This is a genomic window from Nocardioides furvisabuli (assembly GCF_021083185.1).
Taxonomy (GTDB): Bacteria; Actinomycetota; Actinomycetes; order Propionibacteriales; family Nocardioidaceae; genus Nocardioides; species Nocardioides furvisabuli.
On sequence record NZ_JAIGQB010000005.1, the window covers coordinates 225792 to 337635 of the forward strand.

Sequence of the window (111844 nt, forward strand, 5' to 3'; positions counted from 1 at the left end):
CGACCGCCATCCGCAGCGAGGCGACCTCGCGGGCCAGGAACTCCATGTCGGCGTGGGCGCGGGCGTTGGCCTGCCGGTCCTGCTCGGCGATCACCTTGTCGCGCTGCTCCTGGCGGTTCTGCGCGAGCAGGATCAGGGGTGCTGCGTACGACGCCTGCAGGCTGAGCATGAGGGTGAGGAAGATGAAGGGGAACTCGTCGAAGCGCAGGTCGGCCGGCGCCAGGGTGTTCCAGGCCATCCAGACGATGACGAAGAGCGTCATGTACATCAGGAACCGCGCGGTCCCCATGAAGCGGGCGAACTGCTCGGCGAACGAGCCGAAGGCGTCGGAGTCGTAGGAGGGGCGGCGCACGAGGTGGCGTCGGGTCTCGCGCGGGGTGTCGAGCCGGGTGCGGCGGTTGTCGCTCATCGCCCGCCCCCTCCGCTTCCGGGTCCGGCGATGGGGCCGGGACGCGGGGCCCGGTCGCGCCAGCCCTCGGGGAGCATGTGGTCGAGCAGGTCGTCGACGGTGACCGCGCCGATCAGCCGGCCCTCGTCGTCCACGACGGGCGCGGCGACGAGGTTGTAGGTCGCCAGGTGGGCGGCCACCTCGTCCATCGTGGCGTCGGCGCGCAGCGGGTCCATGGAGTCGTCGAGGGCAGCGGCGACGAGCGTCGACGGGGGCTCGCGCAGCAGGCGCTGGATGTGGGCGGCCCCGAGCAGGCGACCGGTGGGCGTCTCGAGCGGCTGGCGGCAGATGTAGACGAGCGCCGCGAGCGACGGGGTCAGCTCGGGGTTGCGCACGTGGGCGAGGGCGTCGGCGATGGTGGCGTCGGGGGAGAGGATCACCGGCTCGGGCGTCATCATCGCGCCGGCGGTGTTGTCGGCGTACGACATGAGGCGCCGTACGTCCTCGGCCTCGTCGGGCTCCATCAGCCCGAGCAGGGTGGCCGCGGTCTCCGGGTTGAGGTCGGCGATGAGGTCGGCGGCGTCGTCGGCCGACATCTCCTCCAGCACGTCGGCCGCGCGTTCGGAGTCGAGGTGCTCGAGGATCTCGACCTGGTCCTCCTCCGGCAGCTCCTCCAGCACGTCGGCGAGGCGCTCGTCGTCGAGGGCCGCCACCACGGCCGTGCGCCGCTCTCGGGGGAGGTCGTGGATCATGTTGGCCGCGTCGGCGGGGCGCATGTCGTTGAGTGCAGCGATCAGGTGCGTCGCGCCCTGCGCCGGCTCGTGGCGGGTGAGTCCGGTGACGTCGCGCCACTCGGCGACGTGTGTCTGCCCGCGCCGGCGGAACCCCTTGCCGGGCTCCTGCACCGCCACGCGCGAGAGCACCCAGTCACGGTTGCGGGCCTGCTCCATCGCCACGTCGAAGACGACGCCGGTGACGCCGGGCCCGCCGGAGGGATCCTTGATGGTGACCGTCCGGTCGAGCATCTGGCCCATCACGAGCGTCTCGGTCGAGCGCTGCTCGAAGCGGCGCATGTTGAGCAGCCCGGTGGTGTGCACCTGGCCGCTGTCGACGGCGGTGATCCGGGTCATCGGGACGAAGATCCGGCGGCGGCCGAAGACCTCGGCGACCATGCCGAGGACGCGCGGCTGGCTCGTCTCGGTGCGGAGCGCGACGACCAGGTCGCGCACCTTGGCCACCTGGTCCCCCTGGGGGTCGAAGATCGGCAGCCCGACGAGCCGGGCCACGAAGACGCGGGTCGGGGTGGTGCTCACGTGCGCAACCGTAGCGTGCGCGGCGCTCGCGGAGTCAGGGCCACACCCGGTCCCAGGTGTTACCCTTTCATCGCTTTAGTCACTTCTGTCACATCGATCGGGGCCGGTCTGACGCGGTCAGTGGCCTGGTCGGTACACCTCGACGACGCCACTTCCCCGACGACTGTGAGGCTCCCAGCATGTTCGGCACGACCGCTCACCAGCGCACCACGCGCCCCGTACGACGCCTCTGCGCCGTTGCGCTGACGCTGGCCACCGGCCTCGTCCTCGGCCCGTCGACGCCCGCCTCGGCGACAGCAGTCTCCGACGAGGCGGTCCAGACGACGCCCGCCACCTCGTTCCGCGTCGGCACCTTCAACGTCCTCGGCGCCGACCACACCGCTCCCGGAGGCAAGCGCAAGGGCTGGGACTCCGGCGTCGTGCGCATGGACCGCGTGGTGAGCATTCTCGACGACCGCGACCTCGACGTGGTCGGCTTCCAGGAGTTCCAGCCGCCGCAGGCCGCCCGCTTCGCCGAGCTCAAGGGCGCCTCGTGGCAGACCTACCCGGGGCTCAACAACCCTGCCGGCCCCTCGGTCAACTCGATCGGGTGGGACGCCTCGGTCTGGCAGCTGCTCGAGGCCCGCACGCTGCCGATCCCCTACTTCGACGGCGTGCCCAGCCGGATGCCCGCCGTGCTGCTGCAGAACCAGGGCACCGGTCGTCGCGTGTGGTTCTTCAACACCCACAACCCCGCCGACGTGCGCGGCCCCGCCCAGCAGTGGCGTGACGCCGGTTTCGCGATGGAGGTCGCGCTGGCCAACGAGCTGCGCACCACCCACCCCGACGCGGCCTTCATCTCGCTCGGCGACAAGAACGACCGGGCGCGCTACTACTGCTCCGTCGCCCGGGGCGCCGACCTGTGGTCGGCCAGCGGTGGGTTCGTCGACGGCTCGACCTGCTCGGCCCCCACGAACGGCGCGATCGACTGGATCATGGGGTCCAAGGACGTCTTCTTCAACAGCTACACCCGCTACTGGAACGACTACGTCGCGCGCACCAGCGACCACCCCCTCTACCACGCCAACGTCGTCGTGCCGGCGTCCGCGCCGCCGGTGATCGACCACGTCGTGGTCGTCGCGGTGCCGGGCCTGACCTCGACCGTCGTCAACGGCTTCGGGGCCGACCTCGCCGAGGTCGCTCGCCTGACCCAGAACGGCGCCTCGACCACGAACGCGCGCACCGTCGTGGAGAACACCGGCCCGGACGCCAACCTGGTCTCGCTGCTGAGCGGACGACGGGTGTTCCCCAAGCGCGGCGGCCACGGCGTCGGCCAGAAGAAGGCGCTGCCGTCCACGGTGCACGCCTCGGCCGGGCAGTACGTCTCCAGCATCTTCGACCTCGCCCACAACACCTCCCGCCGCACGGCCTTCGTCTCCTCGCGTTCGCAGACCGAGCTGGTCCGCCGGAGCTGGAACCGCAAGTCGGGCGGCAAGGACCCCTACGGCAAGGACGACGGCACCGCCAAGATCGACTCCTTCAAGGTCAAGCGCGACGACGCGGTCGCGGTCGCCTGGTGGCGGGAGAAGATCGCGCGCCGGGCCAGCCACCTCAGCGTGATCGAGCTCTCGGGGGTCGCGAAGGCCGGCCAGGCCGACGGCTACACCGGTCCGGCCTACCAGAAGGCGGTGCGCAAGACCTTCCAGCGCATCGCGGCCATCCGGCGCAGCATCGAGAAGCAGTCGGTGATGAACGGCACCACGCTTCTCGTCGTCACCGGCACGGGCGGCGCGCAGCGCACCAAGGGCTCGTCGACCGCGTGGAAGCAGAGCTACCGGGTGCCCATGTGGATCACCGGCCCCGGTGTGGCCCCCGGCAGTGACCTGTACGCCCTCAACCCGGCGCTCACCTCGCCCGGCAAGCAGCAGCCGGCCTACTCCGGGACCCAGCCCGTCCGCGTCGGCGACGTCGCCAACCTGGTGACCCGCTCGCTCGGCCTGCCGCCGGTGCCGGGGTCGACGATGGACCCCTACCAGCGGTTCTCCGCCTTCGACCCGTTGACGGTGCCGGGGTCCTGATCGTCGGTTAGGCTGGCCTCACGAGCCGGTCCCGACCTGCGTCGAGGTCTGCCGCGAACCTCCGGCTCCCGTTCTCGCAGAAGGTGGCCGTGAAGCACAAGGATCCCTCCCCGAGCGCGCCCGGCCGCCCCCGGCCGCGCCCGCAGGTGTGGGCACCCGTGCTGGTGCTCGTGCTCGTCGCGGCCGTGGTGTGGGCCTCCTTCTTCTCCGGCCCCGGCCCGGTCGGACCCGCGGCCGACCCGGCGAGCTCGCAGACCGCCGACGTCCCGGGGGCCGCGTCCTCGGAGCCGGAGGCGGGGGAGGGCGGTGGCCGCTCCGACGACGAAGCCGGCGACGAAGCCGACGACGAAGCCGGCGACCGGGCCGACGACGGCGACCAGGCCGAGCCCGGCTCCGCCGACGGCGCCTCGGCCGAGGCCGCGCTCAACCGGTCGGTCAAGCGCTTCCGCGCCGCCCAGAGACGTCTGGCCAAGCGCGTGTCCGACCAGCTGGAGGCGCGCAGCCAGCCGGTGTCCTTCCGGGTCGCGAGCTTCAACGTGCTCGGCGACTCGCACACCGGTCCCGGGGGCAACAAGCCCGCCTCCTACCCCGACGCGGGCCCGCGCATGGACATGGCGATCTCGATGCTGCGCGGCAACGGCATCGACGTCGTGGGCTTCCAGGAGTTCGAGTCCACCCAGCACAACATGTTCACCGCCCGCGCCGGCGAGTACTCCCTCTACCCTGGACTCTCCTTGGGCACGAAGTCGGTGCGCTTCAACATCGCCTGGCGCTCCAGCATGTTCCGCCTCGTCGAGGCGCACACGCTGCCGATCCCGTACGCCGGCGGCAGCCGCATCGAGATGCCGGTGGTGCTGCTGGAGTCGACCACCACGGGGCGTCGCGCCTGGTTCGCCAACTTCCACAACCCCGCCGACACCCCCAAGCTCGGCAACAACGCCCGCTGGCGCTCGATGGCGGCCGGCATGGAGATCGCCCACCTGACGTCGCTGCACGCCGAGGACGGTTACCCCGTCATCGTGACCGGCGACTTCAACGAGCGCGCGGAGATCTTCTGCCGCTTCACCGCCGGTGGGGTGTTCTCCTCGGCCTCCGGTGGCAGCACGGGTGGCGCCTGCGCGCCGCCGCCGAGCATGCAGGTGGACTGGGTCTTCGGATCCACCGGCGTCGCGTTCGACGGCTATGCCGTGTCCGACGCCGGGCGGGCCTCCGACCACGCCATGGTCCACGCCGGGGCCACGCTGACCGAGGTCCCGTGAGGGGTCGCGGCCTCGATATACTCCGCCGCGTGAAGTCACTGGGCCAGCTGCGGCGTGCCGGCGCGCTGGACGTGCACCGCATCGACGACGAGGGGCTGCTCCTCGCGAGCCCCCGCGAGCAGCTGGTCGACGTCGCCTTCGACGGTCGGCGGATCTGGTCGTTCTGGCTGCACCGCGACGGCGAGCCCCACGACGAGGGACACCTCGTGCGGTGGCCCAAGCCGCTGCGTCCCTACATCGACGGCACCACCGACCTCACCCTCACCGATCCCGGCAGCGGCGCGGTGCTCCACGCCGCCACCGTCCACCTCGGCGAGAAGCAGGAGCGCATCGAGGTCGTCAGCCCGGCGGGTCGGCCGCTGGCCCTCGACAAGTCGCTCAAGCTGGTCGAGACGTTCGACCTGCGCGACGCCGCCCACGTCGAACCGCTGCTCGACGCCATCGAGGAGGTGCTCGGCGCCCTGCGCGAGGTCGGGCTCGATGCCTTCCTGGCCTACGGCACGGCTTTGGGTGCGATCCGCGACGGTGGGCTGATCGGCCACGACAGCGACGCCGACCTCGGCTACGTCAGCACCTACGACCACCCGGTCGACGTCATCCGCGAGTCCTTCCGGATCCAGCGTGCGCTCACCGACATGGGCTACCGCGTCACGCGCTACAGCGCCATCGCGCTCAAGGTGCACGTGCGCGAGAGCGACGGGCTCGACCGGGGCCTGGACGTCTTCGGCGGCTTCATGCGCGACGGCACCCTCTACCTCATGGGCGAGATCGCGGTCCCGTTCCGGCGTGACTGGATCCACCCCCTCGGCACCGCCTCGCTGGAGGGCCGCGAGTTCCCGGTCCCGGCCAACACCGACAAGTTCCTCACCGCGACCTACGGCCCCGGCTGGCGCGTCCCGGACCCGGCCTACAAGTTCACCACTCCCGCCAGCACGATCGAGCTCTTCAACGGCTGGTTCCGCGGGATGCGCACCGGCCGGGCGGGGTGGCACGGCTACCACAAGCGCACCATCCACCAGCAGCCGTCGGTCTCGGCCGTCGCCCGCGAGGTCGCCGAGCGCCACCCCGACCTGGCGACGTACGTCGACATCGGCTGCGGCCGCGGCGCGGACGTGGCCTTCTTCGCCGACCGCGGCACCCGCGCCATCGGCCTGGACTTCCAGCCCTTCGCCTACGAGGCCGAGGCGCAGCGGCGCGCCGACGACCCGCGCGTGAGCTTCCAGCTCTTCAACCTCCTCGAGCTGCGCCACGTCCTCGCGGTGTCGGCGTGGGTCGCGCGGACGCCCGGCCCGCGTGCCGTGGGCTGCGTCCACGTCATCGAGCGGCTCGGGCACCGGGGGCGGCTCAACATGTTCCGCTCGGCGCGCATGATGCTCGCCGGCACGACCGGGGCGCTGCACCTGCAGTTCCTCAGCGACAAGGGCCGTGACGGCTACGCTCGACGTACGGGCGCGCGCAAGCCCCTCGACCCGGCGGTCGTGGCCGCCGAGGTGGCCGAGTCGGGCGGCCGGATCCTCCACGAGGTGCGTGAGCGCGTCTCGGCGGAGCCCGGGAGCTCGCAGGTGTGCCGCATGACCATCGACTGGAACGGGTGAGGGAGCAGATGTTCGGACTGAAGAACCGGCAGGGAGCCCACGGGGGTGACCTCGAGCGGCGCGTCGCCGCCCTCGAGGAGGCCGTGCAGGAGAACCGGGCGCTCAACGTGCGCCTCGCCGAGCTCACCGACGTCGTCTCCGAGCTCCTCCTCCCGGTCGCCGCCCGCGACGAGAAGAGGCTGGAGGAGCTGCTCGGGAAGTACCGCGGGGACTTCTCTTGAGCCCAGGCCCGGGCGCCGGCCGTCCGCGCCGGGTCTTCCTGCACATCGGCCTGCCCAAGACCGGGACGACCTATCTCCAGCAGGTCGTCTGGGCCAACCGGGACCGGCTGCGGTCCGACGGCCTCCTCGTCCCCGGCTTCGGGCACCGCGAGCACCTCTGGGCCGCCCTCGACCTGCAGGAGCGCCCGCGGCTCGCCAAGCGGCACAAGAACGCGCCGGGCGCCTGGCAGCGGTTGGTCGACGAGGCCGCGTCGTACGACGGTGACGTGCTGCTGACGCACGAGTTCCTCTGCGGCGCCAGTGCGGAGCAGGCCTCCCGCGCGGTCGCGGCCTTCCCCGGCGCCGAGGTCCACCTCGTCGTCACCGCCCGCGACGCCGCCAGCGTGGTCTCGGCCGGGTGGCAGGAATCGGTGAAGAACGGCAGCAGCGTGGGCCTGGACGACGTGATGGCCGGCAAGCCGGCCGGCGGGCCCGAGTTCAGCATGCGCACCTGGGACCTCGCCGGGGTGCTCGAGCGGTGGACCGCGGACCTGCCGGGAGAGCGGGTCCACGTGCTGATGATGCCGGGCCGCGGGCAGGCGCCCGACCTGCACTGGCGCCACTTCGCCCAGGTGCTGGGCCTGGACCCCGACGCCTACGACGTACCGGTCGAGTCGGTGAACCCGGCCCTGGGCATCGTGCAGATCGAGACGCTGCGCCTGGTGAACCAGCACCTGCCGGCGTACTCCGCCCACGACCGCGGCGTGTGGATCCGCGGCTACCTCGCCGAGGACCTGCTCGCGCGGCAGCCGCGGGAGCGTGGCGGGCTGCCCGAGCACCACCGTGCCCGGTTCGACGAGCTGGACCGCGCCGCCGCGGAGCTGATTGCCACGCGGGCCTTCGACGTGCGAGGGGACCTCTCCTGCCTGGAGGTGGGGGAGCCTGGCGGGGCGGGGAAGGGCGCCGGTCGGGAGCCCGGGACCGTCACGGCCGACGAGCTGCTCGAATCGGCGGCCCGCCTGGTCGCTGATATCGTGGCCGACGTCCGCGCGAGCACGGGTGACGTGCCGCCGCGGTCCCGGGGGATTCACTGACCCGGGTGCCATGGGGCACCCCGAGGGAGTTGTACGTGCGTTCGAAGCTCATTGCCCTGCTGGCCACCTGCGGTCTTGCCGCCTCGCTGATGGCGCCCGCCGTGGGTGCCTCCTCCGCCGGCGCAGCAGCGCCGGGCGGCACGGTGTCCACCTCCGGGCTGCTGGCGACGACGCTCGCGGCGCGCAAGCCCAACAAGCCCAACAAGCGCTGGAAGGTGCCGATCGGGCCGAAGTTCAACAACCCGATGGTGCCCAAGGACCGCTTCGTCATCGAGCGCCACGTGCTCCGCGCGATCCGCAACACGCCCAAGGGCGAGAAGATCATCATCTCGGCCTACTCGCTCGACCGGCAGGTCTTCGCCGACGAGCTGATCCGCGCCAAGAAGCGCGGGGTCAAGGTGCAGGTGCTGCTCAACGACCACCTGGTGCCCAACGCGCAGGTGCGCATCCAGAAGGTGCTGGGCAACAACACCAAGAAGAAGAGCTTCCTCAAGCGCTGCGTGTCCGGCTGCCGGGCCGACAAGAACGAGTACAACAACCTGCACAGCAAGTTCTACCTCTTCTCGCGCACCGGCCGGAACCGCAACGTCGTCATGCTGGGCTCCTACAACATGACCCTCAACGCCGTCCGCTGGCAGTGGAACGACCTGTGGACCGCGGTCGGCAAGCGCACCCTCTACGACCAGTTCGAGGCGCTCTTCAACGACATGCGCCCCGACTGGGACAAGCGCAGGGCGACCTACGAGTTCTGCTCCGCCGGGCGCGTCTGCCCGGCCGGTGACATGGAGAAGTACTACAACATCGTCTTCCCCCGCTACACCACGCAGAACAACGACGTCGTGCTGGGCATCCTCGACAACATCCAGTGCGTCTACGCCGACCCCGCGACGGGAGCGCAGAAGCGCACGCAGCTGGCCCTGTCGATGCACACCATGCGCGGCAACCGCGGCAACTACATCGCCGACAAGCTCCGCGAGCTCTACGCGCAGGGCTGCAACCTCCGGGTCAACTACGGCCTCATGGGCTTCCACACCAAGCAGCAGATCGGTGCGCCGACCGCGCGCGGCCGCGTGCCCCTGCGCTCCACCGGCTTCAACCTGCGCGACGACGTGCCCACCGGCGACCCCGAGATCGACGACATGCCGGAGAGCATCGAGCGCTACACCCACCACAAGTACTTCGTGCTCAAGGGCTCCTACAAGGGCGTGCCCGACTCGCACATCGTGTGGACCGGCTCGACCAACTGGTCCAGCCTGGGCACCCCCCAGGACGAGATCATGTTCTCGATGCACGGGCGCGGCCTGGTCCGCGACTACATGGCGAACTTCGACCTCATGTGGCAGAAGCCCTACAGCCGCGACGCCTACACCACGACGTACTCGTCGTGGCGGATGGTCAACGGCCGCCGGGTCGGCATCGACCCGATGGTCACCGTCGAGCCGGACCGCCTGCGTGGCGGCGGCCCGACGTGGGAGAACGACTGACCCAGCGGGTCACCCCTCCTGGTCGACCGCGTCCTCGGCGGGCAGCAGCGACTCGGCCAGGCTGCGGACGGTCTCCGCGTCCGGGCCCTGGAGCAGCACGGTGCTGCCCTTGAGGTCGTAGGCCAGCACGCTCGCGCCCTCGTGGTCCCACGCCGACCAGGTGCCGGTGCCCCAGTCGGTGAGGTCGACCCCCTCGGCCTCCGTGACGTCGGCCTCGGCCAACGCATCGGCGCTCGTGCCGGGGAGCTGGTCGAGCACGACGTCGCCGCTGGGTGCGGTGAACTCCATGCGCCACCACTGCGGGTCGGGGCTGTAGCCGCCGCCGACCGTGGTCCACCCGTCGGGGAGGACGCTGGGGACCATGGTGATGAGCTCGTCGTCGACCGCGCGCAGGGCGGCGTCCTTGTAGCTCGGACTGATGGTCGGCTCGCTGCCGAAGTCGACGGGCTCGACCGGTTCGGCCGTGGCGGTGGGCGCCGAGGTGGTGCTGGTCGGAGCAGGGTCGTCGGCGGACTGACCGGTCCCCTCACCGCAGGCGCCGGCCAGCAGCACGAGCGAGAAGGTCAGGACGGGTGCGGTCGTACGAGTCGGTCGCATGGGCTGATTCTCTCACGCACGGCGTGTGACATCAGTCTCCGCCGCAGCCCCTGCCCAGGTGAACGACCCGTAACTAGACTCCGGAACGTTCCGCCCCACGACCGCACAGGAGCCCACGTCATGCCTCGTCTCTGCCAGACCGAAGGCCTCACCGAGGACCAGACCGAGATCCTCAAGGCCGTGCGGCAGTTCGTCGACGAGAAGATCATCCCGGTGGCGACCGAGCTCGAGCACAAGGACGAGTACCCCACCGAGATCGTCGAGGGCCTCAAGGAGCTCGGGATCTTCGGCCTGATGATCCCCGAGGAGTACGACGGCCTCGGCGAGTCGCTGCTGACCTACGCGCTGTGCGTCGAGGAGATCGCCCGCGGCTGGATGAGCGTCTCGGGCGTGATCAACACCCACTTCATCGTCGCCTACATGCTGATGCACCACGGCACCGAGGAGCAGAAGCAGAAGTACCTGCCCCGCATGGCGACCGGCGAGGTGCGCGGCGCCTTCTCCATGTCCGAGCCGGGCCTCGGCTCCGACGTGTCGGCCATCTCGACCAAGGCCGTGCGCGACGGTGACGACTACGTCATCAACGGCCAGAAGATGTGGCTGACCAACGGCGGGTCCTCGACCCTGATCGCGGTGCTGACGAAGACCGACGAGGGTGCGGAGACGCCGTACAAGAACATGACGACCTTCCTGGTGGAGAAGGAGCCCGGCTTCGGCGAGACCGCACCCGGCCTCACCATCCCGGGCAGGATCGACAAGATGGGCTACAAGGGCGTGGACACGACCGAGGCCATCTTCGAGAACCACCGCGTGTCCGCCGACCAGGTGCTGGGCGGCGAGCCCGGCAAGGGCTTCTACCAGATGATGGACGGCGTCGAGGTCGGCCGCGTGAACGTCGCGGCCCGGGCCTGCGGCATCGCCAACCGTGCCTTCGAGCTGGGCGTGGCGTACGCGCAGCAGAGGGAGACCTTCGGCAAGCCGATCGCCGAGCACCAGGCCGTGCTGTTCCGCCTCGCCGAGATGGCGACCAAGGTCGAGACCGCTCACACCATGATGGTGAAGGCGGCGCGGATGAAGGACTCCGGCCAGCGCATGGACGTCGAGGCCGGCATGGCGAAGATGCTCGCGTCGGAGTACTGCAACGAGGTCGTCGAGGCGTCCTTCCGGATCCACGGCGGCTACGGCTACTCCAAGGAGTACGAGATCGAGCGCCTCTACCGCGAGTCGGCCTTCATGCTGATCGGCGAGGGCACCTCCGACATCCAGAAGATGATCATCGGACGAAGCCTGCTCAAGGACTACAAGCTGCGCTGACCGGCGGCCTCGACGGCGGCGCCCTAGACTCCCGCCATGAGGGGCTTCCGGGCGAAGGACTCCGACCGAGACCGTTTCGTCGAGCTGATCGAGGCGGCGTACGTCGACGGGCAGCTGGGCGCGGTCGACCGTGACCTGCGGGTCTCCCGCGCACTGTCGGCAGAGACGCTCGACGAGCTCCAGACGCTCACGCGCGACCTGCGGCCGCCGCCCGGCGGCCTGCCAGCCGTTGCGGCGCGCACCCCGGCGTACTCCCGCAGGCTCCTCGGCGTCCTGCTGCTCCTGGGCGCGGTGGTCGCGATGCTCGGCCTCGGGGTCGCCGGGCTGGTGCTCTTCGCGAGCGTCGACACCGGGTCGGAGACGTCCCCGTCCGTCGCGGTCGAGTCGGCGCAGGCGGAGCCGGCGCCCCGACGGGCCGGGGCCGAGCCGTCCTTCGAGATGAACCCGGCCGGGGTGCGCGGCTTCGTCCGTGCCTACGAGCGCCGGTTCGGCACCCTCGACGTCTACGAGGTGGGCCTCTACCCCGCCCGCGTGGGGGTCCGGGCGCCGGTGCGCGGATCGCGGCCGCGGATGGAGCGGTGGACCTGGGACGGGGAGTGGCGCCAGGACAGCGACGCCTCGGCCGTGCGCGGGCCCGACGAGATCATCGACCTCGGCTCCCTCGACGTGCGCCGTCTCTTCGCCAACATCACCACGGCGCGCAGGACCCTCGAGGTGCCGGGCGCGGAGCTCACCCACGTGCTGGTCGACGACGGGAGCCGGGTGCCGACCGTCGACATCCACGTCGCCAACGCCTTCGACGAGAGCGGCTACCTCACGACCACGCTTGAGGGCGACGTGCTGCGGGCCCACCCCTACAGGGCGTGAGCCCCACGTGACGGAGGCCACGTGGGCCCGGCCGTCGCGACGACCGTGGCTGCGGCACGATGTGCGGCATGAAGACGAACGCCGGCAACTTCTTCGAGGACTTCACGCTCGGGCAGGTCATCGAGCACGCCACTCCGCGCACGATCACCGAGGGTGACCGCGCGATCTACGGTGCGATCTACCCGACCCGCTTCGCGGTCCCCTCCTCGGCGGAGTTCGCCGCCTCGGTCGGGCTGTCGCCGCACCCGGTGGAGGAGATGGTCGGCTTCCACGTCGCCTTCGGCAAGACCGTCCCCGACGTCTCGCTCAACGCGGTCGCCAACCTCGGCTACGCGGAGTGCCGCTTCCACCAGCCGGTCGTGCCGGGCGACACGCTGCGCACCCGTTCGGAGGTCATCGGCCTCAAGGAGAACTCCAACGCTCGCACCGGCGTGGTGTGGGTGCGCTCGACCGCGACCAACCAGCGCGGTGAGGTCGTCATCGACTGGGCGCGCTGGGTGATGGTGCACAAGCACTCGGCGGAGTCCCCGGCCCCGGAGACCGTGGTGCCGTCGCTCGCCGATGCCGTCGCGCCCGGCGACCTGGTGGTGCCCGCCGGCCTCGACTTCTCGGCGTACGACACCGCGGCGGCGGGGTCGCCGCACCTGCTGGGCGACTACGGGGTGGGGGAGCGGATCGACCACGTCGACGGCGTGACCCTCACCGACGCCGAGCACATGATGGCCACGCGCCTGTGGCAGAACACCGCCAAGGTGCACTTCAACACCGACGCCCGTCCGGACGGCCGACGCCTCGTCTACGGCGGCCACGTCATCTCGCTGGCCCGCGCGCTGTCCTTCAACGGGCTCGCCAACGCGCAGCTGGTGGCTGCGATCAATGCAGGCGCCCACGTCGCGCCGGCCTTCGCCGACGACACCGTCCACGCCTGGTCGGAGGTGCTCGAGGTCGCCGAGCTCGAGGCGCCCGCCGTCGGGGCCCTGCGGCTGCGCCTGGTCGCGACCCGCGGGCGCGACGAGTCGATGACCCTGCGTGGTGAGGACGGGAAGTACGCCGACGGCGTGCTGCTCGACCTCGACTACTGGGCGCTCGTCCCGCGCTGAGGCCCGCTCCGCCGCAGGAGGTCGGCCGTGACGAGGTCGAGCGCCTGATCGAGGGTGGCCGGCGCGGTCGCGTCGCCCAGGCGGGCGAGGACGGTCGTGGCCGCCGCCAGCAGCTCGGCGACGGTCGCGTCGTCAGGCGTACGCCCCGCGCGCGGGTCGGCGGGCAGCAGGTCCGCGAGGTCGCCCACGACGTCGTAGGCCCGTGCGCCGAGCTCGGCGACGCTCGCCTGCGAGCGCTCGAGGACCCAGCCGTGGTGCCGAGCAGGCAGCACGAAGGACTCACGAGTGGCGGAGCCGGCCAGTGCCTCCGGCACGAACGAGCCCTTGATGTGACGGGTGAGCGCCGGCGAGCGGCGGGGGCGGGGGATGCGCTCGTTGACCTGCCGCAGCAGCTCGGCCTCCACGAGGCCGAGCGAGTCGTTGGGGCGGCGTGCCTCGGCGTCGAGCCCTGTCACGTCGAGGCCCAGGACCGCGGCCGTGCGCGACCAGAGCTCGTCGCGCGGGGCGCCCGACGGGGGCACGACGGCGAGGTGGACGCGGTCGGACGGGAGGCCTGCGGACCAGCGGTCCGCGATGGCGGGGACGTCCTGGTAGCGCCAGAACTTCTGGTCGTCCTCGCCGCGCCGCACGGTGGCGAGGAAGCGGCGGTAGGGCTGGCGCGCGCCCATCTTCACGCGCTGCTGCCAGGCCGAGGGCAGGACCCGGCCGAGGTCGCGTGCCGTGATCACGACGTGGACCTCCTCGGCCGCGCCGGCGAGGTCGGTCAGCGCCGCGGCGGCCGCGTCGGGCGGCGAGTCGGCGAAGTGCTCGTTGCTGACCAGGACGTCGCCCAACCAGTCACGGGCCTCGTCGACGAGGCGCTGCCAGGTGGCGAGCTCGTGCGGGTCGAGCCGTTCGACGTGGGCGGACATGCCCTTGACCAGCGCGGCGGCGGTGAAGTGCTCGCGACGGCCGGTGCCCGGGAGCAGCAGGCCACGCTCCCGCAGCTCGTCGCGGTGGCGCCACCAGAGGTCCTGCAGGTAGGTGGTGCCCGACTTGGCCGTGCCGACGTGGAGGAACACGCGCCGAGCCATGCCGGTGAGGATACTGGGTGCGGCAGACTCGCCCCGTGGCCTGGGATCGCGAGTTCTTCTACGACACCTACCCGCGCGTCGAGGAGGCCTTCGCCGCGCGCCTCGAGGAGAGCCTGGCCCCGCGCGACCCGTCTATCATGCTGCAGGTGGTGCGCGAGCTCGACCTGCCGCCCGACAGCCGGGTGGTCGATGTCGGCTGCGGCGACGGCGCCCACGCCTTCCGGCTGGCGACGCACTTCGGCCTGCGGGTCCTCGGCATCGACCCGGTGCAGCGCCACCTCGACCTGGCCCGCGCGGCCCGGCGCGACCTCGTCCCCGAGATCGCGTCGCGTGTCTCCTTCGAGCGCGGCACCGCGGCGGCACTCCCGGCACCCGACGCCTCGCTGGACCTGGTCTGGTGCCGCGACGTGATGGTCCACGTCGAGCACCCCGAGGACGCCTGGGCGGAGTTCGCCCGGGTGCTGCGTCCCGGCGGCCACGTCGTGTCCCACCAGGTGGTCGCGACCGACCTGCTGCCACCCGACGAGGCCGACTGGCTCTTCGACGTGAGGGGGGTGGTGCCCTCCAGCGCCGACGCGCGGGTCGTGGACGAGGCGATCGCGCGCTCCGGCCTCGAGGTGGTCGACTCGATCGACCTGGCCGGGGAGTGGGGCGAGTGGTCGCAGGAGCACGAGGGGGCGGGCGGCCGCGCGCTGCTGCACCTGGCGCGCCTGCTGCGCGACCCCGAGCGCTACCGCGCCGAGTTCGACGACGAGGCGTACGACGTGATGCTCGGCGACTGCCGCTGGCACGTGCACCGCATGTCGGGTGGCCTCGCGGGACGGCTCGACGTGCTCAGGCGGCCGCGCCGCGGTTAATCGCTCGCCACCTCTTGACGCCTTTGGCAGGGTGGGTCCTCCGACGTACGAGAGCCCTCACGTCCACCCAGGAGGACCCCATGGCCGACCAGGACCCCAACGCAGACATCAAGGCGAAGATGAGGGAGGCGCTCGAGCGCAAGAAGGGCCACCTCCACCCCGACGACAGCGCGGCAGCGCGCGAGAAGGCCCACGGCTCGGAGGTCAACGACAAGAACGTCGCCAAGCCGATGCACCGCCGCAAGGCCGGCGGCGGCGGGGTCTGAGCCCGCCTGCCGGCGGACGGCTCCGACCCGACGTCGTCCGCCGGCGCGAGCGGAGGCACCGCTGCGTGGCAGACTCGCGGACATGTCTGCCGATGCCCCTGCCCCTGAGCTCTGGCTGGTGCGCCACGGCGAGACCGAGTGGAGCCGCGACGGCAAGCACACGTCCACCACCGACCTGCCGCTGACCGAGGTCGGCGAGGCCGCGGCCTGCGCGCTCGTCCCTCGACTGGCGGACGTGGAGTTCGACCTCGTGCTGACCAGCCCGCGCCGGCGCGCCCGGCGCACCGCCGAGCTGGCCGGCTTCTCCGACGCCGAGCCCGACGAGGACCTGGTGGAGTGGGCCTACGGCGACTACGAGGGCATCACCACGCCCGAGATCCGCGAGACCGTCCCGGGCTGGACGGTCTGGACCCACCCGACCCCGGGTGGCGAGAGCGCCGACGAGGTCGCGACCCGTCTGGACCGCGTGGTGGACCGCGCTCGCGACCACCGACGCACGCTCGTCTTCGCCCACGGCCACTCGCTGCGGGTGCTCACCGCCCGCTGGCTCGAGCAGTCGGCCGCCGAGGGGCGCTTCTTCCGCCTCGACGTCTCCACGATCTCGGTGCTGGGCTTCGAGCGCGAGACCCCGGTCCTGCTGAAGTGGAACAGCTGAGGCCGACGTGCGGATCGACCTCCACACCCACTCCGCGGCCAGCGACGGCACCGACACCCCCGGCGACCTGGTCCGTGCGGCCGCGGCCGCCGGGCTCGACGTCGTCGCGCTGACCGACCACGACGCGATGTCGGGCTGGGCGGAGGCGGGCCGCGCGGCCGACGAGGTCGGCATCACGCTCGTGCCGGGCCTCGAGATCAGCACGCGGCTCGGCCACCGGGGCGTGCACCTGCTCGGCTACCTCCCCGACCCGACGTACCCGCCCCTCGTCGCCGCCCTCGACCGCATCCTCGCCGGGCGCACCGAGCGCACGCCTGCGATCGTCGCGGCGCTGCGCGGGCACGGCATCGACATCACCGAGGACGACGTACGCCGCGAGGCGGGCGGGTCCGTGGCGGCCGGGCGCCCCCACGTCGCCGACGCCCTGGTGCGGATGGGCGTCGCGCGCGACCGGACCCAGGCCTTCGACGACCTGCTCGACCCCGGCCGTCCCGGCTACGCCAGCCGCTACGCCACGCCGCTGGAGGAGATGATCGGGCTCGTCGTCGCGGCCGGCGGCGTCACCGTGATCGCGCACCCCTGGGGTCGCAGCGGACGCTCGGTCCTCGACGAGGCGACGCTCGCCCGGCTCAAGGACCTCGGGCTTGCCGGGATCGAGGTCGACCACCAGGACCACTCGCCGGCCGAGAGGGTCGAGCTGCGCGGCATCGCCCGCGACCTCGACCTGGTCGCCACCGGCAGCAGCGACCACCACGGGCTCGGCAAGGTCGACCACGACCTCGGGGTGCACACGACCGACCCCGAGCAGTACGAGCGGCTCGTGTCGCTGGCGTCACCTCCGACGCACCGCTGACCGGTCGCGGGACACTCCTCCCATGGCCGACCTCGGGTACGACAGCGACTTCCTGCAGACCCCGCTCGTTCCTCCCGGCACCGGTGAGGTCGCGGGCGGCGCGCTCCTCGACTACACGCACTTCACCGTGCAGATGCACCCCAGCCGTCGACTCGCGTGGTGGGTGGCGTGGAACATCGACGGCCTCCGGCTCTTCCCCAGCGAGTCGATCAGCCGGTCGGGCGAGCGGTTCCGCGCGGACCCGCGCATCCCCGCGTCGGAGCAGACGCTGGACGAGGCGTACGCCGACAACCGGCTCGACCGTGGGCACGTGGCCCGTCGTTCGGACCTGCTCTGGGGCACCCTCGAGGAGGCCCGGGCGGCGAGCTCGGACTCGTTCTTCTTCACCAACATCACGCCCCAGGTGGACGACTTCAACCAGTCCGGACGGGGTGGTGCCTGGGGCCTGCTCGAGAACGCCGTCCTCGCGCAGGACGGCCTCGAGGACCGGAGGCTGACGCTCTTCGCGGGGCCGGTGCTCCGCGAGGACGACCCGACCTATCGCGGCATCGTCCAGGTCCCTCGCGAGCACTGGAAGGTCGTCGTCTACCGGATGGGCGGCGAGCTGAGGTGCAAGGCGTTCGTGCTGTCCCAGCGCCTCGTGCTGGCGCGCTGGGACGAGCAGGCCTTCCTCGACGACTTCGACACCTACCTCGTGCCGCTCGACCTGCTCGAGGAGCGCACCGGACTCACCTTCGCCGGCCTGTGGGCCGACGTCCCGGCCGCCGAGCTCCGCGAGCCCGGCGCGCCGGTGCTCGTGGAGGAGGTCGGTCAGGTGGTCTGGTAGCACCGGTCGTTGAAGACCCGATGGAGGGCGGTGCGACGCCTGTTCGAAAATAGTTCTCCACAGATCTGTTCTGGCAGGTCAGGGTGTCGGTGGCGTCTGGGACGATGGACGTATGTCCACTTCGACGCTCACCTCCGACACCCGGGTCACCGACCGGGTGGCGCTGGATCGTGCGGCGGCAGCGATGAGCGCGAAGCGGCGGGTCGAGGTGGAGGTGCTGGAGGCGGCGCTGGCATGGGCGCACGCGCACCTGGTGCCCGACGACGTCGATCCGGGCGAGGTCGCGGGCTGGCGTTCGGACACGGTCCGGAGGCCGGGGACTGCTGCGGCGTTGTTCGGCGAGCGCCCGCTGCCCCTCGCGGGGGAGGGAACGCCGCTGGTGGCGGAGTTCTGCGTGATGGAGCTCGCGGCCGTGCTGGACCTCTCCCACGAGGCGACCTTGGCGCTGCTGGGGGACGTGCTGGACCTGGCCCACCGCCTTCCGCGCCTGTGGGCGCTGGTGCGTGCGCTGCGGGTCCCCGTGCACCTCGCCCGTCTGGCCGCCAGCGAGTCCCGCGACCTCGCCGCAAGTGCGGCAGTTCATGCGGACCGGCTGCTGGCATGGCAGCCGCGTCGGTTGAACCCGCATCGGGTCGGGGTGCTGGTCCACGAGGCCCGGTTGTACGCCGACCCCGACCGTGCGATCGCCGACCACGACGCCGCGATGGACGCTCGGAGGGTCGAGGTGCACCACGAGGAGGGCGCACCTGGCACGAGCGAGGTGTTCATGACCCTCGACGCGGCGGACGCGGTCGCGTTCGACCGCACGGTGTCGACGATGGCCGCGACCATGCGGTCGCTGGGTCACGAGGGTGAGCTGGGTGTGCGGCGGGCGCACGCCGTCGGGGTGCTCGCGGACCCGCAGCAGGCTCTGGACCTGCTGGCTGCAGCTGACGTCGGTGACCCGGACCGGGCGGTCGACCCGGAGTCCGATCCGGCGGTCTGCGTCGCCGAGGACGTGGCCCACGGCTCGGCCGACCCGTTCCGCACGCCCTCGGGCAGTGGCGGTGAGGTCGTGCTGGTCTTCCACGTCACCGACCGCGACCTCCTCGACGACACGCACGGCGTCGCCCACTCACCGACGCTGGGCCCGATGCTGACCGGTCGCCTGAGGGCGTGGTTGCTGTGTGCCGGGCAGGTGACCGTCAAGCCGGTGGTGGACCTCGACCCCGCCGCACATCCGCCGGTCGACGCCCATGATCCGCCGGCCCGGATGGCCGAGATGGTCCGGCTGCTGGACGAGACGTGCGTCTACCCGCGGTGCGGGCGCCCCTCAGTCCGCTGCGACCTCGACCACACAGAGGAGTACGTCCCGATGGACGAGGGTGGTCCGCCGGGCCAGACCCGACCGGCGAACCTCGCGCCCCTGTGCCGCCGGCACCACCGCGCCAAGACCTTCGGAGACTTCACCTACCGGCGCCTGGACGACGGGTCCTACGAGTGGACCCTTCCCTCTGGCGTCACCATCAGGAGCGACCCGCCCGAGCGGCGCCCGAGACCCTGACCGCCCCACAGCCCGATCACCCAAGTGGTGATCGGGCCACAGGCGCGTACCCGGCCGGTTCCTGGCCGTCTCAGAACGACCTTTTCAGCCGTACGGATCGCGACAGGTCCGGGCGAGCGTAGCCGCCCTGCCAGCGGCAGATCCGGACGCTCAGCACACGGCCACGGACTCCACCACGCGATCATCGTCGTAGCAGAGATTCAATCGACCCGGGTCGAAGTCCGCGGTCGCCATTGCCTCCGGCTCATGCGCTCGGACGAACCATCCGGCCGAACTCGCCCGGGTGGCTGCCTCGTCTACATCGAGCCCCACGAGTTGCTTGTAGTCGAACTGATCGTCTCGTCCGCTAACCCCGGGTGGGGGCTGAACAGTCCAGGACTCACCTCGCCGGGGTTGTACCAAGAACTGGACCGGCGTGCGGTCAGTCAGCGCCACTGGGTGCTGGGCCAAGGAGCCGGTTGCGACGGTCTCGTCTCTCGGGGCGACCTCGAACTTGATGGCGCGGCCCTCGGGGCCCATCACGTACCAAGTGAACGGCAGATCCTGGCCGCTGCGATGCGCGGCGACCTCGCTGATGTCACGAAACGACGGCATGTTTCAGACTCGCACAGCGGCATGTCACGATGCGCGGATCGCGGCAGATCCGCGCGATCATCGCGGCAGGAGCGGTCGCTCGTCAGACCTGCTGGTTCAGTGAGTGCTGGTGTGCTGGGTGAGCATGGCAGCGGCCTCATTGAAGTCTGAGGCCGACGCAGACCAGTCGTCATCGCCGCAGAAGACATCGACAGCGGCGCCGTCCTGCGCTGGTACGAAGTGGCCCCGCGCCGCATCCGCACGCACGGCCCCGTACGGGACCGATGTCTTGGACCCATTGGGAAGCCGCACGAGAGCCCGGCCATCCCGGTCCTCGATGAAGGTGGCTACGACGCTGCACAACTGTCCTGGCTCCACTGGGTCAGTGTGACCCATGCCGACAGAGTCGGGGGCCATCCGCACATCGGCAGTTCCGGATGTTCGCCGAGCGCCCCTCCGTCACCCCAGCAGCGCGGCGAGGTCTGAGACCGTCCGGCCCGCGAGGGTCTGCCAGGTCGTGAAGTCGCCCGCATCGGGCAGCACCGCATCGTTCGGCACGGCGAGCGTTGCCGCACCCGACGCCATGGCCGACGCCAGCCCGTTGGATGAGTCCTCGACCGCCACGCAGTGCTCGATTCGTACGCCGAGCAGCTCGGCCGCACGCAGGTAGGGCTCGGGCGACGGCTTGGTCCGGGTGACGTCCTCGGCCCCGACCACCACGCTGATGGCGCCGTCCGGCGCGGCACCCGCCACCAGCGCGGCCATCTCGTGGCTCGAGGTGGTCGCGATGGCACAGGGGATGCCCTGCTGCTGCAGGGCGGTCAGCAGCTCCCGCGCACCCGGGCGCCACGGCACGGTCTCGTGGAGCGAGTCGATGACAGCGCGCTCGAGCGTCGCGACCAGCTCGGCCGCCTCGAGGTCGACGCCCGCTGCCTGCACCGCCAGCGCGGTGTCGTGCATGTCCGCACCCACCAGCGCCAGGCCCTGCTCGGTCGACCACGTCCCGCCGTGCTGCTCGGCCACGGCGAACTGCTGCGCGATCCAGATCGGCTCGCTGTCGATGAGGGTGCCATCCATGTCCCACAGGACGGCGGCGAGGGTTGCGGTCGTGGGCACTACTTCCGCCCCATCGACTGCGTCAGCCGCAGCACCCGGTTGGGGACGACCGAAGTGAGCGCGCGGACGGCCTTGTACTGCGCGCCCGGGATGGAGTAGACGCGACCCTTCTCGAAGTCCTTCAGAGACGTGCTCACGAGGAACCCGACGTCGAGCCACATCAAGCCGTCGCCGCGCTTGACCTGCATCCGCTCGTGGAACTCGGTCTTGGTGAAGCCCGGGCACAGGGCCATCACCTTGACGCCGCGCGAGGCGTACTCCAGGTGCGCCCACTCGCTGAAGCTGTTGACCCACGCCTTGGCCGCGGAGTAGCTGCCGCGAGGGAGGAAGGCGGCGACGCTGGAGACGTTGATGATCCCGCCGTGCCCGCGCTCGGCCATCGCGCCGAGGGCGGCGTGGCTGAGCCGCAGCACCGCGGTGACCAGCACCTCGAGCATCGCGGTCTCCTCGTCGGCGGTGTTGTCGAGGAAGCGCTTCTTCAGCCCGAAGCCGGCGTTGTTGACCAGCAGGTCGACCGGGTGGTCGCGGTCGGCCAGGCGCGCCTCCACGCGAGCGAGGTCCGCGCGGTCGGTGAGGTCGGCGACCAGGACCTCGACGTCGACCTGGTGGGCGCGGCGCAGCTCCTCGGCCACCTGCTCGAGGCGGGCCGCGTCGCGGGCGACGAGGACGAGGTCGTCGCCGCGCGCGGCGAGCTGGACGGCGTACTCGTGGCCGATGCCAGCAGTCGCGCCGGTGATCAGGGAGGTCGTCTTGTGGGGAGGCATGCGCCCAGCATTTCAGGACGACCCCACCGCCCGCGACCCCGTCCGGCACAATGGGCGGTGATGAGCACCCAGAGCCCGATCACGCTGGCCGTCGCCAACCAGAAGGGTGGCGTCGCCAAGACCACCTCCGTCGCGTCGATCGGGGCCGCGCTGGCCGAGCTGGGCCACCGCGTCCTGCTGGTCGACCTCGACCCCCAGGCGTGCCTGACCTTCTCCCTCGGCATCGACCCCGAGGACCTCGACGTCTCGGTCCACCACGTCCTGACCCAGGGCGTGGACCCGGTCGAGGTGATCATCGAGACCGAGGACGGCGTCGACGTGCTGCCCGCCACGATCGAGCTGGCTCGCGCGGAGGCCGACCTGCTGACCCGCACCGGGCGCGAGCACGTGATCAAGGGTGCGCTCGAGCAGCTCGCCGAGGACCTCGGCGACGAGGCGTACGACTGGGTGCTGCTCGACTGCCCGCCCTCGCTCGGCGTGCTGACGGTCGCCGCGCTCACCGCTGCCGACGGCGTGCTGGTGCCGCTGCAGTGCGAGACGCTGTCGCACCGTGGTGTCGGCCAGCTGCTCGACACCGTCCACGACGTACGCCGCTTCACCAACCGCGGCCTCGAGGTGTGGGGCGTGCTGCCGACGCTCTACGACGGTCGCACCAACCACGCCCGTACGGTGCTCGAGACCATCAGCGAGACCTATGACCTCGAGGTCGTCGAGCCGCCGATCCCCAAGACGATCAAGTTCGCCGAGGCCCCCGCGGCGGGTCGCTCGATCCTCGCGACGAGCCGCAGCAACAAGGGCGCGCAGGCCTACCGCGAGGTCGCGAAGAACCTCGTCGAGCGCGCCGCGCGGCCGAAGGCGAAGAAGGCGGCGAAGAAGAAGCCGGCCACGAAGGCCGCCGCCGCGAGGACGGCGGCCCGCTAGGGCTCAGGCCTGGCTGGGGGTGTCCTTCACGGGGGCGCCGCCGCGGGTCCGGCTGCGGCTGCGGTTGCGCCGACGCGGCGCGTCGCCGGACGCCTTCTCGCGCGAGCCACCGTCGCGCGAGCCACCGTCGCGCGAGCCACGCTCGCGCTGCGGGCGCTCCTTCTTCTCCACCGGCGCGGGGTCGACGATGCGGCCCTTGGTGCCGGCCGGGATGCCCTGGTCGTGGAAGAGGTGCTCGGAGGTCGAGTAGGTCTCCTGCGGCTCCGGGAAGGGCAGGTCGAGGGTCTTGTTGATCATCTTCCAGCGGTGCACGTCCGCCCAGTCGACGAAGGTGATCGCGATGCCCGAGGCGCCCGCGCGGCCGGTGCGGCCGATGCGGTGGACGTAGGTCTTGTCGTCCTCGGGGCAGGTGTAGTTGATGACGTGGGACACGCCGCGCACGTCGATGCCGCGGGCGGCGACGTCGGTGGCGACGAGCACGCGGATCTTGTCCTCGCGGAACTTCGCCAGCGCCTTCTCGCGCGCGACCTGGGCCATGTCGCCGTGCAGGGGCGAGGAGCTGAACCCACGCTCGGCGAGGTCGTCGGCGACCCGCTGCGCCTGGCGCTTGGTGCGGGTGAAGACGATGATCTTCTCGGCGTCCTCGGCCTGGAGGACCCGGCCGATGATCTCGGGCTTGTCGAGGTCGTGGGCCAGGTAGATGAACTGCGCGGTCGCCGGCACCATCGTGGTGTCGTACGACGACTCGGCACGGATGTTCATCGGGTGGCGCATGTGGGTGCGGGCCAGCGCGACGATCGCCGACGGCATCGTGGCCGAGAACAGCATCGTCTGGCGCGTCTCGGGCGTCTTGGACAGCAGCGTGATGACGTCGGGCAGGAAGCCGAGGTCGAGCATCTCGTCGGCCTCGTCGAGCACGAGCGCGTGCACGTGCGAGAGGTCGAGGGCGCGGCGGTTGGCCAGGTCGATGAGGCGACCGGGGGTGCCGACCACGATGTCGACGCCGGACTCGAGGGCCTCGAGCTGGGTGTCGTAGCCGACGCCGCCGTAGACGGTGAGGACCCGCAGGCCCATGTCCTTGCTGGCGAGGTGGAGGTCGTTGGACACCTGGAGCGCGAGCTCGCGGGTGGGGGCGACGATGAGGGCCTGCGGCTTGCCCTGCGGGAGGTCGGCGTACGCCGGGTTGCTCGGCGCGATGGAGCGCTGGAGCACCGGGATGCCGAAGGCGAGGGTCTTGCCGGTGCCCGTGCGGGCCTGGCCGATCAGGTCGGTGCCGAGCAGGGCGACCGAGAGGGTCATCTCCTGGATGGCGAAGGGGGTGGTGATGCCGGCGCGCTCGAGCGCGTCGCAGATCTCGGGCAGTACGCCCAAGTCACGGAAGGTGGTGGTCACGGATGTGTCGCTTTCGGAAGAGTCGGATGTCCCACGCGTATGCGGTCAGTCCACTCGGGAAAGCGTGCAAGCAGGAGTGCCGACCGCGCACATACAGGCGGCCGCCGGCCAAGAAGTCGGCGGCTCGGTCACGGTGATGATATCGCTAGGCTGCGCGCATGACTGAATCGCCCGACGAGGACTACCGCCGCGCCGCCGTCGACCTCCTCGGGGCGATCGCCTACGGAGAGCTCTCCGCCTTCGAGCGGCTCGTCGAGGACGCCAAGATGGCGCCGGGCATCGGCGACAAGATCGCGATCGGCGCGATGGCCACCGCTGAGTTCGCCCACCTGCAGAAGCTGGTGGACCGCCTCGAGGAGCTCGGCGCCGACCCGGTCGAGGCGATGCAGGCCTTCCAGGCCAGCTTCGACAGCTTCCACGCCCACACCGCGCCCGCCGACTACTACGAGGGCCTGATCAAGGCCTACGTCGGCGACGGGCTCGCGGCCGACTTCTACCGCGAGATCGCGGCCTACCTCGACGCCGAGACCCGTGAGGTCATCATCGCCTCGCTCGAGGACGCCGGCCAGACGGCCTTCATCGTCGAGCGGGTGCGCGCCGGCATCGCCGAGGACCACCGCCTCGGCGGACGCCTGGCCCTGTGGGGACGACGTCTGATGGGCGAGGCGCTGACCCAGGCCCAGCGGGTCGCGGGCGACCGTGAGTCGCTCACCGCGCTGCTCGCCGGGGGAGTGGACCGACCCGGGCTCGACCTCGCCGCCCTCGGACGGATGTTCACCCGGCTGACCGAGCTGCACGCCGCGCGGATGGCGCAGCTCGGCCTCGACGCCTGAGAAGGACCGGGTCTGGGCTGGTCAGGACCGCCGGGCGGCCCGACCGGTGACCGTGGCCGCGATCATCACGAGCACGGCGGCGGTGCCGACCTGCCACAGGTGACGCCACCAGTCGAGCCCGCGGCTGGTGTCGTACATGTCGCCGCGCGCGTAGCCGTCGGCCACGCCGAACACGGCGTAGTAGAGGTAGGTGCCGACGAACGCGCCGCCGACGCCGCACAGGACGGTCAGCCACAACGGGATGTTGTCGCGGTCGCCGGGTGCGACCACCTTGCCGAGGAAGCCGATGACCAGTCCCAGGGCGAGGGTGACCAGGACGGTCCAGATCAGTCCCACGGGCCGGCCTCCCGGCTCAGCGGAAGCCGACGGTGCTGGACGTCGGCGAGCCCAGCTCGACGTAGGCGATCTTGTCCGCGGGCACGACGACCGCGCGGCCCTTGACATCGGCCAGGCGCAGCACGCCGTTGCCGGCCAGCGCCTCGGCGAGGCTCGCCTCGATGTCCTCGGGCTTGCTGTCGGTGTCGAGCACCAGCTCGCGCTGGGCGTGCTGCACGCCGATCTTGACCTCCACGATGTTGCTCCTTGCTCGTTCGTCAGGGGGTGGTTCAGGGATGTGTGCTGCGAGTCTGTCCGGTCAGTGGTCGTCGGTCATCGGATAGCCCCGGATCCCGCGCCACGCAAGGCCGGCGATCAGGGCCGCGGCGTCGTCCTGGGAGATGCCTCCGCCGCCCGCGAGCCAGAACCGGGCCGAGACCTGCGCCATTCCCACCAGCGACACCGCGAGCAGCTCGGAGGCCTCGTCGGGCAGGCCGGTGTCGGTGCGGATCACGTCGGCGATCATCGAGGCGCACTCGATGGTGACCCGGTCGACGCGCTCGCGCACGTCGGGCTCGCTGGTGAGGTCGGACTCGAAGACCAGGCGGAAGGCACCCTCCTCGGAGGCGACGTAGCTGTAGAACACCTTCATCGTCGCCGCGACGCGGTCCTTGTTGGCCGTGGTCGACGCGAGCGCCTCGCGACAGCCGTCGATGATGGTGTCGCACGAGGCGTCGAGCAGGGCGAGGTAGAGGTCCAGCTTGCCGGGGAAGTGCTGGTAGAGCACGGGCTTGGAGACGCCGGCACGCTCGGCGATGTCGTCCATCGCGGCCGCGTGGTAGCCCTGGGCGACGAAGACCTCGAGGGCCGACTCGAGCAGCTGCACGCGTCGCTCGCGGCGCGGCATCCGCCCGCCGCGCGGTCGCGGGAGCGCGCCGTCGGGCGTGGTGTCGGGGCTGCCTGCGGTCACGTCGTGCTCCTGGTGCTGCTGTCGGATCATCCTGGCTGGTGCGGGGCGAGCCTATCCGCCCCACGCCGGTCCGGATGCCGGGACGTCGTACGGCGGGTCGCGGGGCCGGGGGGAACATGGACGGGTTCCCGATGGTTGTGCCGGGACCTGGTCGTCCCACGAAGGAGTCACCGTGTCGTACCCCGCGCTCGTCGAGCCGGCTGCCGAGCTCACCACCGACGAGGTGCGCCGCTACAGCCGCCACCTGATCATCCCCGACGTCGGCATGAGCGGGCAGAAGCGCCTGAAGAACGCCCGGGTGCTCGTCATCGGCGCGGGCGGCCTCGGCTCCCCGGCGCTGCTCTACCTCGCCGCTGCCGGCGTGGGCACCATCGGCATCGCCGAGTTCGACGAGGTCGACGAGTCCAACCTCCAGCGCCAGATCATCCACGGCATGTCGGACATCGGACGCCCCAAGGCGGTGTCGGCCCAGGAGTCGATCGCCGAGGTCAACCCCTACGTCGAGGTCGTGGTGCACAACGAGCGCCTCGACAACGACAACGTGCTGCAGATCTTCGAGGGCTACGACCTCATCGTCGACGGCACCGACAACTTCGCCACGCGCTACATGGTCAACGACGCGGCCTACTTCCTGAAGATCCCCTACGTCTGGGGCTCGATCTACCGCTTCGACGGCCAGGCCTCGGTGTTCGCGCCGTCGATGTCCGACGAGGCGCCGTGCTACCGCTGCCTCTACCCCGAGCCCCCGCCGCCGGGCATGGTGCCCAGCTGCGCCGAGGGCGGCGTGCTCGGCGTGCTGTGCGCCAGCATCGGCTCGATCCAGGTCAACGAGGCGATCAAGCTCCTGACCGGCATCGGCGACCCGGCCATCGGCAAGCTCGTCATCTACGACGCGCTCGAGCTGGAGTGGCGCAAGCTCAAGGTCCGCAAGGACCCGAACTGCGCACTCTGCGGCGAGAACGCCACCGTCACCGGCCTCATCGACTACGACGCCTTCTGTGGCGCGGTGTCCGACGAGGCCGCGGAGGCCGCGGCCGGCTCGACGATCTCGGTCGTCCAGCTCGAGCAGATGCTCAAGGAGCGCGAGGCCGGCGAGCGCGACTTCACCCTCATCGACGTGCGCGAGCCCAACGAGTTCGAGATCAACCAGATCCCGGGTGCGGTGCTGGTGCCGAAGGGCGAGTTCCTCAACGGCAACGCCCTGGGCGACCTGCCCGCCGACAAGCCGATCGTGCTGCACTGCAAGTCGGGCGTGCGCTCGGCCGAGGTGCTCGCCATCGTCAAGGGCGCGGGCTACGCGGACGCGGTCCACGTCGGCGGCGGTGTGGTGGCCTGGGTGAGCCAGATCGACCCCAGCCAGCCGGCGTACTGACCCTCGGCCACGGGGAGGGGCGGGGCGTAACCGCCCCGCGGGGGCTTCGTTGGACCCTGCATGCGCACTCCGACGAAGCTCCTGTCCCTCGCCGCGGCGTCCGGCCTCCTCGCCGCCGCCGCCACCAGCGCGCCCGCATCCGCGGCGCCGAAGAAGCAGGCCCGTGCCTCGTGGGCGCCGGCCGCCACCGCCACGATCCACCCCGGCGTGCAGATGTACACCGACGGCGCCCAGTGCACCGCCAACTTCGTCTACACCGACGGCTCCGGTGCGACGTACGTCGGCTACGCCGCGCACTGCGCCGGCACCGGTGAGGCGACCGACACCAACGGCTGCGACGCCGGCTCCCTCCCGCTCGGCACCCGCGTCGACTTCGTCGAGGGCGGCTCGCTGCTCGTCGAGGGCACGAAGGTCGGCTCCGGCACGCTGGCGTACTCGTCGTGGCTCACGATGGAGCAGCGCGGCGAGACCGACGCGGACGCCTGCGCCTACAACGACCTCGCCCTCGTGAAGGTCGACGCCGCCGACGTGGCGAAGGTCAACCCGTCGGTGCCCTTCTGGGGCGGCCCGGTCGGCGTCGACACCGACGGCACGTCCGCCGGTGAGACGGTCCACTCCTACGGCAACTCCAGCCTTCGTGGCGGAGTCGAGCTGCTCTCGCCCAAGCAGGGCACCAGCCTCGGCACCGACCCGAGCGGCTGGTCGCACCCGGTCTACACCGTGACGCCGGGTGTGCCCGGTGACTCCGGCAGCGCCTTCCTCGACGCCGACGGCAACGCCCTCGGCACGCTGTCGACGCTGGCGCTGGCGCCGCTGGCCGGGTCCAACGGCGTCGGCGACCTGTCCCGCGAGCTGTCCTACGCCCAGACGCACGGTCCGATCGCCGGACTGCGCCTGGTGCCGGGCACGGAGCCCTTCAGCCCGATCCTCTGACGATCCCGCCGACACATCTCGCGTGGCGCGACCCGGTCACCTAGGGTCGCGCCATGCGTGCACTCGGGGGACTGCCGGACGGGCTGCGTGCCGTCCTGGCGGTGGCCGCCACCAGCCTGCTGATGGTGGTGGCTGCCTGGGCGACCCTCATCGGCCCGGACCAGGTCTTCACCGGCCCGGGCGTGGTCGAGCGGACACCGACGACCACCACCCGCACCTGCCTCCCGCTCGTGGTCACCACGGCTCCCGACGGCACGACGGGGACGACCGTCCCGGACAACCCGCAGGGCCTGCCGCTGTGCGAGGAGCCGGACACCTCGCGCCAGGACGCGACCGACCTCGTCGAGCGGGCCGACCCGCCCCTGTGGCTCAAGGTGCTGGTCTGGCTCTTCCTCCTCGTCGTGCTGCTCACGGTCGTCGCCCTCGTCGTGTGGGTGGTGGCGAACCTGGCGCGGGGCCGTCAGCCCCGCACGCGCGAGCAGCGCGAGACGGTCGGGTTCACCGTCCTCAGCGAGCCAGCCCGGCTGGTCGAGGCGATCACCGCGGACTCCGCCCAGCAGGACGCAGCGCTGCGCGACGGCGACCCGCGCAACGCCATCGTCGCGGCGTGGCTGCGCTTCGAGGTGCAGGGGGAGGCCGCGGGGGTCGGGCGACGGTCGTGGGAGACCTCCTCGGAGTACGCCCTGCGCGTGCTCGACCTCGTCTCCGCGGACAGCGGCGCGGTCAACAGGCTGGCGGGCCTCTACCGCGAGGCCAGGTTCAGCGAGCACCCGATCACCGAAGAGCACCGCACCGACGCGCTCGAGGCGTTGACTACGATCCGCCGCAGCCTCGGGGTCCGACCGTGAGGGCGCGCTGGGATGCCGTCCCGCGGGCCTGGCGCAGCCGGATCCTCCTCGGCACGCTCGCCGCGGTGGTCGGCTACGCCGCCGCCGTGCTGCTCCGGTTCGACCCCCGACCCGGGCCGTACGTCGTCATGGCCGCCGTCGTGCTCGCCCTCGGCTGGCTCGTGCTGGACACCGTGGACGCACCTGCCGCCGAGTGGGTGCCACGCGTCCAGCCCGCCGGCGACCGGGTGGACGAGGCGACCTCCGACCTGCGCGTCCTGTCCAGCCACCAGCAGGCCAGGGAGCCGTCGGAGACGCTGCGCGAGCGCCTCGTCGCCCTGGCCCGCGCCCGCGACCCCGTGCTGGCCGAGGACCTCCGCCGCGAGCTCGACCCCCTGCGCCGCCTCTCGCCCGGCGAGATCGACCGCATCCTGACCCGAATCGAGGAAGTCCGTGACTGACGCCCCCGCCCCTGTCGCCCCCACCCCCACCGAGGTGGCGCCGTTCGCCGAGCGGGTCCTCGACGAGGTCGGTCGCGCCGTCGTCGGCAAGCGCGACGCGCTGAGCCTGGTGCTGGCGGGCATCCTGGCCAAGGGCCACGTGCTGCTCGAGGACTTCCCGGGCCTGGGCAAGACGCTCGCCGCGCGGTCCTTCGCGGGCGCCCTCGGCCTGGACTTCTCCCGCGCCCAGTTCACCCCCGACCTCCTGCCTGCCGACCTCACGGGGTCGTACGTCTACGACCAGCGCCGCGGCGAGTTCGACTTCCGTCCCGGTCCGGTCTTCGCCGGGCTGCTGCTGGCCGACGAGATCAACCGCACGCCGCCCAAGACCCAGTCGGCGCTGCTCGAGGCGATGCAGGAGGGGCAGGTGACCGTGGAGGGCCAGACCCACCGGCTCCCCACGCCCTTCCACGTGCTGGCCACGGCCAACCCGGTCGAGTACGAGGGCACCTACCCGCTGCCCGAGGCGCAGCTCGACCGGTTCCTCCTGCGGGTGGCCTTCGGCTACCCCACGGCGTCGGAGGAGGTCGACGTGCTCCGGCGGCGCCTCGACCGACAGCGCGAGGAGGTCACCATCGAGCAGGTCAGCGACGCCGCCGGGCTCGCCGCGATGCAGGCGGCGGTGGAGCAGGTCGCCGTCGACGAGTCCGTGGCGCGCTACTGCGTCGACCTCGTGGACGCCACCCGGCGCCACGCCGACGTGCTCACCGGTGCCTCGCCCCGCGGGAGCCTCGGCCTGGTGCTGACCGCGCGCGCCTGGGCGGCGATCCGCGGCCGCGACTTCGTGGTGCCCGAGGACGTCAAGGTGGTGGCGCGCGCCGTGCTGGCGCACCGGGTCACGGTGAAGCCCGACCTCTGGATGACCCAGGCCTCGGGCGCGCGCGTGGTCGAGTCGGTGCTGGGCAGCGTCGAGACACCGCACACCCTGGAGTCGCGACGGTGAGCACCTGGCGACCGACGCCGTCGCTCGTCCGCGCCAGCCTCCTCGCGCTCGGCGGCCTCGCCGGCGGTGTGGTGGGCGGTCTGGACGTGCTGGTGGTGCTGGCCGCTCCCTTCGTGATCCTGGCCGGGATGGGGCTGGCGGGCCGCCCGCGGCACCTGCCGACGGTCTCGACGCGCATCGACCACCACCGGCTGCACGAGGGCCAGGGCACGACGTCGCGGCTCGTGGTCGACGACCTCGCCGGGGTCGAGCACGCGACCCGGGTCGCCGGTCCCGCCCCGCACGTCGCCACCCGTCCGACGTACGGCGCCGCCGGATCGCTCGTCGACGCCGGCCTGCCCCTCATCGAGTTCAGCCCCCGCCGTTGGGGCCGCCGCGCGATCGGCGCCGAGCGGGTGGGCCTGACCAGCGCCTGGGCCGGCTGGCAGTGGGGGCCGGTCGACATGCCCGAGCACGGCCTCAGCGTGCTGCCGCAGACCGCGCCGTACGACAGCCGCGCCGAGGTGCCGCAGCCCGACGGCCTGGTCGGACGGCACCGCTCGCGCCGGATCGGCAGCGGCACCGAGTTCGAGGGCATCCGCCACTTCGCCTCCGGCGACCGCCTCAGGCGGATCACCTGGCCGGTGTCGCTGCGCACCGGTGAGCTCCACGTCGTCACGACCCGCGCCGAGCAGGACGCGGGGGTGTGGCTGGTGGTCGACGGCCTGCGCGACATCGGCCGCTCCGGGGGCATCGACGGCGCGGCGAGCACTCTCGACCTCACCGTGCGTGCGGCGGCCGCGCTGGCCGAGCACCACGTCCGCACCGGCGACCGCGTCGGGCTGCTGGTCGTGGCCGCCGATCCCTCGCGCGTGCCGCTCGGGTCGGGGCCGCGGCACCTCCAGCGGATCCACGCGGTCCTGGCGCGGATCCGGACCGAGGGCCGGAGCGTCGCACCGGAGCGCCTCGACCTCGGGGCCGGCGCCGGCAGCGTCGTCCACGTGCTGTCGCCCATGCTCTTCACCCCGCTCGTCACCGCGACCGCGAGCCTGCAGCGCAGCGGCGCCTCGGTCGTCGTCATCGACACCTGGGGGGAGCGGGACCCCGGGACCGACCGGCTGGCATGGGCGAGCCTCGCCGCACGGATGCAGAAGATCGAGCGGGACGACCGGCTCGACCGGCTCGCCGCGCTCGGCTGCCCGGTCGTGCCGTGGCGCGGACCGGGCACCCTCGACACCGTGCTGCAGCAGCTGGCCCGCAGGGCCCGGGTGCCGAAGGTGCGGGCCCGATGAGCGTGCTCGACCGGGTCCTGCCGCCCGGACTCACGTCCGGCGGACTCGTGCTGAGGGTCGTGCTCGCGCTGCTCCCGTGCGCGGCGCTGGCGCTCGCGCTGCCGGAGGTGCCCCACCTGGTCGTCACGACCATGGTCGTGGCCTGCTCGGTGCGGTGGGCGGTGACGCCCGACCACCCGGCCGGGGCAGCCGCGCTGATGCTGGTCGCCGCGTGGTGGGCCGTGCACGACGTCGTCGACTGGCGGGTGCTCGTCGTCGCGGTGCTGCTCCTCGCCGCCCACCTGGTCGCGACGCTCCTCGCCCACGGCCCGGCGGCCCTCCCGGTCGACCCACGCCTGGCCGGCCTGTGGCTGCGGCGTGCGCTGCTGGCGCTCGTGCCGATGCCTGTCGCATGGCTGGCGGTGCGCGGGCTCGACGCCGAACTCGCCCCCTCGTGGCTGTGGATCGTCGTGGCGCTGGTCCTCGGCGTCCTGCTGGTGCTGACCTCTCGGATCCTGGTGCCGGAGGCCGAATGAGCACCGGTCGATCGAGCACCGAGGAGGAGCGCGAGCTCTACGCCGAGCTGGTGCTGCAGTGCGCCGAGTCGGTCCCGCGTGGCCGGGTCACGACGTACGGCGCCATCGCCGACGTGGTCGGTCGGCGGCTGGGACGCGGTGGTCCCCGCCTCGTGGGAAACGTGATGGCCCGGCACGGCGCCGCGGTCGCGTGGTGGCGGGTGGTGCGGGCCGACGGCTCGCTGCCGCCGTCGCACGACGAGGAGGCGCGCCGGGCCTACCTCGAGGAGGGCACCCCGCTGCGCGCGAGCGGGGCGGTCGATCTGGGACGTGCGTTCGTCGCCCCGACCCTGCAGGCACAATGAGCGCCATGCTCTACACGGTCGCGCACGGAGTCATCCCACCGCTGGCCCGAGCCGTGTGGCGTCCCACGGTCGAGGGGTTGCACCACCTGCCGTCGACCGGCCCGGTGATCGTGGCGAGCAACCACCTGTCGTTCTTCGACTCCGTGGTCATCCCGGTGGTCGTGCCGCGCAAGGTCGTCTTCCTCGCCAAGTCCGACTACTTCACCGGCACGGGTGTGAAGGGTGCGCTGACCCGCACCTGGTTCGAGGGGCTCGGCATGCTCCCGGTCGACCGCGACGACACCAAGGCCGCGATCGCCAGCCTCGACACGGCGCTCCAGGTGCTGCGCCGCGGCGAGGCGTTCGGGATCTACCCCGAGGGCACGCGCTCGCGCGACGGCCGGCTCTACCGCGGCCGCACCGGCGTCGCCCACCTCGCGCTGACCGCGGGCTGCCCGGTCGTGCCGGTGGGGCTGCAGGGGACCGAGGACATCCAGCCCGTCGGCGCCAACCGGCCGCGGCTGCGCGGGGTCGACGTGACGGTGCGCTTCGGTGCGCCGATCCAGGTCGCGGGGGAGTACGACGGCGTGCCGAGCGGTCGCGCGCGCCGCGAGCTCACCGACCGGATCATGGCCGCCATCGGCGACCTGACCGGCCAGGAGCCCGCGGGCATCTACAACGAGCGCCCGGGCACTGCCTGAGCCAGCGCCGCCAGCGCCTGCGGGAAGATCTCCGCGGGAGGTGTGACGAGTCCGGCGCCGACCTGGCCCACGCCGGCGACCGCACCGGCCATGCCGGTGTTGATCTGCGGCAGGATCCCGGTGCGGCACACCTTGCTGACATCGATGCCGGTCGGGGTCCCCTGGAACTCCAGCACGGGCACGGACCAGCGCGGGTTCTCGGCGAGGGTGATCTCGTGCATGCGTCGGGTGGTGGCGAGCGCGTCGGGGACCGAGCCGCCCACGAGCCGCACGATCGCGGGCGCGGTCGCCATCGCGAAGCCCCCGATGCCGGCGGTCTCGGTGATCGCCGAGTCGCCGATGTCGGGGTTGGCGTCCTCGGGGCCGTAGTCGCCGAGGAACAGGCCGTCGGCGACCTGGGCAGGCCCGGTGAACCACTGGTCGCCGGTGCCGGAGACCTGGATGCCGAAGTCGGTGCCGTTGCGCGCCATCGCCACCACCATCGTCGAGCCGGGAACGTCGCGCCCGGCGTCGAGGGCGAGCTTGCACGCCGGCATGGCGAGGTTGAGGAAGAAATGGTCGTTGCCGCCGACGAAGCGCAGCGCGTCGCCGACGTCCTTGCTCTCGAAGCCACTGGTGACCATCGCGGGGGAGAGGTCGCGCAGCAGCATCAGCGTGCCGGCGCGGTTGCGGTTGTGGGCCTCGTCGCCCATCTGGAGCATCTGGGTGAGGATGCCGGTGACGTCGGACGCCTCCTCGGTGCCACGGACGGCCGCCTGCAGGAGCGGGCCCAGCACGTCGCCCATCCAGCGCAGCCGGGCGAGCACGTCCGGGCCGTACGCGCCGTACCGCAGCACCTTGCCGAGGCCCTCGTTGAGGGAGCAGTAGGTCCGCTTGCCGGTGGCACGGTCCTCCAGGACCCACATCCACATCGACGGCGTGACCACGCCCGCCATCGGTCCGACCGCGCTGCGGTGGTGGCAGGGCTCGAGGCTGACCGAGCTCCCGGACTCGAAGAGCGCGACGGCGTCCTCGGGGTCCTCGACGAGGCCCTCGAGCGCCGCGCCACCCATCAGGGCGCCGCGCAGCGGCCCGGAGGTGCGGGCCCACTCGATGGGAGGTCCCGCGTGCAGGAACTGGCCCTTCTCGAGGCCGAGGACCTCGCTGGCCGGAGCGACGTCGACGAGGTGGGCGGTGACGCCGAGCATCGCCTCGACCGCCCGCCGGTTGGCGTCGGGGCGCCGCGGGTCGGTGGCGACGGCGGCGAGGTCGGCCTCGGTGCCCGGCATCGGCGGGCGCCAGTCGACCCGCTCGACGTCCACGGCCTGGCCGGCGACCGCGTCGGCGAACATGTCGGCGCCGCAGGTGACGACCGTGGGGGTGGTGGCGCCGGCGCTGACGGGTGAGGGGCTCGTGGTGCTCACTGGTGGGCTCCTTCGGATCGGCTCAGCAGGTCGAGGGCGCGGCGGGTGGCCGCGGCGTTGGAGAGGTGGACCTCCGCGCCCGCGGCGACGAGGGCGTCACGCTGGGCGGCGAGGCCCTGCGGGTCGAGGTCGGAGCCGACGAGGCTGACGATCACCGGGATCGGCCGCGCGCTGCGGGCGGCGGTGATGGCGGGCGCGAGGTGCGCTGCCGGGTCGGGCTCGGCGCCGTGGCCGAGCACCAGGTCGAGCAGGATCACGCCCGTGGCGGGGTCGGCGGCCGCGCGCGCGATCTGCTCGTTGCGCAGGGTCGGGTCGATCATCGGGTGGGCCCGGCCCTGGGTGAGCGCGTCGTCGCCGAAGTCGACCATGACGTGGTCGTCGACGATGAGCTCCTCAGCGAGCGCGAGGTCCGCGGAGAGCGGGATGTTGCTGCGGATCGGGCCGAGGGCCTCGGCTGCCATCAGCATCGACTCGTCGCACAGCGTGCCGCCGACGAAGAGACCGCGCAGCAACGGGCCGGTGGCGGGGCCGGTGTTGTCGACGCCGTGGACCGGCCACTGGGGGGCCTCGTGGCCGAGCCGGGCGAGCACCGCCTCGGCGACGGTGGTGAGGTCGCGCTGGCCGCGGCCGAGCAGGCCGAGCTCGACGGGCGTGCCCAGCGCCTCGGCCTCGCGAGCCAGTGCCTCGGCCACCTCGGGTGCGGGCGGCTTCGACACGACCACGACCAGGTCGACGTCTGCGTCCGCGTCGAGGCGGCGCAGGGCCTCGCGGGTGGCGAGGCCGCCGACCGCGGAGGACAGGTCGCGACCGCCGACGCCCAGCGCGTGGCGTACGCCCACTCCGTCCAGGGTCTCGCCGGCGTGGTGCAGCAGGGTGAGCAGCTGCTGGCAGCCGGTGCCGGACGCTGCGACCAGCCCGATGCGACCCGGGCGGACGGCGTTGGCGAAGCCGAGGCCCACCCCGTCGAGCAGGGCGGTGCCGCAGTCGGGACCCATGACGAGCGCGCCGCGGGTGGCGGCGTACGTCTTGAGCGCGACCTCCTCGGCCACGGGGACGTTGTCGCTGAAGATCATCACGTCGTGGCCGGCCTCGAGAGCGTCCATCGCCTCGACGGTGGCGCTCGCGCCCGGCACCGAGATGAGCACGACGGCCCCCGGGCCCCCGTGCCGCAGGGCCGCGCCGGTCGTGCGCGGCGGCGCCTGCGCGGTGTCGCCCGACGACGGGCGGGTGGGGACCAGGGCGGCGTCGACGGCCGCGAGCGCGGTGGCTACGTCGGCGTCGTCGTCGAGCCGCAGCGCGACCACCATGTCGTTGGGCGAGGAGGCCGGGACCTCGAAGCCCATGCCGGTGAGCACCTCGAGGTTGAGGGCGGTGGCCATGGCCACCTGCGCGGCGACCACGCCGGGGGCGGCCTGCACCGCCCGGCTGACCTGGAGCAGGGTCACCGAGTCGGCGTACGCGCCGCTCCGGAGCTCGACGTGGTCCTTCATGCAGCCCTCCCGGGGCGGTCGGTGGAGTGGTCGGTGGTGAGCGAGGTGAGGGCGAGCCGGGCGCCGGCGAGGAGGCCGGCACCGGACGTGGCTCCCACCGCGAGGAGCGCCGCGGTCGTGGTGTCGTCGGGGGCGGCGAGCCAGTCGGCGAGCTGGGGGAGCGCCTCGCCGTGCAGCGCGCACTCGAGGAGCGTGGCGGAGAGGAGCGTGGTGACGCCGAGACGACGGCGTACGGCCGCTGCGAGGACCGGGTCGGGACGGCCCAGCGCGGCGCGGGTGGCCAGCCAACCGGCCAGGACGTCGTCGCCGAGCGGTGTCAGGCCCGGACCGCGGCCGAGGAGGTGGTCGAGGTGGGCGGCGGTGAGCCGTCCGTCGGCGGGCAGGTCGAGGCCAGAGGCGACGACGACCTCCGGTGCGGGTCCGTGGCCGTCGTGCTGCCCGACGCGGGTGGCGCGGGGGTCGACGAGCCGGGTGATGCGCAGTGCGCGGCCGCCGACGACGAGCTCGCCCGCGCTGATGGTGGCGGTGGGGCGCAGCACCCCTAGGTCGGGCAGGGTGGACCAGAGCGCGCACGGCACCCGGGTCGCGCCGGCGGAGACCAGTCCCACGCACCAGCCGTCGAGGTCGAGGTAGACCGCGGTGCTGCTGGCGTGCAGCACCCGCCGAGGTCCGGCCGGGGCGGCGGCGAGCCGCTCCCGCACCCGGATCGGCGCCGCGACTCCGATCGCGACCGAGGTCGCGGCGGAGATCGGGCTGGACATCACCGGACAGACGCTAGCGGCCCGTGGCACACTCGCGAATGTGACTTCCTGACAAGCAAGGGGCAGAAGTGGGCCAAGACTTGATAAGCGACCCCGAGGCGGTCGCCGCACTGGAGCGGGCGGACGCGCTCCACACGGCGCTGTCGCACATCGTCCTGGAGGGCGGCGACCTCGCCGCCATCGCCGAGGCGGTCGGTGTCGCGCTCGGGTGCGGTGTCGTCTTCACCTCCACCGACGGTCGTGAACGGGCCGCCCACCTCGACGAGGCGCAGCGCGAGGCCCTCGCCGGGGCCGACCTGCTCGACCCCACCGGGCGGGTGCGCGTCGAGCGCATCGACCCCGACGGCACCCCCGTGGGGGGCGGTGAGGCGCTCGTACGCCGTGTGGTGGCCGCCGGCGTCGACCTGGCCCGACTCGTGGCGCTGCGCCCCGAGGGCCACATCCACTCCTCCGACGTGCACGCGCTCGAGCGCGCGGCGATCGTGGCCGCGCTGCTGGTGACGCGCGTCGAGGCGATCACGGCCGTGGAGAACAAGTACCGCGGCGACTTCCTGCGCGACGTGTTCCTCGGGCGTGCCGGCGAGGAGGACTACGTCGCCGAGCACGCCCATGCCTTCGGCTGGCACCTCGGGCGGCCGGTCGTGGTCGTGGTCGGCGTGCTCGACCCCGACGCGATCGCGGCGCTGTCGGCGTCGCCGGAGGACCGGCGGGCGTGGCAGGACCGCTTCGCCCACGCCTGGCGTCAGGTCACCGCGACGGTCGACGGGAGCATCGCGTCGGTCGCCTTCAGCCGGGAGGTCGTCACCCTCATCCCGGTCGACCTCGAGGGTGACCCCGTGGCCCAGCACGCTGCGGTCGACCGGATCATCGAGGCGGTCCGCGGCGACCGGGGCGGCGGTCGGATCGCCTTCTCGGCCGGTGTCAGCCGGGTGGCCCACGACCTGGGCGACCTCCCCGAGGCCTTCCGCCAGGCGCAACGCGCCGTCGAGATCGGTCGCCGGGTGCACGGCGGCGGGTCGGTCACACGGTTCGACCAGCTCGGCCTGCACCGGTTGCTCGCGCTCGTGCCCGACGGCGCCGAGCTGACCGCGTTCGCCGCCGACGTCCTCGGCCCGCTCGCCGAGCGCACGGCGGAGGCGGCCGACCTCCGCGAGACCCTGCAGGTACTGCTCGACACCAACTTCAACGTCGCTGAGGCAGCACGCGCGCAGTTCTTCCACTACAACACGATGCGCTACCGCGTCGGCAAGCTGCAACGGATCCTCGGCCCCGTCGCCAGCGACCCGCACCTGCGCCTCGACGTGGCGGTGGCGCTGAGGGCGCTGGAGATCGCCGACTGACCGTGGGGAGCGCGGCAGGTGGGACCGATCCGTTCTACTCGGACGCAGTGCTCTACGACCGGCTGTTCGCCGGCGGTGAGGAGGCCGTCGCCTTCTACCGGTCCGAAGCAGACCGCCGGGGTGGTGACGTCCTGGAGCTCGGGTGCGGCACGGGGCAGAAGCTGATCCCGATCGCGGCCGACGGGCACGCGTGCACCGGACTGGAGCTGTCGCCGGCCATGCTCGCCCGCGCTCGGCACAAGGCGGGCGAACGCGGGGTCGAGGTGCAGTGGGTGCAGGGCGACATGCGTGACTTCTCCCTTGGGCGCACGTTCGACCTGGTGGTCATCGCAGCCAACTCGTTGCTCCACCTGCACGATGCCGAGGACATCGTGCGCTGCTTCCGGGCGGTGCGGCGCCACCTGGCGCCCGGAGGGCGGTTGGTCTTCGACGTGTTCAACCCCGACGTGCGCATGCTCGCCCGGGCCGACGGCGTACGTCGCAGGCGTGACGCGCTGTCGTACGTCGATCCCGATCGCGGGGTGGTCCACGTCGACGTCGCGGAGACCTACGACTCGCTGGCGCAGGTCACGCGCGGGACGTGGTTCTTCTCCACCGAGGCGCAGCCCGACTTCCTCGTCGCACCGCTCGAGGTGCGGAGCATCTTCCCCCAGGAGCTGCCGGTGCTGCTCGAGCTCGGCGGCCTCCGGGTCGTGGAGCGCTTCGGCGACTGGTCCCGCGCGCCGCTCACGGCGGATGCTGCGCTCCAGATCTACGTCTGCGAGGCGGACTGACAAGCTCCCGGGTCGGCCTACGTCCGTCGGTGGAACCTGAGGTCGCCGTTGGGGAGCCGGTCAGTGCGGTAGCCGGTGTCGTGGACCCGGTGGTGATGGTGCGGGCACAGCAGGACCGCGTTGGCCAGGTCGGTGGGTCCGCCGGTGTGCCAGGGGTCGAGGTGGTGGGCGTCGCACCAGCTGCCGGGGACATCGCACCCCTCGGCGCGACAGGCGTGGTCGCGGATCAGCAGCGCCTTGCGCTGCGCGGGTGTGAACAGCCGCTTCGCGCGTCCCAGGTCGACCGGCAGGCTGGTGCCGTCGAGGACCGCGGGCAGGATCTTAGCGGTGCAGGCGAGCCGGCGTGCCTGGCTGGCGGTGATGCGGTCGCCGGTGAGGTCGTCACCCGGGACGAGGCCGGCGCCGATGAGGTCGGCGGTCGCGAGCTCGGCGCGCAGGGAGTCGAGGGGGATGGTGACGATCACGGTGGTGGCATCGCCGCCGTGGACCGGGAGCCGGGACGGGTCGACGGTCTCGAGGAACCGGGCGAACGCCTCGCCCATGCGGCGCGGGTACGGCAGCCGGGTGAACGGATCGGACGTCTGCGCATCCTCAGCATTCTCGCCGCGCTGTGCGCGGGGGTTGGCAAACGCTTCGAGGTAGGTCGCGAGCCTCGTTGCGACCGCGTCCGGCACGAGCGCGCTGATGCGGGTGGTGCCATCGCCCTGGCGGCGCATCGTCATCCGCGTCCGCTCCGCAGCGGCGGTTTCGAGGTCGGCCAGCCGGGCGGCTTCGGCGGCCTCGGCGATCTCGGGGGCGATCACGTCGAGGACCCGGCGCCCGATCCGGCCCAGCTCCTTGGGGCCGAACTCGCCCGCGCAGCCCACGAGGTGGGCTTCGGCGCGGGTCACGGTGTCGGTGTCCACCGCAGCAGGCAGAGCGTCGAGAGCTCGTCGGATGACGTGCGCCTGCGCCAGCGTCACGGCGCCCTCGCGCATCCCCGCGGCCAGCACCGGCCGCTCCCGGTCCAGAACGGTTGCGAGGCCCATGTCGGCTCGCGCGTCAGAGAACCGCGTACGGGTTTGGTGTGCCAGCCACCCAGCAGTGTCCTTCGCACCCGTCGCGTCCGCGAGGTCACCGGCATCGGCCAGGACCCGCAACCGCAGCTCGACCAGCTGCGCCTCCGCCGCGACCAGCTCCCGGAGGGCGGCAGCCTTGTCATCGACAGTCATGAACGTCGGGTTCGCCCCCGCGACACCTTTTAACAGGCCCCGGATGTCGGCGACAGCAGCCAGGATCGGGTGACCCACAAGAGCACTCACGGCTGGCCTCCTTCCGACGACGGGGGACCTCACGCATGCGCGTGAGGTTCAACGGTCGTCGCTCCTGGAGGCCCGGACACCCGGGCAATTACTGACCCTCGCAACTCGCCCCACCAGCTCGGCATCTCGACTACCCGGTGACTGTGGAACGTGACACCGACTCTACGCCACCGTGAGCCGATATAGAACACATGCTCGATCAAGATCTCGTCAGATCCGCCAGCTGGAACAGTCACCGCACGAAGGGAGCACGCATGAGGATCGGGCACGTGGTGGTGATGGTGGCCGTCGTCGCGGCCGTCGGGAGTGGATGCGGTGCGTCCACGGCCGCGACGAGGGAAGATCCGACACCATCGGCTGTTACAGGAACCGCACTTCCCTGTGCCGACGCCGAACAGTCGCGCGTTGACCTGGACGTTCCTGGCCCTGGGCAGCCCAGCCCTGAGGAGGCAGTGGCGACCTACGCGGGCGCGTTGGAACTGGCATCTCGTGAAGTCAACGGAGACACGGTCGTTGTCGGACTCAGGCAGGATGGGTCGATCTTCCGCACGTACCACGTGAGCCAGCGCGCCGATGGTTGGTGGCCCGACGGCTACTCGGAGTGCCGCGCCTGAGACGGCTCGCTACACCCGGACAAGGGGCTGAGTGGGCGCCAGATCGCGCCATGAATGGACGCCGGGCCGGATCAGTCGATGTCGCGCGGTTGGAACGCCCGATCCTCGCGATGCCCGCTGCGGACGATCACCACGCGCACCGCCCTGCGTCGCGAGGGTGTGAATCGTGCTCGACCGGCCCGCGTCACCCCGGACGGCGCATGTCGAACCGGTTGCTGGTGTCGATGCCGAAGTAGGCCGTCGGCCCGCCCGCCCTCAGGATCGGCTGCGCCCGGGCGGTGTCGTAGATGCCGTCCACCAGCAAGTCCTCGTCGATGTGCACTCCGACCACCTCGCCGACGGTGAACCAGGAGCCGCTGGCCCCACCCGACGCGGTCTGCAGCTCGATGATCTGGGTGACGCGGCACTCGAAGGTGACCGGCGCTGCAGCGACTCGAGGCGCCTCGACCTCCAGCGAGGCAACGGCCTCGAGCCCGGCCGCCTCGAACTCGTCGACGTCCTCGGTGGTGGAGGTTGCGTTCATCTGCTCGGCCAGTGAGCGGGTCGCGAGATTCCAGGTGAATTCGCGTGTCGCTTCTGCGTTCGCCACCGTTCCCTTCCAGCCGTTGCTGGAGAACCCCACCAGCGGCGGGCGGTAGCTGAGCGCGTTGAAGAAGCTGTACGGCGCGAGGTTGCGTCGGCCCTGCGCGTCCAGTGTCGCGATCCAGCCGATCGGGCGCGGGGCGACGATGGAGTTGAAGGGGTCGTGCGGCAGCCGGTGGCCGTCCGCAGGACGGTAGAAGTGTTCGCTCACCTGTGATCACCTACCGGCTCGCAACGGCTCCGGATCGCCGAGCAGCGAGGACCATCAACGCGGCGCCCAGCAGCGCGGCCACCAGGGACCCGGCGAAGATGCCGATCTTCGCCGTCTCGGTCAGCGCGGCGTCGTCGTAGGCGAGGTCGGCGATGAAGAGCGAGACCGTGAAGCCGATGCCGGCGACCGCCGAGACCGCGACCACGTGCAGGCTGGACACGCCCTGGGGCAACCGGCCCAGCCCGGTGCGTACGGCGAGCCAGACGGCGCCGCTGATGCCCACGATCTTCCCGAGCACGAGCCCGAGGGCGATCGCCCAGGGCAGCGCGGACTGGGCGGCCTCGCCCAGCACCCCTCCGCCGAAGCTCACGCCGGCGTTGGCGAGAGCGAAGAGCGGCACCACCACGAAGGCCGACCACGGGTGGAGGCGGTGCTCGAGGGTGGCCAGCACGTTGCGTCCGCCGACCTCGCCGGCGGGGGTGAGCAGTCCGAGGGCGACCCCGGCGATCGTGGCGTGCACCCCTGACTCCAGGGTGGCGGCCCACACCGCGACGCCCACCACTGCGTAGGGCCAGATGGCGGTGACGCCCACCACGCGGAGCGCCACGACGAGACCGAGCCCGGCCACGGCGCCGGCCAGCCAGGCCAGGGACACCGTGTCGGTGTAGAAGAGCGCGATCACCGTGATGGCGATGATGTCGTCGACGATCGCCACGGACAGGAGCAGGAGCTTGGCCCCCGACGGGACCCGGTCTCCCAGGAGTGCCAGCACCCCGACCGCGAAGGCGATGTCCGTGGCCATCGGGATGCCCCAGCCGGCACCCGCCGCACCACTCGTGAGAGCGACGAAGATGACGGCCGGGACGACGACGCCACCGACCGCGGCCGCGGCCGGCAGCGCCGCTGCTCGCGGGTCGTGCAGCTCGCCGATCGCCAGCTCGCGCTTGATCTCGAGGCCCACGACGAAGAAGAAGATCGCCATCAGTCCGTCGTTGACCCAGTGCTGGAGGTCCTCGGTGATCGCTGCCGGACCCCAGCCGATGGTCAGGTACTGGCCCCAGAAGGACGAGTACGAGTCGGACACGGGGCTGTTGGCCCAGACGACCGCCACGAGCGCACCCACGACGAGGACGATGCCGCCGGCGGCCTCGTCGTGGAGGAAGTCCTGAAGTGCGCTGAGGGGCCGTCGGGTGGTGCGCTGCGTCGTCATCGAGCTCCTCGTTCCTCGTGGTGCCCCGTGGCTGCCGGTGCCACCGAGTGTTGCAGCGGCGTGGTGGCGAGGTCGTCGACGCGGCCTCCTCGATGTCCACGTCGACCGTCGCCCGCGCTGCCCGAACCGCTGAAGAACTTGTCATCACATCGGGTGTTCCTTCGGCAGTTCTCGCCAGTGAGGCCGTGTGATGTGGCGCACTAGTTTGAGGCCTCTCGGGTACCCACCCCTGCTAGATCTGGAGGCTGCACATGTCGATGTTCAAGTGGGAAGTGGTCGATCCCGCACCAGGTGAGTCGGTTCTTCCGCTCCAGAGGTTGCCGTGGGGCAAGACGATCGGCCTGGGCGCCCAGCACGTGGTGGCCATGTTCGGCGCCACCTTCGTCTTCCCGCTCGTGATGGGGCTCGACGCGAACCTCGCGATCATGTTCTCGGGCCTCTGCACGATCCTGTTCCTGCTCATCGTGCAGAACCGGGTGCCGAGCTACCTCGGCACGAGCGCGTCGTTCGTGGCCTCGGTCGCGGCGATCCGCGCGCTCGACGAGGGCAACGACTCCTCCTACGTCACCGGCGCGATCCTGGTCGGCGGCCTCGTGCTCGCCGCGGTCGGCGTGCTGGTGCACTTCGCGGGCGCCGAGCTGATCCACAAGATCCTGCCGCCCGCCGTCACCGGCGCCGTCGTGATGCTCATCGGCTTCAACCTCGCGCCCGTCGTGGCCGGCATCTACTGGCCCCAGGACCAGTGGATCGCGCTGCTGACGGCCGCCTTCATGGTCTTCGCGGCCGTCGCGCTGCCGGGCTTCTGGTCACGCATCGCGGTCTTCCTCGCGCTGATCTTCGGCTACGCGCTGTCCTTCGTCGCCGACCTCGTGATCGGCCCCATCACCTCCGTGACGCCCGTCAGCAACGGCGAGGCCATCGAGCACGACCGCGTCTCCTGGGTCGGCGTCCAGGGCGCCGACTGGATCGGCCTGCCCTCCGGCACCCTCGCCGACGGCGTGTCCGTCGTCCACGGGCCGTCCTTCTCGCTGACCGCGATCCTGCTGGTCCTGCCCGGCGTGATCGCCCTCGTCGCGGAGAACACCGGCCACGTCAAGGCCGTCGCGGAGATGACGGGCGAGAACCTCGACCCCTACATGGGCCGCGCGATCGGGGCCGACGGCATCGCCACCGCCTTCGCCAGCGCGTTCGGCGGCTCGCCCACCACGACGTACGCCGAGAACATCGGCGTCATGGGCGCCACGCGGGTCTACTCCTCCGCCGCCTACTACGTCGCCGCGGGCGTCGCCATCCTCCTGGGCCTCTGCCCGAAGTTCGGTGCGATCGTCAACGCCACCCCCGGCGGTGTCCTGGGCGGCATCACGGTTGTGCTCTACGGAATGATCGGCCTGGTGGGAGCCAAGATCTGGGTCGAGAACAACATCGACTTCGGCAACCCCGTCAACATGGTCGGCCTCTCCGCCGGCCTGATCGCCGGAATCGGTGGCGTGACGCTCACGTTCGGTGACGACTTCGAGCTGGGCGGCATCGCCCTCGGCACGATCCTGGTCATCGTGTTCTTCCACATGGTCAAGGGCCGCGGCGGCGACGGCGCCGGCAACGTGACCCGCAACCTCAGCCACCCCGACTACGACGGCGGCGTCGACGACGCCGCCTCCGGAGGCACCGCACCCCGATGAAGCCCGCACCCTTCGCCTACCTGCGTCCGTCCACCCTCGAGGAAGCCCTCGCGGCGCTCGCGGGGGAGCAGGGGGCGAAGGTGCTGGCCGGCGGCCAGTCCCTGGTCCCGCTGCTGTCCATGCGGCTGGCCGCGCCGTCGATGCTCATCGACATCAACGCCCTGCCGGACCTCGGCCACGTCACCTGCGACGAGGCCGGGGTCCGGGTCGGGGCCCTGGCCCGCCACGCCCACGTGCTCGCCTCGACCGAGGCGGCGGCCGCTCAGCCGCTCGTCGCGATGGCGCTGGCCAACGTCGCCCACCCCACGATCCGCAACCGCGGCACGACCGTCGGCTCGATCGTGCATGCCGACGCCGCAGCCGAGATGCCGATGGTGCTGCGCCTGCTGGAGGGATCGGTCGACGTCGCGTCGGTGCGCGGTCGGCGCACGATCCCGGCCGCGGAGCTCTTCGCCGGCCCGCTCGAGTCGACGCTGGCCCACGACGAGATCGCGGTCGAGGCGTTCTTCCCGGCGCTCGCGCCCCGTGCGGGCGTGGCCTTCCAGGAGATCTCGCGCCGCCACGGCGACTACGCCCTCGTCGGTGTCGCCGCCCTGGTCGAGCTCGAGGGCGACGAGGTGGTCCGGGCCCGGCTCGGCTACCTCTCGGTGAGCGACGTACCCGTGGTGGTCGACGTCAGCGGCTCCCTGGCCGACCCCGCGGGCGCAGCCCTGGCCGAGCTCGAGCCGGTCGACGACATCCACGCCACCGCCGACTACCGCGCGCACCTCGTGCGCGTGCTGACCCCCCGCGTGCTGGCCGCCGCGACCGACCACGCCCGGCAGAGGATGAACGCATGAGCGAGCGTAGCGAGCGAATCAGCCAACACAGCGCGACATGTGCCTCATGCGCGCACGGAGCGAAGCGAGTACGTGCATGAGCGAGCAGATCCACGACGTCCGCCTGCACGTCAACGGCTCCGTCCACGAGGTGCGCGTCCCCGCGCGCCGCCTGCTGTCCGACGCGCTGCGCCACGACTGCGGCCTGACCGGCACCCACGTCGGGTGCGAGCACGGCGTGTGCGGCGCGTGCACGGTGCTGGTCGACGGCGCGCCGATGCGCTCGTGCCTGATGCTGGCGGTCTCCGCGGTCGACGCCGAGATCACCACGGTCGAGGGCCTCACCGAGGACGACGGGACGCCGCAGGGCCGGCTGAGCCCGGTGCAGCAGGCCTTCTCCGACTGCCACGGCCTGCAGTGCGGGTTCTGCACTCCCGGCTTCCTGACCACCATCACCGCCGGGCTGGAGGAGAACCCCGACCCGACCGAGGACGAGGCGCGGGAGATGATCGCGGGCAACCTGTGCCGCTGCACCGGTTACCAGAACATCGTGAAGTCGGTGCTCCGCGCGGCCGAGATCAATGCCGAGGCCGACGCGAAGAGCAAGGCCGACGCCGGGCAGGAGCGCGCATGACCACCAAGCTGTTCGGCACCAAGGTCGCCCGCGTCGAGGACCAGCGCTTCCTGCGCGGCCAGGGCCGCTACGTCGACGACCTGCTCCACGACGACCCACGGCTGCTGCACGCCGCGGTGCTCCGCTCGCCCCACGCGCACGCCCGCATCACCGACATCGACGTCTCCGACGTGCTCGACGTCGAGGGCGTGGTGGCCGTGTGGACCCACGACGACCTCACCGACGCGATGGCCGAGCCGCTCCCGCTGCTCATCCCGCACCCGACGCTGACCCACGGGCGCACCCAGTACGCCCTGGCGAAGGACGAGGTGAACCACGTCGGCGAGGCGATCGCCTTCGTGGTCGCCGTCGACCGCTACGTCGCCGAGGACGCGGTCGCGCGGATCCGGGTCACGTACGAGCACCTCGAGCCGGTCGTCGGCATCGACGCCGCCCGCGCCGCGACGCGACTGGTGCACGACGACGTGCCCGGCAACGTCGGCGCCCGGATGGAGCAGGAGAACGGCGACGCCCGCGCGGCCATCGCCGACGCCCCGCACACGCTGGTGCTCGACCTCGACATCGAACGGTCCGCCTGCACGCCGATGGAGGGTCGCGGCACCGTCGCGCGCTGGGACCCCGACACCAGCCGGCTGACGGTCTGGTCGTCCACGCAGACCTCCACCGGCGTACGCGGCTGCGTGGCGGCCAAGCTCGGCCTCGACCTGGCCAAGGTCGACGTCATCACCCCCGACGTCGGCGGCGGCTTCGGCGTCAAGGTCGTGCACCCGTGGCCCGAGGAGCTCCTCGTCCCGCTGGCCGCGAAGACGCTGGGCCGGCCGGTGAAGTTCACCGAGGACCGTCGCGAGCACTTCATCTCCTCCGCCCACGAGCGCGCGCAGCAGCACCACGTGGAGGTCGGCTTCGACGACGCCGGCCGCGTGCTGGGCCTCAACGTCGAGTTCTGGCACGACCACGGCGCCTACACGCCGTACGGCCTGATCGTCCCGATCATCACCTCGACCCAGCTGCTCGGCCCCTACAAGCCGCTCAACTACCGGGTCGTCTTCGAGTCGCTCTACACCAACACCGTCATCGTCACGCCCTACCGCGGCGCCGGGCGCCCGCAGGGCTGCTTCGTGATGGAGCGCACCATGGACGCGATCGCGGCCTACCTCGGCAAGGACCGCACCGAGGTGCGCAGCGCCAACTTCATCCAGCCCGACGAGTTCCCCTACGAGCACGGCCTGATCTTCCAGGACGGCCGCGAGCTGACCTACGACTCCGGCGACTACCCGGCCTCGCTGGAGAAGCTCAAGGCGCTGGTCGGCTGGGACGACTTCGAGGACTTCCGCGCCGAGATGGCCGCCCAGGGACGTCGCGTCGGCATCGGCCTGGCCTGCTACGTCGAGGGCACCGGCGTCGGCCCCTACGAGGGCGCCCACGTGCACGTCGAGACCTCCGGCAAGGTCAAGGTCGCCACCGGCCTGACCACGCAGGGCCAGGGCCACCAGACCGCGTTCGCGCAGATCGTCGCCGACACCCTCGGCGTGCGCTTCGAGGACGTCGAGATCACCACCGGCGACACCCGCAAGATGCCCTACGCCGTGGGCACCTTCGCCTCGCGCGCCGCAGTGATGAGCGGCTCCGCGATCCACCTCGCCGCGCTGCGCGCGAAGGAGAAGGCGCTGCGGATCGCCGCCGAAGCGCTGGAGGCGGCCGAGGAGGACCTAGAGATCGTCGACGGTGTCGTGAGCGTCAGGGGCACCGACGCGAGCATCGACCTGGGCACGGTCGCGGTCCTGTCCAACCCGCTGCGCTACGCCTTCGACGAGGCGTCCAAGGCCGCCACGCAGTTCAGCGTCGGCGACCCCGGCAAGCCGCCGGTGGCCGAGGACGACGAGCCGGGCCTGGAGGGCAAGGACTTCTACTCCCCGCCGCGCTCGACCTTCGCCAACGGCATGCACGCCGTGATCGTGGAGACCGATCCCGACACCGCCGAGATCACGATCCTCAAGTACGCCGTCGTCCACGACTGCGGGCACCTGATCAACCCGATGATCGTCGAGGGCCAGATCCACGGCGGCGTCGCGCAGGGGGTGGGCGGTGCGCTCTACGAGCGGATGGCCTACGACGAGTCCGGGCAGCTGCTCAACGCCTCCTTCATGGACTTCCTGATGCCCTACGCCTCCGAGGTGCCGACCAGCATCGACATCGACCACCTCGAGACCCCCTCGCCCCTCAACCCGCTCGGCATCAAGGGCGCGGGCGAGGCGGGCGTCATCCCGTCCGCCGCGGTGTTCGCCGCGGCGATCGAGGACGCCGAGGGCTTCCCCATCACGGCGATGCCCATCTCGCCGTCCGAGCTGTACGCGTTGCGCCTGTCGCACGCCGACCCCGAGGAGACCTCGTGAAGTTCACCGGAGAGAACGTCCTGGCCGCACCCGTGGAGCAGGCGTGGGACGCGCTGCTCGACCCGGCGGTGCTCGTGCGCACCATCCCGGGCTGCGAGAAGCTCGAGGCGACGGGCGAGAACGCCTACGCGATGACCGTCACCGCCGGTGTCGCCTCGATCAAGGGCACCTACGCCGGCTCGTGCGAGCTGCGCGACCTCGTCGAGCACGAGTCGCTGGTGATGAAGCTCGACGGCGCCGGCGCTCCCGGCACGATCGGTGCCACGGTCAACGTGCGCTTCACCCCCGAGGGCTCCTCGACGCGGATCTCGTACGACGCCGACGCCGTCGTCGGCGGGATGATCGGCGGCGTCGGGCAGCGCATGCTCACCAGCGTCTCGCGCCGCATGGCCGGGGAGTTCTTCGGCAACGTCGACGGTGTGCTCGCAGGCACCGCCCCCGCGCCCGCTGCTGCCGCGGTTGCGGGCGCGCCCGCAACGACCGGCGCAGCGGCGCCCGCCGCGGCCGGGCAGGTCTTCACCGCCCCGGCCCCCGCGCCCGCGGCCGCGTCGCGCCAGGAGTTCCTCACCGGTGTCGCCGTCGGTGCCGGCCTCGTCGTCCTCGGCGTCGTGGTGGGCGGGATCCTGGGTCGCCGCCGATGAGCGACCTGACGGTCGACTCCACCGCCCGCGCGCAGGTGGCCGCCGTACGCTCCGGTGAGGTCTCGGCCACCGAGCTGCTCGAGCTGCACCTCGACCGGATCGAGGAGCGCAACCCCGAGCTCAACGCGATCGTCTCGCTCGACGCCGAGCGCGCGCGGGCGTGGGCGGCCGTCGCCGACCAGGCGCAGGCCTCCGGCGAGGTGGTCGGCCCGCTGCACGGACTGCCCTTCGCGGTGAAGGACACCCACGCGCTCCAGGGCTGGCGCACGACCTACGGCTCGCCGATCTTCGCCGACGCCGTCGCCGACCACGACGTCCTGCACGTCGAGCGGGTGCGCGCGGCCGGCGCGGTCTTCGTCGGCAAGACCAACGTGCCGGAGTTCGCCGCGGGGTCGCACACCTTCAACACGGTCTTCGGCGTCACCCGCAACCCGGTCGACCCGACCCGCTCGGCCGGCGGCTCGAGCGGGGGAGCGGCGTGCGCCCTGGCCTCGGGGATGGTGCCGCTGGCCGACGGCTCGGACATGGGTGGCTCGCTGCGCAACCCGGCGTCGTTCTGCGGTGTCGTCGGGATGCGGCCCTCGCTCGGCCGGGTGCCGGAGTGGCCGCTCTACAACCAGTGGGAGACCACGTCGGTGGGTGGGCCGATGGCGCGCAACGTGGGCGATCTCGCCCTGCTCCTCTCCGTGCTCGCCGGTCCCGACCCGCGCGCCCCTCATGCCCTCGGCGACCCCGGCGCCACCTTCGCGCCCGAGCTCCGGCCCGCCCCGCTGGGAGGGCTGCGGGTCGCCTGCTCGGTTGACCTCGGCGGCGCACTGGTGGTCGACCACGCGGTCGCGGACGTCGTGCGCGACACCGCGACGCGGCTCTCCGATGCCGGCGCGGCCGTCACCGGTGCCGCCCCCGACCTCGCGCTGGCCGACGACACCTTCCGCACGCTCCGGGCCTGGCACTTCCAGGCGAAGTTCGGCGCGCTCCTCGCCGAGCACCCGACGTCGTTCAAGCCGTCCCTCGAGGCCAACATCCGGGCGGGGGAGTCGCTGACCGGAGCCGACGTGGCGCGGGCCTACTCCCAGCGCACCTCGCTGTCGGAGACGATGCGGCTCTTCTTCGACGAGCACGACGTGCTGCTGCTGCCGACCTCGCAGGTGCCGCCCTTCCCGGTGGAGCAGGAGTTCCCCGAGACGATCAACGGCCAGGACATGCCGGACTACCTGGCCTGGATGCGATCGGCCTACTTCATCACCGTCACCGGCTGCCCGGCGATCTCCGTGCCTGCCGGCACCACGTCCGACGGCCTGCCGATCGGGGTCCAGCTCGTCGCGCGCCACGGCGCCGACCGGCAGCTGCTCGAGGTCGCGGCGGCGGTGGAGGAGCTCCTCGCCGGCTGACGCCTGTGCACACACCTGTGGACAGGCCTGTGCAGTAAGGCGTCGGACTGGGGACGACGGGCACTCTCCTGTGCACGTCACGCCGGCGGAGCAGAACCTGCGGTGGCGGGGACCCGACGGTACGGAGTGGTCGACCGGGACATCGCCACGGCCGGTCTTGGCGCGTGGGCCAAGAGCTGTCGAAGGATGGGCGTTCCGTCGGCAATGTCTGCCGTGGTCCTCCCCGCAGCGGCTCGGTTGAATCCTTCCCATGAGCAATCGGCGGATCAGGATCGGCATCGACACCGGTGGCACGTTCACCGACGTGGTGGCCTTCGACGAGGACTCGGGCGAGCTGGTCACGACCAAGACCCCGAGCACCCCGGGCAACCCGGCGGACGGCTTCATCGCCGGCATCGAGAAGATCCTCGGGATCGTGGGCGCAGAGGGCGCCGACATCGCCGCGGTGTCGCACGGCACGACCGTGGCGACCAACAAGCTCCTCGAGGGCAAGGTGGAGGCGCTCGGCTTCATCACCACCGAGGGCTACGAGTTCATGCTGGAGATCGCGCGCCAGTCGGTGCCCGACGGCTACGGCAACTCCTACTTCTGGGTCAAGCCCGACCGCATCGTGCCGGCCGACCGGGTCCGCACCGTCGGCGGTCGTCTCGACTTCACCGGAGCCGAGGTGCGGCCCTTCGACGAGGAGTCCGCGGTCGCCGCGGCGCGGTGGTTCCGCGACCAGGGCATCACCACCCTCGGCGTGTGCCTGCTCCACGCGTACGCCAACGACGAGCACGAGCTCCGCATGCGCGAGATCCTGCGCCGTGAGCACCCCGAGGCCGTCGTGTCGATCTCCAGCGAGGTGCTGCGCGAGTACCGCGAGTACGAGCGCGCGATGACCACGCTGGTCGACGCGGCCGTGAAGCCCAACGTCAGCCGCTACGTCACCAACATCTCCGAGCGTCTGGTGGGCTTCACCGGCAACGAGATCCCCTTCTACGTGATGAAGTCCAACGGTGGCGTGCTGTCCGCCGACGAGGTCGTCCACCAGCCCATCACCACCGTGCTGTCCGGGCCGGCCGCCGGTGCCCTCGGCGCCGCGCTGATCGCCAAGGTCGCCGGCTTCCCGCGCATCCTCACGTGCGACGGAGGTGGGACCTCGACCGACGTCTCGGTCGTCCTCGACGGCGAGCCGACCCTCACCACCGAGGGCACCGTCGGTGCCTATCCGAGCAAGATCCCGATGATCGACGTCGTCACCGTCGGTGCGGGCGGCGGCTCCATCGCCTGGCTCTCGCCCGAGGGCACCCTCAAGGTCGGCCCCCACTCGGCCGGCGCCGACCCCGGCCCGCTCTGCTACGCCAAGGGCGGCACGAACCCGACCATCACCGACGCGCACGTCACGCTCGGCCGGATCCCTCCCCACCTGCTCGGCGGCGAGATCCCGCTGGACGTGGACGCCGCGCGTGCCGGCATCGCCGACCTCGCCGACCGCCTCGGACTCGACTTCGAGCGCTGCGCCAGTGGCATCCTCGAGATCTCCGCCTGGAACCAGGCCAACGCCCTGCGCCAGGTGAGCGTCAAGCGCGGCCTGGACGTGCGCGACTTCATGCTCACGACCTTCGGTGGCTCCGGCTCGCTGCTGGCGTGCCGTCTCGTCGACATCCTGGACCTGGCGGGCGTCGTGGTGCCGCCCAACCCGGGCAACGTGAGCGCCTTCGGCCTGCTGACCGTCGACGTGAAGAACGACTACGTCCAGACCCACGTCGCCAAGGAGTCCGCGCTCGACCACGCAGCCGTCCAGACGGTGCTCGACACCCTCACCGACCGGGCCCGCGAGGCGCTCGCCAAGGAGGGCTTCGCCCCGGACCAGCACCAGTTCCACCGCACCATCGACGTGCGCTACGTCGGCCAGGCCTACGAGGTGCGCGTCGCCGCGCCCGAGGGTGTCGTCGACGACGCGTACGTCGCCCGGGTGGCCGACACCTTCCACGCCGAGCACCGCCAGCTCTACGGCTACGACTTCCGCGGCGACGCCACCCAGCAGGTCGAGTGGGTCAACCTCCGTGTCACCGGCATCGGGCCGATCACGCGTCCGGAGATCCCGACCCTCGACAAGGTCGACGGCACCGTCGAGGACCGCGCGGTGCGCGGACGCCGTCCGGTGTGCTTCGACCCCGATCAGGGCTACGTCGACACCCCGGTCATCTGGCGCACCGACCTCGGCGCCGGCGACACCTTCACCGGCCCGGCCATCGTGGAGGAGTTCGGCTCCACCATCCCTGTCCACCCCGGCTTCGAGGTCGTGGTCGACGACTGGGCCAACCTCGTGATCCGGAAGGAGTCGGGCCGATGAGCACCAGCACGAGCACCGACGTCAGCACCCGCCCCGTGGACCCGGCCTACGTCACCGCCAAGCCGGTCAACCCGGCCGGCCTGCCCACGGCGTACGAGCACGGCGGGCGCCTCACGCCCGAGGGATCGAGCGTCGACCCGATCCTCGTCGAGATCGTCCAGGGCACCCTGGCCAGCGTCGAGATGGAGGTCGAGACCGCGATCGGCCGCACCAGCCGCTCGCCGATGATCCGCGACGCCCACGACTTCCGCGCCGGCATCCACGACCGGCAGCTGCGCAAGCTCACCGGCCGCTCCTACAGCGCGCTCGTGCACCCGATCGTGCGCGACTTCCCGCTGGAGGAGATGCGCGAGGGCGACGTCTTCTTCCACAACGACGTCTACGAGTCCGAGGGCGGCATCGGCCACCTGCCCGACCTGTGCGTCACCGTCCCCGTCTTCCACGAGGGCGAGGTCGTGGCGTTCGTCCAGGCCTTCGGTCACCACGACGACATCGGAGGCGCCTGCCCCGGCTCGATGCCGAGCGGGGCGACCAGCGTCTACGAGGAGGGCCTCGCGGTCCCGCCGATCAAGCTGTGGGAGGCGGGTGTGCCCAACAAGGCCGCGCTGCGGATCATGACGCGCAACTCGCGGATGCCCGACAGCCTGGCCGCCGACCTCGACGCCGAGTGCTCCGCCTGCCTGATGGGCGCGCGTCGTCTCAGCGAGCTGTTCGGGCGCTACGGGCGCGAGGCGATCGAGACCTCCTTCGACGCGATCCTCGACGCGACCACCGAGACCTACCGCCGCGAGATCCTGTCCAAGATCCCCGACGGCACCTACGTCTGGGAGGACTACGCCGAGCACGACGGCGTCGACGAGCCGCAGCTGCACACCCAGCGGATCACCCTCACCAAGGTCAGCGACGCGCCGGCCGACCCCGAGAACGGTCGCCCGGCCGGACCCCGGCTGATCATCGACTTCACCGGCACCAGCGCGCAGGCCAAGGGGCCGATCAACCACTGCGGCGACTACGTCGGCGGGAACTTCCTCAAGAAGTGGCTCGCGCCGATCCTGCGCAACCTCGCCGACACCCCCGAGCGGATGGCCGAGCTCGACGTCAACGAGGGCATCGTGCCGCTCATCGAGATGCGGTTCCCCGAGAAGGGCACCCTGCTCACCCCGATCCACCCGGGGCCGACCAACGCCCGCACCTTCGTGATCCTGCGCCTGCTCGGCGTGCTCGCCGGCGTCGTGGCCAAGGCGGTGGACGGGAAGATGCCGGCAGACCAGGAGACGATCCGCTACACCGGCGTCTACGGCAAGGACCTCGAGGGCAACGACTACCTCATGCGCGAGGTGCTCGGCGGCGGCTCGGGCGGTCGCTACTACGCCGACGGCGAGGACACCATCCACGTGGTGCCCGACTCCCGCAACCTGCCGACCGAGTTCACCGAGTCGCGCTTCCCCTTCATCGTGGAGCGCCTCGGCCTCGCGGTCGACTCCGGCGGCGCGGGGGAGTTCCGCGGCGGCCTGGGCTACGAGAAGCAGATCCGGATGCTCAAGGACGCGCACTTCATGTCCATCGCCGACCGCTCGATCCTGGCCTGCTGGGGCGTGCGCGGCGGCAAGGCCGGTGCCCCCTTCCAGGTCGTCATCGACCCGGGCGGGCCGGACGAGCGCGAGGTCGACGCCCTCGCCGACGCCGAGGTCATCCGCGCCGGACAGGTCGTGCGGATCCGGACGACCGGCGGTGGCGGCTGGGGCGACCCGCTCGCCCGCGACCCCGAGCTCGTCGTGCGCGACGTGGTCTGGGGCAAGGTGTCGGCCGAGGCCGCGCTGCGCGACTACGGCGTGGTGCTCACCGGGTCGCGTGACGGTGGTGACCTCGGCTTCGACGCCTCGGCCACCGAGGCCGAGCGTGCCGGCCGGGCCTCGTGGAGCCGGGAGGACGACGCGTTCTTCGACCGCGGTCCGGGCTACGCCGAGCTGGCCGACGGCGCGGCGTTCGCCGAGGTCGACAGGGTCTGACTCGATGTCGGCGTCGGTGCAGCGCGTCGCGGTGCTGGGCGGCCACGGCAAGACCGGCCGCGCGGTGTGCGAGGCACTCGCCGCCCGGGGCGTCGGGGCCGTTGCGCTGGGGCGCTCGGACTGGCCGGACCTCGCCGTGGCGGTGGCCGGCTGCGAGGCGGCGTACGTCATCGCGCCCAACCTGCACCCCGACGAGCCGGCGTACGTCGCCTCCGCCCTGGCCGCCCTTTTGGCGGGCGGCGTGGGGCGGGTCGTCTACCACTCGGTGGCCTCGCCCTACGCGCCCGCGATGCCGCACCACATGGGCAAGGCTGCCTGCGAGGACCTCGTCCGCCGCAGCGGGCTGGCGTGGACGATCCTCCAACCCGGCGCCTACCTCCAGAACCTCGACCTCACCGGTCCGCTCGACCTGCCCTACTCGCCCGACGTGCCGTTCGGCTTCCTCGACCTCTCCGACCTCGGGCGGGCTGCCGCGGTCGTGCTGACGCAGGAAGGCCACGCCGGAGCGACGTACGAGCTCGCGACCCGCGCCGCGACGGTCCGCGAGCTCGCCGACGAGGCGGGCGTCGAGGTCCGCCGGGTGCCCGACCCCGGGACGCACCCGTGGCTGTCGGCGATGTTCGCTTACTACGACGCGCACGGGTTGCCGGTGGGTGACCGGGTGCTGAAGTCCTTGATCGGCTGAGCGCGTCGCGCGTCCTTCCGGGGCCTCGACCAGTAGGAAGTGCGCAGACGCAGGCATCGGGCCTGCCCCCCGCAGGAGATCACCATGTCTCGTTCTCGGAAGCTGCACACCCGTCCCTCAGCCGCACGACGGTGGCCGTCGGCGTTGCTCGTGCCGATCGTCGGTGCGCTGCTCCTCCTCGCCCCCGCCCCCGCGCAGGCAGCCACCTTCAGTGGCTCGCTGGCCCAGGCCGTCGCAGCCGTGCCGACCGCGGCGGAGGCCAACGCCGGCTACGACCGCACCCTCTTCAAGCACTGGGTGGACGCCAACGGCGACTGCCAGAACGCCCGCGCCGAGGTGCTGATCAGCGAGGCGGAGCCCGACACCCCGCTCACGTACACGACCTCGGGCAGGTGCACCGTCTCGACCGGGCGGTGGTTCTCCTACTACGACCGGGTGTCGTGGACCTCCGCATCGGACGTCGACATCGACCACATGGTCCCGCTGGCCGAGGCGTGGGGGTCGGGCGCGAGCGGCTGGACGTCCGCCCGGCGCGAGGCGTACGCCAACGACCTCGGTGACTACCGCACGCTCGTCGGCGTGACGGACAACGTGAACCAGTCCAAGAGCGACCAGGACCCGTCGACGTGGCTGCCGACCTACGACAAGTGCCGCTACGTCGCGGAGTGGGTCGCGGTGAAGATCCGGTGGGGGCTCACCGCCGACTCGGCCGAGAAGAGCGTGCTGAACAGCTACGCGTCGAGCTGCTCGACGACTGTCACGGTCACCACGGCCTGACCCCGTGCCGCGCCTGCGGCACCCTGACAACTCTTGCCATCTATCTCCTTGGTCGTTGGCCGAATCTGCCGTGGGTCGGGTGTGAGCGGCGACACTAGGTTTGCGCCATGAGGGTCCTGCTCGCACTCGGCGGAAACGCCATGACCAACGCCGACGGGCGGGCACGTCCCGACGACCAGATCGCCGCCGCCCAGGTGGCGATGGCGGCGGTGGCCGGCCTCCTGGAGCACGACCACGACGTCGTCATCACCCACGGCAACGGTCCCCAGGTCGGCAACCTCCTGGTCAAGAACGAGCTGGCCGCGTCCGTCGTACCCCCCGTCCCGCTGGACTGGTGCGGCGCGCAGACGCAGGCGACCCTCGGTTTCGTGCTGATGGACGCACTCGACGGCGAGCTCGCGGCCCGCGGCGTCGCGCGGCGCAGCGCCGCGGTCGTCACCCGCACGCTCGTCGACGCCGACGACGAGGGCTTCACCACCCCCACCAAGCCCATCGGCCGCCACCTGCCCGAGGCCGAGGCCCGGGTGCTGATGGCCCACGGCGAGACCTGGCAGGACCGCGGCGACAAGGGCTGGAGGCGCGTGGTCGCCTCGCCCGAGCCGCTGGAGATCCTCGATGCCCCGGCGGTCCTCGCGCTGATCGAGGCCGGCTTCGTGGTGGTCGCCAACGGTGGTGGCGGCATCCCGCACGTACGCCGTCCCGACGGCTCGCTGGCGGGCGTCGAGGCCGTCATCGACAAGGACCTCGGCGCGGCCCTGCTCGCCGGGACCACCGACGCCGACGTCCTCGTGATCGCCACCGACGTCCCCAACGCGGTCATCCGCTGGGGCCAGCCCGACGCCGAGCCGCTCGGCACCCTCACCGTCGCCGACCTGCGTGCGATCGCCGCCGAGGGCCACTTCGCCTCGGGCTCGATGGGCCCGAAGGTCGACGCGGTCTGCCGCTTCGTCGAGACCACCGGCAAGCGCGGAGTCATCACCAGCCTCGACCAGATCACCGCGGCCGTCGCCGGCGACGCCGGCACCGTCGTCGTACCCGCCTGAACCTGACTGCCACCGAAAGGAAACCCATGCCCAGCGCCATTGAGGTCCGCAAGGTCCCGATCCACTCCGTCGCCGACGCCTCCGAGCTCACCAAGCTCATCGACGAGGGCGTCATCGCCGCCGACCGCGTCTTCGCGATCATCGGCAAGACCGAGGGCAACGGCGGTGTGAACGACTACACCCGCATCATCGCCGACCGCGCCTTCCGCGAGGCGCTGGTCGCCAGCGGCGCGGACCCCGAGCAGGTCAAGGGCGTCCCGATCGTGTGGTCGGGCGGCACCGACGGCGTGATCAGCCCCCACGCCACGATCTTCGCCACCACCGACGTCCCCGAGGACGACCCGTCGCGCGAGGAGATGCGGCTCACCGCCGGCTTCGCGATGAGCGAGCCGATCCTGCCCGAGGAGATCGGCTACACCGCGATGATCGAGAAGGTCGCCGCCGGCGTGAAGGTCGCCATGGAGCGCGCCGGGATCACCGACCCCGCCGACGTCCACTACGTGCAGACCAAGACCCCGCTGCTCACCATCCACACCATCCGCGACGCCAAGGCGCGCGGCAAGAAGGTCTGGACCGAGCACACCCACGAGTCGATGGACCTCTCCAACGGCGTCACCGGTCTGGGCATCGCCGTCGCGCTGGGCGAGATCGACATGCCGACCGACGCCGACGTGATGCACAACCGCGAGCTCTTCTCCTCGGTCGCGTCCTGCTCCTCCGGTGTCGAGCTCGACCAGGCCCAGATCGTCGTGGTCGGCAACGCGCTGGGTGTCGGCGGCAAGTACCGCATCGGCCACTCGGTGATGAAGGACGCGCTCGACGCCGACGGCATCTGGGAGGCCATCCGCACCGCGGGCCTCGACCTGCCCGAGCGTCCCCGCACCAGCGACCTCGACGGCAAGCTGGTCAACGTCTTCCTCAAGTGCGAGGCCAGCCAGGACGGCATGGTCCGCGGGCGCCGCAACGCGATGCTCGACGACTCCGACGTCCACTGGCACCGCCAGATCAAGGCCTGCGTCGGCGGCGTCACCGCCTCCGTCACCGGCGACCCGGCGGTCTTCGTCTCGGTCTCGGCCGCCCACCAGGGCCCCGAGGGTGGCGGCCCGGTGGCCGCGATCGTCGACGTCTCCTGATCCACGTCCTGGTCCCAGGCACCTCCACGACACCCCGTCCGCGGGGCCGGCAGCGCATTGTCGGTCCCGCGTGATGGGGTGTCCTGCGTGAGCACACCGACCACCCGCTACCGGCTCGTCAGCCCCGACCGCGAGGTCGTGGTGCCCGAGCTCGACGAGCACCAGCGGCGTGTGGTCGACCACCCAGGCGGACCGTTGCTCGTCCTGGCCGGTCCCGGGACCGGCAAGACCACCACCCTGGTCGAGGCGATCGTCGACCGCATCGAGCACCGCGGCGCCTCGCCCGACTCGGTGCTCGCCCTCACCTTCTCCCGCAAGGCCGCCGAGCAGCTGCGCGACCGGGTGACCGCGCGGGTCGCCAGGACCACGTCGGCGGCGTCGTGCTCGACCTTCCACTCCTTCGCCTACGCGCTGGTGAGGAAGTACGCCCCCGCCGAGCTCTACGAGGGGGCCATCCGGCTGCTGTCGGCCCCGGAGGCCGACGTCGTGCTGCGTGAGCTGCTGCGCGACAACCCGGAGTCGGTCGAGTGGCCGGACGCGCTGCGCCGGGCGGTCGGCACGTCCGGCTTCGTCCGCGAGGTGCAGGCGGTGCTCGCCCGCGCCCGTGAGAAGGGCCTGGACCCCGGCGGCCTCCGCAGCCTCGGCGAGGAGCACGACCTGCCCGAGCTGGTGTCGGCCGGGCTGTTCATGGAGCAGTACCTCACGATCCTCGACAACCTCGGCGCCACCGACTACTCCGACCTCATCCGCCGCGCGGTGATCGAGGCCGAGGCCCACCGCGACGAGCTGCGGGCACGCTACGGCCACGTCTTCGTGGATGAGTACCAGGACACCGACCCCGGCCAGGTGGCCCTGCTGCGGGCCCTGGCCGGCGACGGCCGGAACCTCACGGTGGTCGGCGACCCGCACCAGTCCATCTACGGCTTCCGCGGCGCCGACGTGCGCGGCATCCTCGACTTCCCGGCCAGCTTCGCGACCACGGGCGGTGCGCCCGCACCCGTCGTGGTGCTCCAGCGCACCCGACGGTTCGGGCCGCGCCTGCTCCTGGCGGCCGGCCGCGTCGCACACCGCCTGACCCTCAGCGGCAGCATCGACGCCGCCGCCCGCGAGGCCTTCCTCTCCCCGGAGGCGGTCCCGGGGCCGCACGGCGACGGTCGGGTCGAGGTCCACACCTATGACACCGAGCGGGCCGAGGCCGAGCGGCTCGCCGACCTGCTGCGCCGCGCCCACCTCGAGGACGGCATCGCCTGGGACCGGATGGCCGTCCTGGTGCGCTCGGGGCGGACCAGCATCCCCCCCCTGCGGCGCTCGCTCGCCGCGGCGGGCGTTCCCGTCGAGGTGGCCTCCGACGACCTGCCCCTCGTCCACGACCCGGCGGTGCTGCCGCTCCTCGACGGCCTTCGCGCCGTGGTCAACCTCGACAACGACGACCCGGACTCGCCCGACTTCCTCGACCCCGGCCGGATCGAGTCGCTGCTGCTGTCGCCACTGGCGGGGCTGGACGCGTCCGACCTGCGCGCCCTCGTGCGCCGCCTGCGCACCCGGGAGAAGGAGCAGGCCGATCCCGACGCGCGCCGCACCTCGCGCGAGCTGCTCCGGCTCGCCGTCGTCGGCCCGGGCTTCCTCGACGGCCTGGAGGGACCGGACGTCGACCGCGCCGATGCCCTCGCCGCCCTGCTGCGCGAGGGCGCCCACATGCTGTCCGAGCGCGCCGGTGTCGAGGACGTGCTGTGGCACCTGTGGTCCAGCACGGCTTGGCCCCAGCGGCTCAGGCGCCAGGTCGACCTCGGGGGCGCGAGCGCCCGTCGCGCCCACCGCGACCTCGACGCGGTGGTGGCGCTCTTCGAGCTCGCCTCCCGCGCGGTCGACCAACGCGACCACGTCGGCGTCGGGGCGTTCTTCGCCAGCCTGGTGGCCCAGCAGCTCCCGGCCGACACCCTGGCCGAGCGGGGCGTGCGCGGCTCCTCGGTCCGCCTCCTCACCGCACACCGGTCCAAGGGCCTGGAGTGGGACCTCGTGGTCGTCGCCCACGTCCAGCAGGAGGGCTGGCCGGACCTTCGTCGCCGCACGACCCTGCTCGGCGCCGACCGCATCGGCGTCGACGGCTCCGGCCACCCCGACCTGGTCCCGCCGGTGACCACGCGGGCGCTGCTGATGGAGGAGCGTCGCCTCTTCTACGTCGCCTGCACCCGGGCCCGGCGCCGACTGGTGGTGAGCGCGGTGCGCTCGCCCGACGACGACGGCGAGCAGCCCTCGCGCTTCCTCGAGGAGCTCGGCGTGACCATCGAGCACCAGGACGGCCGCCCGCCCCGGCCGCTGTCGCTCGGCGGCCTCGTCGCCGAGCTGCGGCGCACCGCCGCGGACCCGGCCACCAGCCCCGCGCTGCAGGCCGCCGCCGCGCGCCGTCTGGCGGCGCTCGCGGCGGAGGAGGTCGACGGACGCCAGCTCGTCCCGGCGGCCGACCCCGCGACGTGGTGGGGCACCCGCAGCGCCACCCGGGCCGTCCAGCCGATCCGTGACCCCGAGCGGCCGGTGCCGGTCTCGGCCAGCATGCTCGACTCGATCCTCCTCTGCCCGGCCCAGTGGTTCTTCGAGCGCGAGGCCGGCGGCGTCTCGGCGGTGCACCAGTCGGCCAACCTCGGACAGGTGCTCCACGCGCTCGCCGAGCGGGTGGCAACCGGTGACCTGCCGGCCGAGGAGCAGCCGCTGATGGCCGAGGTCGAGGCGATCTGGGACCGGCTCGCCTTCCGCACGCCCTGGTCGCGCCAGCGCGAGCTCGCCCGCATCCGCAAGGCGGTGGCGCGCTTCGTCCGGTGGCACCTCGACAACCCCCGCGAGGTGCTCGCCGCCGAGCAGCGCTTCCAGAGCACCGTCGAGGTCGAGGGCCGCACGGTCATGCTCACCGGCTTCGCCGACCGCCTCGAGATCGACGACGCGGGCCGGGTGGTGGTCGTCGACTTCAAGAGCGCCCGTGCCGCCCCGACCGGGCCTGCGGTCGCCGGCAACCTCCAGCTCGCCCTCTACCAGTACGCCGTCGACGCCGGTGCGCTCGACGAGGTCGCCGGCCGGTCGGTGGCGTCGGGAGGCGCCGAGCTGGTGCAGCTCGGCATCGACGACGAGTCGGCCGTCGCCAAGGTGCAGGGCCAGCCCGCGCACGACGACGCCGGTCCCGAGCGTGCGGTGCTGCGCGCGGGCCTGGCGCGTGCCGCCGACCTGGTCCGCAGCGAGACCTTCCCGGCCACGGCCGGCCCCCACTGCCGCGACTGCCCCTTCACCGCCATCTGCCCCGCCAAGGGTGCCGGGAGCGTGACCGTCCAGTGACCGAGCCGACCCGCGAGCCTCTACGGCTCGACACGCCCGAGGACCTGCGGGCCCTCATGGGGGCCAGGCACGCCGCCAGCGACGAGCAGTGGGCGGCCATCACGGCGCCGCTGCGGCCCACCGTCGTGGTGGCCGGAGCCGGCAGCGGGAAGACCACCCTCATGGCCCAGCGCGTGGTGTGGCTGGTGGCGACGGGCCGGGTGCGTCCCGACGAGGTGCTCGGCCTCACGTTCACGACCAAGGCCGCGGCCGAGCTGCGCCAGCGGGTCTCGGCCGCGCTCGGTGCCGCGGGCCTGCTCGACCGGTCCGTCGTCGTCGACGGCGAGGACGTGCTCGAGCCGACCGTCGCGACCTACCACGCCTACGCCGCCACGCTCCTGACCGACCACGGACTGCGCATCGGCCACGAGCCCGACACCCGGGTCGTGTCCGATGCGTCCCGCTACCAGCTCGGTGCGCGCGTGATCGAGCGCTTCACCGGTCGCATCGAGCTGCTGACCGACCATCCCGCCACCGCCATCCAGAACCTCCTCGCCCTCGACGGCGCGATGAGCGAGCACCTCGTCGACGCCGACGACGTACGCCGGGTGGACGCCGAGGCGCGCCGCGGCTTCGAGCGCGCGGTCGCCGAGGAGCAGGCCGGCAAGGCCCGCAAGACCTGGCTCGAGCCCCCGGCGAAGGCGATCAACGCCATCGACCGCCGTGCGGAGCTGCTCCAGCTCGTCACCGGCTACCGGCGCCTCAAGGCCGACCTCGGCCTGATGGACTTCGGCGACCAGATCGCCCTCGCGGCCCGGCTCGTCGAGGACCAGCCGGAGGTGGGGGAGCTGGAGCGGGCGCGGTTCAAGGTCGTGCTCCTGGACGAGTACCAGGACACCTCCGTCGCGCAGGCCACGATGTTGTCCCGGCTGTTCTCGGGCTCCGACCCCGAGCACGGCCTCGGCCACCCGGTGATGGCGGTGGGCGACCCCAACCAGGCGATCTACGGCTGGCGCGGTGCGTCGGTCTCCAACATCCTCAACTTCGCCGAGACCTTCCCCGCGGCCGACGGCGAGCCGGGCCGGCTGCCGCTGACGGTCAACCGGCGCTCCGACCGACGCATCCTCGACGTGGCCAACAGGCTCGCGGAGCCGCTGCTCGCCGCCTACGGCGACAAGGTCGCGCGACTGCGCGCCGCCGAGATCGCGGCCGAGGGCCACGTCGAGGCACACGTCTTCGAGCGGGCCGTCGACGAGCTCGCCTGGCTCACCGACGAGGTCCGCCGCGTGCACGGGACCGGCACCCCCTGGGCCGAGATGGGCGTGCTGAGCCGCGACAACGCGCAGGCCGAGGACGTCTACGACGCGCTGACCACCGCCGGCATCCCGGTCGAGATCGTCGGCCTGTCGGGCCTGATCCGCTTGCCAGAGGTGGCCGAGGTCGTCGCCACGCTGACCCTGCTGCACGACGTCACCGCCAACTCCGCGATGCTCACCCTCCTCACCGGCCCGCGCTGGGCGATCGGCCCCCGCGACCTGCGCCTGCTCGCGGTGCGGGCGGCGGAGATCGCCGGCGTACGCGGTCGCGCGGAGGCGGCGTCGATCGCCGACCAGTTGCTCCAGATCGCCGACGGCATCGACTCCTCCGAGCTGCCCGCGCTCAGCGACGCCCTCGAGGCGCCCGGCGAGGCGGCCTACTCACCCGAGGCGCTCGACCGGTTCGCCCTCCTCGCCGGCGAGCTGCGCCGGCTGCGCTCCCACGTCGGCGACCCCCTGCTCGACGTGGTCCGACGCATCATCGACACGACAGGTGTCGACGTCGAGCTGGCGTCGGCGACCTCGCCGGCGGCTGCCGCGCGGCGCGACAACCTCGACCTCTTCGTCAAGGCGGTCGCGGACTTCCAGTCCGTCGACGGCGACGTCACGCTGCCCGCGCTGCTGGCCTACCTCACCGCCGAGGACGACCAGGGCAACGGCCTCGACGTCGCCACCCCCACCGCAGCCGACTCGGTGAAGCTCCTCACGGTGCACCGCGCCAAGGGGCTGGAGTGGTCGTCGGTCTTCTGCGTCGGCGTGGGGGAGACACGCTTCCCCAGCAACCGCTCGCGCACCCTCTGGACGTCGTCGCCGGCCGTCCTGCCCGCGCCCCTGCGCGGCGACCGGGCCGACCAGCCCCAGCTCGCGGGCCACGACAAGACCGCCCTCGAGGCCTATCGCACGGCGACCAAGGCCCACGACGCGGAGGAGGAGCTGCGCCTGGGCTACGTCGCCTTCACCCGCGCCGCCCACCACCTCGCCGTCACCTCCTACGTCTGGGGCCAGCGCGCGAGCGCCTTCGGCCCGTCGGCCTACCAGTGCGTCGTGCGCGACCAGCTCGAGGAGTGGGGCCAGCCGGTGGAGCGCTGGCTGGAGAAGCCGCCACCGAAGTCACCCAACCCCAACGACGCCGTCGACACCTCCCGCCCCTGGCCGGTGCCGGGCCCCGGCGAGGAGGGGCGCCGTCGACAGGTCGCCGCGGAGCTGGTCCGCAGCGTCGACCGGACCGCGCCCGACGAGGGCCTCGACATGGTCGAGGCCGCGCAGGTCGCGGAGTGGGACGACGACCTCGCCCAGCTGCTCGACGAGGCGCGCGCCGAGCGCGCCACCACGGTCGACCTGCCGTTGCCGAGCAGTCTGTCGGCCACCTCCGTGGCCCGCCTGCGCGACGACCCCGACGCCTTTGCGCGCGAGCTGGCCCGGCCGATGCCGCGCCCACCCGCTCCCGCGGCCCGCTTCGGCACCGCCTTCCACGCCTGGGTGGAGGAGCGCTTCGGCCAGCAGGCGCTCATCGAGCCCGACGAGCTGCCGGGCCGCGCCGACGCCGGCATCGACGACGAGGCCGACCTCGGCGAGGTGGTGAAGCGCTTCGAGGACGGTCCCTTCGGCGACCGGGCACCCCACGCCGTCGAGGCACCCTTCGCGCTGGTGCTGGGCGGTCAGGTCGTGCGCGGACGCATCGACGCGGTCTACGCCGAGCCCGGGTCCTCGGGCGGCGGTTTCCTCGTGGTCGACTGGAAGACCGGTCGTCACGAGACCGCGGACCCCCTGCAGCTCGCGCTCTACCGCCTCGCCTGGGCCGAGCTCACCGGCACCCCGCTGGAGCAGGTGCGCGCGGCGTTCCACTACGTCCGGTCCGGCCACACGGTCGAGCCACCGGACCTGCCGGGTCGCGACGAGCTGGAGCGACTGCTCGAGCTCTGACCTGCGGGTCTCGTGGCGGCGCCCCAGCCACACGTCGTACGTCTCGAAGGCGTCTCACGCACCGCCGCGCGTCAGCCATCAGCGGTGCGTAGGACACCTTCCGAGCGCGCAGTACCTGCGTCACGCACCGCCCGCCAGCGGAGGAGCGCCGCAGGTCAGCCCAGCGCCGCCGTCAGCGCGATCTCGACCATCTCGCCGAAGGTCTGCTCGCGCTCCTGCGAGGTGGTCTCCTCGCCGGTGACGATGTGGTCGGAGACGGTGCAGATCGCCAGGGCCTTGCGGCGGTGCTTCGCGGCGAGGGTGTAGAGCGCGCTGGCCTCCATCTCGACCGCCAGCACGCCGTAGTCCACCATCTCGCCCAGCAGCTCGGGGCGCGCGGCGTAGAAGGAGTCGCTGGAGAAGATCAGTCCGACGTGGAAGGGCGAGCCGTCCTCGCGCGCCTCGGCGGCCTCCACCGCGCCCCGCAGCAGGCCGAAGTCGGCGACCGGGGCGTAGTCGATGCCGTGGAAGGCGATGCGGTTCATCGAGGAGTCGGTGCAGGCGCCGGAGGCGATGATGACGTCGCGGATGCCGACGTCCTCCGTGACCGCGCCGCACGACCCGACGCGTACGACCGACTGCACGTCGTAGTCGGTGAAGAGCTCGTTGACGTAGATCGCCATCGACGGCTGGCCCATGCCGGAGCCCTGGACGGAGACCGGCTGGCCGCGCCACGTGCCGGTGAAGCCGTACATCCCGCGCACCTCGCTGTAGCAGCGGGCGTCGTCGAGGAAGGTCTCCGCGATCCACCTCGCCCGCAGCGGGTCGCCGGGCAGCAGGACGGTGGGGGCGATGTCGCCGGGCCGGGCGCCGATGTGGGTGCTCACGGCGCCCAGCCTAGGGCCCGTCGCTAGCCTGACGCGGTGAGCTCCGAGCGCCCCCTCCCGCACGTCGCACTCTCCGCCCACGCGCACAACCGGATGGGCCTGCGCCGCACCGACGAGGAGTGGCTGCGCCACCAGATGTCGGACCCGGCCACCCGGATGCTGGTCGTCGCGGGCAACCGGCTGCGTCCGACGGACGGCGAGATCCAGTGGGTCGCTCCCGCGGACGCGCCCGAGGGCATCCTCGTGCTCCTCGGCGACCACGACGAGGTCGTGCACCTCGCGGTCATCGTCGCGCCGGACGCCGCCCCCGGCGACCCGCAGGAGTGGGTGCCGCTGCGCGACGTGCTGCCCCTGATCGCCGAGCAGTCACCCGGCCAGGCGCCGCTGCTGATGCACGCGATCGGCCTTGCCGAGTGGCACCACGCGACCCGCTTCTGCCCGCGGTGCGGTGGCTCCCTGCGCAGCCGGGCCGCCGGGCACGAGCTGCGCTGCACCCAGTGCGACCGCGCGCAGTTCCCCCGCACCGACCCGGCGGTCATCATGGCGATCACCCACGGCGACGGCGACGACGAGGCGCTGCTGCTGGGCCGCAACCGCGCCTGGCCTGCGGGCCGCTGGTCCACCCTCGCCGGGTTCTGCGAGCCGGGGGAGACCCTCGAGGACGCCGTACGCCGTGAGGTGGACGAGGAGGTCGGGGTGCAGGTGGGCGAGGTCGGCTACTTCGGCAGCCAGCCGTGGCCGCTGCCGGCGAGCCTGATGCTGGGCTTCACCGGCCGCGCGCTGAGCACCGACATCGACGTCGACGGCGCCGAGATCGAGGAGGCCCGCTGGTGGACCCGTGCGGACTTCGAGACGGCGGTGCGCTCGGGGGAGATCGCCGTCCCGCGCGGGATCTCGATCTCGTCCTCGCTCATCGAGGCATGGTTCGGCCGGCCTCTCGAGGGTCCCGGCTGGGACTGAGGTCGGTCAGTCGCAGGTGTCGCAGATGCCGGTGGCCGGCATCGCGATGTAGCAGCGCGGGCACAGCTTGTCCGGCCGGTCGCTCGCCGCGACCCGGGGCCGGGCGGTGCCGGTGCTCCTCGTCGCCGCCGCGCGCGGGGTGCCGCTCGACGACGAGGAGCGCGTGCGGGTGCTGGAGCCGGGCACGCGCTCGCTGGGCGGCGAGTCGTCGCGGATCGTGAAGCCGAGCCGGGTCAGCGCCTTGCTCGCCCCGGCGGAACCGCCGGGGATGTCAGCGGGGGTCAGGGTGCGACCAGTGGCCAGGCCATGGGCGATGCCGGCGATCGCCGCGGCGTCGTACTCGCGGCCCAGGTGCATCAGCACATGGGTGGACGTCCCGCCGCGCACCAGCATGTAGTTGGCGCCACCGGCTGCGTCCCAGGTCTCCATCGCGGTGAGGACGTGGTCGCGATCGATCGAGTTCAGCAAGGACACGGGATCAGGCTAACCCGACCGCACGCCACTGCCTCAGCCGAGGGGCTCACGCCAGCGCGGCCAGCTTCTCCTTGACCTGCGCCACCGACGGGTTCGTCAGCGTGCTGCCGTCGGAGAACAGGAGGGTGGGCACGGTCTGGTTGCCGCCGTTGGCCTGCTCGACGGTGAAGGCCGCGTCGGGCTGCTGCTCGATGTCGACGATCGAGAACGCGATGCCCTCTCGGTCGAGCTGGCTCTTCAGGCGGTGGCAGTAGCCACACCAGGGCGTGGTGAACATGGTGAACTGGCTCTGGGACATGTCTGGTCAACCCTCCGGCCCGGTGCGGCATTCCCGCAGGCGACAGGGGTGGCCCGGCTAGCAGGAGCGGCCGGGGTCGATCCGAGCCAGGACGGTCTCGCTGACCCGGCGCAACGCGGCGAGGTCGGCCGCCGACACGGCGTCGACGACCAGCTCGCGCACTCGCGCGACGTGCCCGGGGGCCGCCGCCACCGCTTTCGCGTGCCCGGCCGCGGTGAGGACCGCGTTCGTCCGGCGTCCGGCTCCGGGCACTCGTTCGCGGGTGACCAGGCCCTCTGCCTCGAGACGCTTCACCACGTGGGAGAGCCTCGAGAGCGACGATGAGGTCTCTGCGGCGACGACGCTCATCTGGAGCGTGCGGTTCGGCTGCTCCGACAACACCGCGAGCACCAGGTACTCGAAGAACGTCAGCCCCTGGTCGGCCTGCAGCTGGGCGTCGAGCGCACCGGGGAGCCTGATGATCAGGGCGGTGGTGGCCATCCACGCAGCAAGCTCGTCCTCGTCGAGCCAGGGTGGCTCGCTGGGGTCGGGCGACGCGGTGGGGGACATGCTCGCGAGGCTAGCGGAATAACTTGATGCATCAAGTTCTTGGGTGAGTTGTTGACATCTCAAGTTCTCTGAAGGAGACATCATGAACATCGTCCTGTGGGTCATCGCCGTCGTCCTGGCGGCCGTCTTCACCGCCGCCGGCCTGCGCAAGGTCCTCACCCCCCGGGAGAAGGTCGTCGAGGACATGACCTCGCTCGAGGACCTTCCCGCCGGAGCGATCAAGCTCATCGGGGTCGTGGAAGTCCTCGGCGCCGTCGGGCTCGTCGTGCCCGCGGCCCTCGACATCGCGCCCGTGCTGACGCCACTGGCTGCCAGTGGACTCGCGGTGACGATGCTCCTGGCCGCAGCGGTGCACGCACGGCGCAAGGAGTACCCGCTGATCGGAATCAACGTCGTCCTCGGGGGCCTGGCGCTCTTCGTCGCGATCATGCGCTTCGGCCCGCAGGCGTTCTGACCTCGGCCGGGGCCCACGAAGGAGGTTCGTGTCGGTGGCGACGTCTAGGGTTGTCCTGCCCGTGCCGGCGGGCGACAGCCCCGTTCATCCCATCGCAGGAGACGACCTTGCTCGAAGCGCTCGACCCCGAGCAGCGACAGGTCGCGGAGGCGCTGCGCGGGCCCGTGCGGGTCCTCGCGGGCGCCGGCACCGGCAAGACCCGTGCGATCACCCACCGCATCGCCCACGGGGTCGCGCAGGGCGTCTACGCGCCCACCGAGGTGCTGGCGCTGTCGTTCACCACCCGCGCCGCGGGGGAGATGCGCGAGCGGCTCCGCTCGCTGGGTGCGCCCGGGGTCCAGGCGCGCACGTTCCACTCGGCCGCGTTGCGCCAGCTCCGGTTCTTCTGGCCGCGGGTGCACGGGCGTGACCTCCCCGAGCTCACCGAGTCCAAGCTCGGCATGGTCGCGCTCGCCGCCCGGCGCCAGCGGCTGAGCGTCGACCAGGCGACGCTGCGCGACCTCGCCAGTGAGATCGAGTGGGCCAAGGTGTCCAACGTCGCCCCCGACTCCTACCCCGCGCTGGCCCGCGCCCGGGGGCGGGCCGTCTCGGGCCTCGAGCCCGAGGTCGTGGCCCGCGCCTTCGACGCCTACGAGGAGGTCAAGCGCGGCCAGGGCCGGATGGACATGGAGGACGTGCTTCTCTTCGGCGCCGGCCTGCTGGCCGACAACGAGGCCGTCGCCGCGCAGGTGCGCCGGCAGTACAAGTGGTTCGTCGTCGACGAGTTCCAGGACGTCTCGCCCCTGCAGAACGCGCTGCTCGACCTCTGGCTCGGCGGGCGCGACGAGCTCTGCGTGGTCGGGGACCCCGCCCAGACGATCTACTCCTTCGCCGGCGCCGACGCGCGCTACCTCCGCGAGTTCACCCAGCGGTTCCCGGCGGCCACCAGCGTCGAGCTGGTGCGCAACTACCGCTCCACCCCGCAGGTCGTGGCTGCCGCCAACGCCCTCCTCGCCGGCACGAGCAGCAAGGGCGTCGACCTGGTGGCGCAGCGTCCCTCGGGGGCGGCCATCACCTACCGCGAGGCCAGCGACGAGGTCGCCGAGGCCGACGCCGTCGCCGATCGCGCGGCCGCGCTGCGGGCCAGCGGGACGCCCGCCAGCCGGATGGCGGTGCTGCTGCGCATCAACGCGCAGTCCGAGCGCTTCGAGGAGGCACTGGCCGCGCGCGGCATCCCCTACGTCGTCCGCGGTGGGGCGCGCTTCTTCGACCGCCCCGAGGTGCGCCAGGCCATCACGCTCGTCCGCGGCGCCGCGCGCAGCGGCGAGGCGTCGGGCCCGGTGGCCGACGGGGTCGTCGCCGTCCTGTCCCAGATGGGCCACTCCACGGAGCCTCCGGAGGGCAGGGGAGAGGTGCGCAACCGCTGGGAGTCATTGCAGGCGCTGGTCGACCTCGCCGCCGACTTCGGGCGCGAGCGGCCCGACGCGGGCCTCGGTGACCTCGTCGACGACCTCGACCGCCGGGCAGGTGAGCAGCACGCCCCGGTGGCCGATGCGGTCACCCTGGCCACCATCCACTCCGCCAAGGGCCTGGAGTGGGACGCCGTGTTCGTGGCCGGCATGCACGAGAAGATGATGCCGATCTCGCAGGCCAGGACCCCCGCCGAGGTCGAGGAGGAGCGGCGCCTGCTCTACGTCGCGATGACCCGCGCCCGCGACGAGCTGTGCGTGTCGTGGGCGAGTGCGCGCGAGCCGGGCGGTCGCGCCAACCGCGGGAGCTCGCCCTTCCTGTCGGCGTTGCTCGACGGCACGCCCGGTGTCGCGGCCCAGCGGCGCGAGCGCAGCAAGCGCAACCGCGCGGCCCTGCACTGCCGCGAGTGCGGGGGAGCGCTGTCCAACTCCCGCGAGAAGAAGACCGGCCGCTGCGCCGACTGCCCGGCGTCCTACGACGAGGCGCTCTTCGAGCGGCTGCGCGAGTGGCGACTGGCCCGCGCGGCGCAGGACAGCGTGCCGGCGTTCGTCGTCTTCACCGACGCCACCCTCCAGCTCATCGCCGAGCACGTGCCCTCCGACGAGCGCGGCCTGCGGGCGATCAGCGGCGTGGGTCCGGGGAAGATCGCGAAGTACGGGGACGAGGTGCTCGCGCTGGTGTCCGGGAAGGCCGTCGGCGACGCCGGATCGTCCTGAAGGATGAATCCGGGAACTTTTCCGTGTAATACCCACAAAATGGTTTGCCCCTGACGTTGTCGAGGGTTTAGCGTTCTGCTCACAACAACCCGCGCACGGGATCGCTGACGACGATCTGCGCCTGATGCCCCGAAGGAGGTGGCCCTGATGGAGAACTTCACGATGACGATGACGGCTTGGACGCCGTCCTTCGGCATGTCCACCCTCGGCCGCCCCTGCGCGCACACGCGCGCCCTCGGCGCTGGTGTGGTGGCTGTCCAGGACGCCGCCGCCATCGTTCGCATCAAGGGCGATTTCCCGGGTTCTCCTGCCTGGAGTCCGTCGAGCTAGGTCACACCTCGCATCGGCAGCCTCCAGGCCGCGGAACCCGACACCGGGATCCGCGGCCTTTCTGTTTGTCCAGCACCGAGTTTCCACCCGCGATCAGGTCAACGAGAAGGAGGTGAACACATGACCATCAGCGAACTCGTCCGCGACCACGCTGCCGACGTCAGGACCCACACGGAGCCCCAGGCTCCGCTCGGAGCCCTGCACGACGCCGCCTCCGGAGTGGATGAAGAGCTGCTGCCCTGCCGCACGGGCGACGCAGAGCTGTGGTTTGCCGAGTCCCCCTCGGACGTCGAGCACGCCAAAGCCCTCTGCACGAACTGCCCCGTGCAGGCGCTCTGCCTCGACGGAGCACTCGAGCGGCGCGAGCCGTGGGGCGTCTGGGGAGGCGAGCTCTTCCTCCAGGGCGTGGTGATCCCGCGCAAGCGGCCGCGAGGCCGGCCCCGCAAGTCCGAGCAGGTCGCAGCCGCGACGCACAAGGACGGGGCCGCCGCGTAGGCGCCACCGCAGCACCCATCTCACTCCGACCGAGGAAGTACAGGAATCCCACACCTCATGAAGACCTACCGAAATGGACGCAACGACATGAATCTCATGCATGAAGAACTCGCGCGCGCACAAATGTCCGCGCGCCTGGGAGAGGCGCACGAAATGCGGCGGGGCCACCACCTCGCCCTGGCTCGCCGGATGAGCCGCAAGGCCGAGCTGGCCGCGCAGCAGGCACGCCTCGCCCTCGCTCGCGCGATCTGATCGGACCGGTCCCCGTCGTCGGACCGCTCTCGCCCTGATCGCGGGTGAGCACGCACAGCACGAGCCGGTACGTCGTCACCGTGGCGACGTACCGGCTCGTGGTCGTCACGGGCGGGCCGGAGTAGTCTCGCCCTCGTGAGCGACACCGTCACGTGCGCGTTCTGCGGCACGCAGGCGCCGGAGGCCGAGACCCTGACGTGGACGACGGCGGTCGAGAACGGGCGGCGCCGCATCTTCTGCGACACCTGCTCTCGCACGCACTTGCGCGCGATGGAGGGCAAGCTCGACAGCGAGTGGTGGTGAGCGGGCGGAGGCTCGCTCAGACGGTGTCGAACCAGTCGCACCCGCAGTAGGGGTGGCGCGCCCAGCGACGGCCGGCGGGCAGCGGCTCGTGGTCGAAGCGCCACGAGGTGAGCCATGTGTGGGGCACCTCTCCGCGCGACCAGGCCCCCAGGTCTCGGGCCACCGCTCCCGCAGCGAGCGCCAGCAGGGGGCGCGCCAGCGGGGGGAGCAGGGTCGGGTCGCCCTCGTCGAGCACCGAGGCGGCCACGCAACGCGCGCAGGGCCCCAGCCCGGGCGCGGCCCACGGCCCCACCTCGACGGCGTACGACGTCACGCCGACGAGCAGGTGGGGGAGCGAGGCCACGGTCCAGTCGTCGACCGTGGCCGACACCGTCCGGCCCGGGCCCACGCCGACGCCCACGGCGGCCTCTGGGTCGACCTGGACGCCGGCGGCCGCGAGGGCGGCGGCAACAGGGGCGGTCCAGCGGGGCGGGCAGTCGAGCTGTGCGCGCAGGGTGACGGCGTACGGCCGGTCGTGGGTGAGCACGTCGTGCATGGCCCCACGCTCGCACCTGCGGGTGCTGCCCGGGGCGTCCTCCACAGGACGCGTGCGGCCCGGAACGCGAAGCGGCGGCGCCACCTCGTGGGTGGACGCCGCCGCTGTCAGCTCTGGGCCGAGGCTCAGGCCTTGCCGAGAATCCGGTTCAGGTTGGTACCACAGACCGGGCAGACGCCCTTGGCCATCTTGGTGCCCTTGTCGTTGACCTTGATCTCGCCCTCCGCCTCGCGCTTCTCCTTGCACTTGACGCAGTAGAACTCACCGCTCCAGGTCTCCGCCATGACGGCCTCCTTGCTCGTTACTTCTTGGTCGTCGCGACGGGGTGGTCAGGGGGGAAGCCCGCCGGGGAACCCGGCGGTTGCCAAGGCTCCGTCCTCGACCCTACGCCACGCGTGGCCCACGCTCACGCACCCCACGCGCTGAGCGTGAAACCGCCTCTCGCGCCGACGGCTGCGATCAGTAGGCTCGACCCATGTCCGACGCCCTCGAAGACCTCGCCCACCTGCGCCTCGAGCGCCCGTCCGACGGGGTCGTCCTGCTGACCCTCGACAACCCCGGGATGCGCAACGCGATGAGCGACGAGATGACCTCGTCGTGGGTCACCGCGATCGACGCGCTGGCCGCCGACACCTCCGTGCGCGCCGTCGTCGTGACCGGGGAGGGCAGCGCCTTCTGCTCCGGCGGCAACACCTCGTGGATCGCCAGCGAGCCGGACGCCAGCGTCGATGAGCTGCGCTCGCGGATGATGCCGTTCTACCGGGCCTGGCTGTCGATCCGTCGGCTCGAGGTCCCGACCATCGCCGCCGTCAACGGGCACGCGATCGGGGCGGGGCTCTGCCTCGCCCTGGCCTGCGACATCCGCTACGCCGCGAGCGGCGCGAAGCTGGGCCTGCCGTTCAACAAGCTCGGCATGCACGCCGGCATGGCCGGCACCTGGCTGCTGCCGAACGTCGTCGGCCCGGCCCACGCGCGCGACCTGCTGCTCACCGGCCGCGTGGTGGAGGCCGACGAGGCGCTGCGCCTGGGCATGGTCTCGCGCGTCATCGCCCCCGCGACCTTCCTGGACGTGGTGCTCGAGACGGCCGCCGGGATCGCCGCCACCGCCCCGATCGCGGCCCGTCTGACCAAGGTCGCCCTGGCCGACGGCGGACACGCCGACTTCGAGTCGGCGCTGCAGTGGGAGGCCCTCGCCCAGCCGATGACGCTCGCGACCGCCGACCTCCAGGAGGGCATCGCCGCCGCGAAGGAGAAGCGCGCCCCGCAGTTCCGCGGCCGCTGACGGGAGCCTGGCATGACCACCAACGACCTCGGACCCGTCGCGACCCTGCGCCGCATCGCCTTCCTGATGGAGCGCCAGCGCGAGGAGACCCGGCGGATCGAGGCGTTCCGCAAGGCCGCCCGCACGATCCTGCCGCTGCCCGAGGAGGACGTACGCCGTCGCGCGGCCGCGGGCACGCTCACCGAGCTGCCCGGCATCGGCCCGAGCACCGCCGCGGTGATCACCGACGCGTGCAACGGTGTGGTCCCCGAGCGCCTGGTCGCCCTCGAGCGGACCGCCGGCCCGCTGGCCCAGGGCGGAGAGGAGCTCCGCGCGTTGCTGCGCGGCGACCTGCACTCCCACTCCGACTGGTCCGACGGCGGCTCGCCGCTGGAGGAGATGGCCATGACCGCGATGGAGCTCGGTCACGACTACCTCGTCCTCACCGACCACAGCCCTCGGCTGCGGGTGGCCAACGGCCTGAGCGCGGAGCGGCTCGGGCGCCAGCTCGACGTGGTCGACGCCGTCAACGACCACCTGGAGGGGAGCTTCACGCTGCTGAAGGGCATCGAGGTCGACATCCTCGACGACGGCGCGCTCGACCAGTCCCCCGAGATGCTCGGGCGCCTCGACGTGCGGGTGGCGTCGGTGCACTCCAAGCTCAAGATGGAGCGCGACGCGATGACGCGCCGCATGGTCGCCGCGGTGCGCAACCCCCACACCAACGTCCTGGGCCACTGCACCGGGCGCCTGGTCACCGGCAACCGCGGCACCCGTCCGCAGAGCCAGTTCGACGCGCGCGCCGTCTTCACCGCCTGCGCGGAGGAGGGGGTCGCGGTGGAGATCAACTCCCGTCCTGAGCGCCGTGACCCGCCGACGGTGCTGCTGGAGCTCGCCCGCGACCTCGGCTGCTTGTTCTCGATCGACTCCGACGCGCACGCGCCGGGGCAGCTCGACATGCTCGACTTCGGTGCGGCGCGGGCCACCGAGGCGGGGATCGATCCCGAGAGGATCGTCACCACCTGGGAGCGCGACCGGCTCCTGGAGTGGGCGGGCGCGCGCCTGTGACCGGCGCGTTTCACCGACGCGGTGTGGGTGCGGGAGGTTAGGTTCGGCTCATGAGCTCGTCGCCCAGCACCCCCGAGGTGGAGGTGCGTCGCTCGCGCCGCCGACGACGCACGGTCTCGGCCTACCGCGACGGCGAGCGGATCGTGGTGTTGATCCCGGCGACGATGAGCAAGCGCGACGAGGCCACCTGGGTCGCCGACATGGTGGCGCGCATCGAGCGCCAGGAGCGACGCAAGGTGCGTTCCGACGACGACCTCGTGGCGCGCGCGGCCACGCTCAACGACGACTACTTCGGCGGCCTGGCCGTCCCCGCGTCGGTGCGGTGGGTGACCAACCAGAATGCCCGCTGGGGCTCCTGCACCCCCAGCGACCGCTCGATCCGGCTCAGCGACCGGCTGCAGAAGATGCCCGGCTGGGTCGTCGACTACGTCCTGGTCCACGAGCTCGCCCACCTGCTGGAGTCGGGCCACACCCCTCAGTTCTGGGCGTGGGTCGACCGCTACCCGAGGGCCGAGAAGGCCAAGGGCTACCTCGAGGGCTACAGCGCCGGCGCCCGCCTCGAGCCGCCACCCGGGACGGACGACAAGGAGTAGGGGCCCTCAGCCGTTCAGCCGGGCCACGGCGTCGCCGATCAGCCGCCGCATGTCGGGGTAGAGGTCCGGCAGGTCGTCGAGCGGCCACCATCGCACGTCGAGCGACTCCTCGCTCACGGCGTGTCCGGCATCGCGCGGAGCTGTGGCGAGGAACCGGACGTCGAGGTGGTGCACGACCGTCCCCGGGGCGCAGAACTCGACCGCGTGCTCGTCGAGGTCCAGCGGCACCGGGTCGAAGGCGAGCGCGGACAGCCCGGACTCCTCGTGGGCCTCGCGCAGCGCCACCCCGGCCAGGGTGGTGTCACCGGGCTCGCAGTGGCCACCGAAGGCGAACCAGCCGCCGGCCTTGCGGTGGTGGTTGAGCAGCACGGCGCTCGCGTCCGGCGCGAGCACGAGGGTCCCGGCGGTGAGGTGGTCGGGCAGGCAGCCGCGCTCCATCCCGTCGGGACGGGCGTCGAGGTGCGCCACGAAGCGGTCGCGCAGCTCGCGGTCGCGCGCGGTTGGCGGCGTCCACCCGGACAGCACGGTCCGAGCGTCGTCGTGGAGGCTCACCCGCGGGTGTCGGGACCGTCGAGCAGGTCGCGCAGGCCGGCGTCGAACTCCTCGTCCGACAGCGTGCCGGGTGCGACCGAGTCCTCCCGGAAGCCCAGCGGGTCGTCGAGGTCCTCCGCGGTGGGGAGCAGGTGCGGCGACATCCACACGCCGTCGCGGGCCTCGGCGCCCTGGCGGGTGCGCAGCGAGCCCCACAGCGTGGAGGCGTCGCGCAGCCGGCGGGGGCGCAGCTCGAGGCCGACGAGGGTGGCGAAGGTCTGCTCCGCCGGGCCACCGGCCGCGCGCCGGCGGCGTACGGTCTCCTGGAGCTTGGCCGCAGCGGGCATCCGCTCGGCCGTGGCCTGGCTGACGACCTCGTCGACCCAGCCCTCGACGAGGGCGAGGGTGACCTCGAGCTTCTGCAGGGCAGCCTTCTGGGCGGCCGAGGGCTCGGGGTCGAACAGCCCGCCGGCGAGCGCGTCCTGCATCGCCGCGGGGTTGGCCAGGTCGACCTCGCGCAGCTTCTCCTCCATGCCGGAGGTGTCGAAGTCCATGCCCGCGCCGTACTCGGCGACCGCGCCGATGAGGTGGTCGCGCAGCCACGGCACGCCCGCGAAGAGCCGCTGGTGGGCGGCCTCGCGCAGCGCGAGGTAGAGCAGGACGTCGTCCTCGGTGACGTCGGGCACCTCGGCGGCGAACGCCTTCACGTTGGTGGGCAGCAGGGCCGCCTTGCCGATCGGTCCGAGCGGGAGGCCGATGTCGGAGGCGCTCAGCACGTCGCCGGCCAGCGCACCGAGGCCGCTGCCGACCTGGGAGGCGACCATGGCCCCGCTGGCCTTGCCCAGCATCGCCATCAGCGGTCCGGCGAGCTGGCGCATCTCCTCGGGCATGGCGTCGCCGAGAGCGGTGGTGGCGGAGCCGGCGATGGGCTCGACCAGCACCTTCCACACGTCGATGGTCTCCACGATCCACTCCGCGCGCGACCACGCGGCGGTGGTGCTCACACCGGAGGGGAACTCGGTGGTGGTGTCGAGCCAGTGGTCGGCCAGGCGTACGGCGTCGGCGACGGCCGCGGACTGGGCGGCGCCGACGGCCGGGTCGGGCTCCTGCGCGGCGGCGCGGCGGGCCAGGTCGGTCACGGTCTCCCAGTTGACCGGTCCGTCGTGCGGCGCGAACAGCGACTGCATCTGCGACATCAGCGCGTTGAGGTCGGGCATGCCGCCGCCCGCACCGAAGCCGCCCATCTGCGAGAAGATCTGCTCGAAGGGGGTGCCCTTGAAGGGGTTGTCGTCATCGGGGCCCTGACCGGAACCGGGGTCTCCGGGGGTGTCACTCATGCCCCCACGTTACCCACCTCGCCCAGACCCGCGCGGCCCCCCGCAGCGCGACCGTCGTCCTACACTCGGGCCCGTGACCGACCTCCTGCGCCTCGTCGACATCCGCGACACCCCGCTCGACGTCACCGAGGTCCTCGACGCCCTGGGCGACGACGGCGCCGGCGGCCTGACGCTCTTCGTCGGCCAGGTCCGCGACCACGACGGCGGCAAGGGGGTGACGGCCCTGGACTACTCGGCCCACCCGACGGCCCTGGCTCGCCTCGAGGACGTGTGCCGCCGCGTCGCCGCCGACCACGACGTACGTGGTGTGGCGGCGGTCCACCGTGTCGGCCAGCTACGTATCGGCGACCTCGCGGTGGTCGTCGCCACCACGGCCGCCCACCGCGGTGACGCGTTCGCCGCGTCGCGCGACCTCATCGACACCCTCAAGGCCGAGGTGCCGATCTGGAAGCACCAGGTCTTCGACGACGCGAGCGAGGAGTGGGTCGGCACGCCGTAGCGCCTGCCCCGCCCGGGACCTGACGACGCCTAGGCTCGGCGCGTGGAGATCCTGCTGTGGCTCGTGCCGTCCGTCGTCCTGACGGGGGCGGCGATGCTGTGGGTCTCGTGGGTCAGCCGCGACGGCCGCGGCGAGGTCGACCGCGACGTCGCCGTCGAGCGCCTCGGCAAGGCCCTCGCCAGGGATCTGCCGGCCGGCGCCCGGCGTACGGCTGCTCCCGCGCGCGACCGCAGCACGGGCATCGCGGTGCGTCCCAGCCACGCTCCCGGCGCGGACGGCACCACCCGCCGCGCGTCCTAGTTGTCACGCGGTTGCGGTCGTTTGAGAGAGTTGCGCCCATGAGTCACCGGACCAGGGCGGGATTGCTCGCGCTGTGCCTGCTCGCGGTGCTGTGGGGGACCGCCGCCTTCGTGCCGCTGCCCTACGTGACCTACTACCCCGGCCCCACCGTCGACATCCTCGCCGCCCGCGACGGCGAGGAGACCGTGCAGGTCGACGGTCACGAGGCCTACTACGACGACGGCGAGCTGCGGATGACCACCGTCTTCGTCAGCACGCCGCAGGAGGACGTGACCCTCCCCGAGCTGCTGCGGGCCTACTTCGACCCCGACGCGGCGGTCTGGCCGCGCTCGTCGATCTACGCCCCCGACGAGACCGACGAGTCCAACGACCGGCAGTCGGCGGTGGCGATGGTCTCCTCGCAGGACACGGCCGTCGCTGCAGCGCTCACCGAGCTCGGCGAGGAGGTGGACCCGATCGTGGAGGTCCTCGACGTCACGCCCGGCCTGCCCGCCGAGGGCCGGCTCGAGGTGCGCGACGTGCTGCTCGAGGTCGACGGCACCGAGGTCGCCGACGCCCAGGACGTGGTCGACGCGGTCGACCAGGCGCGCGCCGGCGAGCCGATCCGCTTCCTCGTACGCCGCGGCGAGCGCGAGCTGAGCGTCGACGTCGTGCCCGAGCAGGTCGGTGACGACCTGAGGGTCGGCATCACTCCGGGCGTGGGATTCGACTTCCCCTACCGCGTGAGCGTCGACATCGCCGACAACATCGGCGGGCCGAGCGCCGGGCTGATGATGTCGCTGGCGATCTACGACACCCTCACGCCCGGGTCGCTGACCGGCGGCTTCGAGGTCGCCGGCACCGGCACGATCACGCCGGCCGGTCAGGTCGGCCCCATCGGCGGCATCCAGCAGAAGATCGCCGCCGCGCGCGACGCTGGTGCCGACCTCTTCCTGGTCCCGGCCGACAACTGCGACGGCATCGGGGGAGTGGACCCCGGCGACATGCGGCTCGCCAAGGCCACCACGATGAGCCGAGCGGTCGACACCCTGGCCACCTGGGTCGAGGACCCCAACGCCCCGCTCCCGAGCTGTGAGGACACCGCGTCATGACCACTCCCGACTTCGAGCCGCAGCAGCAGCCGCTGCCCGAGGACCCCGCACTCGCCGCCGCGGTGCTGGAGATCGAGGCCCACGTCGCGCAGGCGGGGTGGGACCAGCCGGCCCGGCTCTACGCCCTGGTCGACACCGCGGAGCTCGTCGCCCAGGAGCCTGCGCTCGCGGCCGCGATGTCGATCGACGGTCCCGGCGACGACGGCTCCTTCACCCCGATCGAGCAGGAGGGCCTGCCGCCGGGCCAGGCGTTGGAGGAGGCACTCCAGACGATCGCGTGGCCCGACAGCGTCTCCGGGTGCGCCGCCGCCATCGAGCGTCTGGTCCTGCCGCCCGGGGTCGACGACGAGCTGCCCGACGACCCGACCGCGGCCGAGCTCTTCGCCCGCGAGCACCCCGACCGCCAGGAGGTCCGGATGGTGGCGGGCGCGACGCGCGCCGGGGCGTCGTACTGCGCGTTGCGGCTGCGGGCCCACGACGACGAGCAGTCGGTCGTCGACGGCACCGAGCTGGTGCCCGGCTTGCTCGAGCTCCTCCACGCGACCCTCCACGACTCACCGCACGACTCACCGCACGATTCACTGAACGATTCACCCGAGCAGGGGCAGGCATGAGCAATCCGTTCGACCGACCGTCCGGACCGAGCGGTCCCGACGGACCCCAGCGACCCGGCGGACCCGGGGGGCCAGGAGGGCCGGGTGCCCAGCGTCCCGCTGCCACGGCGTCGCGACGACCGGGCGCCCTGGTCATCACCTCGATCGTCCTGGTCGTGGGGTTCATGCTCCTCAGCGGCTTCGCCTCGTTCTGGACCGAGCGGTTGTGGTTCGGCTCGGTGGGCTATCGCGAGGTGTTCACCACCCTGCTGCTGACGCGCATCGGCCTATTCCTGGTCTTCGCGGGCCTGATGGCCGCGACCGTTGCGATCGCCATGGCGATGGCCTACCGCTTCCGCCCGGTGCTGTGGCCGGGCATGCCGGGCATGCCCGACGACGGCATGGACCGCTACCGCGAGCTGCTCGCGCCCCGCATGGGGTGGGTCATCGGCGGCGCCGCGGCCGTCCTCGGCCTCTTCGCCGGGGCGTCGGCGTCAGGGCAGTGGCGGACGTACTCGCTGTGGCGACACAGCCAGTCCTTCGGCACCGAGGACCCCTACTTCAACAAGGACGTCGGCTTCTACGTCTTCGACCTGCCGTTCTGGCACTACCTCGTCGACTACGTGATGGCCCTCGCCGTGGTGGGCCTCCTGGCCACGATCTTGATGAACTACCTCTTCGGGGGCATCCGCCTCTCGGCCCGCCCGGGTGAGCGGCTGACCAGCGCCGCGCAGATCCAGGTCTCGGCGCTGCTGGCGATGTTCGTCATCGCCAAGGCCGTGGACTACTGGCTCGATCGCTTCGACCTGGTCACCAACTCCGGCTCGATCTTCACCGGCATGGGCTACACCGACGAGAAGGCGGTGCTGCCGGCCAAGGAGATCCTCGCCGGCATCGCGATCGTGTGCGCGCTGCTGTTCCTGGCCAACATCTGGCGCCGCACCTGGCTGCTGCCCTCGGTCGGCGTCGCGCTCTTCGCGCTGTCGGCGATCATCCTGGGCCTCATCGTCCCGACGGTGGTCCAGGCGATCCGGGTGAACCCCAACGTCCCCGACCGCGAGGGCCCCTACATCAAGGCCAACATCGACGCGACGCGCGCGGCCTACCAGCTCGACCAGATCGACGTACGCAACGTGGGCGGCACGGCTGTGGCCGGCGACGGCCGACTCGAGGCGCTCGACGGCATGACCGACGGGATCCCGCTGGTCGACCCGCAGATCGTCAGCGAGATCTTCGAGCAGCAGCAGCAGGTGCGCGCCTACTACTCGGTGCCCAACGTGCTCGACGTCGACCGCTACGAGATCGACGGCACGGACCGGGCCGTGGTGCTCGGCGTGCGCGAGCTCGACCAGAGCGGCCTCGCGGAGAACGACCAGAACTGGTCGAACCTCCACACCGCCTACACGCACGGCAACGGCGTCATCGCGGCGTTCGCCAACCAGCGACCCGAGGACGACGCGTCGCAGGAGACCGGGATCCAGTGGGCCGAGGGCGCCGAGGTGGACCAGGACGCCCTGTCGCGCCTCGCCGGGCCCGACGGCTACGAGACCCGCGTCTACTTCGGCGAGCAGAGCCCGTCGTACAGCATCGTGGGCCTCGACCCCGACGGAGGGCCCGTCGAGTTCGACCTGCCGCGAGGCGACCGCAGCGAGGAGGACGTGGCGACGACGTACGACGGTGAGGCGGGTGTGCCGATCGGCAACATCTTCAACCAGCTGCTCTACGCCGTGCGGTTCAGCGAGCCGAACCTGCTGCTCTCGAGCCGGGTCCACGAGAACTCCAAGATCCTCTACGACCGCAACCCCCGCCAGATGGTGGAGAAGGTCGCGCCATGGCTCACGGTCGACTCCGACCCCTACCCCGCGGTGGTCGACGGGCGGATCCAGTGGATCCTCGACGGCTACACGGTCACCGACAAGTACCCGCTCTCGCAGCGGGAGTCGCTGGAGACCATGACCGACGACGCCCTTCAGGACAACAACGGGTTCCAGACCCTGCCGACCGACGAGATCAACTACCTCCGCAACTCGGTCAAGGCGACCGTCGATGCCTACGACGGCACCGTGGAGCTCTACGAGTGGGATGAGGAGGACCCGATCCTGAAGGCGTGGGAGGCCGTCTTCCCCGATGTCGTGCAGCCCAAGGACGCCATCCCGGACGCGCTCGCAGAGCACCTGCGCTATCCCGAGGACCTGTTCAAGGCCCAGCGCTACCAGTTCCAGCGCTACCACGAGACCTCCGCGTCGGCGTGGTTCGAGGGCTCGAGCCGCTGGGAGGTGCCGAGCGACCCGCAGCTCACCAGCCGCCTCCAGCCGCCGTACCGCCTCTTCACCGACACCGGCGAGGGTGAGGAGTGGTCGTTGACCTCGGTCTACGTGCCGCGCGACAAGGAGAACAACCTCGCGGCCTACATGGCGGTCAACAGCGACGCCACCAGCCCCGACTACGGCAGGGTGTCGGTGCTGGAGCTGCCCAACGAGCCGACCGGTGGCCCGCTCCAGATCGCCAACACCTTCGCCACCAACGAGGACGTCAGCCAGGCGCTGCTGCCCTACACGACCGGTGACGCCGACCGGGTGCCGGGCAACCTGCTCACCGTGCCGATCGGCGACAGCTTCATCTACGTCCAGCCGGTCTACACCCGGCGCGACGGCGAGTCGAACTTCCCGATCCTGCGGTTCGTGCTGGTCTCCTACGAGGGCCGCGTCGGCATCGACGAGACCCTGCGCGGCGCGATCGAGGACGCGCTGAGCTCGAGCCCCTCGGACGGCTCGGGCGAGCCCACCGGGGAGCCGACCACGGCGCCTACCGAGGAGCCCACCGAGGAGCCTGCGGAGCAGCCCTCGGAGACGCCGGGCGAGACGCCGACGCCTGGTGCGGACGCGAGCGTGGGCGAGCTGCTCCAGCAGGCCGAGGCGAAGTTCGCCGAGGCCGACGAGGCGCAGCAGGCCGGTGACACGGTGCGCTGGGCGCAGCTGATGGAGGAGGGGCGTGACCTCGTCGACCGGGCGGTGAGCCTGCTCGAATGACGGGTTCCCCGCAGGAGGGGCCCCCGATTTGGGCCTCGCCGAGGGTGGATGTAATGTTCTGTTCACCGACGCGGGGTGGAGCAGCTCGGTAGCTCGCTGGGCTCATAACCCAGAGGTCGCAGGTTCAAATCCTGCCCCCGCTACAAATCCGGAAGGCCCTCACAGTCTCACTGTGGGGGCCTTTCGCATGGTGTCAGGAAGCCAGAGGTGGCTGCACGCCTGGCGAGCCGCACGCCGCTGTCCCGCGGGTGGCGCGGTGCAGCACGCTGCGGCGACAAGCCCTCGTCGGACCTCAGGCGTCGAGAATCACTCGTCCGTCCCGGGGGGAGTCAGCACTCCGCCCGGCCAGCCCTGTCGCCGGTCGGGGGATCCGAGGCAGGCGGAAGAGGGCGCCGAGGCCGACCCGGACCAGGGCGGCGTGCGCGAGCAACGAACCCGCCGTCACCAGCGCCGTGACCAGCAACGGGTAGAGCACGGCCAGCGGCAGGTCCAGTGCCTCGGGCCCCATCGCCGGGCTCAGGCCGAGGTGGTGCAGGACGCCCAGCACCGGGATGTGCAGCACGTAGACCGGCAGGGTCCGCCGGCCGACCCAGGACAGCGCCGGCGCGATGCGCGCGGTTCGCGCCGCGCGAACGGAGAGGAGCACGCCTGCGGGGAGGCCCAGCACGCTGAGCACGAGGACCCTGGCACCGCTCGGTAGGCCGAGCGTCGCCAGCAGCGCCGTGGTGCCGACGAAGCCGAGCACCAGGGCGGTCAGGATCCCCGGACGGGTCGAGGAAGCAGTCGCACGCACCACCCCCGGCAGCCGCGCCCCCACCATGAAGAAGACCAGGTGAAGCAGAACCGACACGCGGTTCACCTCCTCGATCGGCGACAGCACCGCGGCAACGGCCAGGGCCGTCGCCGCGGACAGCACCGGCGCGGCCGGCAACGTGGCCGTTGCCTTGGTGAGCACGAAGTAGACGACCAGTGCGTAGAGGAACCACAAGCCCGTCGACGCGAAGAGCAGGTCGAGCCCCAGCTCCTCGAGATCCTGGACCCGGTTCATCGGGAGCTCGCGCTCCCACAGGGTGAACGCCGCCGTGAGCAGCAACCACACGACGTACAGGTAGCCGGAAGCTGCGATCCGACGCGCCACCATCGGCCAGGGCTGGTGGATCGCGCGAGAGGCGAAGAAGCCGCTCACCAGGAAGAACAACGGCATCCGCACCGGCTTGAGCGCGCGACTGACCGCGGTCCAGGAGTCGGCGATCGCTGACAGGTGGGACGGGACCAGCAGGTCGTACTGCTTGGTGGTCGCGTGGTGGAGGACGACCAGGACGATGCTGGCGCCCTTGGCCAGGTCCGCCCAGCCCACGCGGGCAAGGGACTGCTGCTCCGTCGGGCTCGGCATGGCGTGGCTCTCTTGGGTCGCAGCATCTGTGGACGAGGCGCACCCAGTCGCGCGCGCATGTCAGTCGTACCCGGTTCCCACCGGTTCCAGACGGTCTTGAGAGCCGGGCCACACGAGATCCTCGTCACCATCGGCACGCACCCGTCGTCGGCTGTCCGTGACCTGCGCTGCTCCTGCTCGTTTCCTGCATGTGATCCGCGACATCCGAGCGGACCGACGAAAGGGACACGATGCGTCTACGACCCCCCGCGACGACGGCGGGGATCCTCGCCGTTGCTGCAGCGACGCTTGCTGCAGGAGCCAGCCTTCCCGCAGCCAACGCCATCACTGATCGAGCCGTGAGCGGCGACCATGGGGCCGGCCACGACTCGGCCCTCGACACGCGGGTGGGCCGAGCGCTCGTCAAGCCCACGCAGGCGCGGCTCGACGCCGTCAGGTCCCTCGTGCAGGACGCCGGGGACGAGGCGATCGTCACCTGGGACCACAGGTTCGGCACTCCTCGCACGATCTACCCGGCCCCGGGCAAGGCGCTCTCCGGGCCGCACAGCGGGTCGGCGGTCGACGCCGCACGCGCGTTCGCGGCCGAGAACCGCGCTGCGCTCGGGCTGTCCGCAGCCCAGGTCAGCTCCCTGGAGGTCTCCCGCGACCACCGACTGACCGATCTCGACGTCACCATCGTCAACCTCACCCAGACGGCCGCCGGCGTCAGGTTCAACCGGGGAGGGTCGATGGGCATGGCCGTCGACGGTGCGGGCCGGGTGCTGTCATTCACCGGCTCCATCGCGCCCAACACCACTCTCCTCGGCTCCTACACCTTGACCCCCGCGGCCGTGCTGAGCCTGGTGGCGACGGGCCTGAAGGCGCCGGCGATCACCCCCAGGGCGAGCGGGACGACGGCAGGTTTCGACACGTTCACGACCGGGCTCGCCTCCGAGTCCTACGTCAGGAAGGCTGTCTTCCCGACCGCCGACGGTGCCCGTGCGGCCTACCGCGTGCTGTTCGTCCAGGCCCTCGACGAGGCGTACGACGTCCTGGTCGACGCCGAGACCGGCAAGGTGCTCCACAAGAAGTCGCTGGTGCAGCACGAGTCCGAGGGCATCGTGTTCCCGAACTACCCCGGTGCGCCCGCGGGCGGGAAGGCGGTCAGGACCAGCTTCGGCCCGACCGCCGAGTCCCCCGGTGGTTACGTGGACCCGACCGGTCTCGCCGGTGTCGGTGTGACCCTGCTGGGCAACAACGCCGACACGTTCAAGAACTGGTCGAACTTCATCGCGCCGGTCGACCAGGCCAACCGCACAGTGGCGCCGACCGGTCAGTTCAACTTCGGCTTCCCCGACGCGTGGGGAACGTCGGAGTGCCAGGCCGTGCCGCCGTCGTACGCGCAGGACTCCGACGCCTCGTCGACCAACCTCTTCTACCACCACAACCGGATCCACGACGAGTTCTACTCCTACGGCTTCACCGAGAGCGCGGGCAACTTCCAGGCCGACGGCGGTGACCCGATCATGGGTCTCGTGCAGGCCGGAGCCATCAGCGGCGGTGCCCCGACCTACACGGGTCGCGACAACGCCTACATGCTGACCCTGCCCGACGGCATCGCCCCGTGGAGCGGGATGTTCTTGTGGGAGCCGATCAACGACGCGTTCGAGGGCCCGTGCCGCGACGGCTCGTTCGACTCCGGGGTCATCGAGCACGAGTACGCGCACGGTCTGTCCAACCGCTACGTCGGCACCGAGGACGGCGCCCTCGGCGGGCACCAGTCGGGCTCGATGGGCGAGGGCTGGGGTGACTGGTACGCCCTCAACTACTCCCACCGCAACGGGCTGCAGGACGACTCGGTCGTCGGTGCCTACGTCACCGGCAACACCGAGCGCGGCATCCGCAACTGGGACTACGACACCACCGAGGCCACGTTCGGCGACATCGGCTACGACCTCGGCGGTCCGGAGGTCCACTCCGACGGCGAGATCTGGACCGCAGCCCTGTGGGACATGCGCAAGGCACTGGTCGCGAAGTACGGCCAGCAGAAGGCCGCGACGATCTCGTCCTTCATCGTCACCGATGCGATGCCGCTCGCCCCGAACGACCCGAGCATGCTCGACATGCGCACGGCGATCATGAAGGCGCTGGACCTGCGCTACCACCGCCAGGCCGACTTCGACGTCCTGCAGGACACCGTGTACGGCGCCTTCGCGACCAACGGCATGGGCACCGGGGCGGCCAACGAGGTGACCGAGGACGACCCGACCGGGGCGAACGACATCGACCCGACTCCCTCGTTCACCCACCAGAACCCGGCGCGCAACGGCACCGTCACGATCAAGGTGACCAACGCGTCGACCGGCAAGCCCGTCTCCGACGCCAACGTCATCCTCGGGACCCTCGAGGCCGGGGTGACGCCGGTCGCGGTGACCGGGGCCGACGGGACGATCACGACCACCGTGGTCGCGGGGCGCTACCCGCTCACCATCCAGGCTCGCGGTTTCGGCGCGCAGACCGTCACCGAGTTCGCACTCGGCGAGGGCAAGTCCTACAAGAAGACGATCGCCCTCAGCCCCAACCTGGCCTCGTCCGCGAACGGCGCCACGATCGTGACGTCGTCCTCCTCGGGCGCCAAGTCGCTCATCGACGACACCGAGCTGACCCGGTGGAAGACCCAGGTCGGCACCGGCAACGCGGTGATCAAGCTGGCCAAGCCTGCGACGATCAGGTCGTTCCAGGTCAGCGCCTTCACCACCTCGCGGTTCGAGGCGGTCAAGTCGTTCACGGTGCAGACGTCGAACGACGGCATCAACTGGAAGACCCAGCCGATCGGCGAGGACGCGTTCGGCTACGCCGCTCCGCGGCCGACCGTGGACGACGTGCACCACAAGACGTTCACGCTGGCCGCACCCGTCCAGGCGTCCTTCGTCCGGGTCTTCGCCGACGAGGCGCTGGGGGACACCAAGACCAGCGCCCAGTTCGGTGACCTGCAGGTGTTCGGCGGCAGCAGCGCGATCCAGCCGCTGCCTCCGAAGCCGCTCGACCCGCCCTTCGAGGAGTCCTTCACGATCCTCGGCACCAACCCCGGCGGGAACGAGACCGGTGGCGGCGTCGTCGGCACCGAGCTGGCGGAGCTCTGCGTCTTCCCGCCGGCGTCGCAGGACACCGACGGTCACGTGACCCGTCTCCCCGAGGACTTCGGGGACGGCGCGCACAAGATGTCGCTCGCCGGCGGTCCGACGGCGGTCGATCTCGACGTCTACTTCTACAGCGCCGAGTGTGCTCTCCTGGGATCGATCGCCACCGCCGCTGTCAACGAGGCCGGAGCCATCCCCTCCGGCACGGAGTACGTCCTGACCAGCAACTACGCGGGCGTGGCCGCCGACGTGACACTGACCGCGGTCGACACCAAGTGACCACCTGCGGGCCCCGGGGCACCCCGGGGCCCGCACCCGCGGCGGCGCCGATCAGACCGCTTCTCGCGTGTGTGCCCTGCTTGGCTCGGGGTGCGCGGATGGTGCGCTGCGGCGGCCGCCGGCGACCAGCAGGAGCCAGACGGCGAAGCTCATCTCGCCGACCACCGACGGCACTGCGACGACTGCGAGGAACAGGTCGGCGGAGGCCTCGTAGTCGGTCAGGAGCAGGTGGGCGACCGTGTCGACGGCGTACGCCGCTCCTGCGGCCAGCAGCAGCCAGGCGATCCACCGTGGTCCGCGCGCTCTGAGCAGCAGCACACCCAGGACCACCAGGTGGGTGCCGAAGGCGGCCAGGCCCGCCACCCAGGTGAAGTCGAAGGTCTGCAGCGCCAGCAGCACGGCGTCGTCGTTCGCCTCCCCGAAGGCGTCTGGTGCTCCGGCCAGCCAGATCGCGGCGTAGAGGAAGCCGAGCGCGGCACCGAGCACGACCGTGTAGGTCAACCGGAACCAGGCCGACAGCAGGGACAGGTCGCGGTGGACGGGGCGGAAGAGCACCCAGAGCGCCCAGGCGACGACGACGTCGATGACGAAGATGCCGACGAAGGCGACGGCGCCGAGGCGGAAGGAGGTCTCGGAGTCCTGCAGGGCAGCGGCAGTGGCTGCGGCGTCGCCGGGATGGATGACGGGACTGAGGGCGAGGAAGTTGGCGAAGACGGCGAGGACGAAGATGGCGAGGTATCCGCCTGCCGCCCAGGAGGCGGCCACGCGCGGAGGCGTCGAGCCGGACGTCGTGGCGGCCGTGGTGGTCGTGCTGGTGCTCATCACTCTGCTCCTGTGAGGTGTCGGGATGGGAGGGCGGGACGGTCAGGGAGTGACGGCGACCTTGCCGCGAGCGTGCCCGGAGGCGACGTGGTCGATCGCCGTGGCGGCCTCGTGCAGCGCATAGGTGCGCTCGAGTGCCGGGCGGAGGTGGCCGTCGTCCACCAGCTGGGCCAAGGCGGCGAGGTCGTCGGCGTTCTCCTTGCTCAGGAAGGTGGTGAGCCGCTGACGGATGAACGGCGAGAGCGCCAGGGCCGCCAGCTGTCGATGCGTGCCGCCGAGCCAGCGGTCGCCGCCCTCGCCGCCGACGATGACCAGGGTGCCGGTGTCGGTCAGGAGCCGGCGCAGCTGGCGGATCGGGCGGAGCCCGGCGATGTCGAGCACCACGTCGTAGCGGGTGCCGTCGACGAGGTCCTGACGGGTGTAGTCGATGACCCGGCTGGCGCCCAGCGAGCGGACCAGGTCTGCCTTGGCGCCGCTGGCCACGCCGGTGACCTCGGCTCCGTGGGCCACCGCGATCTGGACGGCGTACGACCCCACCCCACCGGACGCACCGATGACCAGCACGCGGTCCCCGGACCGGACCCCACCAGCGGCGCGCAGCGCCTGGAGTGCGGTCAGGCCGGACACCGGCAGCGTGGCGGCCTCCTCGAACGAGAGATCGGCCGGCCTGCGACCCACGCGCGGCTCGGGCACCACCGCGAGCTCGGCGAACGACCCGTCGGCCGTGCCGATGACCTCGTCCCCGACGGCGACGGCCGTGACCTGATCGCCGACCTCGGCGACGACCCCGGCCACGTCGCGCCCGGGCACGGGATGCTTGGGGCGCCGCAGGCCGAACGCCAGTCGCACGGCGTAGGGACGCCCCGCCATGAGGTGCCACGTGCCTCGGTCCACACCGGCGGCGCGGACGCTCACGAGGACGTCGTGCGGGCCGGGGACCGGGTCGGGCGCGTCGACGAGGGTCAGCTCCTCACTGCCGCCGTAGCGGGACTGGTGGACGGCTCGCATGACATCTCCTTTGCGTACGGTGTATGTTATGAAGCCCACGGTAAAAGTACGGTGTATGTTTTGTCAACGGTCGTCACGAGACGGTCACGAAGGAGTCATGGATGGCAGGCAGACCACGCTCGGGCGCGGAGCGGCTCACGCGCGACGGGATCGTCTCGGCTGCGGTCGACCTCGCCGACGCTGCGGGACTCGCGTCGCTGTCCATGCGGTCAGTGGCACAGCGCCTCGGCGTGACCCCGATGTCGCTGTACAACCACGTCGCGAACAAGGAGGAGCTGCTCGACGGCATGGTCGACGCCGTGTTCGCCGAGTTCTACGCCCCCGTGCCCGGCGCCGAGTGGCGTAGCGAGCTGCGGCAACGCGCACTGACCGCCCGTGAGGCACTCAAGCGACATCCGTGGGCGGTCGGACTGATGGACTCTCGCCGCAACGCCGGCTACGAGACGCTGCTCCACCACGACGCCGTGATCGGCTGCCTGCGCGAGGCCGGCTTCTCCCTGAGGCTGACCGGCCACGCCTTCGCCGTCCTCGACGCTCACCTGTACGGCTTCCTGCTGCAGGAGGTGAGCATGCCGTTCGAGCCCGGCCAGGACCTTGCTGAGCTCGGCACCCAGATGATCGCCGCGCTACCGGAGGGACAGCTGCCTTACTTCCGCGAGTTCACCCTCGAGCACGCGCTCCAGGCCGGCTACGACTTCGGCGACGAGTTCGAGGTCGGGCTCGACCTCGTCCTGCACGGCCTCGCCGAACGCTTGGCCGCGCAGCCGCAGGGCCGAGCGTCCTGATTGTCGTCGGCGGCAAGGGCGCCCCTACGGGGGTCGGTGGCCGTCCACGCGGCCGCTCTCGTAGGCCCAGATCACCAGCTCGACCCGGTTGCGTGCGGCCAGCTTGGTCATGAGCGCGCCGACGTGGGTCTTGACGGTGCTCATCGAGAGGTGGAGGTCCTCGGCGATCTCGGAGTTCGTCCGACCGGCGGCGACCAGGTCGAGGACGGACTCCTCGCGCGGAGTGAGCGGATCGGTCGGGTCGGCGACGGAGCCGACCCGTGACGACGCGAAGGTCGACAGGAGTCGTGCCGTCACGGCGGGGGCGATCAGCGCGTCGCCCTCCGCCGCGGACCGTACGGCGCGGGCGAGCAGGTCCGGGTCCGCGTCCTTCAGGAGGAAGCCGCGGGCGCCGGCGCGCAGCGCGTCGTAGACGTACTCGTCCTGGTCGAACGTCGTGATGACGATGACCGGGACGGGGTCCTCGACCTCCGGCCCCGCGACCTGGCGGGTTGCCTCGATGCCGTCCACGACCGGCATCCGGATGTCGAACACGCACACGTCGGGCCGCAGCGACCGGACCAGGTCCACGGCCTCGCGGCCGTCGCGTGCCTGACCGACGACCTCGATCGACGGTTCCGCGTCGAGGATGGTGGCCAGCCCGACACGGACCATGTCCTGGTCGTCGGCGATCAGGAGCCGCACGGGAGTCGTCATCGACTCACCTCCCGGCGCCCGGTGCGACCGGCACGATGGCCTCGACCGTCCACCCGCCGGCAGGGTCCGGCCCGGCCCGCACTGCTCCGCCGACGAGTGAGATGCGCTCCCGCATGCCTGCCAGCCCGTATGAGGGACCGGCCCGTCGCCCACGCGCAGGTGCGGCCGGCCGCCCGTCGTCGTGCACCCGCAGCCGCACCAGGTCCCTGTCCCGCGCGAGGTCGATCGCGACCACGGTGGGCTCCACGGCGTGACGCCGGGCGTTGGTCACCGCCTCCTGTGCGGCACGGAAGAGCGCCGAGCCGATCGGCGCCGGCAGCCGTTCGACGTCACCGGAGGTGTGGACGACCACCTGCGGGCCCTCGCCGTGGTGCTGGGCCAGCATCGGGATGTCCCTCACCCCGTACGTCGGGGCCCGGGCCTCACCATCGGTCTCCCCGGTACGCAGGACCGTCACCATCGAGCGCATGTCCTCCAGGGTCTGCGCAGCAGCTTCCTCCATGCCGTCGATCGCCTCGACGGCGGCGCCCAGGTCGGTGCGCGCCAGGACCTTGGCGGCCCGGGCCTGCACCAGGATGCCCGACACGTGGTGCGCCACGGTGTCGTGCAGGTCGCGCGCCAACCGTTCCCGCTCCTGCAACCGGACCTCCTCGCGACCCCGCACCTGCGACGCAGCCCAGGACCGTGCCAGCGCACCCAGGGCCACCGGAAGCATCAGCGCGCCGACCCCGATGAGCATCGACGCGCCGCTGGAGCCGTACAGCGGCTCCCGGCCCAGATGCGCCGCGAGCAGGAAGATGCAGCCCGCCACCACGCCGCGGCCGCTGGCCCACCGGCCCAACGAGTAGGCGAGCAACAGCACGACGGCAGTGACGTTGAGGACGCTGTGGTGCTCTCCGGACAGCGCAGGGACCACCCCGGCCACCGTCTGGGCTCCGTAGGCGACGACGAGCATCGCCAGCGGATGGCGGGCCCGCCACCACAGCGCAGCGACACAGACCAGCGCCCACCCCGCGTGCCAGACCGGCCACACCATGTCCGTGCGGAGGCCGGCCTCCAGCGCCGTCAGCGGGACCAGGCCAGCCACCAGCGCCCGGTCCCACCACGCCGTCCCGGGCGGCGCGACGGCACGCGGTTCGTCCCACAACGCTTGCAGCGGACCTCGGCCCATCACCTCAGCGTAGACGCAGGACCGGGTCGGCGGACGGTACCTGCGGCCAGGTCCCGCCGGCCTCGGGGACGAGACGGTTCCGGCCCCGGCTCCGATGTGGCCGCGCCCGGATCGGCGCAGGGTGGGGGACATGACACGACTCATCACCACCACACGATCCGACTCCACCACGACCGGTGCCGCCCCGGCTCCCGCCTCGGCGGGTCCGTTGGTCCGCATCGCCGGTCTCGCCGCCCAGGTCGTTGCCGGCACCTACGTCATCGGCTTCCTCGCGATGGTCGCCTACCTCGTTCCCCGCGGCTTCACGCCTGCGGTGGACGACCCCGCAGCATCGCTGGACTTCCTCCGCGACCACCAGGGCGAGCTGGGCGCCTGGTACTTCGTGCTCTACCTCCTCGGCGGAGCCGCGATGGCGCTGGTCTCGCTCGGAGTCGCCCAACGCCTCGCTCCGGCACCCGCACTGGCCCGGGTCTCCGCAGCATTCGGACTCATCTGGTCCGGCCTGCTCATCGCCAGCGGAAGCATCGCCCTCGTCGGCCAGCACGCCGCCGTGGCCCTGCACGCGCAGGACCCCGACCTCGCCGTCACGACCTGGGTCTCCACCAGCGTGGTCCAGGACGCCCTCGGCGGCGGCATCGAGGTCGCCGGCGCACTCTGGGCCGCAGTCGTCGGATTCGCGGTCCTGCGAACCCGGACCCTGTCCGCCCCGCTCGGAGGTCTCGCTCTCGGCCTCGCGGCCGTGGGCACGGCCACGGTCGTCCCGGCCGCCGCCGACGCCGCGACCTCCGTCTTCGGGCTCGGGCTCATCCTCTGGTTCACCTGGCTCGGGCTGTCCCTGCGACGCCGCTGACCACCAGCCACACCCGACCAGAGCCCCCGCCGCAACGGGGGCTCTGGATGTTGTGGTGCGGCCCGTGACCGGACGAACTGCGTCCGGGTCGCTCGCAGGGCCGCTGTGGGTCTTTCCGGCGACCCGCCTGCGACCTAAAATCGTGAGCTGTGAACGGTGCGCAGCGCTCCTGCGACAGCGAGGAATGTGACCGGTTCAACCGGGAGCTCGCTGCTGCAGCGCGTGCCATGGCCGAGGAGAAGGACACCGAGCACACCCTCGAACGTGCGGTGCGGACGGCGACTGACCTGATCAGCGGCTGCGACTTCGCTGGCGTGTTCGCCACGCGCGTCCACGGCACCGAGACGCCCGCCGCCAGCCACGAGGCGCTGCGTCTGGTCGACCACCTGCAGCTCGAGCTCGGCGAAGGCCCCGCGGTGGACGCGCTGCGTGGCGAGTTCGACCTGCTCGTCGTCAACGACCTGGCTGCCGACGGCCGGTGGCAGACCTGGTCGGCACGCATCGTCGACGAGCTCGGCATCCATTCGTGCCTCTGCTACCGCCTCTTCACCGACGGCGAGACGTTGGGTGCGCTGATGCTCTACGCGAAGCAGCCGCACGCGTTCTCCGGCCCGGACGTCGAGAACGGGCACGCGGTCGCTGCGCACGCAGCCGTGGCTCTTCATGGCGCCCTGGAGCATGAGCAGCTGCACGAGGGCATGCGCACGCGTCGCACCATCGGAGAGGCCATCGGGTTGCTGCGCGGCCGCTACGGACTCACCAGCGACCAGGCGTTCGCCGTGCTCAAGCGCCTGTCGTCGCATCGCAACGTGAAGCTGGCGCTCATCGCTGAGCACGTCGTCGACAGCGGCGACGTTCCCGGGGCCGCCGACACGATCGCCGCCTCCCGCGAGCGGAAGTAGTCGCCACGAGGTCGCTGCGGCCCGACGGCCCGGGTCACGCGTCCGGCGCGTCCTCGCCCGCGTGCGCGTCGTCGTCCTCGACGCGATCGTCCGCCGTCGCGTGATCGATGCGCTCGTCGAGGTAGCGGGCGACGACCGCACCGACCGCGACGACAGGCACGCTGAGGAAGGCGCCCGCGACCCCGAACAGCGTGGACCCGAGGACGATGGCGAGGAGGACGACGGCTGCGTGCAGGTCGAGGCTCTTGCCCTGGAGCCACGGCAGGAGCACGTTGCCCTCGAGCTGCTGGACGACCAGCACGACGACGAGCACCGCGAGCCCGACCACCCAGCCGTTGGTCACCAGTGCCACGAGCACGGCGAGCGCCCCGACGGTGACGGCTCCGACGATGGGCGCGAAGGCGGCGATGAACGTCAGCACCGCCAGGGGCACCGCCAGCGGGACGCCGAGCAGGAGCAGCGCGGCGCCGATGAGCGCGGCGTCGATGAGGCCGACCAGCGCCTGGGTGCGGACGAACCCGCCGAGGGTGTCCCAGGCCCGCGAGCCGACCTCGGTCAGGTGGGTGCCGACGTGCGGTCCGGTCGTGCGCCGGAGCCAGGGCAGGAAGGAACGCCCGTCCTTGAGGAAGAAGAACGCCAGCACGAGGGTGACGAGCACGTTGACGAGCGCCGAGGTGATGGTGCCGACGCCCACCAGGACGCCGGATGCGATGCTGCTGGCGCTCGAGCGCAGGCGCTCCTGGAAGGCGTCGACGGCCGACTCGACCTGCGCGTGCGTGACGTCGAGGGTGTCGCTGCCCTCGACCCAGGCCTGGAGGCGGGTGAGCCCCTCGGACGCACTGTCGGCGATCTCTCCCACCTGGGCGGCGACCGACGGGGCGATGAAGACGATGACACCGGCCAGGGCCAGGAGGCTACCCGCCACCGCGCTCGCGGCCGCGGCGAGCTGAGGGAACCGCAGGCGGGTCTCCAGCCAGCGCGCGGGAGGCTGCAGCACCGTCGTCAGGATCAGCGCCAGCAGGACCGGGAGCACGATGCTCCACAGCTGCTGGAGAACCCAGCCGAGGAGCGCCGCGCCCACTGCGATGACGATCCAGCGCAGCGCCCACCGGGACAGCCACGTGACCGCCTCGCCGATCACCACCTCGCGGGACCTGCTCTCCGGCGGCCCGTCGTGGTGGGACGACCCTCCGGCCCGCCTCACCGCCATCGCGACACGTCCTGCATCGGCTGTCTCCTGGATCCTCGAGTGCGTACGTCGTCCTCGTGCACCGTACGCACAACGCGCCGGCCACCGAGGGTGTGACGCTCGACCGGGCGATGGGATCGCAGGTTCATGGCGCCGGCGGCGAGGAGGTGAGCGGCAGGCCCAGGTCGACGCGGTCGCTGATGGTGACGTCGCCGGCCGGGGAGACGACGACCTGGGCGTAGCCCGTCTGCAGCCCGCTGGCCCCGTCGACGTACTGCAGCTGCACCGTCAGGTCCTTCAGCGGCGTCGAGAAGGGAGTGGAGAACCGGTTGAACGTCGGGTTCTCCTCGACCCCTCCGGCGGTGCCGAGCTGGTTGAGGACGGTCCAGGTGACGGCCTCGCCATCGGTGTTCCAGATGACCCGCGGGGCCTCTGCGTCGTGCAGGTGGCCGATGTTGATGATGCCGGGGGGGAGGTCGGGCACGCCGTCGTCCCAGGGCACGGTCTCGCGACCGAGCGCGTCGTCGAGCTCGTCGAGGCTCTCGACGCCGATGTAGCCGGCCGCGGAACGTGGCTGGTGGAGCAGCACGACCAGGGCTTCCGCGCGATCCTCGGCGTCCAGCGCGGAGCGCAGGTCCGCACCGAGTGCCGTCTCGCTGATCCCGGAGTCGTTGATCACCAGGCCGCCGAAGAGCGCCTTGAACGCAGGATCATCGGCACCCACGACGTCCAGGCCCCCGACGGAGGCGACGTCGGCATCGGGGTTGATGACCCCGTTGTCGGCCAGCTGCTCCATCGTGGTCTCGGTGTCGTGGTCGCCCTTCACCACGACCAGCGGGAGGTCGCCGCTCGCGCCGGTCTCGGCGGCGACGAAGCCGGCCTCGGCGACGGTGCCGTTCGACGTGACGTCGCCCGAGATCGTCCGCATGACCAGGGCGCCCTCGGACAGGTGCTGCTGGAGCAGGGCGTACAGGGTGGTCCGGACCCTCGTGCCGACCAGGCTGCCCTGGGGGTCGGCCTCGGCGACGACGACGACCTCCCCCTCCCGCGGCGACAGCGCGTCCGCGCGGACCGGGACCGTCGCGAGGAGGCCCGCCTCGGCGGTGGCCTCGAACGCTGCGACCCGCTCACGGATGCGGTCGGTGTTCTTCGAGATGAACGGCCGGACCTGGCGCGCGATCTCGAGGGCCTCGGGGCTGCTGAAGGACAGCTCGTCGATGCCCGGCATCGGGTAGGTCTGCTCGGGTTCGACGCTGCCGCTCCAGCGGTCGAAGAGCCACGCGGCCGTGGCGGCCGACGACGCCAGCCCCAGCCCGAGGGCGAGCAGGCCGGTCGCGATGCGCGCACCGCGCCGCAGACCCGGCGCGACGGGAGGTCGCGCGCTGAGGATCATCATCAGGAGCAGGCCACCCGCGAGTCCTGCGGCGATCTCGAGCAGCAGGAAGCGTCGCCACAGCAGTGCCCGCAGCTCGTCGCCGTAGGTGCGCGCCGTCTCGTCGGGATCGCTCAGGAAGAGAGAGTTGGCCTCGACGAACTCCGGGCTCACGTAGGACGACAGCGTGCCGCCGGCCTGGGGCGGTCCCGTCGCTCGGATGACGGCGCCGAACCCGCCGACGCCGGTGCGCTCCCAGTAGAGGCTGCCCAGGATCCCCGTGTCGAACGTGGACACGCCGTTGTGGGCCAGCGACACCTCGACCGGGACGCTCCCGAGCCGGTCGGAGAACCGGACCCCCTCGAGCGCCCGCTCGGCCGCCACGGGCGCGGCGAGGGTCGCTGCGACCAGTCCGCACGCCACGAAGCCGGCCGCGGTGCGTACCGCGCGAGTCCAGGCCTGCCGGCTCATGGTGTCGAGCGTACGTCCGTGGCGCGGTGTCGTGGGCCGGATGGTCGACCCGTCAGCGCAGCTCCCCGGCCGGTGGGTCCGCCAGGAAGCTCAGCGATCCGTCGGTCTCCAGGACGACGGCGGCGACCGACCCGAGATCGGCGTGCCCCTGCCCGCGGGCTGCCTGCACGACCTCGTCCACCGTGACTCGCTGGCGGCGCATCGCGCCCATCAGGAACCCGTCGCGGTAGAGGAGGGTCGGCTCCGACTTCACGAGGCGTTCGACGCGCGGGCTACGCACCGATGCCCACGCGACGACGTACTGCAGCGCGACCAGCAGGGCCAGCGCGGTCACGCCCTCGACGAGAGCGACGGAGGAGGACAGGACGATGGTGGCGAGCGTGGAGCCGAGGGCGACCGTGACGACGAAGTCGAAGGCGTTCAGCTTGGCGAGGGTGCGCTTGCCGCTGACTCGCAGGAGCAGGACCAGCGCGGCGTAGGCGCTCGTCCCGGCCACCACCACGCGGACCAGGCCGGTCCAGCTGTCGAAGAACACGTGATCTCCTCCTCGGGTCGACGCCATGGCCCGCGCCGGCGACCTGGCGCATCCACACTGTCACGGACCTGCTCGCGACGTCCGCCGCCGGTTGCTACCAGGACGACGTCGTGAACCCCGGCAGCTCGCCGGCATGCGCGAGGCGGCGCAGGTTGATGCGTGAGAGCCCCACCTTGCCGACATAGCCGCGGGGGCGCCCGTCGACCTGGTCGCGGTTGCGCACCCGCACCGGGCTGGCGTCGCGGGGGAGCCGACCCAGGGCGCGCACGGCGGCGTCCCGCTCCTGGGGTGTGGCGGCCGTGCGGACCGTCTCCTTCAGCGCGGCGCGACGCTCGGCGTAGTGGGCTACGGTCTGCGTGCGGCGCTCGTTGGCCACGACCTTCGACTTCTTGGCCATCAGCGCTCCTCCCTGAACTGCACGTGGGCGAGGATGTCGGCGACCACGGCGTCGACGCCGCGCTGGTCGACGGTCTTGATGCCGCGTGCGCTCAGGGTGAGGGTCACGGTGCGGCCGCGACGGCGCACGACCTGCGACCCGGGCTGGTTCTTCACCGAGCGGATCGAGTTGCGCACCTTCATCGGGTCCTCCTGGGGTCGGGGCTGACGTAGCCGCGCTCGACGGCGCGCACCAGTCGGCGCGGGACGTGGTGGGTCTCCCCGTCCACGCTGATCGGCACGAGGTCGGGCCGGGTCGCCTTCCACGCCGAGCGGCGGTGGCGGGTGTTGCTGCGCGACGTACGTCGCTTGGGAACTGCCATGGGTCTGTCCGTCCTTCGTCTCGGGTGGTCAGGCGACGTCGCGGATGTCGCCGAGCCAGGGCTCGAGGCCGTCCTCGCGGACGTCCCAGCGGCGGTGGTCGAGGATCGCCTCGGCGGGGGTGAGCAGGACGTCCTCGAAGGCTGCACCGAGGTCGTCGGGTGGGGTGCCGATGCCGGTGACGAGCAGCCGGGTCACCGGCATACGCCGTCCCCAGGGGCGGTAGCAGCCGATGCTGAGCTGGCCGCCCGCACCTGACCACTCGAGCTGGTCGCCGGGCCGGGTCGGCACCCAGAAGGAGCCGCGCGAGCGGTGAGGACCGCCGCCGAGGCGCTCGATCTGGTCGAGGAGCCGGTCGGGGTGGAACGGGCGCGGCGAGCACAGGTCGAGACGCCACGCCCGCCCAGGCGGCAGCGCGGGGAGCTCGGTCTCGAGCTCGGGCGAGCACCACGTGCGGGCGAGGGTGCCGTGGTGCCTCCCGGTGGTCAGTGCCACGGCGTCGACCTGGTCGACGCCCATGAGGAGGGGCACGCCGGGCCGGGCGAGGGCGCGGACGAGGTCACGTGCCTCCGGGCCCGGGTCGGACTCCAGGACCACGTGGTCGGCGAGCTCGATCTGGGCGCAGGCCACCTCCCCGACGCCGCGGTCGTCGCCGGGGTTGGAGTGGGCGTCGCGCTCGCGCAGCAGGTCGTCGCTCAGCAGGTCGCGGACCACGTCGCCGGTGGCGACGGCGGCCACCACGCTGCTGAGCTGGAGGTGTCGGGCCAGGCGGCTGTCGGTGCCGAGCGCGTGGGCGAGCGTCGTCGCCTCGGTCCCGGTCGGGAGACCCGCGACGATCGTGCCCCACCGCGGGTCGCGGGCGAGGCGCTCGAGCGTCGGCAGGATGTCCTCGCGCAGGGCACAGCCCACGCAGGCGTGCTCGAGCTGGACGTGCACCTGCTCGAGGACGCCGGACACGTCGCTGACGGTGCGGGTGAGGACCTGCGAGTGCGGGTCGATGCGGTGGCGCACCGACACCGTCCGGGGCAGGTCCCAGGCCAGGGTCATGAGCGTCGAGTCCATCGCGACGGGATCGACGCCGGTGACCACCACGAGCGCGGTCCTCATGCGCGCCCGCCGTAGCGGCGCTGGAACTTCTCGACGCGGCCCTCGCTGTCGAGCGTGCGGGCGGTGCCGGTCCAGAACGGGTGGCTGTCGCTCGAGACGTCCACGTCGACGACGGGGTAGGACACCCCGTCGACCTCGACGCGGGCGTCGCTGTCACGGCCGGCGAGCGTCGAGCGCGTCACGAACACGTGTCCGGTGCCGCGGTCGCGGAACGCGACGGGACCGTAGTACGGATGGATGGGGGGCTTCATGTCTCCTCCTGAAAACGAGAATCGTTCTCAGTATGACACAGAGGCGAAGGCCGAATACCCCGGACCTTCGACGGCCTCGAGGCGGCCGGTCGCAGCGGGGCGCTAGCCCTGGGCGGGGGTGCGCCCCCGGCAGGTCGAGCAGGTCCCGAACAGCTCCAGGGTGTGGCTGACGTCGCTGAAGCCGTGCTGCGCGGCGATGTCGTCGGCCCACTGCTCGACGGCCGGACCGCTGACCTCCGCGGTCGCGCCGCAGGAGCGGCACACCAGGTGGTGGTGGTGGCTCTCGCCGCACGCGCGGTAGCGCGCCTCGCCGCCCTCGCCGCGCAGCACGTCGGCCTGCTGGGTGTCGACGAGGGTCTGGAGGGCGCGGTAGACGGTGGCGAGCCCCACCGGCGACCCGCCGGCGCGCACGGCTGCGTGGATGTCCCGCGCGCTGCGGAAGTCGTTGCTGCGTCCCAGCTCGTCACGCACCGCGCGGAACTGGCGCGTCGAGCGCTCGCGGACGGTGCCCGACGGGGTGTCGGTGCCGGGTGCTGCGTTCACACGTCCTCGCTCACACGGGGTCTGGTCCAGGGATCCACACCGTACTCCCGCGCCTCAGCAGGGGTGGGTGCGCGCGCTCGGCAGGGCCTCGATGAGGAGGTCCGACTGCCACCAGGTGTCGTGGGTGACAACGGCTCGGTCGGCTGGTTGGGTGAGCGCGGTCATCACCCACCGCGCCCGAGGAGTCCGCATGGCCCGCACCTGCGCGGCAGCCTGGCTGCTGCTCGCCTGCCTGGGTGCCTTGCTGCTCGTCGTCCCGGCGTCACCGGCCGCGGCCCACGCCACGCTCATCGGGTCGGACCCGGCGCAGGGTGCGGTGCTCGAGACCGCGCCCGAGCAGGTGACCTTCACCTTCGACGAGACCGTGATCGGGGTGCCCGCCGGGATCCGCGTCTTCGACGCGACCGGCACCGAGGTCGCCTCGTCGGCGTCGGTGCGCGACGCCGAGCTCGTCGTGGCCCTCGAGGAGGAGGTCGGCGACGGCACCCTGGTCGTCCTGTGGCGGCTGGTGTCCGCGGACGGTCACCCGATCGGCGGCTCGCTCAGCTACTCCGTCGGTGCTCCCAGCGACGTGGTCGACGTGCCCACCGCGGACGCGGACGCCGACACCGAGGCCCCGCTGCTGCTCGGTGTCTCGCGGTGGCTGGGCTACCTCGGCCTGCTGGTCGGGGCCGGGGTGGCGCTCTTCTCGGTCCTGTTCCTCCCGTTGTCCGCGCCCGCCGACGGGGTTCGGGTCAGGCTCCGGCGCAAGGTCGGTCCCGCCGTGGTCGTCGCGGTCGTCGGGTGGTGGGCGGCGGTGCCGCTCGTCGCCCTCTACCAGCTCGGCGTGGGCGCCTCGGCCCTCGGCGACCAGGCGACCTGGTCGGCCCTGGCTGCGGAGGAGTACGCCGTACCGCTCGCCGTCACCCTCGGGCTGGGCCTCGCGGTCCTCGCGCTCCTCGTCCGGGCCCCGGACCGCAGGCGCGCCGGGCTCGTCCTGCTCGGCTGCACGGTCGCCCTTGTCGCACCCTCGCTGACCGGCCACACGCGCGCGGCCGGTCCGCAGGCGCTGGTGATCGGTGTCGACGTGCTGCACCTCGTCGCAGGCGCGCTGTGGCTCGGCGGCCTCGTCGCCGTCGGCCTCGTGCTGGGGGACCTCGCCGCGCGCGACGACTCCGGCGCGGTCGTGCTGGCCCGCTTCTCCACGTGGGCGGCGGGCTCCCTGGCGGTGCTGGTCGTGGCGGGGACGTTCCTCGCGTGGCGCATTGCCGGCTCGTGGGGCGCGCTGCTGGACACCGGCTACGGCGCGCTGCTGCTCGTCAAGGTGCTCCTCGTCGCGCTCGCCGTGGCCATCGCTGCGTGGAACAGGTTCTCCGTGCTGCCGCGACTGCGCGCGGCGGCACGACGCGAGGAGCGGCGCGACGCGGCGGCGGTGCTGGTGCGGACGACGCTCGCCGAGGCGGGCGTGCTGGTGGCCGTGCTGCTCGTGACCGGTTTCCTCGTGGACCGCAGCCCCGGGCCGGACACCTCCACCGGGACCCCCGTGGCCGTGGAGCAGTCCGGGAGCGAGGTGGTGCGCCTCGACGACATCTCCGCCGAGGTGGTGCTCGACCCGCTGGGCATCGGGCCGGCGACGCTGACCCTCACCATGACCGATCCCGCCGGTGAGCCGGCCGAGGGCTTCGAGGCGCCGCGGGTGAGCTTGTCCACCGAGGAGACCGACCTCGGCGAGGTGGCGCTGACCAACCAGGGACCGGGCGTCTACTCCGGGGAGGTCGTGCTGCCGACCGGCGGTGACTGGAAGGTGCAGGTCTCGCTGCGCACCACGGAGTTCGACAACCCCGTGCGGAGCGTGGTGCTCGAGGTGCCCGCCGGCCGAGCCTGACGGCGGCAATTCCGGTCGGGTCCGACGGGTGCGGGGTGTCGCAGACTGGACCGCATGAACGCGCCCGGTCGTGACCGCCTCCGCGAGCTCCTCGACGCCGTCCTCGACGGGGAGGACGCCACGCTCGCCGACATGGCGTCGCGCGCACATTCCTCGCCCCACCACTTCAACCGCCTGCTGCGACGCGATGCGGGGGAGCCCCCGGTCGCGATGCGGCGCCGGGTGGTGCTCGAGCGCGCGGCCTGGCGCCTCTCCGGCGGCACGAGCGTCACCGAGGCCGCCTTCGAGGCGGGCTACGAGTCGGTGGAGGGCTTCGCCCGCGCCTACTCGCGCGCCTTCGGGCACCCGCCGAGCACGCCGGCGGCCGGCCACTGGCTTCCGTCGCCGAACGGCATCCACTTCCACCCGCCCACGTCCTTGTGGGTCCAGTCCACGGAGCACGCGATGAACCCGGTCACCGAGCACCTCGTCCGCCACGACCTCGACGACACCCGCCACCTGGTCGACCTCGCGCAGGGGGTCGCGCCCGACGACTACGCCGCGACCCGGCTCCCGGGCCTGCAGGTGCTCGGCTTCGACGGCAGCGACGAGACGCTGGCCGAGCTGCTCGAGCACCTGGTCGCCACCAAGGAGATCTGGCTGGCCGCGATCGAGGGAGCTGACCTCCCGCAGGGCGGCGACACCAGCCCGGCCGGCCTGCTCGCGCGCCACGACGCCGTGGCATCGCGCTGGCTGGCGACGGTCCGCGACCTCGACAGCAGGGGAGCGTGGGACGACCGGCTCGTCGACGCCCTCTGCGACCCTCCGGAGAGCTTCGTGATGGCCAGCGTCTTCGCCCACGTGGTGACGTACGCCGCCGCGCGACGCCAGCTGGCCCGCCACCTGCTGCGCGGCCTCGGCGTCGCGGTCGACGACGGAGACCCGATCACCTGGTTGCGCCGCCAGCGCGGCGAGGAGTGAGCGTCTTCAGCCGCGCAGCACTTTCTCCATCGGGCGGCCCTTGGCCAGCTCGTCGACGAGCTTGTCGAGGTAGCGGATCTGCCGCATCAGCGGGTCCTCGACCTCCTGCACCTTGACCCCGCACACGGACCCGGTGATCTGGTCCACGTGGGGGTTGAGGTGCGCCTGGTCGAAGAAGTCCGCGAAGGTGGTGCCCTGCGCGAGGTGGTCCGCCAGGGTCGCGGCGTCGAAGCCGGTCAGCCACTCGATCACCTCGTCGACCTCCGCCCGGGTGCGTCCCTTGCGCTCGGCCTTCGCCACGTAGTGGGGGTAGACCGAGGCGACGCTCGTGGCGAAGATGCGGTGCATGTGCCGAGGATAGGGCGCTGCCTGACGCCGGGTCAGCCCTTGTCGGGGTCCGCGGCCCGGCGCAGCACGTCGGACTCACTCTTCACGGCCTTCACCGTGGCGGGATCCATCAGCGGCTCGGTGCCCGGCTGGTGGAGGTCGGTCTCGGTGGTGTCGGGGTTGATGCCGTCCCCGGCCGCCGGGATGCCCGACGGAGTGCGCAGGACGTCCTCCGCCTCCGCCTCGGTCAGCCCGAGCGCGGGCGCCATCACGGCTGCCTTCTTCGACGGGGCCTTCCGGGGCGCCGGTGCCTTCCGCGCCGGGGGCGGCACGTCCGTGCTGGCCGCCCACCGCGACTGTTGCGGAGGCGGTCCGGTGACGCGGCCGACGGCCCAGCCGAGGACGCGTGCGGTCGTGCGTACGCCTGACGTGGCGATGCCGGCCGCCGTGCCCGCCGCGGCCGCGGCGACGTGGGCGGGGAGCGTGATGACTCCGGAGACCAGGCTGGTGGGCTTCACGATGATCCTCTCGTCGACGAACAGTCAGTACACACTCACGTACCCCGTTGCGCGACTCGCACCCCACCTGCTCGGAAGCAGTCCAGGAGATGCATGGCATCCGCACGTGCAGGGCACTGGGAGCGATGGCCTTCCTGCAGCACTCCCCGCTCCGACGCTCGTCCGCCGACCTCACGGACGCCGAGGTCGAGGAGATCGGCCGCACCCTGGACGCCCTGCGCGAGGAGGTGCTGGCCGACCGTGGCGCCCGCGACGCGGCGTACGTCCGGCGGGTGATCGCGGTCCAGCGGTGCCTCGAGGTCGGCGGGCGCGTGGTCCTGCTCGGCAGCCGCAGCCGCGTCGCCTGGTGGCTCGGCACCACCTCGCTGGCGCTCTCCAAGGTGCTGGACAACATGGAGATCGGGCACAACGTGCTGCACGGACAGTGGGACTGGATGCGCGACCCGCGGATCCACTCCTCGACGTGGGAGTGGGACCACGCCTCGGCCCCTGCGCAGTGGCAGCGAGCGCACAACGACCGCCACCACGCCAACACAAACGTGCTCGGCATGGACAACGACCTCGGCTACGGCATCCTGCGCGTGGACGAGGCGCAGGAGTGGGAGCCGCGGCACCTCGCGCAGCCGCTGTGGAACCTGGTGAACGCCTGCATCTTCGAGTACGGCATCGCGATGTACGACCTGGACCTGGGCGAGTCACTGCGCTCCGGCACGGGCTTCACACCGGAGCAGAAGGAGGAGATGCGCACGACCGGGCGTCGGGCCGGGCGCAGCGCGTTCCGCGACTACGTCCTGCACCCGCTGCTGTCGGCGCCGGCGGGCTCGGCCCGCACCACCCTGACCGCCAACCTGGTGGCCAACCTGGCGCGCAACGTCTGGAGCCACTCGGTGATCATGTGCGGGCACTTCCCCGAGGGCGTGGAGACCTTCGAGGTCGAAGAGGTCGACGCGCACGAGACGCGCGGACGGTGGTACCTCCGCCAGATGCTGGGCTCCGCCGACATCTCCGGCCCGCCGCTGCTCCACGTGCTGTGCGGCAACCTCTCGCACCAGATCGAGCACCACCTCTTCCCGGACCTGCCGAGCAACCGCTATGGCGAGCTGGCCGGCCCTGTCCGTGAGCTCTTCGAGCGTCACGGCCTGACCTACAACACCGCTCCGCTGTGGCGGCAGGTCGCCAGCGCCTGGCACAAGGTCCTGCGGCTGTCCCTCCCGCCGCATGCGGCAACCCCCAGGGGGTACCGGAGGACGCGGCGTCGAGCAGTGGCGCCGGCACCTGCATGACGGGAAGGCACCCCGATGAGCAGCGACGAACTGACTCCCCTTGCGACGGCAGAGGACCACTGCCTCGTCCACCACTTCATCCGCCAGCACGGCCGGAGACCCACGGCTGAGGAGCTGACTGCCCTCGCGCCGCCGGTTGTGGTGCCGGCTGCCCGTCCACCGGGGGATGCGCAGGCGCACGGGCTCGTGCGAGCCGTGCGCCGCGACGTCGCGCGGCTTCTCTCGCGGCTCTGACCGCGCCGTCGCGAGAACTCGCCGTGCCCGGGCTGCGAGACCGGCACGTGGTGATCAGGGGGCGCGGCGCCCCACGACCCGGGGGAAGCCGCCCCGCCGTGACCAGCGGTGCCACCATGCGGCCACGCCAGACCGGGTCACCGCCCCCGGTCGGTGTTCAATGGCCGCCATGGCGCACGCGATGCGGAAGGTCGGCCTTCTCGGCGGGATGAGCTGGGAGAGCTCGGCGCTCTACTACACGATCATCAACGAGGCCGTGCGCGAGCGCCTCGGGGGCTATCACTCGGCGCGCGTCGTGATGTCGTCGGTGGACTTCGCGGAGGTCGAGGCGATGCAGGCGGCGGGGGAGTGGGTCGCTGCCGGGGAGCTGCTCGCCGGCGAGGCCGCGGCGCTCGAGGCGGCGGGGGCGGAGTGCCTCGTGCTCTGCACCAACACGATGCACAAGGTCGCCGACGCGATCGAGGCTGCGACCACGGTGCCGCTCGTGCACATCGTCGACGTGACGGCGGCCGCCGTGCGCGCGGCGGGGCTCTCCCGGGTGGCGCTGCTCGGCACCCGCTTCACCATGGAGCAGTCCTTCGTGCGCGACCGCCTGGCCGCGCACGGGGTCGAGGCGCTCGTGCCGTCGGGCGAGGACCTCGAGACGGTGCACCGAGTGATCTACGACGAGCTCGTCCACGGGGTGGTGCGCGAGCCCTCGCGCGCGGCCTACGTCGAGGTGGTCGGCCGACTGGCGGACGCCGGCGCCGAGGGCGTCGTGCTCGGCTGCACGGAGATCGAGCTGCTGGTCGGTGCGGACGACGTCGACGTACCCGTCTTCGCCACCACGCGGCTGCACGCGCTCGCCGCGGTCGACCTCGCGCTCGGCTGAGGTCTGCTCACCCGACCTGCGCGACGACCTCGTGCAGCCAGCTGTCGAGGCGCGCGAGCTGCTCGGGCCGCCCGAACATCGGCGGCCTCCCGGGAGGCGGCAGGAACCCGACGGCATCCATCACGAGCCAGTAGGCTTCGCCGCGCCCGCCCGCTGCGTCGGCGTACGCCTCGAGGAAGGCCCGCGCCGGCAGGACGTCGTGGGCCACGGCGAGGTTCGAGGCGGCGTGCGCCGCGTCCAGCCAGGCGGGACCAGTCGAGGTCTCCACCCAGTCGACCACGCCGCTGATCGCGCCGTCCGACCACAGCAGGTTGCGGTGGCTGAAGTCGCGATGGAGGAACGTCGGCTCGTACGCCGGTGCGGGTCCGGCGAGCAGCCCGAACGCCCGACGCCACGACTCGGGGCGGCGCGACCATCCCGGCACCTCCCACTTCGCCGGCAACGCCCAGGACTGGAAGGTGCGGAACGGGTGCGGCGGGCGCTGCGCGTGGATCGTCACCAGCAGGTCGGCCATCGCGCGCGTCACGTGGTCGTCCGGTTCGCCCGTGGCCGAGCCGGGCAGGCGGGACATCAGGTGCGCGGCCACGCCCGCCACGGCGCCGTCCGCGTCGAGTGCCAGGCTGGTGGGTGCAGGCACCGGGGTGCCGGCCATCGCGAGCTGGGCGTCCCGCTCGCGTGCGGTGAGCTCGGCGCCGTGCGTGCGCCACGGCTCGTCGGTCATCAGCCGCAGCACGGACTCGCTGCCGTCCGCGTGCCGCAGCGCGAGCATCGACGAGGTCAGCCCGCCCTCGAGGGGCTCGGAGGTGAGGACCGGGGACCCGACCTCGGACGAGGCCCAGGCCAGGGCGGCGGTGAGGTCGACGGGTCGCTGCGGCATGTCCCCGACGCTAGCGAGCGCCGCACGTACGGCGGACCTGGCCCTCGAATCGGACTTCGGAGGGCCACATCTGCCACACGTGCGGCGGCCTCAGCTCTGCGAGCGGCCTCAGCCCTGCGCCGGCCAGAGGGAGTGGTAGGCGTTGATCGCCGGCTGCCCGCCGAGGTGGGCGTAGAGCACGTGCGAGTCGGCCGGGATGTCGCGGGACTCGACGAGGTCGATGAGCCCGGCGAGCGACTTCCCCTCGTAGACGGGGTCGGTGATCATTGCCTCGAGCTGCGCGCCGAGCGCCATCGCCTCCATCGTCGAGTCGACCGGCAGGCCGTAGAGCTCGCCGGCCCAACCCTCGAGCACCGTGATCTCGTCGTCGCGCAGGTCGCGGCCGAGCTCGATGAGCTCCGCGGTGTGACGCGCGATCCGGGCGACCTGGTCGCGCGTCTTCTCCAACGTGGCGCTCGCGTCGATCCCGATCACCCGGCGGCGTACGCCGGTGAGGTCCTCGAGCGCGGCGAAGCCGGCGATCATTCCGGCGTGCGTCGAGCCGGTGACGGTGCAGACCACGATCGTGTCGAACGTCAGGCCCAGCGCCTTCTCCTGCTCGGCCACCTCGAAGGCCCAGCTGGCGAACCCGAGGCCGCCGAGGCGGTGCTCGCTCGCGCCCGCCGGGATGGCGTACGGCGTGCCACCCGACTCCTCGACCTCCCGGATCGCGTCCTTCCACGAGTCGCGGATGCCGATGTCGAAGCCGGCCGGGTCGAGTCGCGAGTCGGCGCCCATCATCCGGCTGAGCAGGATGTTGCCGACCTGCGTGTTGGTGGGGTCGTCCCACGGCACCCACTTCTCCTGCACCAGGCGGCACTTGAGGCCGAGATGTGCGGCCACCGCTGCGACCTGACGGGTGTGGTTGGACTGGAAGCCGCCGATCGAGACGAGCGTGTCGGCGCCGCTCGCGAGCACGTCGGGGACGATGTACTCCAGCTTGCGGATCTTGTTGCCGCCGAAGGCCAGGCCGCTGTTGACGTCCTCGCGCTTGGCCCACACCTGCGCGCCCCCGCCGCGGGCCGCGAGGTGGTCGCTGAGCCGCCTCAGGTGGTGGACCGGCGAGGGGCCGAAGGTGAGCGGGTGGCGGGGGAACTGCTCGAGGATCACGGGATCTCCTGGGAGTCGGTGTCGGCACCGGCGTCGGTGTCGGTGTCGGGAATCAGGTCGGCGAGGTTCTGCCAGGTGCGGAAGGCCACGTCCGCCGCGGCCTCGGCGTCGCCGCTCGCGCACGCGTCGACCAGCCGGTCGTGCAGCCCGACCGACTCGGTGCCGGCGTGGGAGGCGAAGCGGCGGCGCTCGAGGCGGCGTACGACCGGGCTGAACTGGTCGAGCACGGTGGCGAGCGCGCGGTTGCCGGCGACGTCGACGGCCACCCGGTGGAAGTCGTCGTCCGCGGCGAGCGCGGCCGTGGTGTCCCTGTCGGCGATGGCGGCGGCGAAGCGACGGTTGGCCGCTCGCATCCGGTCGAGGTCGTCGGCGGTGAGCCGGTCGACCGACTCGGCGACGGCGAGGCGGTGCATGGCGACCACGACGGCGTGCGCCTCCCTGACCTCGGCGAGGTCGATCTCGGCGACGACGGTCGAGCGACCGGGGGCGGCGCGGACCAGGCCGCTCTCGCCCAGGCGTAGCAGCGCCTCGCGCACGGGCGTACGGCTCACGCCGAGGCGCGCGGCCAGGTCGGTGTCGCGGACCACCTCACCCGGCGCGAGGGAGCCGTCGACGATCAGGTCGCGCAGCCGGTCGTGGACGGTGTCGCGCAGCAGGGCACTGCGGATCGGGGGACTGTCGACCGGGATGGGCATGCAATATATTGCACATCGCACGACGGTTCCGGTCAAGGGGTAGTCCACCGGGACCTGGTCGTCAGGCAGCGTCCTGAACGACCGTTTCCCGGTGGACTACCACGCCCGGCGGCGGGAACAATCCGGGTGGTTGAGCGTTGAACCAGTCATGAAGAAGATCGGGTTCCTGAACTTCGGCCACTGGACCGACTCCCCGCAGTCCGCGGTGCGGAGCGCCTCCGACACGCTCCTGCAGTCGATCGACCTCGCGGTGGCCGCCGAGGAGCTGGGTGCGGACGGCGCCTACTTCCGCGTGCACCACTTCGCGCGGCAGCTCGCCTCGCCGTTCCCGCTGCTCGCCGCAGTCGGCGCCCGCACCAGCCGCATCGAGATCGGCACGGGCGTGATCGACATGCGCTACGAGAACCCGCTCTACATGGCCGAGGACGCCGGCTCCGCCGACCTCATCTCCGGTGGCCGCCTCCAGCTCGGCATCAGCCGTGGATCACCGGAGCAGGTCATCGAGGGCTGGCGCTACTTCGGCTACGCCCCTGCTGAGGGCGAGGACCAGGCCGACATGGCCCGCCGCCACACCGAGGTGCTCCTCCAGGTGCTGGAGGGGGAGGGGTTCGCCCAGCCCAACCCGCGCCCGATGTTCCCCAACCCGCCCGGGCTCCTGCGCATCGAGCCGCACTCACCGGGGTTGCGCGAGCGCATCTGGTGGGGCGCCGCATCGGACGCCACCGCGCGCTGGGCGGCGGAGAAGGGCATGCACCTGATGAGCTCGACGCTCAAGGCGGACGAGACCGGCGAGCCCTTCCACGTGCAGCAGCGCAAGCAGATCGAGGTCTACCGCGAGGCGTGGAAGGCGGCTGGCCACGACGGCGAGCCGCGCGTGTCGGTGAGCCGGTCGATCATGCCGATCACCACCGACCTCGACCGGATGTACTTCGGCCGCGAGGGCGCCAGCACCGACCAGTTCGGCCAGATCGAGGCCAACCTCCGCGCGGTCTTCGGCAAGACGTACGCCGCCGAGCCGGAGATCCTGGTCAAGGAGCTGGCCGACGACGAGGCGATCGCGGCCGCCGACACCCTGCTGCTGACGGTGCCGAACCAGCTCGGCGTCGACTACAACGCCCACGTGCTCGAGACGGTGCTGACCCAGGTCGCGCCGCACCTCGGTTGGCGCTGACGTACCGCGATCCGGTTGTCCGCCCACCCGAGCAGGTGAGCCGCCCTTGGTCGGGGTGCTTGTCTGGGGAGACCGACACGAGGAGATGCAGATGACGCACCACGGCGGACACGACGAGAAGCACGACGACGAGCAGGACGGCCAGGTCTCCGAGCTGGCCGCCGCAGGCGGCGAGCCCGAGCCGATCAGCTCCGGTGACTCGGTGGCCGGCCAGCCCGACGACGAGTCCGGCGACGTGCAGGAGGGGGCCCAGGGGCCCAACGCGATTCCGGACGACCCGACGGGGGAGCACCCCCACAAGCCCTGAGCATGCGGTAGGAACGTGCCATGAGCAGACCTGCGATCGTGGTGGTCGGGGCCGGTCCCGGTGTGAGCGGGTCGGTGGCCCGACGCTTCGCCGAGGAGGGCTACGACGTGGCCCTCCTCGGCCAGGACCAGGCCGTCATCGATGACCTCGTGCCCGGTCTCGAGGCCCGCGGTGCGACGGTCGACCGTGCGGTCGTCGACGTCACCGACGAGCAGGCCGCGCGCGACGCCGTACGCCGCTTCGGTGAGCACGCCGGGCGCATCGACGTGCTGCACTTCAACCCCAGCGCCTTCCGCGAGAAGGACCCGCTGGCACTGACGGTCTCCGAGCTGCTCGAGGACCTCGCCCTCGGCGTCGGCGCGCTGCTGACGGTGGTGCAGGCCGCGCGGCCCTCCATGTCGTCGGGCGGACGGATCACCGTCACGGGCAGCATGGCAGCGGACGACCCGTGGGAGGGTGCGGCGTCGCTCGGCGTGCAGAAGGCGGGCGTGCGCAACCTGGTGCACAGCCTGGACAAGACCCTCGCGCCCGACGGCATCCGAGCGGTGTCGGTGACCGTGCGCGGTGCCCTGTCCCGCGAGGGTGCCTTCACCCCCGACCGGGTCGCCGAGGCGATCTGGTCGGCGGCCGCACGTGACGAGGACGGCTGGACCAGCGAGGTCTCCTACGCCGGGTGACCTGTCAGCGCCTGCGGCCCCACACCAGGTAGGCGATCGGCCCCACGGGCTGCACCGACAGCGCCGGACCCCACAGCAGCTTCGGGCCCCGCACCAGCTCGGCGGGTCGCTGCTTGAGGTCGCGCAGGCACCACGCGGTGAGGGCGACCTCCGCGATCCCCGTCACGACGACGATCCTCTTCTGGGTCGGGGTCATGTCGGACCACCTCTTCTTCGCCATGGTCCGAACGTATCGCGGTCGGCGCCGCGTCAGGGGGCCTCCTTGGCCACCAGCGTCAGCACGTCGTACGTCGCGACCGGCTCG

General features: G+C 72.2%; 114 protein-coding genes, 1 tRNA gene and 2 pseudogenes (2 of these 117 only partly in view). 71 read left to right on the plus strand and 46 right to left on the minus strand.

Annotation, left to right across the window (positions count from 1 at the left end):
• Nucleotides 1-409 carry the 5' portion of a DUF1003 domain-containing protein gene (locus K4G59_RS12095; protein WP_231251309.1) on the minus strand. 134 nt of this gene lie to the left of the window's left edge, so 409 of the gene's 543 nt are visible here — the first part of the coding sequence; the start codon lies at nt 407-409; the stop codon falls past the left edge of the window.
• A complete protein-coding gene (locus K4G59_RS12100) occupies nt 406-1701 on the minus strand; it encodes a magnesium transporter MgtE N-terminal domain-containing protein (RefSeq protein WP_231251310.1) in 1296 nt (431 codons plus the stop codon). Before K4G59_RS12100 ends, K4G59_RS12095 begins: the two co-directional genes overlap by 4 nt.
• Before the next feature lie 179 nt (nt 1702-1880).
• Here K4G59_RS12100 and K4G59_RS12105 point away from each other — a divergent pair, with 179 nt between their 5' ends.
• The 6 genes from K4G59_RS12105 to K4G59_RS12130 all read left to right on the plus strand — a co-directional run bounded on the left by K4G59_RS12105 (nt 1881) and on the right by K4G59_RS12130 (nt 9390).
• Nucleotides 1881-3758: a hypothetical protein gene (locus tag K4G59_RS12105; RefSeq protein WP_231251311.1), complete on the plus strand. Its 1878-nt coding sequence runs from the start codon at nt 1881-1883 to the stop codon at nt 3756-3758.
• Nucleotides 3759-3847: 89 nt separating this feature from the next.
• Nucleotides 3848-5017, plus strand: coding sequence for an endonuclease/exonuclease/phosphatase family protein (locus K4G59_RS12110; RefSeq protein WP_231251312.1), 1170 nt, complete (start codon nt 3848-3850; stop codon nt 5015-5017).
• 29 nt (nt 5018-5046) lie between these two features.
• On the plus strand, nt 5047-6612 hold the full coding sequence (locus K4G59_RS12115) for a LicD family protein (RefSeq protein WP_231251313.1): 1566 nt from the start codon (nt 5047-5049) through the stop codon (nt 6610-6612).
• The gene (locus K4G59_RS12120) at nt 6609-6833 is read left to right on the plus strand and encodes a DUF6752 domain-containing protein (RefSeq protein WP_231251314.1); all 225 of its coding nucleotides are present in this window, start codon (nt 6609-6611) and stop codon (nt 6831-6833) included. Before K4G59_RS12115 ends, K4G59_RS12120 begins: the two co-directional genes overlap by 4 nt.
• Nucleotides 6830-7906 carry a hypothetical protein gene (locus tag K4G59_RS12125; protein ID WP_231251315.1) on the plus strand — a complete coding sequence of 359 codons (1077 nt, stop codon included), beginning with the start codon at nt 6830-6832 and terminating at the stop codon, nt 7904-7906. Before K4G59_RS12120 ends, K4G59_RS12125 begins: the two co-directional genes overlap by 4 nt.
• Before the next feature lie 35 nt (nt 7907-7941).
• A complete protein-coding gene (locus tag K4G59_RS12130) occupies nt 7942-9390 on the plus strand; it encodes a phospholipase D-like domain-containing protein (protein WP_231251316.1) in 1449 nt (482 codons plus the stop codon).
• Nucleotides 9391-9399: 9 nt separating this feature from the next.
• Here the strand turns inward: K4G59_RS12130 and K4G59_RS12135 are convergent, their stop codons facing one another.
• The gene (locus K4G59_RS12135) at nt 9400-9987 is read right to left on the minus strand and encodes a hypothetical protein (RefSeq protein WP_231251317.1); all 588 of its coding nucleotides are present in this window, start codon (nt 9985-9987) and stop codon (nt 9400-9402) included.
• Between the two features lie 120 nt (nt 9988-10107).
• On the opposite strand from K4G59_RS12135, the gene K4G59_RS12140 reads away from it, so the two are divergent.
• The 3 genes from K4G59_RS12140 to K4G59_RS12150 all read left to right on the plus strand — a co-directional run bounded on the left by K4G59_RS12140 (nt 10108) and on the right by K4G59_RS12150 (nt 13268).
• The gene (locus tag K4G59_RS12140; protein ID WP_231251318.1) at nt 10108-11301 is read left to right on the plus strand and encodes an acyl-CoA dehydrogenase family protein; all 1194 of its coding nucleotides are present in this window, start codon (nt 10108-10110) and stop codon (nt 11299-11301) included.
• A gap of 36 nt (nt 11302-11337) precedes the next feature.
• The gene (locus K4G59_RS12145; RefSeq protein WP_231251319.1) at nt 11338-12168 is read left to right on the plus strand and encodes a DUF1707 SHOCT-like domain-containing protein; all 831 of its coding nucleotides are present in this window, start codon (nt 11338-11340) and stop codon (nt 12166-12168) included.
• Nucleotides 12169-12236: 68 nt separating this feature from the next.
• Nucleotides 12237-13268, plus strand: coding sequence for a MaoC family dehydratase (locus K4G59_RS12150; RefSeq protein ID WP_231251320.1), 1032 nt, complete (start codon nt 12237-12239; stop codon nt 13266-13268).
• On the opposite strand, the gene K4G59_RS12155 is transcribed toward K4G59_RS12150, so the two are convergent.
• Nucleotides 13244-14341 (minus strand): hypothetical protein, encoded by a 1098-nt coding sequence (locus tag K4G59_RS12155; protein ID WP_231251321.1) that lies wholly within the window; start codon nt 14339-14341, stop codon nt 13244-13246. The genes K4G59_RS12150 and K4G59_RS12155 overlap by 25 nt on opposite strands.
• Before the next feature lie 35 nt (nt 14342-14376).
• Here K4G59_RS12155 and K4G59_RS12160 point away from each other — a divergent pair, with 35 nt between their 5' ends.
• The 6 genes from K4G59_RS12160 to K4G59_RS12185 all read left to right on the plus strand — a co-directional run bounded on the left by K4G59_RS12160 (nt 14377) and on the right by K4G59_RS12185 (nt 19341).
• Nucleotides 14377-15198, plus strand: a complete 822-nt coding sequence (locus tag K4G59_RS12160; protein ID WP_231251322.1) for a class I SAM-dependent methyltransferase — start codon at nt 14377-14379, stop codon at nt 15196-15198.
• Nucleotides 15199-15278: 80 nt separating this feature from the next.
• The gene (locus K4G59_RS12165) at nt 15279-15464 is read left to right on the plus strand and encodes a DUF5302 domain-containing protein (protein ID WP_231251323.1); all 186 of its coding nucleotides are present in this window, start codon (nt 15279-15281) and stop codon (nt 15462-15464) included.
• Nucleotides 15465-15546: 82 nt separating this feature from the next.
• Nucleotides 15547-16119 (plus strand): histidine phosphatase family protein, encoded by a 573-nt coding sequence (locus K4G59_RS12170; RefSeq protein WP_231251324.1) that lies wholly within the window; start codon nt 15547-15549, stop codon nt 16117-16119.
• A gap of 7 nt (nt 16120-16126) precedes the next feature.
• Complete coding sequence (locus K4G59_RS12175) at nt 16127-16972, plus strand: PHP domain-containing protein (RefSeq protein ID WP_231251325.1); 846 nt, start codon at nt 16127-16129, stop codon at nt 16970-16972.
• A 22-nt stretch (nt 16973-16994) separates the two neighbouring features.
• A complete protein-coding gene (locus K4G59_RS12180; protein ID WP_231251326.1) occupies nt 16995-17798 on the plus strand; it encodes a DNA/RNA non-specific endonuclease in 804 nt (267 codons plus the stop codon).
• A gap of 112 nt (nt 17799-17910) precedes the next feature.
• The gene (locus K4G59_RS12185; RefSeq protein ID WP_231251327.1) at nt 17911-19341 is read left to right on the plus strand and encodes an HNH endonuclease signature motif containing protein; all 1431 of its coding nucleotides are present in this window, start codon (nt 17911-17913) and stop codon (nt 19339-19341) included.
• 150 nt (nt 19342-19491) lie between these two features.
• On the opposite strand, the gene K4G59_RS12190 is transcribed toward K4G59_RS12185, so the two are convergent.
• The 3 genes from K4G59_RS12190 to K4G59_RS12200 all read right to left on the minus strand — a co-directional run bounded on the left by K4G59_RS12190 (nt 19492) and on the right by K4G59_RS12200 (nt 21794).
• Nucleotides 19492-19935: a hypothetical protein gene (locus K4G59_RS12190; RefSeq protein WP_231251328.1), complete on the minus strand. Its 444-nt coding sequence runs from the start codon at nt 19933-19935 to the stop codon at nt 19492-19494.
• A gap of 438 nt (nt 19936-20373) precedes the next feature.
• Nucleotides 20374-21030, minus strand: a complete 657-nt coding sequence (locus K4G59_RS12195) for an HAD family hydrolase (RefSeq protein WP_231251329.1) — start codon at nt 21028-21030, stop codon at nt 20374-20376.
• Nucleotides 21030-21794: an SDR family NAD(P)-dependent oxidoreductase gene (locus K4G59_RS12200; protein WP_231251330.1), complete on the minus strand. Its 765-nt coding sequence runs from the start codon at nt 21792-21794 to the stop codon at nt 21030-21032. Before K4G59_RS12200 ends, K4G59_RS12195 begins: the two co-directional genes overlap by 1 nt.
• A 60-nt stretch (nt 21795-21854) precedes the next feature.
• On the opposite strand from K4G59_RS12200, the gene K4G59_RS12205 reads away from it, so the two are divergent.
• Nucleotides 21855-22715, plus strand: coding sequence for a ParA family protein (locus tag K4G59_RS12205; RefSeq protein WP_231251331.1), 861 nt, complete (start codon nt 21855-21857; stop codon nt 22713-22715).
• A 3-nt stretch (nt 22716-22718) separates the two neighbouring features.
• On the opposite strand, the gene K4G59_RS12210 is transcribed toward K4G59_RS12205, so the two are convergent.
• Complete coding sequence (locus K4G59_RS12210) at nt 22719-24107, minus strand: DEAD/DEAH box helicase (protein ID WP_231251332.1); 1389 nt, start codon at nt 24105-24107, stop codon at nt 22719-22721.
• 158 nt (nt 24108-24265) lie between these two features.
• On the opposite strand from K4G59_RS12210, the gene K4G59_RS12215 reads away from it, so the two are divergent.
• Entirely contained in the window at nt 24266-24940 is a 675-nt protein-coding gene (locus K4G59_RS12215; RefSeq protein WP_224275564.1) for a ferritin-like fold-containing protein, read from the plus strand.
• A 21-nt stretch (nt 24941-24961) separates the two neighbouring features.
• Here K4G59_RS12215 and K4G59_RS12220 read toward each other — a convergent pair whose 3' ends face one another.
• From K4G59_RS12220 to K4G59_RS12230, 3 genes are all read right to left on the minus strand, one after another.
• Nucleotides 24962-25276, minus strand: a complete 315-nt coding sequence (locus K4G59_RS12220) for a GlsB/YeaQ/YmgE family stress response membrane protein (protein WP_231251333.1) — start codon at nt 25274-25276, stop codon at nt 24962-24964.
• A 16-nt stretch (nt 25277-25292) separates the two neighbouring features.
• Entirely contained in the window at nt 25293-25511 is a 219-nt protein-coding gene (locus tag K4G59_RS12225; RefSeq protein ID WP_231251334.1) for a DUF3107 domain-containing protein, read from the minus strand.
• A gap of 63 nt (nt 25512-25574) precedes the next feature.
• Nucleotides 25575-26162: a TetR/AcrR family transcriptional regulator gene (locus K4G59_RS12230; protein WP_231251481.1), complete on the minus strand. Its 588-nt coding sequence runs from the start codon at nt 26160-26162 to the stop codon at nt 25575-25577.
• Nucleotides 26163-26397: 235 nt separating this feature from the next.
• Between K4G59_RS12230 and moeZ the strand changes: the two genes are divergently transcribed.
• Genes moeZ through K4G59_RS12275 form a run of 9 tightly spaced genes read left to right on the plus strand, consistent with a single transcriptional unit; the run spans nt 26398 to nt 33610 of the window.
• Complete coding sequence (moeZ, locus tag K4G59_RS12235; RefSeq protein WP_231251335.1) at nt 26398-27597, plus strand: adenylyltransferase/sulfurtransferase MoeZ; 1200 nt, start codon at nt 26398-26400, stop codon at nt 27595-27597.
• A 60-nt stretch (nt 27598-27657) separates the two neighbouring features.
• On the plus strand, nt 27658-28530 hold the full coding sequence (locus K4G59_RS12240; protein ID WP_231251336.1) for a S1 family peptidase: 873 nt from the start codon (nt 27658-27660) through the stop codon (nt 28528-28530).
• A gap of 53 nt (nt 28531-28583) precedes the next feature.
• Nucleotides 28584-29378 carry a DUF4129 domain-containing protein gene (locus tag K4G59_RS12245; protein WP_231251337.1) on the plus strand — a complete coding sequence of 265 codons (795 nt, stop codon included), beginning with the start codon at nt 28584-28586 and terminating at the stop codon, nt 29376-29378.
• A complete protein-coding gene (locus K4G59_RS12250) occupies nt 29375-29818 on the plus strand; it encodes a hypothetical protein (RefSeq protein WP_231251338.1) in 444 nt (147 codons plus the stop codon). Before K4G59_RS12245 ends, K4G59_RS12250 begins: the two co-directional genes overlap by 4 nt.
• A complete protein-coding gene (locus K4G59_RS12255; RefSeq protein WP_231251339.1) occupies nt 29811-30800 on the plus strand; it encodes an AAA family ATPase in 990 nt (329 codons plus the stop codon). The genes K4G59_RS12250 and K4G59_RS12255 overlap by 8 nt, the downstream gene beginning before the upstream one ends.
• Nucleotides 30797-32071, plus strand: coding sequence for a DUF58 domain-containing protein (locus K4G59_RS20515; protein ID WP_231251340.1), 1275 nt, complete (start codon nt 30797-30799; stop codon nt 32069-32071). The genes K4G59_RS12255 and K4G59_RS20515 overlap by 4 nt, the downstream gene beginning before the upstream one ends.
• Nucleotides 32068-32586 (plus strand): hypothetical protein, encoded by a 519-nt coding sequence (locus K4G59_RS12265; RefSeq protein WP_231251341.1) that lies wholly within the window; start codon nt 32068-32070, stop codon nt 32584-32586. The genes K4G59_RS20515 and K4G59_RS12265 overlap by 4 nt, the downstream gene beginning before the upstream one ends.
• Complete coding sequence (locus K4G59_RS12270; protein WP_231251342.1) at nt 32583-32930, plus strand: MGMT family protein; 348 nt, start codon at nt 32583-32585, stop codon at nt 32928-32930. The genes K4G59_RS12265 and K4G59_RS12270 overlap by 4 nt, the downstream gene beginning before the upstream one ends.
• A 5-nt stretch (nt 32931-32935) precedes the next feature.
• Nucleotides 32936-33610: a lysophospholipid acyltransferase family protein gene (locus tag K4G59_RS12275; protein WP_231251343.1), complete on the plus strand. Its 675-nt coding sequence runs from the start codon at nt 32936-32938 to the stop codon at nt 33608-33610.
• On the opposite strand, the gene K4G59_RS12280 is transcribed toward K4G59_RS12275, so the two are convergent.
• Genes K4G59_RS12280 through K4G59_RS12290 form a run of 3 tightly spaced genes read right to left on the minus strand, consistent with a single transcriptional unit; the run spans nt 33583 to nt 37264 of the window.
• Nucleotides 33583-35013, minus strand: a complete 1431-nt coding sequence (locus tag K4G59_RS12280; RefSeq protein WP_231251344.1) for a YlbE family protein — start codon at nt 35011-35013, stop codon at nt 33583-33585. The genes K4G59_RS12275 and K4G59_RS12280 overlap by 28 nt on opposite strands.
• Nucleotides 35010-36503, minus strand: a complete 1494-nt coding sequence (locus K4G59_RS12285) for an AllF/FdrA family protein (protein WP_231251345.1) — start codon at nt 36501-36503, stop codon at nt 35010-35012. Before K4G59_RS12285 ends, K4G59_RS12280 begins: the two co-directional genes overlap by 4 nt.
• Entirely contained in the window at nt 36500-37264 is a 765-nt protein-coding gene (locus K4G59_RS12290) for an oxamate carbamoyltransferase subunit AllH family protein (RefSeq protein WP_231251482.1), read from the minus strand. Before K4G59_RS12290 ends, K4G59_RS12285 begins: the two co-directional genes overlap by 4 nt.
• Nucleotides 37265-37344: 80 nt before the next feature.
• Between K4G59_RS12290 and K4G59_RS12295 the strand changes: the two genes are divergently transcribed.
• Both K4G59_RS12295 and K4G59_RS12300 read left to right on the plus strand, forming a co-directional pair.
• Nucleotides 37345-38604 carry a PucR family transcriptional regulator gene (locus tag K4G59_RS12295; protein WP_231251346.1) on the plus strand — a complete coding sequence of 420 codons (1260 nt, stop codon included), beginning with the start codon at nt 37345-37347 and terminating at the stop codon, nt 38602-38604.
• A 2-nt stretch (nt 38605-38606) separates the two neighbouring features.
• Nucleotides 38607-39377, plus strand: coding sequence for a class I SAM-dependent methyltransferase (locus K4G59_RS12300; RefSeq protein ID WP_231251347.1), 771 nt, complete (start codon nt 38607-38609; stop codon nt 39375-39377).
• Between the two features lie 17 nt (nt 39378-39394).
• Here the strand turns inward: K4G59_RS12300 and K4G59_RS12305 are convergent, their stop codons facing one another.
• Entirely contained in the window at nt 39395-40678 is a 1284-nt protein-coding gene (locus tag K4G59_RS12305) for an HNH endonuclease signature motif containing protein (protein WP_231251348.1), read from the minus strand.
• Nucleotides 40679-40932: 254 nt separating this feature from the next.
• Between K4G59_RS12305 and K4G59_RS12310 the strand changes: the two genes are divergently transcribed.
• Nucleotides 40933-41292 (plus strand): hypothetical protein, encoded by a 360-nt coding sequence (locus K4G59_RS12310; protein WP_231251349.1) that lies wholly within the window; start codon nt 40933-40935, stop codon nt 41290-41292.
• A 184-nt stretch (nt 41293-41476) separates the two neighbouring features.
• Here K4G59_RS12310 and K4G59_RS12315 read toward each other — a convergent pair whose 3' ends face one another.
• Complete coding sequence (locus K4G59_RS12315; RefSeq protein ID WP_231251350.1) at nt 41477-42085, minus strand: flavin reductase family protein; 609 nt, start codon at nt 42083-42085, stop codon at nt 41477-41479.
• Between the two features lie 10 nt (nt 42086-42095).
• Entirely contained in the window at nt 42096-43295 is a 1200-nt protein-coding gene (nhaA, locus tag K4G59_RS12320) for a Na+/H+ antiporter NhaA (protein WP_231251351.1), read from the minus strand.
• A 251-nt stretch (nt 43296-43546) separates the two neighbouring features.
• Between nhaA and K4G59_RS12325 the strand changes: the two genes are divergently transcribed.
• The 14 genes from K4G59_RS12325 (at nt 43547) to K4G59_RS12390 (ending at nt 65375) form a co-directional block, all read left to right on the plus strand.
• Complete coding sequence (locus tag K4G59_RS12325; protein ID WP_231251352.1) at nt 43547-44974, plus strand: uracil-xanthine permease family protein; 1428 nt, start codon at nt 43547-43549, stop codon at nt 44972-44974.
• Entirely contained in the window at nt 44971-45813 is an 843-nt protein-coding gene (locus K4G59_RS12330; RefSeq protein WP_231251353.1) for an FAD binding domain-containing protein, read from the plus strand. Before K4G59_RS12325 ends, K4G59_RS12330 begins: the two co-directional genes overlap by 4 nt.
• 76 nt (nt 45814-45889) lie before the next feature.
• Nucleotides 45890-46426 (plus strand): (2Fe-2S)-binding protein, encoded by a 537-nt coding sequence (locus tag K4G59_RS12335; RefSeq protein ID WP_231251354.1) that lies wholly within the window; start codon nt 45890-45892, stop codon nt 46424-46426.
• Entirely contained in the window at nt 46423-48819 is a 2397-nt protein-coding gene (gene cutA / locus K4G59_RS12340) for an aerobic carbon-monoxide dehydrogenase large subunit (protein WP_231251355.1), read from the plus strand. The genes K4G59_RS12335 and cutA overlap by 4 nt, the downstream gene beginning before the upstream one ends.
• Nucleotides 48816-49460 (plus strand): SRPBCC family protein, encoded by a 645-nt coding sequence (locus K4G59_RS12345; RefSeq protein WP_231251356.1) that lies wholly within the window; start codon nt 48816-48818, stop codon nt 49458-49460. Before cutA ends, K4G59_RS12345 begins: the two co-directional genes overlap by 4 nt.
• Nucleotides 49457-50851: an amidase gene (locus K4G59_RS12350; protein ID WP_231251357.1), complete on the plus strand. Its 1395-nt coding sequence runs from the start codon at nt 49457-49459 to the stop codon at nt 50849-50851. Before K4G59_RS12345 ends, K4G59_RS12350 begins: the two co-directional genes overlap by 4 nt.
• 250 nt (nt 50852-51101) lie before the next feature.
• Nucleotides 51102-53189: a hydantoinase/oxoprolinase family protein gene (locus K4G59_RS12355; RefSeq protein ID WP_231251358.1), complete on the plus strand. Its 2088-nt coding sequence runs from the start codon at nt 51102-51104 to the stop codon at nt 53187-53189.
• Nucleotides 53186-55198, plus strand: a complete 2013-nt coding sequence (locus K4G59_RS12360; RefSeq protein WP_231251359.1) for a hydantoinase B/oxoprolinase family protein — start codon at nt 53186-53188, stop codon at nt 55196-55198. Before K4G59_RS12355 ends, K4G59_RS12360 begins: the two co-directional genes overlap by 4 nt.
• Nucleotides 55199-55202: 4 nt before the next feature.
• Nucleotides 55203-55883 carry an SDR family oxidoreductase gene (locus K4G59_RS12365; protein ID WP_231251360.1) on the plus strand — a complete coding sequence of 227 codons (681 nt, stop codon included), beginning with the start codon at nt 55203-55205 and terminating at the stop codon, nt 55881-55883.
• 84 nt (nt 55884-55967) lie between these two features.
• Entirely contained in the window at nt 55968-56660 is a 693-nt protein-coding gene (locus K4G59_RS12370) for an HNH endonuclease family protein (RefSeq protein WP_231251361.1), read from the plus strand.
• A gap of 107 nt (nt 56661-56767) precedes the next feature.
• The gene (locus K4G59_RS12375; RefSeq protein WP_231251362.1) at nt 56768-57703 is read left to right on the plus strand and encodes a carbamate kinase; all 936 of its coding nucleotides are present in this window, start codon (nt 56768-56770) and stop codon (nt 57701-57703) included.
• A gap of 26 nt (nt 57704-57729) precedes the next feature.
• Nucleotides 57730-58836 (plus strand): barbiturase, encoded by a 1107-nt coding sequence (bar, locus tag K4G59_RS12380; protein ID WP_231251363.1) that lies wholly within the window; start codon nt 57730-57732, stop codon nt 58834-58836.
• 87 nt (nt 58837-58923) lie between these two features.
• The gene (locus tag K4G59_RS12385; protein WP_231251364.1) at nt 58924-62157 is read left to right on the plus strand and encodes an ATP-dependent helicase; all 3234 of its coding nucleotides are present in this window, start codon (nt 58924-58926) and stop codon (nt 62155-62157) included.
• A complete protein-coding gene (locus tag K4G59_RS12390) occupies nt 62154-65375 on the plus strand; it encodes an ATP-dependent helicase (protein ID WP_231251365.1) in 3222 nt (1073 codons plus the stop codon). Before K4G59_RS12385 ends, K4G59_RS12390 begins: the two co-directional genes overlap by 4 nt.
• A gap of 155 nt (nt 65376-65530) precedes the next feature.
• Here K4G59_RS12390 and deoD read toward each other — a convergent pair whose 3' ends face one another.
• A complete protein-coding gene (gene deoD, locus K4G59_RS12395; RefSeq protein WP_231251366.1) occupies nt 65531-66241 on the minus strand; it encodes a purine-nucleoside phosphorylase in 711 nt (236 codons plus the stop codon).
• A gap of 36 nt (nt 66242-66277) precedes the next feature.
• Here deoD and nudC point away from each other — a divergent pair, with 36 nt between their 5' ends.
• Complete coding sequence (gene nudC / locus K4G59_RS12400) at nt 66278-67201, plus strand: NAD(+) diphosphatase (protein WP_231251367.1); 924 nt, start codon at nt 66278-66280, stop codon at nt 67199-67201.
• Between the two features lie 6 nt (nt 67202-67207).
• On the opposite strand, the gene K4G59_RS12405 is transcribed toward nudC, so the two are convergent.
• Genes K4G59_RS12405 through K4G59_RS12415 form a run of 3 tightly spaced genes read right to left on the minus strand, consistent with a single transcriptional unit; the run spans nt 67208 to nt 68522 of the window.
• Entirely contained in the window at nt 67208-67675 is a 468-nt protein-coding gene (locus K4G59_RS12405; RefSeq protein WP_231251368.1) for a ScoMcrA-related endonuclease, read from the minus strand.
• 46 nt (nt 67676-67721) lie between these two features.
• Complete coding sequence (locus K4G59_RS12410) at nt 67722-67973, minus strand: mycoredoxin (RefSeq protein WP_231251369.1); 252 nt, start codon at nt 67971-67973, stop codon at nt 67722-67724.
• A gap of 57 nt (nt 67974-68030) precedes the next feature.
• Nucleotides 68031-68522 carry a MarR family winged helix-turn-helix transcriptional regulator gene (locus K4G59_RS12415; protein ID WP_231251370.1) on the minus strand — a complete coding sequence of 164 codons (492 nt, stop codon included), beginning with the start codon at nt 68520-68522 and terminating at the stop codon, nt 68031-68033.
• A gap of 82 nt (nt 68523-68604) precedes the next feature.
• Between K4G59_RS12415 and K4G59_RS12420 the strand changes: the two genes are divergently transcribed.
• From K4G59_RS12420 to K4G59_RS12445, 6 genes and pseudogenes are all read left to right on the plus strand, one after another.
• Nucleotides 68605-68976 carry a DoxX family protein gene (locus K4G59_RS12420; RefSeq protein ID WP_231251371.1) on the plus strand — a complete coding sequence of 124 codons (372 nt, stop codon included), beginning with the start codon at nt 68605-68607 and terminating at the stop codon, nt 68974-68976.
• Between the two features lie 107 nt (nt 68977-69083).
• The gene (locus K4G59_RS12425) at nt 69084-71141 is read left to right on the plus strand and encodes an ATP-dependent DNA helicase UvrD2 (protein ID WP_269210046.1); all 2058 of its coding nucleotides are present in this window, start codon (nt 69084-69086) and stop codon (nt 71139-71141) included.
• Nucleotides 71142-71288: 147 nt separating this feature from the next.
• Nucleotides 71289-71471 carry a hypothetical protein gene (locus tag K4G59_RS12430; protein ID WP_231251372.1) on the plus strand — a complete coding sequence of 61 codons (183 nt, stop codon included), beginning with the start codon at nt 71289-71291 and terminating at the stop codon, nt 71469-71471.
• A gap of 120 nt (nt 71472-71591) precedes the next feature.
• Nucleotides 71592-71966: a WhiB family transcriptional regulator gene (locus K4G59_RS12435; RefSeq protein WP_231251373.1), complete on the plus strand. Its 375-nt coding sequence runs from the start codon at nt 71592-71594 to the stop codon at nt 71964-71966.
• Nucleotides 71967-71993: 27 nt separating this feature from the next.
• A pseudogene (locus tag K4G59_RS12440) lies at nt 71994-72218 on the plus strand (putative WhiB-interacting protein); the annotation flags it as partial.
• 135 nt (nt 72219-72353) lie between these two features.
• Complete coding sequence (locus K4G59_RS12445) at nt 72354-72521, plus strand: hypothetical protein (RefSeq protein ID WP_231251374.1); 168 nt, start codon at nt 72354-72356, stop codon at nt 72519-72521.
• 16 nt (nt 72522-72537) lie between these two features.
• On the opposite strand, the gene K4G59_RS12450 is transcribed toward K4G59_RS12445, so the two are convergent.
• Both K4G59_RS12450 and K4G59_RS12455 read right to left on the minus strand, forming a co-directional pair.
• Nucleotides 72538-73056 (minus strand): hypothetical protein, encoded by a 519-nt coding sequence (locus tag K4G59_RS12450; protein ID WP_231251375.1) that lies wholly within the window; start codon nt 73054-73056, stop codon nt 72538-72540.
• A gap of 125 nt (nt 73057-73181) precedes the next feature.
• Complete coding sequence (locus K4G59_RS12455; protein WP_090969683.1) at nt 73182-73340, minus strand: DUF5679 domain-containing protein; 159 nt, start codon at nt 73338-73340, stop codon at nt 73182-73184.
• Between the two features lie 191 nt (nt 73341-73531).
• Between K4G59_RS12455 and K4G59_RS12460 the strand changes: the two genes are divergently transcribed.
• From K4G59_RS12460 to K4G59_RS12470, 3 genes are read left to right on the plus strand one after another with little or no spacing between them, the layout of a single operon-like run.
• On the plus strand, nt 73532-74338 hold the full coding sequence (locus K4G59_RS12460; RefSeq protein WP_231251376.1) for an enoyl-CoA hydratase/isomerase family protein: 807 nt from the start codon (nt 73532-73534) through the stop codon (nt 74336-74338).
• 12 nt (nt 74339-74350) lie between these two features.
• Nucleotides 74351-75385, plus strand: coding sequence for a PHP domain-containing protein (locus K4G59_RS12465; RefSeq protein WP_231251377.1), 1035 nt, complete (start codon nt 74351-74353; stop codon nt 75383-75385).
• A 50-nt stretch (nt 75386-75435) separates the two neighbouring features.
• The gene (locus tag K4G59_RS12470) at nt 75436-75978 is read left to right on the plus strand and encodes a M48 metallopeptidase family protein (RefSeq protein ID WP_231251378.1); all 543 of its coding nucleotides are present in this window, start codon (nt 75436-75438) and stop codon (nt 75976-75978) included.
• Between the two features lie 6 nt (nt 75979-75984).
• Here K4G59_RS12470 and K4G59_RS12475 read toward each other — a convergent pair whose 3' ends face one another.
• Both K4G59_RS12475 and K4G59_RS12480 read right to left on the minus strand, forming a co-directional pair.
• Nucleotides 75985-76530, minus strand: coding sequence for an NUDIX hydrolase (locus K4G59_RS12475; RefSeq protein ID WP_231251379.1), 546 nt, complete (start codon nt 76528-76530; stop codon nt 75985-75987).
• Nucleotides 76527-77846 carry a zinc-dependent metalloprotease gene (locus K4G59_RS12480; protein ID WP_231251380.1) on the minus strand — a complete coding sequence of 440 codons (1320 nt, stop codon included), beginning with the start codon at nt 77844-77846 and terminating at the stop codon, nt 76527-76529. Before K4G59_RS12480 ends, K4G59_RS12475 begins: the two co-directional genes overlap by 4 nt.
• A 73-nt stretch (nt 77847-77919) precedes the next feature.
• Between K4G59_RS12480 and K4G59_RS12485 the strand changes: the two genes are divergently transcribed.
• From K4G59_RS12485 to K4G59_RS12510, 6 genes are all read left to right on the plus strand, one after another.
• Nucleotides 77920-78345, plus strand: coding sequence for a molybdenum cofactor biosynthesis protein MoaE (locus tag K4G59_RS12485; RefSeq protein ID WP_231251381.1), 426 nt, complete (start codon nt 77920-77922; stop codon nt 78343-78345).
• Nucleotides 78346-78387: 42 nt separating this feature from the next.
• Nucleotides 78388-78645, plus strand: coding sequence for a hypothetical protein (locus tag K4G59_RS12490; protein ID WP_231251382.1), 258 nt, complete (start codon nt 78388-78390; stop codon nt 78643-78645).
• Between the two features lie 38 nt (nt 78646-78683).
• The gene (locus K4G59_RS12495; protein WP_231251383.1) at nt 78684-79736 is read left to right on the plus strand and encodes a YlbL family protein; all 1053 of its coding nucleotides are present in this window, start codon (nt 78684-78686) and stop codon (nt 79734-79736) included.
• Nucleotides 79733-80350 carry a PPA1309 family protein gene (locus K4G59_RS12500; protein WP_231251384.1) on the plus strand — a complete coding sequence of 206 codons (618 nt, stop codon included), beginning with the start codon at nt 79733-79735 and terminating at the stop codon, nt 80348-80350. Before K4G59_RS12495 ends, K4G59_RS12500 begins: the two co-directional genes overlap by 4 nt.
• A complete protein-coding gene (locus K4G59_RS12505; RefSeq protein WP_231251385.1) occupies nt 80347-83358 on the plus strand; it encodes a UPF0182 family membrane protein in 3012 nt (1003 codons plus the stop codon). The genes K4G59_RS12500 and K4G59_RS12505 overlap by 4 nt, the downstream gene beginning before the upstream one ends.
• 69 nt (nt 83359-83427) lie before the next feature.
• Nucleotides 83428-83501 (plus strand) — tRNA-Met (locus K4G59_RS12510).
• Between the two features lie 149 nt (nt 83502-83650).
• Here the strand turns inward: K4G59_RS12510 and K4G59_RS12515 are convergent.
• Nucleotides 83651-84751 (minus strand): acyltransferase family protein, encoded by a 1101-nt coding sequence (locus K4G59_RS12515; RefSeq protein ID WP_231251386.1) that lies wholly within the window; start codon nt 84749-84751, stop codon nt 83651-83653.
• Nucleotides 84752-85089: 338 nt separating this feature from the next.
• Between K4G59_RS12515 and K4G59_RS12520 the strand changes: the two genes are divergently transcribed.
• Nucleotides 85090-88149, plus strand: coding sequence for a M36 family metallopeptidase (locus K4G59_RS12520; RefSeq protein WP_231251387.1), 3060 nt, complete (start codon nt 85090-85092; stop codon nt 88147-88149).
• A 51-nt stretch (nt 88150-88200) separates the two neighbouring features.
• Here the strand turns inward: K4G59_RS12520 and K4G59_RS12525 are convergent, their stop codons facing one another.
• Both K4G59_RS12525 and K4G59_RS12530 read right to left on the minus strand, forming a co-directional pair.
• A complete protein-coding gene (locus K4G59_RS12525) occupies nt 88201-88971 on the minus strand; it encodes a DUF4386 domain-containing protein (RefSeq protein WP_231251388.1) in 771 nt (256 codons plus the stop codon).
• A gap of 42 nt (nt 88972-89013) precedes the next feature.
• On the minus strand, nt 89014-89979 hold the full coding sequence (locus K4G59_RS12530; protein ID WP_231251389.1) for an NAD(P)-dependent alcohol dehydrogenase: 966 nt from the start codon (nt 89977-89979) through the stop codon (nt 89014-89016).
• 101 nt (nt 89980-90080) lie between these two features.
• Between K4G59_RS12530 and K4G59_RS12535 the strand changes: the two genes are divergently transcribed.
• Nucleotides 90081-90764, plus strand: a complete 684-nt coding sequence (locus tag K4G59_RS12535; protein WP_231251390.1) for a TetR/AcrR family transcriptional regulator — start codon at nt 90081-90083, stop codon at nt 90762-90764.
• Nucleotides 90765-90788: 24 nt separating this feature from the next.
• On the opposite strand, the gene K4G59_RS12540 is transcribed toward K4G59_RS12535, so the two are convergent.
• Nucleotides 90789-91460, minus strand: a complete 672-nt coding sequence (locus K4G59_RS12540) for a response regulator (RefSeq protein WP_231251391.1) — start codon at nt 91458-91460, stop codon at nt 90789-90791.
• A gap of 4 nt (nt 91461-91464) precedes the next feature.
• A complete protein-coding gene (locus K4G59_RS12545; RefSeq protein ID WP_231251392.1) occupies nt 91465-92631 on the minus strand; it encodes a sensor histidine kinase in 1167 nt (388 codons plus the stop codon).
• 130 nt (nt 92632-92761) lie between these two features.
• On the opposite strand from K4G59_RS12545, the gene K4G59_RS12550 reads away from it, so the two are divergent.
• On the plus strand, nt 92762-93481 hold the full coding sequence (locus tag K4G59_RS12550; protein WP_231251393.1) for a hypothetical protein: 720 nt from the start codon (nt 92762-92764) through the stop codon (nt 93479-93481).
• A 149-nt stretch (nt 93482-93630) separates the two neighbouring features.
• The gene (locus K4G59_RS12555) at nt 93631-94383 is read left to right on the plus strand and encodes a GAF and ANTAR domain-containing protein (protein WP_231251394.1); all 753 of its coding nucleotides are present in this window, start codon (nt 93631-93633) and stop codon (nt 94381-94383) included.
• A gap of 34 nt (nt 94384-94417) precedes the next feature.
• Here the strand turns inward: K4G59_RS12555 and K4G59_RS12560 are convergent, their stop codons facing one another.
• The 9 genes and pseudogenes from K4G59_RS12560 to K4G59_RS12600 all read right to left on the minus strand — a co-directional run bounded on the left by K4G59_RS12560 (nt 94418) and on the right by K4G59_RS12600 (nt 100607).
• Nucleotides 94418-95593, minus strand: a complete 1176-nt coding sequence (locus K4G59_RS12560; protein ID WP_231251395.1) for an AI-2E family transporter — start codon at nt 95591-95593, stop codon at nt 94418-94420.
• A gap of 124 nt (nt 95594-95717) precedes the next feature.
• Nucleotides 95718-97415, minus strand: coding sequence for a metallophosphoesterase family protein (locus K4G59_RS12565; protein ID WP_231251396.1), 1698 nt, complete (start codon nt 97413-97415; stop codon nt 95718-95720).
• Between the two features lie 52 nt (nt 97416-97467).
• A complete protein-coding gene (locus tag K4G59_RS12570; RefSeq protein ID WP_231251397.1) occupies nt 97468-97950 on the minus strand; it encodes a DUF421 domain-containing protein in 483 nt (160 codons plus the stop codon).
• 94 nt (nt 97951-98044) lie between these two features.
• Nucleotides 98045-98347 carry a 30S ribosomal protein S14 gene (rpsN, locus tag K4G59_RS12575; protein WP_231251398.1) on the minus strand — a complete coding sequence of 101 codons (303 nt, stop codon included), beginning with the start codon at nt 98345-98347 and terminating at the stop codon, nt 98045-98047.
• A 109-nt stretch (nt 98348-98456) separates the two neighbouring features.
• Nucleotides 98457-98529, minus strand: a pseudogene (locus K4G59_RS12580) (50S ribosomal protein L36); the annotation flags it as partial.
• The gene (rpmF, locus tag K4G59_RS12585; RefSeq protein WP_231251399.1) at nt 98526-98708 is read right to left on the minus strand and encodes a 50S ribosomal protein L32; all 183 of its coding nucleotides are present in this window, start codon (nt 98706-98708) and stop codon (nt 98526-98528) included. The gene rpmF and the pseudogene K4G59_RS12580, both read right to left, overlap by 4 nt.
• Before the next feature lie 28 nt (nt 98709-98736).
• On the minus strand, nt 98737-99813 hold the full coding sequence (locus tag K4G59_RS12590; protein WP_231251400.1) for a GTP-binding protein: 1077 nt from the start codon (nt 99811-99813) through the stop codon (nt 98737-98739).
• A complete protein-coding gene (locus tag K4G59_RS12595; protein WP_231251401.1) occupies nt 99810-100064 on the minus strand; it encodes a type B 50S ribosomal protein L31 in 255 nt (84 codons plus the stop codon). The genes K4G59_RS12590 and K4G59_RS12595 overlap by 4 nt, the downstream gene beginning before the upstream one ends.
• A gap of 102 nt (nt 100065-100166) precedes the next feature.
• A complete protein-coding gene (locus K4G59_RS12600; RefSeq protein ID WP_231251402.1) occupies nt 100167-100607 on the minus strand; it encodes a Fur family transcriptional regulator in 441 nt (146 codons plus the stop codon).
• A gap of 190 nt (nt 100608-100797) precedes the next feature.
• On the opposite strand from K4G59_RS12600, the gene K4G59_RS12605 reads away from it, so the two are divergent.
• Complete coding sequence (locus tag K4G59_RS12605; protein ID WP_231251403.1) at nt 100798-102471, plus strand: copper resistance CopC/CopD family protein; 1674 nt, start codon at nt 100798-100800, stop codon at nt 102469-102471.
• A gap of 54 nt (nt 102472-102525) precedes the next feature.
• A complete protein-coding gene (locus tag K4G59_RS12610; RefSeq protein ID WP_231251404.1) occupies nt 102526-103431 on the plus strand; it encodes a helix-turn-helix domain-containing protein in 906 nt (301 codons plus the stop codon).
• 6 nt (nt 103432-103437) lie between these two features.
• On the opposite strand, the gene K4G59_RS12615 is transcribed toward K4G59_RS12610, so the two are convergent.
• Nucleotides 103438-103779, minus strand: a complete 342-nt coding sequence (locus K4G59_RS12615) for a DUF2200 domain-containing protein (RefSeq protein ID WP_231251405.1) — start codon at nt 103777-103779, stop codon at nt 103438-103440.
• A 32-nt stretch (nt 103780-103811) separates the two neighbouring features.
• On the minus strand, nt 103812-104276 hold the full coding sequence (locus K4G59_RS12620) for a hypothetical protein (RefSeq protein ID WP_231251406.1): 465 nt from the start codon (nt 104274-104276) through the stop codon (nt 103812-103814).
• 125 nt (nt 104277-104401) lie between these two features.
• On the opposite strand from K4G59_RS12620, the gene K4G59_RS12625 reads away from it, so the two are divergent.
• The 3 genes from K4G59_RS12625 (at nt 104402) to K4G59_RS12635 (ending at nt 106664) form a co-directional block, all read left to right on the plus strand.
• On the plus strand, nt 104402-105559 hold the full coding sequence (locus K4G59_RS12625; RefSeq protein ID WP_231251407.1) for a fatty acid desaturase family protein: 1158 nt from the start codon (nt 104402-104404) through the stop codon (nt 105557-105559).
• Nucleotides 105560-105574: 15 nt separating this feature from the next.
• Nucleotides 105575-105793: a hypothetical protein gene (locus K4G59_RS12630; protein WP_231251408.1), complete on the plus strand. Its 219-nt coding sequence runs from the start codon at nt 105575-105577 to the stop codon at nt 105791-105793.
• 169 nt (nt 105794-105962) lie between these two features.
• A complete protein-coding gene (locus K4G59_RS12635; protein ID WP_269210048.1) occupies nt 105963-106664 on the plus strand; it encodes an aspartate/glutamate racemase family protein in 702 nt (233 codons plus the stop codon).
• A gap of 7 nt (nt 106665-106671) precedes the next feature.
• On the opposite strand, the gene K4G59_RS12640 is transcribed toward K4G59_RS12635, so the two are convergent.
• The 3 genes from K4G59_RS12640 to K4G59_RS12650 form a co-directional block, all read right to left on the minus strand.
• Entirely contained in the window at nt 106672-107541 is an 870-nt protein-coding gene (locus K4G59_RS12640; RefSeq protein WP_231251409.1) for a phosphotransferase family protein, read from the minus strand.
• Nucleotides 107542-107649: 108 nt separating this feature from the next.
• Nucleotides 107650-108690 (minus strand): 1-aminocyclopropane-1-carboxylate deaminase, encoded by a 1041-nt coding sequence (locus K4G59_RS12645; RefSeq protein WP_231251410.1) that lies wholly within the window; start codon nt 108688-108690, stop codon nt 107650-107652.
• Nucleotides 108687-109385, minus strand: coding sequence for a GntR family transcriptional regulator (locus K4G59_RS12650; protein ID WP_231251411.1), 699 nt, complete (start codon nt 109383-109385; stop codon nt 108687-108689). Before K4G59_RS12650 ends, K4G59_RS12645 begins: the two co-directional genes overlap by 4 nt.
• A gap of 148 nt (nt 109386-109533) precedes the next feature.
• On the opposite strand from K4G59_RS12650, the gene K4G59_RS12655 reads away from it, so the two are divergent.
• The 3 genes from K4G59_RS12655 (at nt 109534) to K4G59_RS12665 (ending at nt 111540) form a co-directional block, all read left to right on the plus strand.
• A complete protein-coding gene (locus tag K4G59_RS12655; protein ID WP_231251412.1) occupies nt 109534-110556 on the plus strand; it encodes an LLM class flavin-dependent oxidoreductase in 1023 nt (340 codons plus the stop codon).
• Nucleotides 110557-110647: 91 nt separating this feature from the next.
• Entirely contained in the window at nt 110648-110863 is a 216-nt protein-coding gene (locus tag K4G59_RS12660; RefSeq protein ID WP_231251413.1) for a hypothetical protein, read from the plus strand.
• 20 nt (nt 110864-110883) lie between these two features.
• Entirely contained in the window at nt 110884-111540 is a 657-nt protein-coding gene (locus tag K4G59_RS12665) for an SDR family oxidoreductase (protein ID WP_231251414.1), read from the plus strand.
• 4 nt (nt 111541-111544) lie between these two features.
• On the opposite strand, the gene K4G59_RS12670 is transcribed toward K4G59_RS12665, so the two are convergent.
• Nucleotides 111545-111760, minus strand: coding sequence for a PLDc N-terminal domain-containing protein (locus tag K4G59_RS12670; protein ID WP_231251415.1), 216 nt, complete (start codon nt 111758-111760; stop codon nt 111545-111547).
• A gap of 29 nt (nt 111761-111789) precedes the next feature.
• On the minus strand, nt 111790-111844 hold the end of the coding sequence (paaZ, locus tag K4G59_RS12675; protein WP_231251416.1) for a phenylacetic acid degradation bifunctional protein PaaZ. 1967 nt of this gene lie beyond the right edge of the window; the window shows 55 of its 2022 coding nt (coding positions 1968-2022); its start codon lies off the right edge, out of view; the stop codon is at nt 111790-111792.

Coding starts and splice junctions, on each gene's coding strand:
- K4G59_RS12105 (WP_231251311.1), top strand. CDS start 1,881: ATGTTCGGCACGACCGCTCACCAGCGCACCACGCGCCCCGTACGACGC.
- K4G59_RS12135 (WP_231251317.1), bottom strand. CDS start 9,987: ATGCGACCGACTCGTACGACCGCACCCGTCCTGACCTTCTCGCTCGTG.
- K4G59_RS12140 (WP_231251318.1), top strand. CDS start 10,108: ATGCCTCGTCTCTGCCAGACCGAAGGCCTCACCGAGGACCAGACCGAG.
- K4G59_RS12145 (WP_231251319.1), top strand. CDS start 11,338: ATGAGGGGCTTCCGGGCGAAGGACTCCGACCGAGACCGTTTCGTCGAG.
- K4G59_RS12150 (WP_231251320.1), top strand. CDS start 12,237: ATGAAGACGAACGCCGGCAACTTCTTCGAGGACTTCACGCTCGGGCAG.
- K4G59_RS12155 (WP_231251321.1), bottom strand. CDS start 14,341: ATGGCTCGGCGCGTGTTCCTCCACGTCGGCACGGCCAAGTCGGGCACC.
- K4G59_RS12165 (WP_231251323.1), top strand. CDS start 15,279: ATGGCCGACCAGGACCCCAACGCAGACATCAAGGCGAAGATGAGGGAG.
- K4G59_RS12170 (WP_231251324.1), top strand. CDS start 15,547: ATGTCTGCCGATGCCCCTGCCCCTGAGCTCTGGCTGGTGCGCCACGGC.
- K4G59_RS12180 (WP_231251326.1), top strand. CDS start 16,995: ATGGCCGACCTCGGGTACGACAGCGACTTCCTGCAGACCCCGCTCGTT.
- K4G59_RS12185 (WP_231251327.1), top strand. CDS start 17,911: ATGTCCACTTCGACGCTCACCTCCGACACCCGGGTCACCGACCGGGTG.
- K4G59_RS12190 (WP_231251328.1), bottom strand. CDS start 19,935: ATGCCGTCGTTTCGTGACATCAGCGAGGTCGCCGCGCATCGCAGCGGC.
- K4G59_RS12200 (WP_231251330.1), bottom strand. CDS start 21,794: ATGCCTCCCCACAAGACGACCTCCCTGATCACCGGCGCGACTGCTGGC.
- K4G59_RS12205 (WP_231251331.1), top strand. CDS start 21,855: ATGAGCACCCAGAGCCCGATCACGCTGGCCGTCGCCAACCAGAAGGGT.
- K4G59_RS12215 (WP_224275564.1), top strand. CDS start 24,266: ATGACTGAATCGCCCGACGAGGACTACCGCCGCGCCGCCGTCGACCTC.
- K4G59_RS12230 (WP_231251481.1), bottom strand. CDS start 26,162: ATGCCGCGCCGCGAGCGACGCGTGCAGCTGCTCGAGTCGGCCCTCGAG.
- K4G59_RS12240 (WP_231251336.1), top strand. CDS start 27,658: ATGCGCACTCCGACGAAGCTCCTGTCCCTCGCCGCGGCGTCCGGCCTC.
- K4G59_RS12245 (WP_231251337.1), top strand. CDS start 28,584: ATGCGTGCACTCGGGGGACTGCCGGACGGGCTGCGTGCCGTCCTGGCG.
- K4G59_RS12265 (WP_231251341.1), top strand. CDS start 32,068: ATGAGCGTGCTCGACCGGGTCCTGCCGCCCGGACTCACGTCCGGCGGA.
- K4G59_RS12270 (WP_231251342.1), top strand. CDS start 32,583: ATGAGCACCGGTCGATCGAGCACCGAGGAGGAGCGCGAGCTCTACGCC.
- K4G59_RS12275 (WP_231251343.1), top strand. CDS start 32,936: ATGCTCTACACGGTCGCGCACGGAGTCATCCCACCGCTGGCCCGAGCC.
- K4G59_RS12285 (WP_231251345.1), bottom strand. CDS start 36,503: ATGAAGGACCACGTCGAGCTCCGGAGCGGCGCGTACGCCGACTCGGTG.
- K4G59_RS12290 (WP_231251482.1), bottom strand. CDS start 37,264: ATGTCCAGCCCGATCTCCGCCGCGACCTCGGTCGCGATCGGAGTCGCG.
- K4G59_RS12310 (WP_231251349.1), top strand. CDS start 40,933: ATGAGGATCGGGCACGTGGTGGTGATGGTGGCCGTCGTCGCGGCCGTC.
- nhaA (WP_231251351.1), bottom strand. CDS start 43,295: ATGACGACGCAGCGCACCACCCGACGGCCCCTCAGCGCACTTCAGGAC.
- K4G59_RS12325 (WP_231251352.1), top strand. CDS start 43,547: ATGTCGATGTTCAAGTGGGAAGTGGTCGATCCCGCACCAGGTGAGTCG.
- K4G59_RS12330 (WP_231251353.1), top strand. CDS start 44,971: ATGAAGCCCGCACCCTTCGCCTACCTGCGTCCGTCCACCCTCGAGGAA.
- K4G59_RS12335 (WP_231251354.1), top strand. CDS start 45,890: ATGAGCGAGCAGATCCACGACGTCCGCCTGCACGTCAACGGCTCCGTC.
- cutA (WP_231251355.1), top strand. CDS start 46,423: ATGACCACCAAGCTGTTCGGCACCAAGGTCGCCCGCGTCGAGGACCAG.
- K4G59_RS12350 (WP_231251357.1), top strand. CDS start 49,457: ATGAGCGACCTGACGGTCGACTCCACCGCCCGCGCGCAGGTGGCCGCC.
- K4G59_RS12355 (WP_231251358.1), top strand. CDS start 51,102: ATGAGCAATCGGCGGATCAGGATCGGCATCGACACCGGTGGCACGTTC.
- K4G59_RS12360 (WP_231251359.1), top strand. CDS start 53,186: ATGAGCACCAGCACGAGCACCGACGTCAGCACCCGCCCCGTGGACCCG.
- K4G59_RS12365 (WP_231251360.1), top strand. CDS start 55,203: ATGTCGGCGTCGGTGCAGCGCGTCGCGGTGCTGGGCGGCCACGGCAAG.
- K4G59_RS12370 (WP_231251361.1), top strand. CDS start 55,968: ATGTCTCGTTCTCGGAAGCTGCACACCCGTCCCTCAGCCGCACGACGG.
- K4G59_RS12375 (WP_231251362.1), top strand. CDS start 56,768: ATGAGGGTCCTGCTCGCACTCGGCGGAAACGCCATGACCAACGCCGAC.
- bar (WP_231251363.1), top strand. CDS start 57,730: ATGCCCAGCGCCATTGAGGTCCGCAAGGTCCCGATCCACTCCGTCGCC.
- K4G59_RS12410 (WP_231251369.1), bottom strand. CDS start 67,973: ATGTCCCAGAGCCAGTTCACCATGTTCACCACGCCCTGGTGTGGCTAC.
- K4G59_RS12415 (WP_231251370.1), bottom strand. CDS start 68,522: ATGTCCCCCACCGCGTCGCCCGACCCCAGCGAGCCACCCTGGCTCGAC.
- K4G59_RS12420 (WP_231251371.1), top strand. CDS start 68,605: ATGAACATCGTCCTGTGGGTCATCGCCGTCGTCCTGGCGGCCGTCTTC.
- K4G59_RS12430 (WP_231251372.1), top strand. CDS start 71,289: ATGGAGAACTTCACGATGACGATGACGGCTTGGACGCCGTCCTTCGGC.
- K4G59_RS12435 (WP_231251373.1), top strand. CDS start 71,592: ATGACCATCAGCGAACTCGTCCGCGACCACGCTGCCGACGTCAGGACC.
- K4G59_RS12450 (WP_231251375.1), bottom strand. CDS start 73,056: ATGCACGACGTGCTCACCCACGACCGGCCGTACGCCGTCACCCTGCGC.
- K4G59_RS12455 (WP_090969683.1), bottom strand. CDS start 73,340: ATGGCGGAGACCTGGAGCGGTGAGTTCTACTGCGTCAAGTGCAAGGAG.
- K4G59_RS12460 (WP_231251376.1), top strand. CDS start 73,532: ATGTCCGACGCCCTCGAAGACCTCGCCCACCTGCGCCTCGAGCGCCCG.
- K4G59_RS12465 (WP_231251377.1), top strand. CDS start 74,351: ATGACCACCAACGACCTCGGACCCGTCGCGACCCTGCGCCGCATCGCC.
- K4G59_RS12470 (WP_231251378.1), top strand. CDS start 75,436: ATGAGCTCGTCGCCCAGCACCCCCGAGGTGGAGGTGCGTCGCTCGCGC.
- K4G59_RS12480 (WP_231251380.1), bottom strand. CDS start 77,846: ATGAGTGACACCCCCGGAGACCCCGGTTCCGGTCAGGGCCCCGATGAC.
- K4G59_RS12495 (WP_231251383.1), top strand. CDS start 78,684: ATGAGTCACCGGACCAGGGCGGGATTGCTCGCGCTGTGCCTGCTCGCG.
- K4G59_RS12500 (WP_231251384.1), top strand. CDS start 79,733: ATGACCACTCCCGACTTCGAGCCGCAGCAGCAGCCGCTGCCCGAGGAC.
- K4G59_RS12505 (WP_231251385.1), top strand. CDS start 80,347: ATGAGCAATCCGTTCGACCGACCGTCCGGACCGAGCGGTCCCGACGGA.
- K4G59_RS12515 (WP_231251386.1), bottom strand. CDS start 84,751: ATGCCGAGCCCGACGGAGCAGCAGTCCCTTGCCCGCGTGGGCTGGGCG.
- K4G59_RS12525 (WP_231251388.1), bottom strand. CDS start 88,971: ATGAGCACCAGCACGACCACCACGGCCGCCACGACGTCCGGCTCGACG.
- K4G59_RS12530 (WP_231251389.1), bottom strand. CDS start 89,979: ATGCGAGCCGTCCACCAGTCCCGCTACGGCGGCAGTGAGGAGCTGACC.
- K4G59_RS12535 (WP_231251390.1), top strand. CDS start 90,081: ATGGCAGGCAGACCACGCTCGGGCGCGGAGCGGCTCACGCGCGACGGG.
- K4G59_RS12540 (WP_231251391.1), bottom strand. CDS start 91,460: ATGACGACTCCCGTGCGGCTCCTGATCGCCGACGACCAGGACATGGTC.
- K4G59_RS12545 (WP_231251392.1), bottom strand. CDS start 92,631: ATGGGCCGAGGTCCGCTGCAAGCGTTGTGGGACGAACCGCGTGCCGTC.
- K4G59_RS12550 (WP_231251393.1), top strand. CDS start 92,762: ATGACACGACTCATCACCACCACACGATCCGACTCCACCACGACCGGT.
- K4G59_RS12560 (WP_231251395.1), bottom strand. CDS start 95,593: ATGGCGGTGAGGCGGGCCGGAGGGTCGTCCCACCACGACGGGCCGCCG.
- K4G59_RS12565 (WP_231251396.1), bottom strand. CDS start 97,415: ATGAGCCGGCAGGCCTGGACTCGCGCGGTACGCACCGCGGCCGGCTTC.
- rpsN (WP_231251398.1), bottom strand. CDS start 98,347: ATGGCCAAGAAGTCGAAGGTCGTGGCCAACGAGCGCCGCACGCAGACC.
- rpmF (WP_231251399.1), bottom strand. CDS start 98,708: ATGGCAGTTCCCAAGCGACGTACGTCGCGCAGCAACACCCGCCACCGC.
- K4G59_RS12590 (WP_231251400.1), bottom strand. CDS start 99,813: ATGAGGACCGCGCTCGTGGTGGTCACCGGCGTCGATCCCGTCGCGATG.
- K4G59_RS12595 (WP_231251401.1), bottom strand. CDS start 100,064: ATGAAGCCCCCCATCCATCCGTACTACGGTCCCGTCGCGTTCCGCGAC.
- K4G59_RS12605 (WP_231251403.1), top strand. CDS start 100,798: ATGGCCCGCACCTGCGCGGCAGCCTGGCTGCTGCTCGCCTGCCTGGGT.
- K4G59_RS12610 (WP_231251404.1), top strand. CDS start 102,526: ATGAACGCGCCCGGTCGTGACCGCCTCCGCGAGCTCCTCGACGCCGTC.
- K4G59_RS12615 (WP_231251405.1), bottom strand. CDS start 103,779: ATGCACCGCATCTTCGCCACGAGCGTCGCCTCGGTCTACCCCCACTAC.
- K4G59_RS12625 (WP_231251407.1), top strand. CDS start 104,402: ATGGCCTTCCTGCAGCACTCCCCGCTCCGACGCTCGTCCGCCGACCTC.
- K4G59_RS12630 (WP_231251408.1), top strand. CDS start 105,575: ATGAGCAGCGACGAACTGACTCCCCTTGCGACGGCAGAGGACCACTGC.
- K4G59_RS12635 (WP_269210048.1), top strand. CDS start 105,963: ATGGCGCACGCGATGCGGAAGGTCGGCCTTCTCGGCGGGATGAGCTGG.
- K4G59_RS12640 (WP_231251409.1), bottom strand. CDS start 107,541: ATGCCGCAGCGACCCGTCGACCTCACCGCCGCCCTGGCCTGGGCCTCG.
- K4G59_RS12650 (WP_231251411.1), bottom strand. CDS start 109,385: ATGCCCATCCCGGTCGACAGTCCCCCGATCCGCAGTGCCCTGCTGCGC.
- K4G59_RS12655 (WP_231251412.1), top strand. CDS start 109,534: ATGAAGAAGATCGGGTTCCTGAACTTCGGCCACTGGACCGACTCCCCG.
- K4G59_RS12660 (WP_231251413.1), top strand. CDS start 110,648: ATGACGCACCACGGCGGACACGACGAGAAGCACGACGACGAGCAGGAC.
- K4G59_RS12665 (WP_231251414.1), top strand. CDS start 110,884: ATGAGCAGACCTGCGATCGTGGTGGTCGGGGCCGGTCCCGGTGTGAGC.
- K4G59_RS12670 (WP_231251415.1), bottom strand. CDS start 111,760: ATGGCGAAGAAGAGGTGGTCCGACATGACCCCGACCCAGAAGAGGATC.